This is a genomic window from Metabacillus sp. FJAT-52054 (assembly GCF_037201815.1).
Classification (GTDB): domain Bacteria; phylum Bacillota; class Bacilli; order Bacillales; family Bacillaceae; genus Metabacillus_B; species Metabacillus_B sediminis.
The window spans coordinates 1,487,855-1,603,197 of the sequence record NZ_CP147407.1 but is presented as its reverse complement, the minus strand read 5'-3'; the positions used below and the strand labels follow the sequence as shown (position 1 = coordinate 1,603,197).

Sequence of the window (115,343 nt, the reverse complement as noted above, 5' to 3'; positions counted from 1 at the left end):
CGCTCCTGGGCTTATCGTCCATTCCCAATAAGGCCGCCCATCCCCGGACAGTAAAGTTAACAGCTGTCTAATCGGGCCGCCATGACTGACGATCGCCGCTGTTTCAGCTTCCTCATCAAGCAAGGATTCACGGACTCTTTTCCACCCATTCATCACCCTTTTTTTAAATACCTGCAAGCTTTCACCTCCCGGAGGAGCGTGATCTTCCATGTTTTCAAGCCATAGCTGATACTCTCGATCATCCTTTAATTCCACGTATGTATGACCTTCCCAGCTGCCGAAGTGATATTCCTTTAAATCATCGATCACCCTTTGCTTTAGTCCCGGAAAGAGCAGGCTTGCCGTCTCATTTGTCCGGAGCATTCCGCTTGTAAACAATGCGGCAGGTTTAGGGAGGCTGACTGCAGCCAAGGCGGATTGCCCTTCCCAGGATAAGGAATCGTCTGTCCAGCCAATATAGGCATTGCGGCTGTTTTTTTCAGTCAAGCCATGGCGAAGTAATGTAACAGCCACAAACCCATCCATAACCATGTTTCCCCTCCTTCAGCTGAAGCTCCGAGCAAATCTCCGGTCACACCGCCGAATTCTTCTTTAAAAAAAGCTTTTGCTGCAATCGTAAAACCTAGAATCAGGGCAGCAAGCATAGCAAGATACAGAGATAATAAAGGCTCGGCCATATAAAAAACTGCGGCCGCCGCCAGTAAAGCCGTGAAGTACGTCCGCAATACCTTATTTCTTTTCAAATCCTTTTGAAAGAAATAGGCTAACCCCTCTGACTTTACGGATGGAACGGCCGCGAGGAGTGCCCCCATTCCCATTCGGGATAGCATTGGAATAGCTGACATCAGGAAATAGTCTCTCCACTGCAGTCCTTCAATCACTTCATAAATAAAAAGAAATCGTGCTGCCAGTAAAATGATAACAGATAGAACTCCGAAGGCTCCTGTCCGGGGGTCCTTCATAATTTCCAGCCGCTTTTCCCTGTCTCTATATGAAAAATAAGCATCACTCGAGTCCATCCAGCCGTCAAGATGCAATCCTCCGGTCAGTAAAATGGCTGCCATCCAAATGATGAATGCGGCAGCGGGCATTGAAAATGGTGTGAACGTCAGGACAAGCCATAGCAATCCAGACAGGACAGCACCGATTAACAGACCTACGAACGGAAGCCATTGAACGGCATAAAGGACTCTTTTTTCATCCAGCTCAAAGGATCTTTTTACTGGAACAGCCGTAAAAAATTGGATAGCGATCAGTATGCCTTCTGTTCTCTTCTTCACTGCTCACACCCGCCTTCAGCCATGCACATCAATTTCTCCATGTCCAAGTGCTTTTCAACTTGCTCTGCAAGCAGATTGTAGCGTAGATCCTTCACCGCTTCCAGATTCAGTTCCGTAGCTGGTTTCAGCCCTTTAGCCTTGCGAAGCCTGTTGAGCCATGCGGTGCGGAAGCTGTCGTTGTAAAACAGATGATGCATATAGGTTCCAATGATCGAACCGGACACCGTTCCTGCATCGCCATTGCCACCTGGAAACTCAAGAAATGGATAGATGCTTTCGCTCTTTGTTACCCCCATATGTATTTCGTACCCGTCCACCGGTATTCTCCCGAGGCCGCAGTTCTCAGCTGTAAATCCTTTTCTGCGGGTCGTCTCTTTAATCATCCCGAATTCAGTAGATACTGGCAAAAGCCTCAAGCCAACTGCGCTCTCTCCTTGTTTTCCAGTATCGGTTCCATAAGGATCTGCCAGCTTTTCACCAAGCATTTGATAGCCCCCGCAAATTCCAAGCACCGCTTTTCCTGCATCAGCATGGGCCTTAATCGACTCGCCAAGTCCGTTGTCCTGAATCGTTTTTAAATCTGCCAGTGTGCTTTTGGTGCCTGGCAGGATGACAGCATCGGGATTCCCAAAATCAGAAGCTTTCGCGACGAATCGGATTCGTACATCCTTTTCATATAAAAATGGTTCAAAATCCGTGTAATTAGAAATGCTGGGAAGATGGACCACAGCTATATCCACGCTATAGACGGTTTTTTCAGGGAAAATGGAGGCTATAGAAAGGGAATCTTCTCCTTCAATCATATGACCATGCAGAAAAGGAATAATTCCGAGTACCGGCAGACCCGTCTGTTCTTCAAGCCAGTCCGCACCATCCTGAAATAGTTCGAGATCTCCTCTGAACTTATTAATAATCAGCCCTTTTACCCGATTCCGGTCATCCGGACTAAGAAGCGCAAGCGTACCGACGATGCTTGCAAAAACACCGCCCCGCTCAATATCGGCTACCAAAATAACCGGCAATTCAGCAAGCTCGGCAACCTTCATATTAACAAGCTCCCGGTCATTTAAATTCACCTCTGCCGGAGAGCCTGCTCCTTCTGCAATAATATAGGAATGTCTTTTACTCAGTTCATCCAGTGACGTCCGAATCGCCTGCAAACCCTTTTGGTAGTAGTCGGTACGGTATGCCATACCTGATAAAACACAATCCCTCTTTCCAAACAGGACGACTTCTGCCTGCATGTCACTCGAAGGCTTGAGCAAAATTGGATTCATATATACAGTTGCTTCCTGGCCCGCAGCCTCAGCCTGGACTCCCTGGGCCCTGCCAATCTCCATCCCATCTGCTGTTACATATGAATTATTGGACATATTCTGGGATTTGAATGGAGCCGTGTTCAGCCCTTTGTTGAAAAAAATCCGGCAAAGGGCGGCAGTAAGCAGGCTTTTGCCTGCATCGGAGGAGGTTCCTTGAAGCATTATCCCTTTCACTCTTTATCCCCCTTTTTCAAAATGGGCACCCCGTTTTCCACCATGTATGCCTCATCCGCTTCCTTCACAGCAGCCTGATGAAGTCTTCCGAGAACTTTTATGTATTCCAAAACAGCCCCCTCATAAAGATGAGCATCATATGACAGCTCATTTGAAACAGCAATCAGCATACCGCACGATTGGCGGAGCCTGCGAATTCCCATCATCATATGATTTACTGGATCTTCTGGGGGATCGGGGGCAAACATTTCATTATTCAGCCAAGTTGTGAGGCAATCCAGGACAAGGATATCATCACGGCTGAAGTGAGGAGCAAGCTCATGAAGATTCCGCGGCTTCTCAAACGTCTCCCATGATTTCTGAGAGTCATTGCGCTTTAATTGATGCATGGCAATCCTAAGCTCCATTTCCTTGTCTGTAGCCCGTCCTGCGGCAATATAATTTAATTTCCCATTGCCTGCTGCAGCTTCCTCTGCAATCCGTTCAGCAAATGATGACTTGCCGCTCCTTACTCCTCCTGATATAAAAATCAGCATCCCTTCCACTCCTTAAGCGCCGCAATAAGCGCTTGATTCTCATTGGGCAGCTTCACGGCAATCCGGAGATAGTTTCCGTCCAATCCGGCAAAATTTTCTGTATGCCTTGTGACGATGCCTTTTTTCAGCAGATAGGGGTAAAGTTCTTTTTCCTTTGGCGCTGCAATCAAATAATAGTTGGTTGAGCTCGGGTAAACGGTCATTCCAATGGAAAGAAGCTCATATTTCACTTTTTCCCGTTCAGAAGCGATCCATCCTCTCGTCTTCTCAGCATGATCTGTATCCTTTGCACAGGAAATCCCCATTCTCTGCGCCAGTGCATTCACACTCCAGTGCGGCTGTCTTTTCTTTAGCTTTTTAATTATAGGAGCGGATGCCATCACATAGCCAAGCCTGATTCCAGCAAGAGCATACATTTTGGTTACGGATCGTAAAATAATCAAATTCGAAAAACGGCAGAGGTCCCCTGCAAGTGAATGACTTTCCGCAGTGAAATCGTAAAATGCCTCATCACAGATAATAAGGGTTTCTGTTTTTTCTGCCTGTTTGATTACCTCAAGGAGCAGAGCGCGGCTGTAGACTCTTCCAGTCGGGTTACTTGGATTGCAGATAAAGACAGCTTTTTTTCCTTGCATCTTCTTAAAAATACGTTCATCAAGGTCCCAGCCATTCTCCTCTCTCAAAACAAGTGAGTCGATGACTGCACCTTGCACCTCCAATGCCTGGCGGTATTCCGAAAAAGCTGGTTCTGTAATCAGCACCTGTTCATCCTTTAACAGCTGGGCCAAAATAAAAATAAGTTCTGCCGCACCGTTCCCGGGCAGGATGCACTCTGCCGGGAGCTGCTCTTTTTCAGAAAGTGCCTGCACCAAAGCCGCTGCTTCAGGATCAGGATAATCGTAAATATCCTGCAAATAATCCAGCCAGTTTTCTTTTATAAAAGGCGGCGGACCAAGGGGGTTGGTATTTACGCTAAAGTCTATGATTTTATCCGGAGGAATCATATGGAGACGATGATACACATGCTGCGGATTAGAACCATGATGGGGTAAATTCAACAAGCATTCCTCCTATCCATAAGAAAACAATAAAGGCAGCTACCGTCCTTTCCATAATCTCAACAGACTGAATGATATGGATCCTTTTCAATGGCCTTTCCGGCTTTCCCATTCTTGCTCTGTCTGATTGGACACCCTGATAAAAGTTGATGCCGCCAAGCTCAATATGAAGCATAAATGCAACAGCTGCTTCCCCCCATCCGCTATTTGGGCTTGGATGTTTTTTTGCATCCAGGGATACTTGATTCCAAAACCCAAGCTTACCGTGAACCAGCAGCATCATAAAGGCCGTTATTCTTGCAGGTATCCAATTCAATCCATCATCGAGCTTTGCGGAAGCCCAGCCAAATTCATGATACCGCTCATTTTTATAACCGACCATTGAATCAAGTGTGTTAGCAAGCCGATAAAAAATGGCCAAGGGAGCTCCGCCGGCTGCCGCCCAAAATAGCGGTGCTGTCACTCCATCACTTGTATTTTCTGCAACCGTTTCGACCGCTCCTCTCACGATTTCGCTTTCGTGAAGGTCTTCTGTATCTCTGCCTACAATATAGGACAGTTTCATCCGGGCTTCGTCAATCAAACCGGACCTTAATGGTTTTTCCACTTCCAATGCTGCTTCCTTTAAGCTTCGCTCGGCGATTGCAGTAAAGATAACCGCTGCTTCGAAAAGAACACCGGCCGCAGGATGAAGAGTGTAGCACAATTCTTGTAAAACAATCACCGCGGCGACGACCGCCGCTGAGAGAATCAGCACCATCATAATCCCTTTTATCTTCCTGTATTCCCCTTTATTCAGCCTCTTTTCCAATAAAGCAATCATTGTACCGAACCACCTGACAGGGTGGGGCATCTTTGGGGGATCTCCAAGGAGCCGATCAAGGAGAAATGCAATACTTAAGGCAAGCAGATGATTAAGCATGTCTTTTTTTCTCCAAATACCGGCCGACGGAATCGATTGTACAATCATACACGCTTTTTCCAATAGCCCTGCCAAGCTCTGTTGCAGGACCGCCGTAAGGCAATTCCTGTCCCTGCTGGGTAGCGGCAATCAGAACACTGTCCGTCGTTGTTCCAGTAGCCAGGGTTTTCGTTACAGGGTCTTGAATAAACCGGTCTGCCAAAGCCCTCGTTTTCGCTTCTGTCGCTGTAATTACAGCTTGGATGAATGCTTCCTCTGAGCAGATTCCATTTACAAATACCCATGTGTTGATCGTACCTTGGGAAGCACTCAGTCTGTCCATTCCACTCGAAGCATCTGCCGCATTGCCTGTTCCGGCAGTCACGACTGTCAATATGGAAAAGCCCGCGAGCTCGGTCATTTTTACACTGACATCCTCCAGCTGAACCGCCGTCATCATCCCAGCCGTTTCATTCGGATCAAAGCCTTTTGACTGAATGAAACGGATTAAATCCACCTGTGCATGATCGGTGCTGTAATTTAGATCTACATGTCTGTTTAAAAAGGTCGTATACCAGCCAATACCAGCATGAACAACAGCAGAAGACAGCGTTTTTAACGGAATTGGTGATTTTAAAGCGATGTATTCAGGGTGAATAGACAGCCATTCCTCTGTAATCCTGACTTGCCTTTCCGGGCTTCCCGGGGAATCCAGAATGACCTGCGGGCTTTGATGGGACGGATGATAATGGCGTTTAACCTCTGCGCTGTACACCTTTTTTAATGTTGGCTCCTGCAGCGCTTCATAAGGTGTCCCGATATCTGAAATGGCTCCTTCGCTCAAAAGCATCACTCTGTCGCAATACAGGCTGGCCATATTCAAATCGTGGAAAATAGAAACAATCGTTAAGTTCCGTTTTTTTGTCCAGCTCTTTAAACGTGAAAGAAGACTTTGCTGGAATGCAAGATCTAAATGATTCGTCGGCTCATCCAAAAGCAAAATATCCGGATCCTGGGCAAGTGCCTGAGCCAAAAAGACGCGCTGCTGTTCTCCACCGCTTAAGCTCTGGATTGAACGCCCGGCAAATCCGGCGACCCCTGTATCCTTCATCGCAAGCTCCACAAGCTCTTCATCCTCAACTGTCCACCTTGGAAGAATCCTTGCCTGATGGGGGTAGCGTCCAATACTGACCGCTTCCTTTACCGTCATGTCAAACGCTGTCTGGGTAAGCTGGGGCAGAACAGCCATCACCTTCGCCAGTTCTTTGCTGGAGTATGCCGTTACGTTCTTATTTTTTATCATGATTTGTCCTTTTGTCACCGGCAGAATGCCTGATAGCATCTTCATCAATGTCGTTTTCCCGCTGCCATTAGGTCCGAGAATACCGAAGAACTCCCCTTCCTGCACGGAGAAACAGATGTTATTCAATATGTTTTTTTGATGATATCCGCCAGCAATATTCTGAACTGAAATCATATATTAACCTCCTTTCCTACGAACTTCTTTTCTTAGCTGCCAGAATAGCGGCAAAAACCGGGGCTCCGGCAATTGCGGTGATAATCCCAATTGGAAGCTCTACCGGTGAAATGACCGTCCTTGCCAGCAAATCAGTCAAAATCAGAAATCCTGCTCCGAATATCATCGATAATGGAAGCAAATGGCGGTGATCACTTCCGCACAGGAGCCTCGTCATATGAGGAATAACAAGTCCGACAAAACCAATCGTCCCGGAAACAGCAACCGCAGAACCCGTCAGCATTGAAGCGGAAATAATGATAAGAAATTGCTTCCGTTTCACATTAACTCCAATATGGCGCGCCCGGTCCTCTCCGAAGGCAAATGCATTCAATTCTCTGCTGTGCATAAGAAGCAGAAATGCACCAGCAGCTGTAAACGGCAAAATCATATGTACATATGGCCAGCCTCTCATCGAAACACTGCCAAGAAGCCAGTTCATTACCTGCCTGAGCTCCTCTCCGCTCAAAGCGATGATCAGGGAAATGAAAGAACCTAAAAACGAGTTAAAGATAATCCCTGCTAAGATCATCGTCTCCATTGACGTTCTCCTCTGGGCGAGATAAGCAAATCCAAGGACACCAAACATGGTCAGAAATCCGGAAGCGATGCTGACGATTGGCAGGGAAAAACTGCCGAACGCCTGGAATCCAAAATAAATAACACTAACTGCTCCGAGAGATGCACCCGAGGAAACTCCGAGTGTATAAGGATCGGCTAGCGGATTTCTCAGCAGCCCCTGAAAAGCGGCACCTGATAAAGCAAGTGCCGCCCCTACAAGGCCTGCGAGGAGAACACGCGGAATACGAATCGACATTAATATATTTTCATTTGCCTCAGAAGCCGCATTTCCGCCTAATAGAACAGAAACAATTTCAGCTGGAGAAATAGCTGCAGTACCAATAGAAACGGCAGCTAAAAAGGCGACCGCTAAAAAAAGGATCGCCAAAGTATATTGAAAGATACGGTTATTTTGTAAAAACGTCCGGATAGATTGAGTGCGCAAGTTCTTCTACTCCTTCAATTAAACGCGGACCCGGTCTTGTAACTTTATCCGAATGCACGTCAAAAACTGCTTTATTTTTGATTGCGGCAACACTCTCCCAGCCTTTCCGGCTCATCACCTGTTTAATGGGATCCGGACTATAATAGCCATAGGTCGTCACAATGGTATCTGGATTCAATTTAACAATTGCTTCTTCGGTCATTTTCGGCCATCCGCTTTGTGCTGCCGCAGCATTTTCAGCTCCGACCGTCGTTAATATGTCATTAAGGAACGTGTCTTTGCCTGCTGTATAGATTTCGGGTGAAGGAGAAACCTCTACGAACACCCTTTTTCTTCGATCATCCGGGATGCTCGCTGCTTTTTCTTCGATATTGGCAAGATCCTTTTTCATTCCATCAATCATTTTCTCAGACTTCTCACCTTCTCCCGTTGCCTTCCCGATCATTTCCATAGACTCATAAACTTCTTCGAAACTTTGTGCCTCATTGACCACCACTACATCAATTCCTGCATCCTTCAGCTGTTTCAGTCCATCAGCGGAATTATGCGCCCCTGATTCATGTGCCAGCACCAAATCAGGCTGAAGGCCAATAATTTTCTCAACATTAAAATCCATTCCGCCGACTTTTTCTTTCCTAAGAGCTTCTTCCGGATAGTTATCGTTATCGGTTACGCCAACAACTTTATCTCCCAAACCCATAGAAAAGATAATTTCCGTATTGCTCGGAATTAGAGAAACAATTTTCTTCGGCTCATCTTCAATTGTCACTTCTGAATTGGATGCATCTTTTATTATAATTGGAAATTCTGTTTTGTTTTCCTGTGATGCCTGCTGTTCCTTTGTTTTCTCAGGTGCTGCAGAATCAGATGCGCAGCCTCCTAAGACGCCCGCTGTCAAAAGCAGCGCTGTTAAAGCAGATAAGTACTTATTCATTTTTTTATCCCCCGTAATCATTCTTCAATTGCGTTGCCGTCACCAGCTCAAGCTTGGCTGGATTTCCTGAAAAACAAAAAACACCTCCCTGGCAAAAGGAGATGACGGTTCATGTTATGTAGACTGCATAAGCCAATAAGAGACTTTCCTGTCAACGTTAACACCATCCTATCCTCGTAGGTATGCGGTGACGAGGTGTGAGGCAGGTCTCCTGGCTCATGATCATCGCTCCCCGCTCCTTCCCATGCATTGCCGCACAGTGGATTAAGCAGGTCACTCCCATTTACAGTGGCGGGACCGCGCCGGAGTTAAACCGGCTTCCCTTTTAAGCTGACAAAAAAATCAGCACCTACACCTTATCGATATGAATATTTCGTACACGAAGTATTATACACAACCTTAAGCCTCATGTCAGTCGCTTTCTATTAACTTATGAAAAGGAAAAAGCAGCAGACAGCTGCTTTTCACAGTCGTTAATCAAAGTACACCTGTTTTTCTGCATCCCATCCATACTCAAACAAAATTCTAATCTGGCTTTCTGTAATTCTGCCAACAGAAAGTTCAGGAAGTTCATCCAGTCCAAAAAAACCTGCATCCAATGTCTCAAAACCAGTTGTGAGCTTGCCCCCTATTTCTTCACACAAAAAGAAAAGCTTATAAATATGATAGGCTCCAGGCGGATGAGGATGGCACTTCTTGTCCATCACCGCAATCAGCCTTACTGGCTTAACTTCTAACCCAGACTCCTCAAATGCCTCCTTTGCTGCATTTTCCGAAGGACTTACCCCGATATCCGCCCATCCTCCAGGCAGGGACCAGCGACCATCCATCATCTCCCGAACGAGAAGGATCTTGTTGTCTCTAAAAACAACTGCTCTAACATCCACTTTAGGCGTCTGATAGCCTGTTTCGTTTGCGAACAATTCTGGAAGCTTTTCCATCGGCACTTCGGTATATTGGGCCATAATCTCCTGACTCAGCTCCCTCAGACGCTCAAACCGCTCTATATCAAATTGGTCCTTTGAATAAGCAAGACCCGCCTGTGAAAGAGACTGAATCTCCTTTGCCCATGTTACCCACTTTGGCTCCATGATTCTCCTCCTATCCCTATCCTCTATTTGCATTGTATCCTATGTAAGGATGACATGCATAGACACGGCTTTTGATGAAGGGCTTAGCGGAATATCTCATCACCAAACCATTTCTCTCGTTGAGTAATTTTTATAGATTGAGTAACCGCCTTCTTATGGGACCTAGTTTCAGTTCGGAACAGGTATATTTCCCCATTTTTCAAAAAGAAGAGGTTTATCCCTTTCCAAACAGCTTGTCCCCGCTTTATATTGGTGAAGGATTTTCTATTAATGAGCGGAGGGTTCAAAAGATGAGAGATATGGGCAGAAGAATAGTGATTAGTCTGGTGCTGGCAGGGATTATACTGGGGGGAATGAGTGTATCGTTTGCCAATTTGCCGGACGAAGATCAGCGGGAAGAAAATTTAATTGTCCGCCCTTAAGTCGGTTCTCAAACTAAAAAGAGCAGCCGGGATCCTGATCCCGAACTGCCTTCTTCCTTTAAGTTAACGTAACAAACAGGCTGCACTGACAGATACCCGCTTTTTCTTACTTTCCATTATATAATCCCTTTTGAATCCTTTGGCCCCTGTTCAAGAAGGGGATCATTCTGGATGATAAGATGGGCTGTTTTTTTGGGCTCATCAATGGTTTCGTGTATTTTCTGTGCTCCGGATTTCCACTCAATGTTAACCTGGCCGTCTGCGTATTCCCGTTCCTTCGCTGTGTTTTCAGTGCAGTCTACCCAGATGGACGTGTCGAATAAATGGTGAAGTGTATTTTTCAGCAAAAATGCACCGCTTATAATAACGATATCTAGCTCTTTATGAAGCTTTGCTTTATTAATAGCCGTCTTTCCTTTACAATAGGGCATGGATTGTTCGTACCAGCTTTTGGCCGGATTTTCAGGATCAATATCCACCGGCTCCTCCGTTAATTCCTCTAAATGAACGAGAATCCCCTGTTTTACAAGTTCCCCCTGAAGTACCCGGGCCTGTGTCTCAAATCCTGATCCGGCCGTTCCGCTAACCGCAATGATCACCGGTTTTTGATTTGGTAAAATTCCCATCACCCGTTCGACAATTGTTTCCATATTCATCCCCCGCTATTTTCGGACATGCTTATTGAATCGATTGTACCATTAGGATCGAACAATGTCTTACTTCACCTATTGTTTAGGTCTTTTTTTCTGCTCATAAGCAGATTAAAGCTATTATCGAGCTCTGCATACTCCGGATCTCCCGGCTGCAGCAGGCTTAGCTTCCCAAGTACGGCAGAAAGTTCGGTCTCAAGAATCAGAAGCTGTTCCTTATCATCCTGGGATTCGTTTAAAGAATCTTTTTTCTCCCATTCATTTAAAGTCATTTCATATCTGCGAATTACCTGATCCTCTTCGATGACCAGCAGACAATCAGAGAGCTTCTCCAAAAAGTAATAATCATGGGAGACAATGAGTAATGTCCCAGAAAACAGACGGAGTGTTTCCTCCAGCTGCTCTCTTGACGGAAGATCGAGGTGATTAGTCGGTTCATCTAAAATAAGCATATCAAGTTCCTGCAAAAGGAGCCCGATTAATTTCACCTTTGTTCTTTGTCCAAGACTGAGCTCTTCAATTTTTCGGTCCATCATCTCCGCTAATCCCAGATGGGCACTCATGTCCATTGCCCGGCTTATTAGATCCCGTTCCGTTAAACCGAGGGCTTGAATCGGAGTCAAATTTGCGTTTAAGTCTTCTACCTCCTGGCTCAAATAGCCGATTTTAAGAGAATGGCTGAACCATATTCGGCCTTCAGAGAGCTCCTCTTTTCCTAATAAAATGTTTAGAAAAGTCGTTTTTCCGCTTCCATTCGGTCCGATTAGTGCTGCTCTTTCTCCATGTTTCAAATAAAAGTGACTTTGATGAAACAGCGTTCTTGAACCAAATGCTTTTGCCGCTCCAGTCCCTTCAAGAACTCGTTTCCCGCGCTTTTGGGAAGCAGAAAAATCAAAATAAACGCTCGTATCTTCTTTAGGCTTTTCTACTTTATTCTTTTCCATTTCGGCATTCAGCCGTTTCATTTTGGATCGGATTTGGATGTCCATTTTCTTTGCTTTCACTCTTTGAGTTTCTTTATAGCCCATAGGAAGCTTCTCATTCGTCTTGCTCTTGGTGGAATCCCTGTGAGCCTTCTCGGACCAGCTCTTTAAGTTCTCCATCTGGCCTTCAATCCGTTTTTTATATCGCTGCTGCTTTTCATAATCCCTCTCTTGAATCTCAAACCTGCGCTGCTTCTCTTTCCTGTAAACTGAGTAGTTCCCCTCATAGGAAATGAGCTTTCCATCGTCGAGCTCTTCAATTCTCGTTACGGTTTGATCAAGAAAATAACGATCATGAGAAATAATCAGGACCGTCCCGCTGAATTGCTGCAGTTCTGACGTCAGCCATTTGATTCCCCGCAGATCCATATGATTCGTCGGTTCATCCAGGATAAGCAAATCCGGATTCCCTTGAAGCACATTGGTCAACGCGACCTTTAATTTTTCTCCGCCGCTTAAATGCCGCCTTTCACGATGCCCTTCCAGTGAACCAATTCCGAGCATTTTTGCGGATTTCAGCCATTCCTTAGAATGCTCCTGAACCTTTAAACTATCATCCGTATAATCAACAGACTGCTGCAGATAACCGATTTTTACTTTTTTGCTGAATCCATCTATATAGCCTTCATCCATTGGGAGGATACCGGCAAGAATTTTTGCAAACGTTGTTTTTCCCGTCCCGTTGTACCCGGCAAGACCAATCCTGTCCCCCAAAGCTATATCTAAATCTAAACCCATTAAAACATCCCGTTCTCCAAAGCTTTTATTTATATTTCTTATTTTCATCAATAGCATACGCAGCACATCCCACTCTTTTTTGAATACAAAAAAACCTCTTAGGAACCTGAAGAGGATGACGAATGCCGTATTCAAAAAAAGCCTATGCCAAAAACACTTTTGACGGCTTTTGAATGAAAAATGGGCGCACGAATCCTACTCTCTTTTGGTTCCTTTTTATTAAAGAAACGTCAGAAAATAAGATTACAGCTTCATTGGCCCAAATTCATTCCCTTCTGCAAATAGTACATTTAGTATATTCAGAAATTACTTTAACTGTCAACCATCATTTACAAAGAGATTGCAAATGATGGCGGACAACTCTGCTCATTTTTCTAGGACTGCACTCATCCGGTCTGATCACACCATGAATAGCTAATCCATCAATTAAAGCAAACAGACGCTCAATCTCTATTTCTGGATCCAGGTTTTCCTTTGCCAAACCTAATGTCATTAGCCCTGTAATGATCAGGGTAACTCCTCTTTTTATTTCATCATATAATTCAGCGCTATGCGGAGCCAGCTCACGGTCAGTAAAAGCTTTTGCGATAAACGCAAACCAAACCTCCGTTTCCGTTCTCCTTTCATCATTCAGCGGAAGGGCTTCTTCCAGCAGCATGGCCATATCTTCCATATGGTCACCTGAAAATACAGCTCCTTCTGCTCTTTTTCTTATTTTTTCTGATATAAACTTCATCGTAAACACAATCAATTCTGATTGAGTGGAAAAATAATGCCGCATCGATCCTGGTGAAAGACCGGCTTCTTTTGCCACATTCCGGACTGAAACCTGCTCCATTCCATCTCTCGCAACAATTCTCCATACTGCTTCGGCTATTTTTTCTTTTTGTTTTTCATGATCTACAAATTTAGGCATAGTTCAAGTTTATCACATATTGCCTTTTTAATACAGTTGTGTTAATATGTTTTTAACACACATGTACGAAAAAGGAGAATGATTCATGATTGGCTGGCTTATTATAGGATGCGAAATTGGATTCTGGATCTTTGTAATCGCAGGGTTGGGTGCACGGTATTTGCTTCGAATGAAAAAAACCGGAGCAGTATTGCTTCTATGTACACCTGTCATTGATCTGATTTTAATTGCTGCGGCGGTAATCGATTTAAGCTCTGGAAAAGAAGCTGAATTTGTACACGCAATTGCAGCCATTTATATTGGCTCAACGATTGCTTTCGGACATAAAATGATTCAATGGGCAGACGTTCGCTTCGCTCACCGATATGCCGGCGGTCCGGCACCGGTGAAACCTGCGAAGCTTGGCAAAGAGCATGCTAAAAATGAGCGATTAGGCTGGTACCGGCATCTATTAGCATGGACAATAGGCTGCGGTCTGCTAATTGGAATGATCGTAATGATTGGCGATGGTTCCAGAACGGCTGAACTTCTAAACGCCATTCGCTACTGGTCTTTAATTTTAGCTGCAGATTTTGTCTATAGCTTTAGCTATACGCTATGGCCTAGAAAAGGAAAGGAATCAGAGTTTTCCAGCTAACACACTCTATGAATTCGCAAAAAACCAGCAGATTTTACTCTGCTGGTTTTTTCGGTCTTTCTTCAAATAGGATTTTCACAACGTCCTGAACCGGCTTATAGCCGATTTCTCTGTAGATCTTGTTGGATGTCGGATTAGCCAAATCTGTAAATAGACTGGTTGTCTCATATCCACTATTAAGCATTTGTTCGGTAAGGACCGTCACACAGTCTGTTGCATACCCCTTTTTTCGATGGACGGGAGGTGTGTATACATAGTTAATGTTTACATTTGTTTTCGTCGGGCGCGACCAATTAGCCATCGATACGATGCTGCCTTCCGTAACCCAGCCGTATAAACTTTTCTTTCGTATTAATTCGTCTGCTTTTTCATCGGCTTCAAACATGGAAGCATGCTCCCCTACTTCTTCACAAAAGTCAAAAACCCACTGGCTGATTAACGGGCGGTGTTCGGCAGTCAAGAGCATCATGTTACCGGTGTTTGCTGCCGGTTTTTCAATATGTTCAAGCTTATGTAAACGCTGATTCATGAAAAGCCGGGCTGATTTTCCGGTTAGGCCGGCGATCCTTTTAGCCAGAATTTCGGTTATCCGCTTTTCTCCAAGAAGCCCTGGAACAGATCGGTAAACCTGGGCAATTCTCTTTCCGGCAAGCAAAAGGTCTTCTTCCTCTAAGCTGGATTTTGCCGCGACGAGCACCTGTTTAGGATGGGTTTGAAGAAGGACCACAATGGGCTCCCCGTCTTTCCGGATCATGCTCATATGTATAGGCTGCAGGCTGGAGGATTGTTTGTCCAGCAGGATGCCCAGAGCAACGTTGTTTTCGATTTCCTGTGTTTCCAGGAAGGATAATGCTGCTTTTTTAAAAAAATCAATATCATAGTATGCTTGAATATCAATCATTATGGTCACCTCGATTCCTTATTGATTCTATACGAATATTGGATTTCCTTCAAAAATAAAGGAAATCCGTTTAAAAAGACGAATAACTTCCTTATTGTGAAAGGAGGATTCTATATGATACGTTTAGAACCGTTTACTATGGGGGATGCCGCGGAACTGATTGAATGGATTCCGTCTGCAGAGTTTCTGATGCAGTGGGGAGGTCCGGAATTTTTATTTCCCTTGACATTTGAACAGATCGAGGGATATGTACATGGATCTGATCAAAGAGTGTTTAAAGCAGTCGAAGAAGAGTCAGGTGCTGCAGCCGGTCATATCTGCCTTTCAAAGATTGACCTGAAAAATGAATCCTGCCGCATCAGCCGTGTTCTCATTAATCCGGCCACGAGAGGACAGGGCTATGGTTTTACTCTTGTTCAGCAAGCGCTGAATTTTGCTTTTCTTGAGTTGAATGTTCATAGGGTTACTCTTGGTGTATTTGATTTTAACAAGGCAGCGATAGCTTGCTATAAAAAAGCAGGTTTTACCATTGAAGGTCACTTTAAAGACTCCCGAAAAATGAAAGATTCATTCTGGAGTATAAATGAAATGGCGATATTAAAGCACGAGTGGGAAGAAGTTCGTTCAATTACCGGTGAAAGCAGCTTAATAAAGTAATCCTGGATCTATATGAGAAAATTCAACCCGCTAAAAAGCCGGCCTGTATTTCACCTTCAGGCCGGCTTTTTTTATTTCGCGCTTTCCGGCAATTCCTTCTTACCATACTTCGTTTGGAAAGCAGCAATTTCTTCAAATTCTGTTTCGTACAACCGGGCTAAACGGATGTAGATCGGGATGATTTCCTTGTACACTTCTGATGTTTCCTGATTTGGAAGCAGTCGGATGTTGGAGCTGACGAACCGCTTCGCAGCCGTTAAGCTGTCAATTTCACCAAGGGCATACATGCCGAGAATGACTGCGCCAAGGCAGGAGCTTTCATAGCTCTCTGGAATGAGAACCTCCTGGTCCAGCACATCAGCGAGCATCTGGCGCCAAAATTCAGATTGAGCGAAGCCTCCTGTTGCGTGAATTTTTTCCGGAATTCCAATCAGTTCTTTCAGTGCAAGCAGGACCGTATAAAGGTTGTAATTGATCCCTTCAAGAACAGCCCTGATCATGTGTTCTTTTTTATGGTGAAGCCCAAGGCCGAAAAATGCTCCTCTTGCATGAGCATTCCAAATCGGCGCCCGTTCCCCTGCCAAATACGGATGGAAAATCAGTCCTTCTGCTCCCGGCCTGATTTCCGCTGCGATATCAGTCAAATATGTATAGGGATCCTGTCCCAGTCTTTCCGCCGTTTCCACTTCAGAATGGCAGAGTTCATCTTTCATCCATTGGAAAATCATTCCTCCATTATTCACAGGACCGCCAATGACCCAGTGCTCTTCTGTCAGCGCATAGCAAAAGATCCGCCCCTTCGGATCCGTAACCGGACGGTTTGCAACAGCCCGGATGGCCCCGCTTGTACCGATAGTGAGAGCAACGGCACCAGGATCAATGGCATTGACCCCTAAGTTGGACAGAACGCCGTCACTTGCGCCTACTATGAACGGGATGGCTGCAGGCAGCCCCGTTTCAGCAGCTGCTTCAGAATGGAATCCTTGTATCTGGAAAGTGGTCGGGACGAGTTTTGAAAGCTTGTCCTCAGTAATTCCGGCAATTTCCATCGCCCCCCTATCCCAGTCCTTCTTTTCAAGGTTAAACAAGCCTGTAGCAGAAGCAATTGAATGATCGATTATGTATTCACCGAAAAAGCGGAAAAAAACGTATTCTTTAATTGAAATGAATTTAGCTGTTTTACTGAAAATTTCAGGATGGTCTTCCCGCAGCCAAATAATTTTGGATAACGGGGACATCGGATGAATGGGAGTACCTGTACGGAGATAAATATCATGTCCGCTCCATTCTTTCTTTAGCTTTTTTGTCCAAGCCTCACTCCGCTGATCTGCCCAAGTAATACTGCGTGTCAGCGGTTTGCCGCTTGCATCCATGGCAATAAGACTGTGCATGGCGGAGCTGAAGCTGACAAAGCCGATTTCCTCTGATGGAACTTCTGCTTCCTTGATGGTTTCACGAATCGCACTCACGACAGCAGTGAAAATCTCTTCCGGGCTCTGCTCGGCCTCCCCCGGCGCTTCCGTGTATAGGGGGTATCCTGAATTATGCTTCGCAATGACCGCACCGCCGCGGTCAAAAAGAACGGCCTTGGTACTTGTGGTTCCAATATCTACACCCATCATATATTCTTTCATCTGCACAACCTCCAGAAACTCATTAAGCATCTATCCTTACGTTACACTAATTCCAGCTCATTCGAAACCTTATTCTTCTTCAGAAAAGGCTCTGTCTGCCATAATTTTAACCGTAATATCGTCTGAAGGCGGATTATGGAGCCCTGCCCTGACATCCCGGTAAAATCGTTCGAGCGGTTTGTTCCTGAAAAGACTTTGGCCACCTTCTATTCTCATGGCTAGGTCCACGACTTCGATGGCGATATTAGTCGCAGTATATTTGGCTGCGGCTAGCTCGGTTTGGAGCTCTGAACGCTCATCAGGTTTGGTATCCCACTTTTCAGCTGTCGCGTACATCAGCTGTCTTGCGGTCAGCAGTTTAATATCCATTTCCGCTACTTTTCTTCTAACCTCCGGCACTTCCATAATCGGATGGGGAAGGCTATTCGGATGATAATTCCGGGCAAAGCGGACGGCTTCATTACGGGCTGCAATGGCAATGCCAAGATAGCATGCAGGAATATGCAGCAGCCAGCCCTGCGCCATGGGCTTGGCAGGCTTGCTTCGATTTGCAATTAATGCAGAAGCATCCAGCACAACTTCATCAAGAATTAAATCATCGCTTCTTGTACCCCTCATTCCCATTGTGTCCCATGTTTCTTCAATACGAACGCCTGCCGCTTCCCTCGGGACTAGAAATTCACCGATATCACCTGTTTCTGCAATCGTAGCTGTCACGATGAAGTAGTCCAAAATAGGTGCCAGAGAGGCGAAAATTTTTCTGCCGCTGATTAGCCAGCGGTCTCCTTTTTTAACAGCTGTTGTCTCAGGCTTTCCGCCTCGAGCCGGACTTCCGGTCTTAGCCTCGCTTGCAGCACTGTTGACAAGCTTTCCGGAATCAATGACTTCACGGGTTATTTTTTTAAATAATGCAGGATCCCATTTCCCTGTTTCCCTAAGGCTGAGAAATAACCCCAGATGCCAGCCCGCTGACAAAGCCGTTGCGGCATCCCCTTCAGCAAGCTTTTCCTGCAGAAGCAGGAACGTATATAACGATATTCCCTGACCTCCATGCGACTCTGGTATAGTGAGAGACAAAAAGCCTTCATTTTTCAGATCAGCAAAGTTGTCGAACGGGAAGGTAGCTTCGCGGTCATGCTTTTCAGCACGTTCAAAGAATTTTTCTGACAGGTTTTTTGCTTTTATGAAAAGCTGCTTCTCAGCTTCATTACGGATAAATTGCGTTTCAAGAAATCTCACGTTCGTCACCTCTGCTACTAGTCTTTTTCTATTGTAACTCTTGAGAGCTCTATTCTTAAAGTAATCCGATTGGTATAACGCTCTATGACTATTTCGTTTGAAGATTCGCATAAGTCTGCTAAAATAATGGAGAATAAGAATATAAGGGGGCATTTCTATGTCTAACTTTCAGCAGAACTTAGAGAAGTATGCAGATTTAGCCGTTAAAGTCGGCGTCAATATTCAAAAAGGGCAAACACTTGCTGTATATGCAGCCATCGACACAGCCGAGTTTACTCGCTTAGTAGTAAAAAAAGCATACGAAGCCGGAGCAAAAAATGTCATCGTTGACTGGATGGATGATAAGGTTGCAAGACTCAAATATGATATGGCTCCAGACGAAGTATTTAATGAATATCCTATGCACAGGGCAAAGGAACGCGAAGAGCTCGCTGAAAACAATGCAGCATTTATGAGCATCGTATCAGCAAATCCAGATCTTCTTAAAGGGGTAGACACCAAAAGAATAGCCGCTGCAAATAAAGCAGCCGGCAAAGCGCTTAATCGCTATCGCCAATACGTTCAATCTGATAAAATGAGCTGGACTGTCATCGCAGCACCTTCTAAAGACTGGGCATTAAAGGTGTTTCCTGATTCTGAAGAAAATGAAGCGGTTGAAAAGCTCTGGGATGCTATCTTCAAATCAGTAAGAGTATATGAGGAGAACCCGGTTCAGGCCTGGAAAGAGCATAATGCTTCCTTACATAAGAAAGTTGATTATCTGAATAGCAAAAAGTATAAGGCCCTCCACTATACAGCAAAAGAGACTGATTTAACGATTGAACTGCACGAAAAACACCAGTGGGTCGGAGCAGGAAGTGAAAATGAGCAAGGCACTCCTTTTATGGCAAATATGCCGACTGAAGAAGTTTTCACAGTCCCCCTTAAAACCGGAGTAAATGGCGTAGTTTCAAGCACCAAGCCTTTAAGCTATGGCGGAAATCTGATTGATGAATTTCAGATTACCTTTGAAAACGGCAAGATCACGAAAGCTGAAGCAAAAGCCGGCCAAGAAATCCTGCAAACTCTGATAGAAACGGATGAAGGGTCCCAGTATCTTGGAGAAGTGGCTCTTGTGCCTTACGATTCACCGATCTCCAAGTCCGGCGTTTTATTTTACAATACATTGTTTGATGAAAATGCATCGAACCATTTGGCAATCGGCAGCGGCTATGCCTTTAATATTGAAGGCGGAAAGAAAATGGACCGCGAAGAGCTTGCTAAGCATGGAGTCAACAGCAGCATGACGCATGTTGATTTCATGATTGGCTCACAGGATATGGACATTGATGGAATATTAGAAGATGGTACACGGGAGCCGGTATTCAGAAACGGCGATTGGGCGTTTTAATCCATTAACTACCACCATAAAAGGACTGGCAGTTTTACCGCCAGTCCTTTTATTATCCCACTGCTTCATTTGAAACACGGTCCAGCTCATCCATTTGCTTTTGGGTTAACGTAAAATTCATTGCAGTGATATTTTCTTCTGCATGTCTTACTTTTGGTGCACCTGGAATGGCCACAACCGTATCCCCATGAAAGCGCACAAGCCAGTTCAATGCGATTTGACTTGGTTGTACCTCATATTCCATTGCATATTTTTCGAGCAGGTCAATCAGCGGCTTCGTTCGCATTAATCCGTTTTTCTTAAACCCTGACAAATGTTTTCTTGGTCCCTTAAGCTGTTTCAGGAGCTCTGGATTTTTATGAAACTTTCCGCTTAAAATCCCTTGTTCCAGCGGAGAGTAGGCAATAATGGTAATCCCCAGATTTTTTGCCGCATCCATGACCCCGTTCCGCTCTATCCTCCGGTCGAGGAGGCTGTATTTCACCTGATTGGAGACAATGAAATGGCCTTGGTCCTGCATCACACCTGCTGCTTTAGACATTTGTGCGGCATTGAAATTGCTGACACCTGCTGTTCTGATTTTTCCCTCATCAAGAAGCTTGGCCATTTCAATCATTTGTTCGGTAATGCCGGAAAAGGAAAGTGGCTGATGGATCTGGTAAAGATCGATTGCTCTGCCCTTCAAATGCTTCAAGCGCTGGTCGATTGTGCCGGTTAGTGAAGAGGCTGTCCGGAATAACGGCCACCATTTAGTCGCAATTAAGGCTTCTTCAGCTTGATCCCCAAGCTCAATCAAAGCTTCTGCCAATGCTTCTTCCGATTTTCCTTTTCCATATGCCTCAGCTGTGTCAAACCAGTTAATGCCCCCTGCCAGGCTCACCTGTATAATTTCATTAATATCCATCTGGTCTATTACTGACCAATATTTCCCTACCAGGCCGCTGCCTTTGCTGAACTGCCAGCATCCGAGTCCAAGTGGAGAAATGGATAGATTCGAATTGCCAAGTTTTCGATATGGGATGGCACTCATATGTATCAGCTCTTTTCGGATTTTTTTACAGGTCGAGATGAGAGTCTTATAGCAATGCAGACTCTCATCCTTTTCTGCCATCTTTATATTTCTTTTTTAAAACTTTTGCCGCCTGGATCTTCACTGGTAGAAACGGAGACTTTCTAACCTCAAACTCATCATTTGCTATTTTTTCTTTCAGCTGCTTAACCGTATGAAAAGGTTCATTAAAATGATTATAAACCGCGCCAATCTGGCTGTAGTGATGGGTATCGCTTCCCGCTGTCACTGTTTTGCCATGGACACTGGCCATTCTTTCAAGCTTTGGCCTTAAACCTATTCCCTGTTTTGCTGCATCCTTTGCATTCAATTCAAACGCGTCCAGTTTAGCAAGCTGACTTTCGGAGAGAGCGGTAAGCGGATTTTTTTCTCGAAAGGGATGAGCGCCAATTTTCAGCATGTTTTCCATTCCGTGAAACGACATGAGCTGGTCAAATGGCATATAGTTATCTTTGTTTTTATACCTCTCGAGCCGTTTAGTCATTCTGATGATGTCTGACCTGGAGCCAATTAAAAGAATATGCCCGCCTTCCGCAATGTCTACTTCCATTCCCGGGAATACTTTAATTCCGGCAACATCATAATAGGTACTCTGATAAGGATAGTGGCGGTCGAGTGTTTGATAGATTTGCACATAATCCATTGCGTTAAAATGCTCAGTCAATGCAATGGCATCCAGCCCGTTCCACTTTGCTTCTTCCATCATTTTTGTAAATTCCTTTAACGAGAAAGGAACTTTTTTTCCTAATTTCGCATGCACATGGAAGTCAATTTTCACGAAGATTCCTCTCTATCCATTCATTCTACTACTACTATAATCGAAAAAGATACTTTTCGGACCGGCTGTTTTAACGGTGCGGCCGCCCTTTTTTCATTGACGGTGCCCCTTCCCTTTCAGTAAGATGAGGAAAACAATTAGAATTGGAGAAAATCATGAACCAAACGGAAGTATATATTTTAGGCGGATTTTTAGGAGCCGGAAAAACAACCCTTCTTAAAAATCTATTGCAAGAGGAAAAGAAAGCCGGCAGGAAGGTGGCTGTCGTTATGAATGAGCTTGGAAAAGAATCAATCGACAGCAGTGCGGTTTCAGAAGACATCCCTCTAAAAGAGCTGTTAAACGGATGTGTTTGCTGCACAATGCAGGGGCAATTTGAAGCTCAACTGCATGCCCTGCTGGCAGAGAATGAACTTGATGTCATCTACATAGAAACAACAGGTGCCGCCCACCCTGTTGAAGTATTGGATTCCTGCCTTTCCCCTCTCTTTGCAGACAGGCTATTAGTAAGAGGGATTATATCACTTGCCGATGGCTCAAGGTGGCAGGATCAGGATCGTCTGACCATCCCAGTAAGAAGGCTGCTTCATGAACAGATCAAGCATGCCGATCTTGTCCTTTTAAATAAGACCGACTTGCTGACCGAAAAAGAGCAGGCTGAGGTTGTCAGGGACATTCAGGCGATTCAGGCCAATGGAAAGGTCCTGATGACAGCCCATGCCCGCGTCAAGCTGGAGGATATTCGAAAGCTTACTGCCTCTCCAAAAGGAGCTGTGCTAAAGTCCGGCATCAATGAACAGCTTCATATGAAAACATACGTGCATAAGTTTACAGGCTCTGTAGATCTTGAGGGGTTTGAGCAGTTTTTAAGAGACATGCCGGATACGATTTACCGGATAAAAGGATATGTTTCCTTTGCTGATTCCAACGGCTGTTTTTCTGTGCAGTATTCCTATGGAATGCCCATGTACATGAAGGAACCTGTTAAAATGAAGCCATTGCTCGTGTTTATTGGCGAGAATCTGGATCACAGCTGGATTCACAGCAAAATGGAAGAGATCACAAAATAGGAAAAGCCGGCTTGCCCTCGGGCAGCCGGCTTTCTTTCGCTTCTTTATCTTCTTTTTCCAGGCTTTAGATTTTGTGTAATCCGATCAAGAATAATGGCAAGAATTACGATGGCAAGGCCTGATTCAAATCCAAGCCCTACTTCGATACGCTGAACAGCTCTATATACTTCCACCCCAAGCCCTGGCGCTCCAACGAGGGAGGCGATAACAACCATAGACAGGGCAAGCATGATGCTTTGATTAATTCCCGCCATAATGGTCCCCATGGCCAGAGGAAGCTGAACTTTAAACAGCTTTTGGGACGTTGTAGATCCAAATGCGTTTGCCGCCTCTACTAGATCCTCCGGAACCTGTCTGATACCAAGGTTCGTTAAACGAATGGTTGGAGGCATGGCAAAAATAACAGAAGCGATAATTCCAGGTACAACTCCGATTCCGAAGAAAAGGATAGAAGGAATCAAATATACAAAGGCAGGCATAGTCTGCATAAAGTCCAGTACGGGTGAGATAATTCCGGAAGCCCTGTCGCTTTGTGAAGACCAGATGCCAAGCGGTATTCCAAGAATAATCGATATAATAACGGCCGTTAAAACGAGTGCAAGCGTGTCAATTGTCTGCTCCCAGAAGCCAAGGTTAATAATGAGCAGCAATCCTAGAAGGGTGAAGATAGTTAACCCCCATTTTCTGCTAACCCAATAGGCGAGGCCGGCAACAATTACCGCGAAGATGACCGCTGGAATAAGAAGCATTAAATTTACGAGAACATCATTAAACGTTTCGATGATATTGCCGATCCAGTTAAAAAACCCTAATAGTTTATCATTTAAAAATTCCACGAACATATCGACATACTTGCCAATAGGGAGCTTAGGTATGTTCAATGGTGTTCACCTCTCTCCCGGCCAACGCCTGAATCACACGTTCCCGCTTCACAACACCGCGGATCCGGTTGTCTTCGTCAAGAACTGGCAGCGGATACCGCGTATCTGCCATCTTTTCGTACATCTCTTCAATCGTTGTATCCAGTCTTACAACAGGGACATTTGTATGAAGATAAGCTGAAATTGGCTGATCAAGCCTAACAGCCTGAGAAACATCGTCTGCTGTTACTAGACCCATATAGGATTTTCTTTTATCCACTGCATATATACTTGACATCCCGGCATCGCGCATGATTTTAAGGGCAACACGCGGGCCTCTGTCCACCTGGATGGTTTCTGCGCGGGACATAACAGATTCGGCTGTCAGCACCTTTGCCAAATTTACGTCCTCAACAAACCTCTCAACGTAATCGTTAGCCGGATTCGTCATAATATCCTCAGGTGTGCCGATTTGCACGATCTCCCCATCCTTCATCAGTGCAATGCGGTCTCCAATCCTTAGTGCCTCATCAAGATCATGCGTAATAAATATAATCGTTTTTTTCATTTTTTCCTGAAGCTCAATCAGTTCATCCTGCATATCTTTTCTGATTAGAGGATCCAGTGCGCTGAACGCCTCATCCATAAGAAGAATGTCCGGGTCATTTGCAAGGGCTCTGGCAAGTCCAACACGCTGCTGCATCCCTCCGCTAAGTTCGCCGGGATAGCTGTTCTCATATCCTTTCAAGCCTACTAATTCAAGGGAATGCTGTGCTTTTGACTCCCGGTCCTGCTTGGAAACACCCTGTACTTCCAGCCCGTAAGCGGCATTTTCCAATACATTGCGATGAGGAAATAACGCAAACTTTTGAAACACCATGCTCATCTTTTTTCTTCTGACTTCCCGCAGTTCTTCATTCTTCATTTTCACTAAATCTTTTCCATCAATCATGAGTGATCCTGAGGTTGGATCAATCAGCCTGTTAAACATACGGACAAGCGTGGATTTGCCGCTTCCGGAAAGCCCCATAATCACAAATATTTCACCACTATGTACTTCAAAGCTCGCTTCCTTCACACCGACAGTCAGACCAGCTTCTTTTAGAATTTCTGATTTTGTCTTTCCTTTTTTAAGGAGTTCAATTCCTTTTAGAGGATTCTTACCGAAGATTTTGCTAACGTTCTCGGCTTTGATTTTCACATTTTCCATACGTCCACCTCTTTCTACTGCTATTGTTTGTGTGAATGACTGTTAAGATTCATGTTTTCAGGAAAAAATAGAAATGAGTTCATGAATGAGGGTATTTTTCATTTACCCTTTTCATCACTTTGTAAACATATTCACATATTATTTTATTGAAAAAACGTTTTATCCAGTGCTGTTTAGGGAATAAAACTATAGCCAACATTAGATGAAGGGAGACATACATATTGAAAAAGTGGAAAGCAGCCGCTATTATTGCCCTATTATTTACCCTCGTACTTGCCTCCTGCAGCAATCCGCTTGGGAACAGCAAAAAGAAAATTAAAATTGGAATGATCAATTGGATCGATAATATTTCTACTGCCTATCTTTGGAAAGTTCTCTTAGAGGAAAAAGGGTATGACGTTGAAATGATGGAGCTTGATAAAGCTGCCAACTGGACTGGAGTAGCCCGGGGGGATATTGATATTCAGGGAAATGTATGGCTGCCAATTACGGACAAGCCTTTTTACGACAAGTATAAGGAGGACGTAGACCTCCACGATGAGTGGTATAAAGGCACTAAGCTCGGTCTTGCGGTTCCCTCTTATATGAAAGATATTAATACAATTGATGATCTTAACAAAAATACAGACCAATTTGGCGGTAAAGTATTTGGGATTGATCCCGGATCCAGCTTAATGCAGCTTACAGATAAGATGAAAAAGGATTACAATCTTGATTATACAATCGTCGAATCATCCGAAGCCGCAATGCTTGTAGAACTTAAAAAGGCGTATGAAAAGAAGAAACCTATCGCTGTTACTCTCTGGAGTCCGCACTGGATTTTTTCGGATTTGGAACTAAAGTATTTAGAGGATACAAAAGCTTCCTATGGAAAACCGGATAACATTCAATATATGACAAGAAAAGGCTTTGCAAAAGAACATCCTGAAATCATTAAATGGATGGATAATTGGGAGCTTAACGACAATCAAATGTCCGAGCTCATTAAATATGTGAATGAAGCTGCTGAATCCGATGAAGGGTACTATCCTGAACGGGGAGCAAAAAAGTGGGTGGAGAAAAACCGAGAGCTCACTGACAGCTGGTTTGAAGAAAAATAACCCTCCTGGCGGAGGGTTATTTTTATGTGATCTGGTCAAACCCCGATACCACGATTTTGCCGATTGTTTTTCCGGACTCAAGCTTTTCATGTGCTTTTTTCAAACTCAAAGCATTAAAAGGCTCGATCGTTTCAGTTAAGGTGGACGTTAGTTTTTGTTCATCAAAAAGCTTCGCCATTTCCGTCAGGATCTCATGCTGGGTCTGCATGTCCTTTGTTCCAAAAAGAGCTTTTGTAAACATAAACTCCATTACGAACGTGACACTTTTCTGCTGAAGCAGACTAATATTAACAGGAGTGCCGGTTTCAACGATTGAACAGATCTTCCCTTGCGGCGCAATCACTTCCATCATTGCTTCCCAGTGCTGATCCGTACTGTTTAAACAAAAGATATAGTCTGGCTGATCCAATCCTTTTTCCTCCAGCTGTTTCTTAAATGACTCATAATGGCTGATTGTCTCATCTGCTCCATTATCTCTCGCCCATTTTTCAGTTTCAGGTCTTGAAGCCGTTCCAATGACACGCAGACCGGCCCATTTGGCGAGCTGGATAGCAATCGAGCCTACTCCTCCAGCCGCTCCAATGATCAGAATGGATTTCGATGCATTCGCTTCAGCATCTCTGCTGATTCCAAGCCTTTCAAACATCCCTTCCCAAGCTGTCAGGCCGGTTAAAGGCATAGCTGCTGCCTGTTCAAATGTTAAACGATCAGGTTTGAAGGCTGCTATCCTTTCATCGACGACGTGATATTCACTGTTCGTTCCCTGCCTCGCGATTGAACCGGCATAATACACTTCGTCACCCGGTTTAAACATCGTCACTCCGGATCCGGTTTCTTCAACAACACCCGCTGCGTCCCAGCCTAATATTTTCAGTTCCTCTTCTTCGCCTTCTTTTGGTCCGCGTACTTTAGTGTCAACCGGATTAACAGAAACAGCCCGGATTTTTACCAGTATGTCTCTTTCTCCTGGCGCAGGTTTATTCACTGTTTCATCTACCAGGCTCTCGTCTTTTTCAATTGGCAAATAGTGATGCAGCCCTACTGCTTTCATCTTTTCGTTCATTTTCATCATCCTTTCTCTTTTGTATGTTCCCCTTCTAAAAATGAAAAAAACTTTCAGATGCTCTCATTTTCTCTTATAATCAAGAGAGCTGGAAAGGAGCGGTTCAGTTGGAATTTGCACTCGTATTGTATATCCTGCCATTTGCGGTGATGATTTTATCGCTCGCCGGCTCATGGTTTATCAGAAAAATTTGGGTTATGCCTGTATTTTGCCTAGTTGTACTAATCGCATTAACCATTACTGTATTTAATAGTACTTTTACAATTTGGGTTTCTGTTTATACAGTTCTATCAATCCTTGTATCTTATTTCGGAAAGACAGGACGTGAATTATATGAGAAAAATAAAAAAGAGAAAAGGCGTTAGCCTTTTCTCCTTTTTATTCATTATTAAGATGCGTACATTTCCTGAAGCTGTTTTTGAATCTCTGCATTTTCAAGGAATTCATCATATGTCATTTGTTTGTCAATCATTCCGTTAGGTGTAAGCTCGATGATGCGATTCGCAATCGTTTGAACGAACTGGTGATCATGGGAAGCAAACAGCATGGATCCTTTAAAGTTGATCATGCCGTTATTTAAGGCCGTAATCGATTCAAGATCCAAGTGGTTCGTTGGTTCATCCATAATCAGAACGTTTGACCCGCTAAGCATCATTTTTGAAAGCATGCAGCGGACTTTCTCTCCTCCGGATAGAACGCTGGACTTCTTCAGCACTTCTTCTCCTGAGAACAGCATTCTGCCAAGGAAGCCGCGAAGGAAGCTTTCACTTTGATCATTTGGGGAGTACTGTCTTAGCCAATCAACAAGATTTTGATCGTTGTTATCAAAATACTCGTTATTGTCTTTTGGGAAATAAGATTGAGACGTTGTAACTCCCCATTTATATGTGCCGCTGTCCGCTTCCATTTCACCCATCAGAATTTTAAACAGCGTCGTTTTCGCTACTTCATCTGCACCGGTGAATGCAATTTTATCATCTTTATTCATAATAAAGCTTATGTTGTCCAGGACTTTTACGCCATCGATCGTTTTTGAAATGCCCTCAACGCGAAGCAGATCATTCCCAATTTCACGCTCTGGTGTAAAGTGAACGTAAGGATATTTCCTTGAGGAAGGACGAATATCATCAAGTGAAATTTTATCGAGCAATTTCTTACGTGAGGTTGCTTGCTTTGATTTCGACGCATTGGCGCTGAATCGCGCGACAAACGCTTGAAGTTCTTTAATTTTTTCTTCTTTTTTCTTATTGGCATCAGAAGCCATACGCTGTGCAAGCTGGCTTGATTCGTACCAGAAATCATAGTTTCCTACGTAAAGCTGGATTTTACCGAAATCCAAATCGGCAATGTGTGTACAAACCTTATTAAGGAAATGCCTGTCATGCGATACGACAATGACAGTGTTTTCAAAGTTAATAAGGAACTCTTCAAGCCAGTTGATCGCTTTTAGATCCAAGTGGTTGGTAGGCTCATCCAGAAGAAGAACGTCCGGCTTGCCGAACAGAGCCTGAGCCAGAAGCACTTTAACCTTGTCTCCGCCTGTCAGTTCAGCCATCGTTTTTGTATGCTGATCTTCTGTAATTCCAAGGCCTTTAAGCAAAATGGCTGCTTCACTCTCAGCTTCCCAACCGTTAAGCTCGGCAAATTCGCCTTCAAGCTCAGCAGCTTTCATACCGTCTTCATCAGAAAAATCAGCCTTCATGTAGATGGCATCCTTTTCTTCCATGACCGCATACAGACGTTCATGTCCCATAATGACAACCTTTAATACTTCGTGCTCTTCATATTCAAAGTGGTTTTGCTTTAATACGGCCAGACGTTCGCCCGGTCCCATATGAACATCTCCGCTTTGCGCTTCAATCTCACCGGAAAGAATTTTAAGAAACGTCGATTTTCCGGCCCCGTTCGCTCCAATAAGACCGTAGCAGTTGCCAGGGGTAAATTTTATGTTAACATCTTCAAACAGTTTGCGGTCACCATAGCGCAAACCGACATTATTTACGGTAATCATAGTCTAAATCCTCCAATTAATAAGCATCCTTAACATTATAGCATGAATCAGGAGGTTATAGACAATTGGAATAACTGCCTATGCCGTCGGTTTAGTCTGAGCGCCTCTTCCTCCAAAAGTAATAAACAGCGCCCCCCGCCGCGAGTAATAGAATCCACACCGGCAAATTGCCTGCAAAAAATATGATGAGCGCTGAGCCTGCATAAAGAAGTGCATTCACGCTGTTCATGAATTGCTTTTGTGTCTTCTCCCACGTATTTAAATCGTGATTGTTCACTCCTGGAACGACGACTTTGGTTTCACTCAGCTGAATGGTTATCGTTGATAGATCCGTTTGGTTCTGTAAATATTTCATTCTCCCTTTGAGCTGTTCGATTTCTTCCTGAACCGCAGAAAGGTCCTTTGAAATGGCGAGGAGATCCTCTGTCTTTCCTGCTCCCTTCATAAATTCCAGCAAACGTGCTTCAACCGCTTCTTTCGCTTTAAGCCGTGATTCCAAATCTACAAATTCCTCTGTTACATCCTGACCTGAAATATTCTTCTGGAGAATCTTATATGCTCCCTTTTCCATGGAACTTAAAAACCCGCTGAATTTTTCCTGTGGAATACGGAGGGTCATCGTCCCCTCATTCAGCCCGCTTTCTTCTCCGCTCACATTGGAATTTGTACTGACCACATATCCCCCAGCGGATTGAGCCTCATTCTGTATGTTCTGATAGGCTTTATCAAAATCTTTCACTTCGATAACCATATCGGCAGTGTATATGATTTTCCTGTTCGAAGGCGTCTGGAGAGCCTGTTCCTTATTATCACTTGCCGCCTGTTCCGTTTCTGCTTTCCCTCCGCTCTTGGAAGAGCTTTCAGATGCTGTATCACTGCTATCTTTTTTTGATTCACTCGCCCCTCCTAAACAGCCAGTCAGTATGAGCATTAAAAATATCAATGCTGTCGCCGCCTTCATAAAACCGCCTCATTTCCTATTTATGTAAACAGACGGATAGGCTGTAATAAATGTTACATAAAAAAAGCCGGATTAGGAAATACCTTGAAAGTCTTTTAAGCCGCCAAACAAAAAAACAGCCGGTCCATTAACGGCCGGCGTTTTTACTTTTATTAATTTGTTGCGCGAATTTTATTAAAAGGAAGCATGACAAACTCTGATTTCCCAATGACTCGATCCGCTTCAATTAAGCCAAGGCCTGTCCGGCTGTCCATGCTGACAAGTCGGTTGTCGCCCATGACAAAATATTTATTTTTTGGAACTTTTACTTCCTGGAAGTCGTTGGTGAGCTGAAGGCCTGATGCCTGGGCAGCTTTTCGATTGGAGTTTAAGTAAGGCTCTTTAACTTCTTTCCCGTTTACATACAGGACATCGTTTTTCACTTCAACAGTGTCCCCCGGAAGCCCGATAATCCGTTTAACATAATGCTCTTTATTTTCTTTTCCATTGATGATGACGATGTCTCCTCTGTCAAACTTGCCAATGTAGTGAATTGCTTTGTTCACGAAAAGTTTTTCAGTGTTTTTTAATGTTGGATCCATGGAATCTCCATCTACTACATACGGTTCGAAAATAAAGATTCGGATGCTTACCGCAAGCAGTACGGCTACTGCAATGGCAATGATCCATTCCAGTACAGGACTTTTTTTCTTTTTTGGGGCTGACTTATCCGACACAGGTGTTCCTCCTCTATGTACTGCTCCTAAAGTTGCTGTAAAATAGCATATGCTTCCCTATTTTATCACATAATCATCAAATTAACTCAAGTTTATTGGTCTGTTAAATCCGTGTCAATGAAATGTATCCTCTGCCCCCTGGCTGCATCCTTCCTTCTGCTACCCCCCAGTAGAATCGACTATTCCTCCGCTTCAATCATTAAGGTTTCCCTTCTCCGCCTTTGCCTTTAACAGAGCTTTAAAAAGTGAAATATAGAATGCCTCCCCATCCTGTGTGAATAGACTGTTTTTAGGACTAGCCGCATAGGAGTGAAATGATATGGAGGATGGATTATTAGCGATACTCACACCGCTCGTTTTAGGCATCAGCTTAGCTGCACCATTAGGACCGGTTAAGCTTGAGATGATAAAAAAAGGAATGACAGGAGGCTTCTGGCCCTCTTGGCTTACAGGAATCGGAGCACTCACAGCGGATTTATTTTATATGGGATCCATCGCTGCCGGCTTGCTCCCGTTATTCAAGCATCCTGCTGTATCCTTCTTTCTAATGGCAGCAGGGGCTGTACTTCTTTTCAGGCTTGGCGCAAAAAGCATTCTAGTCTTTTTTAGAAAGGATGCCCTCATCAAATTATCAGAAACAGGATCATACTCTCTCCCTCATTGCTTTTTAACCGGGTTCCTGATCGCTTTTGCCAACCCCTTTAATTTCCTTTTTTGGTTCGGAATTTATGGTTCTGCCATTTCCCGATTTTCACCTTCAGCGGAATGGACGCACATACTGGGATACAGCTTTTTCATTATTCTTGGGATCTTTCTTTGGAACTTGAATGTGGCGCTCACGGTTCATTTTGGAAGAAATCTTATTTCTGACAACATGATGAAAAAAATAAGCTTTGCTGCCGGACTGATGCTCATTGCATTTTCTTTTAAGCTTGTATGGGATTTTTTTCATGCATTTAGTTAGAGGGATTTACCTGTTTCCTGTAGGTTCATGCCAGTATGAATTAAAGAGCATTCCTCCTAATATCTATGTATGAATCCAGCGCCCAGCCCCAGCACTATGAAAGGGATTGAGTGTTCCATGTCCACACTTTTTCGGCATTTAAAACCAAATGTTCACTTTAATAACCGTAATGGCTGGAATCAAAAAGCCCGATTCACCTCAGAAAGGGATGCTAAAGGATGCAGATGCAGCAAGCACCATCTTTTTCATTCTCAAACTAGTTCCCTGCCTATTGAGCGGGGAACTAGGTGAAACCATAGCTTCAATTTTTACGTCTAATTGGTTATAGGTCTATAAACAGCTTTTTTTCTCACAAAAATGAAATGGATTGTGGTAGGATGATAGATAGTGTTTAAGCAGGCTGGAATCAATATTCTTGCGGAAACTTTTGTCAACCAGCGCTGTATCTTCCATTCCTTAACAGCTTCTATAGTGCACTAATTTTGAGGGATGGCTGTCCTTTGCGGGGTTACAGAATAAGGACAAATTTTCGATAAACGATACAAACACCTTGAAGAAGTCATGATACAGGTATTCCCATAAAGAGGATTAAGAAAGGTGATAGGATTGCAGCGTTTTAAGGAAAGCTTTTTTGACAGTAATTTGGTAATGGTATTAATTTTAATTATGTGTTCAAGCTGTATTGCCATATACAGTGCGCAAAGCCATGGTCAGTACAATGAGAATTTTCTAATCAAACAAATATTATGGTTTGCTATAGGTGCTATTATCATTGCAGGAGTTTTAACATTCGACTTTGAACAAATTGAGAGACTTACTCCATTTCTCTATGGCTTCGGATTGCTGATGCTCGTATTAATCCTGGTTGCTCCTGCCAGTCTGGTTCCCGAGATAAATGGAGCCAGAGCATGGTTTAAAATTCCAGGAATTGGTTCAGTCCAGCCTTCCGAATATATGAAGATATTCGTCATACTGATGCTCTCGTATATAACGAAAAAACACAGCGAATCACATGAGATGGGCGATATATACAGCGATTTAAAGTATCTTTTAAAAGTCGGAATAACCTCAGGCGTCCCCATCCTTTTAATTCTGAAGCAAAATGATTTCGGAACATCACTGGTTATTTTAGTTATTACAGGAACGGTTATTTTCGTTTCGGGTATCAGCTGGAAAATAATCAGCGTGATCGTGGGATTTGCCGTTACTGCTGTCTCCACCCTTGTCTTTTTATTTCTATATAAAATGGACTGGCTGCTGCTTTTTGTGGATCAGTATCAAGTAAATCGAATCTATGCATGGCTGGATCCGGCAAAATACGGCTCGGATATCAGCTATCAGCTGAAACAATCCATTACCGCAATTGGTTCCGGTATGATCTCTGGAAAAGGCATCGGCGGCGGCGAGGTCTATATTCCGGAAGCACATTCTGATTTCATCTTTACAATGATCGGAGAGGAATTTGGGTTTATAGGAGCTTGTATTGTCGTTTGTTTATATTTCATCCTCATTTATCGAATTGTCATCATCGGGTTTAATCAAATGAAAAACATGTTCGAATTATATATTTGCGTGGGTATGATTGGTTTGATTATGTTCCACGTATTTCAAAACATCGGCATGGTAATAGGACTTCTCCCTATTACAGGAATTCCCCTCCCTTTACTAAGCTATGGGGGAAGTTCGGTGCTGGCAACGATGTTCGGTCTTGGATTGATTCTGAATATCTCTTATCAGCAAAAACGTTCAATGTTTTCAGGAGATAATTAAATCGTAAAAAGGCAAGCAGCCCCCGTTCATTCAATGAACGGGGGCTTTTTGTATGCTGCTTCAGACATAGGTACCTAAAAGTAACGTATAGTCTTTTATTGCACTAGGCACTATACTTATCATATAAGCATTATAAAAAGGCGGTGTGACGAATGAAAAAATACAATATACCTGTTGAAGCAGCACTCGAGGTGATTGGCGGAAAGTGGAAGGTAGTTATACTTTGCCACCTTATTAAAGCGAAACGCAGGACCGGTGAACTAAAACGGCTGATGCCCGGAATTACGCAAAAGATGCTGACTCAGCAGCTTCGTGAGCTGGAAGATGACGGTGTCATTGAAAGAAAAGTTTATAATCAAGTGCCTCCAAAGGTTGAATACTTCCTTACTGACTACGGCTGGTCTCTTAAGGAAATTCTTGATTCGCTGTGTGCCTGGGGAGAACAGCATATTGAACGCGTCTACCCTGATAAGAGCGAAGTGCTTATGCCGGAAGCAGAAGAAGAACTCCATATCCATTGAAAAAGGATGGCCCGCATAAGGCCATCCTTTTCGTGCTTTAACAATACAGGGATCATCAAAGAATGCTTCCTTAATGAAATTAAAGTGAAAACCGCTTAAGCTATTTGCCCATGCGATGATAAGTCAGCCTCTGTTCTTTAAAGGCCGGGTGCCCTCCTGTTCCATTTCGTTATTAAGCAGCCTTGCATAAATTCCTTCTCTTTCAAGCAATTCTTTATGAGTACCTCTTTCAGCAATGATGCCTTTGCACAACACAAATATTTCGTCTGCCTGACAGACCGCTTCAACAGAATCATCCAAAATTATGATTGCTCTGCTGCCTTTCATTCCTTTAATGCCCCGATAGATTTTTTGTCTAGTCTGAATGTCCACTTCACTTGCAGCATCATCCAGTATAAGGATACCCGGATTTACACATAGTGACCTCGCAATTGCAAGACGCTGCATTTGACTATTCGAAAACCCCGAGCCCAGAAGAACCGTATTATATTGTTCAGGCAGTTCCATGATAAAGTCATGCGCATGAGCAAGCTTTGCAGCCTTTATAATCTCACTCATAGGTGCCTCAGGTTTTGAAAAGGCAATATTTGCTTTTACGGTATCTGCAGTTAATGATGAATATTCAAAAACCGCGGCAATCGATGCAGCCGGAGGCTTTTGATTCAGCTCTTCACCATCAAACGTTATCCGTCCCCGTTCAGGAGTATAAAACCCGGTCATCAAATGGGCCAGCGTTGTTTTTCCAGACCCGGATTTTCCAATTATTCCAATGGTTCTTCCCGGGGTCATCATAAATGATATCGCATTGACCGCGTGCATGCTGTTTTGGCTGTAAGAAAAAAACACTTCTTCAAGTAGCATATATCCCCTTCTCAATCTTGGAGTCAAAGCCTGGGAAGCCTGATTAGAGGACCTCAATACCTTGAGCAGCCTGCCGGAAGATGATTCTGCCAAATGCATTTGAGTAAGCTCGTTGCAAAAGACTGGTAAAAAATACAGGATCATGCCCCATAAAACCATTACTGCTATGAATTTTCCTATTTCCAAAATACCCGTCCAGGCAATAAGTCCCCCGCACACAAAGAAAAAGCCTGCCCATAGAATTTCTGCATACGTTAAGCCGCTGCGGCGAGGAAGAAATGCATTCAGGCCGGTCCCATCATCATTCGCCTTACTGATTAAGGAATCGAACTCGTTTCGTTGTTTATGAATCAAAGCCTTTTCCGACTGATACAATACAAATCCCCAAGCCGGGAGAACAATCAATGCCGAAAGGAAGAGAGGAACGGAAAACATAAACATAACAACCAGATACATGGCGGATAAAAGAAGGAAATGAATGAGCTTAAAGATCCCTTCCGAAAAAAATAACCGGATTCTGTATACATCCGATTCGAAATCTGCCATTAGCTGATCTACCCGTTTTTCATCAAAAGAATGGCAGGAAGACTCCCTTAGCTTCTTATACATTTCCGAATTAAGAGTTTCTGCTATTTTTACCCCTTGCCTGTTGCGCTTTTTTTTGTGAAGAGCCCAAAATAGGCAGCCAACGATCAGGATCCCTGCCATTGATCCAGCTGTCCCAGCAGATATCGAAGCATGATGATCTAATAGATTATCAGCAACCTGCTCCAGGAGGATAAGTGAGCTTGAGATGATGCACTGAAAAAGAAACAAAAATAAAATGGACTGATAAAAATTTCTTTTATAGATACCGCAATAATAAGCTAGTTGTTTAAAGTCATTCATTGATTCATCCCCGATCTTGCTGAAAGCAAACTGCCATATTTTTCAATGTACACAATAATATATCGGTATACAGTGAAATTAGCCAGACCATTCGATGAAATTCTTTAATTCACGACCTACGATGCAGGCTATCTTTCATATAAATGATCTGCCCCCGCAATATTTCCGCAAAAAAAACATGCAGCGCCACGCTGCATGTTTCGTTTTATTTCAACCTTTTATTCCATTCCGCTGCGGTATTTACCGCTGCAGCATCATTCAAAACCTCACCCGGTTTATTTCCCTCACCAATCAAATACCCGTTAAATTCCATTCCCATATACTCCATTATAAAGGAAAACTGCTGTACAAGAGGCAGGGCTTTTAATTTGGGCTTGTCACCGCCCGCGATGATAACTATGCCTCTCTTGCCTTTAACAAGCTCTTTAAAGGAATATCGTTCCTCCCTCAAGCTTTGAGACCATCTGTCAACGAATGTTTTCATTAATCCGGACATCCCATACCAATAAAGAGGGGTGACAAATACCACAAGATCCGCTTCCATAAACCTTTCGATGACTTCATCATAATCATCCTCCACCGGTTTAAAGCCTTCTGCTTCATGGCGTCCATCCTCAATTGGCATAATTTGATAGTCTTTTAGCCAGACAGAATCATGATTGACTCCATCCAATACTTTCTCTGCCAGCAGATGAGAGTTCCCTTCTTTTCTTGAACTTCCATAGATAGCTAATATCTTCATACTCAATCTCCTGCTTTCTTTTTTGCATCCTGTAATAGGCCGCGTATCACATCAGTTTTCGCCTCTGCATAGCGATTCCCATGTGACCATTCGTGCATGCTCAGATCTTTTTTCACTTTTGCATAAATGTCTCTTGCAGCATCGTTCCTCTTTAAATACTCTCTGAAAAGCAAGTGCTCATTCCACCACTCCGATTCAATGGGAACAATGTGAAGATGACTGGAACGATTCTTATGAACAACTTCTCCAGGTTCAACACCCTTTTTCGCGCCTATGAAGAATCGTCTAAAGGGAATTTGCTCATTGTATACCGGCATAGAAAAGAATTCCGTACCTTCCAGCAGTCCTGCTGAAACATCCAGTTCAGCTTCTTCTTTTAAACCGGCCATAATATCAATGATAGGTTTTGCACATAATCCGGGTACAGCCGTGCTTCCAATGTGCTCAATTTCAGGTTCAAGCGGGGCAAGCAAGTGCTTAAGCCGCTCCTTAAGCAGTGAAAATTCTTCCTGCCAGCTCTCCTGATAAGGAATGATCTCAATTTTCATCGTTGTATATATCCTTCATTAAGCTTCCATACATTTACTGAGTGAGCACAAACTTTCCCGCCAATTGAAAATAACTTAATCGCAGTGCTAGTTCTCTCTGGATAAATTCTAGAGGTCATAACCGCTTCTCCCCGATTTGCAAAAATCTCTGCCGATGATTGGTCGAGAAAAATATGAAGCTTGACCCTATCAGTTCTCGACAGGTCCGCTTCACGTATTCCACCGCCAGGACCCCTGCCGCTCTTCTCCCTGTTCAGAAAAAGCTTAGAAGATGTCAGGTCAACCGTAACAACCGTTTCCTCTTCAGCACCGCATCTCAGCTTTAAACCAAATGCCTGGAGAGCCGGATCTTCAACTGTAAATTCCACTATGATCTCAGCCATATCAGCGAACCCAATCGTACATTCTTCTTCAACTGTAATTTCCTGCATGGAAACCTTTTTTTCACCCCTGAGAGATTCAAGCTCCGCAACCGGGTTCATAAGCACGCGTCCTTCTTCGCTTAGTGAAAGAACACGGGGTATGGTTAATGCACCCGCCCATCCATCGTGTTTTGATGGCATATCCTGTTCCCACATATCCATCCAAGCAATCAGAATGCGCCTTCCGGTATCATCCAGAAACGTTTGGGCTGCATAAAAATCATGCCCCTTATCCAGCTCCTCAAAACGCCCATAGTCAAACTTCAGCGTTTCATAGGAAAAGTCCCCAACAAAATAGCCAGTCTGCTTTAAATTAGCGTAGAGAGGCCCTTCCTGTTCCATTCCTTCAGGAGAGATGAGAAGAACATGTTTCCCCCCCAGCTCAAATATGTCAGGGCATTCCCACATATACCCCAGGTTTTCGTTTCTATTTTCAGCCAGGACTCCGCAGTATTCCCAGTCTGTCAATTTTTCTGAACGGTAAAGAACAACCTTGCCTAACCCATCTTTTTGTGTGCCAAGCACCATATACCAAAATGAACCCTCTTTCCACACCTTAGGGTCTCTGAAGTGACTTGATCCATCTTCAGGCACCGATTCCAAAACGGGATTTTGAGTATCCTTAATAAAGGAAATTCCATCTTCGCTTCTCGCTATACACTGAACCTGCTTCAGTTCCTTTTGCTGATCATCCAGCCATACATTGCCGGTGTATATAAGAGTTAACAACCCATCTTCCACTACAGCACTTCCTGAAAAGCATCCATCACGGTCATACTCCTCAAAGGGCGCCAGAGCAATCGGAAGCTGTTCCCAGTGAACAAGATCCTTGCTTTTCACATGCCCCCAATACATCGGGCCCCAATCCTCTCCAAACGGATGATGCTGATAAAACACATGATATTCTCCCTTAAAATGAATTAATCCGTTAGGATCATTGATCCAATTAGAAGGGGCACTAATATGATAGCCAAGTCTATGTGAACTCTCTCTAATCGCTGCTCCTTTTTCAGAAACCGCTGCATCTGCTGATTGAATCTTCATTATGTAATCCTGATTCAATTTAAAATCCCCCTATTAAAGCGCTATCATTTCAATGCTGATTTCATCAATCATCGCATGTATGTGATGATCTTTCCAGACAGTTTCAGAAAAAAATATAAAAAAGCCTTGATTCATAAAAATGAATCAAGACTTTAGACGGTTAAGTCAGAAAATTAAAGTTTAGTAACGTTTTCTGCTTGAGGTCCGCGTTGGCCTTCAACAACGTTGAATTCAACTTTTTGGCCTTCTTCAAGAGTTTTGAAACCTTCACCTTGAATAGCGCTGAAGTGAACGAATACATCGTTTCCATCTTCAAGTTGGATGAATCCGAATCCTTTTTCTGAGTTAAACCATTTTACTGTACCTGTTTCCATGTTGGTACCTCCAAAAATTTATTTATGCGCATTTCCTTTACCTGTGTAAATAAAAAATTCACATACAATAAGCAGCATCCCTAAAGTGTCACGTGAGATACATCCCTATTGTATGTGAACTTCAAGAGGAAATGGAACACTTTAACTTTACAAGTATCATCATACTATATTTAAATAAAAAGTACAACCTTACTTGAAAATTATTTCGAATCGGAGTTGAATTTTATTATGAAATGGCTTTGGTTCATACTCGTTGCCTATGCCCTGTTTTTAGCTCCCGGGCAGGGTGGACTCCAGGATCCGGTCCTTAAAAGCTTATTAGCTGGAAATTACAAGGAACTTGATCCGCTAATTATGATGGTATTCTCTTTTCTTGGAATTTTTCCAATTGTCTGGTCAGGATTGTACCTTCGCCAGGATCATTATTCTGTACCGGCATGGCCATTTGCTTTATTATCATTTGGATTAGGTGCATTCTCCCTTTTGCCCTATTTATTTTTTAAAGGGAAAGACCGCAAGAAGCGCAGTAACGTTAGAAGAGCAGGCAGAATCCTATTAAGCAATCTAGTCATCCTGCCACTCCTGCTGGCGACGTTATCCTTATATGTATACGGACTGTTTCAAGGCAGATTCAGCGCTTATCAGGAAGCTTTTATGCAATCCAAGCTTGTCAGTGTAAAGACTGCCGACTTCATCGTGCTTGTTATTTACTCCTATTGGTGGATGAAAAGAGAGAAGCCCGGTTCTGAAAAATGGTGCTTATTTCCTTTGGCAGGATTACATATAGCCATCTTACAATCCAAACGGTCCCATCATTCCGGAATAGAGGATAAATCATGAACCCATACATGAGCATTCAGTCAAATTGAAGAGCGGTTCAACGTATTGAAAGTGAATATACATAACTTCGGGGACAGTGTACAGCCCATCCTCAGGCTGCTATTGATAAAACGCAAAGGGGAGATTAAAACAGCCCGGTGTTCATAATTGAACACCGGGCTGCCATTTATTCAGCGTTTTCTGTTTCGGAAAGGACGCGGTTAACACGCTTTTCAAGCATTTTCATTCCGCTTCCCCCGGCTTGGAAATGACGCAGATTGCCTTCTTTGTCAAAAACATAATAAGCTGGTACATATTGATTTTCGAAAGCATCCGTCAGTTTATGCTCACTATCAACGAAAATCGGCTGATGGATCCCATGCTCTTCGGCTGTCTTTTTAATCGCATCCAGACTTAGATCATCTTCTGAACGCGGCATATGAACAGCGACGACATTCAATTTGTCTTTATATTCATCACGGAACTGGTTAACCTGAGGCATAGCTTCCTTGCAAAGATGGCAGCTAACAGACCAGAAATGGATTAATGTAGGTTTTTCCCCTGTAAGCTCCTCTTTTGTTACCTGGCCATTCAGCCATTCCACTGCGCCGTTCAGTTCCGGCATTGGTTCACGTAGTTTCATAATAGCCCTCCTGCATTTTTTAGTAAGAAAAAGGCCTAACAGCAGTTAGACCTTCAGCTATTCAATTAAAGTGTAGCTTGTCCTGGCTTCCAGTTAGCAGGGCAAAGTCCGCCAGTTTGAAGCGCTTGAAGCACACGAAGTGTTTCATCCACGTCACGGCCGATGTTGTTGTGGAATACGGTTTGATATTGAAGCTCGCCTTCAGGGTTGATAATGAAAAGCCCGCGAAGTGCTACGCCTTCTTCTTCAATTAGTACTCCGTAATCACGTGATACAGCGTGATTCGTATCTGCAGCAAGCGGATAACGAAGATCTCCAAGACCATTCTCTTTACGATCTGTGTTGATCCAAGCTAAGTGAGTGTGGATTGTATCTGTAGAAAGACCGATTACTTCAGCATCAAGATCTTCGAACTCATCATAGCGGTCAGACATTGCTGTGATTTCAGTCGGGCAAACAAATGTGAAATCCATCGGATAGAAGAAAAGAACGGTCCACTTATCGTTTTTCATGTTCTCTTCAAGACTTACTTTGCCAAACTCTTTGTTAGCCAATACGGCTTCCATTTCAAAACGGGGTGCTTGTTTTCCTACCATACGTTCTGCCATTATGTATCCCTCCAGTATTTATTAAAGCAATTGAGAAAAAAAATGGTCTTTTCTCAACACCTATTCATTTTTCACATTGCCTATTATAGCAGATAGCTATTTTTAGTCAATGTTAAATGATAATTAATTTAATTAGCGGATATACTGATTAACACTCTATTTGTTATACCCTAAATCATGCAAAACATGAAGGTTTTTGTTTTTATTAAGAAAAAACCTATGTTAAACTGGTCAATGAATTTTCATTTCCCGGAGCAATTTAAGTTTAACATGCTTGGGGAAGGGTAACAAAATGATTAGCTTATCCCCTATTGTTTGGAAAGAAAGGAAGATGCAAATGGATATAATACAGAAAATCAACTGGGCTGGGCTGCTGACAAATGCAGGAATCATCACACTTAAACTCGTCATCATATTAATCGCCTTCCTTATTGTCAAAGCAATCGGAAGCCGTCTAATTGAAAGAACCTTCCAAAAGGTTCAAAACCGTCAGCAGGTATCCCCCGGCAGGGCAATGACCCTTCAAAGTCTGTCCTTAAACGTTTTTGGATACATATTGGTTTTTATTTTCGTTGTAATGGTTTTTCAGGTCTTTGAATACGATGCCACTGCCCTCTTGGCAGGAGCCGGTGTCGTAGGGCTTGCTATTGGCTTTGGTGCACAGGGACTTGTCAGTGACGTTGTAACTGGATTTTTCCTGCTTCTTGAACGCCAGCTGGACGTCGGAGACTATATTACGACAGCTGGTTTCTCTGGAATCGTTGAACAGGTTGGCCTTCGAACTACCCAAATCCGCGGGTTTGACGGCACGCTGCACTACGTCCCGAATCGGGAGATCACAAATCTTAGCAACCATACCAGGGGCAACATGCGCGCACTTGTGGACATTGGAATTTCTTATGACGATGACATTGACTACGCAATTAAAGTGATGCAGGATGTGTGTGATAAAGTGGCAGCCGAAACGCCATCAATTGTAGAAGGACCAAACGTCATCGGTGTACAAACTCTTGGAGCCTCAGACGTAGTGATCCGGGTTATAGCAAAAACAGAAAACGGAGAACAATGGGGAGCCGAACGCATACTAAGAAAAGCATTTAAAGAAGCTTTTGATGCTAATGGCATTGAAATCCCATTTCCTCATCAGGTTTATATGGAGAAAAAAGAGCCTTCAGGTAACGCATGATAAAAGAGCCATTGAGGCTCTTTTTTTCTAGTGTTTTTGCCTGGCATCGCACTCTTTCCCCTTCATGCCTGGCATCCCACTCTTTTCCCCTTCATGCCTGGCATTCTTGCCTGGCATCGCACTCTTTTCCCCTCCGTGCCTGGCATTCTTGCCTGGCATCGCACTCTTTTCTATCCATGCCTGGCATTCTTGCCTGGCATCGCACTCTTTCCCTCGTGATGCCTGGCACCAAACTCTCATATCCCCCTTGTTAACCTCTTGCCCAGCCATTCCAAACAAAAAAGCCAGCTGCGCTGGCTTTTTACTGATTAAGACGATGCTGTACCTGCTGGCAAATTTCTTCAGCTGATAATCCGCTCGCTTCAATAACAGAACCTTCTGTAACTGTGTTGCTGATTCCCATGATGTTATTATCCTGACCGGTTACAATGCAGCAGTCACAGGATTTGGCATCCTCTTCACTGCGGATCTGCACCACATCATAGCCCATCGATTTAAGCGCTTCTTCTACATTGGTTAATGATTGTTCTACACCTATTCTTGGCATAAAAACACCTCCTGTCTGATAAGGTGCCTCAAATCGGAGGTGTTTATTCCACAATTTAGGATTTGAATGAAAAATATTCGGTCATTGTGCGAAGGGCCGTTTCCATTGCTGTTTCATCAGGCTGGAGTCTGCTATGATGGAGACCGTATTCCGAGCCGGTGCCAAGCCAAAACATGAAGCCTGGTATTTCTGATAGAAAATATCCAAAGTCTTCTCCTGTCATCGCTTCCTTGCTTTCTTCAAATTGAACAAAAGAAAGCCCGTCCGCAAACTCCATAAATTCCTGAGTAAGCTCAGGTTCGTTAAATACTTGGTAATACATTGCCCCGTAATCTATCTTTGCTTCACATTCATAGCCCATTTCAAGTCCTTTTACAAGGGCTTCTATTCTTTCTTTTACTTTACCCATGGATTGTGCAGAAAGGGTTCTGATTGTCCCTTCCAGCCTTGCATTTTCAGCAATAATATTTTGTACCGTGCCGCCTGTTATTTTCCCTACCGTAATGACAGCACTGTCAAGCGGATCGACGTTTCTTGAAATGATGGTTTGAAATTGCCCGACCAGCTGGCTTGCGGCAACGATCATATCTTTAGCTGTATGAGGATAGGCGGCATGACCGCCTTTCCCTTTCAAATCAATAAAAAGCTCTGACGTATTGGCAAAAAGCAAGCCGGGTTTCGTTCCAATGGTTCCCGGTGTAAGGTCAGGGGCAATATGAAGAGCTGTAATGAAATCAGGCTTCCAGTCAAGGAATTCCTTGCTTTCCATCATCGGCTTTGCACCGCCCGGCCCTTCCTCTGCCGGCTGAAAAATAACAAGGAGGTCATCTGCAATTGGATGAAAGATAAAGTGCTCTGCAATAGCAAGCCCGATCGTCATGTGGAAATCGTGGCCGCATGCATGCATCATCCCTTCATGGGCTGATGAAAAGGAATAGCCTGTTTCCTCTGTAATTGGAAGTCCGTCAATATCCGCCCTGTAGCCCATAATTTTTGAAGGATTCGTTCCTTTTACTTTAACAAGCAATCCTGTTCGCCATTTCTTTAATTCATACCTGTCTGCAGGAAGCTGTTCAAAGAACTGAAGCAGATATTTTTGGGTTTTGAATTCCTGAAAACCAAGCTCAGGTATTTGATGAAGATCCCTGCGGATCGCAGTCATTTTTTCCAGCGAGAGCATTTGATCAGCCTCCAAAAGATATAGCAATGCGCGGATGAAAGACACCCGCGCACAGCATATGCAGCTTCTTACAGTTGACGAAGCTCCTGTTTGATTTCAATTTTAGATTTTGTTTTTTCATCAATATCTTTAATTTTCTTAGCAGGGGTTCCAGCAACTACTGTGTAAGGGGCTACGTCTTCAACTACAATTGCTCCAGCTGCAACAACTGCTCCTTTACCGACTGTTACGCCTTCAAGGATTACAGCGTTTGCTCCAACCAATACATCATCTTTAATCACAACAGGCTTTGCGGAAGGCGGCTCAATGACACCTGCAAGTACGGAACCCGCACCGATGTGGCAGTTCTTTCCAACGGTTGCTCTTCCGCCAAGAACCACATTCATATCAATCATTGTTCCTTCTCCGATAACAGAACCGATGTTAATGGAGGCACCCATCATGATTACGGCGTTGTCTCCGATTTCAACTTGATCACGGATAATGGCGCCAGGCTCAATGCGCGCTTTAATTCCTTTCATATCAAGTAATGGAATCGCTGAGTTGCGGCGGTCATTTTCTACAACATAGTCTTCAATCTTGCTTTCATTGGCTTCAATTGCTTCTTTAATGTCAGTCCATTCACCAAAAACGACTCCGCTGCCGCCATTTAAAAAGGTTTTAGAGGAAGCCCCGAAATCGATTCCTTCAACATCACCTTTAACGTAAACCTTTACAGGTGTGGATTTCGTGCTATTTTGAATAAATGAAATAATCTCATTTGCATCCATCATTTTCATATGTATCGTCCTCCATCTAGTTTATTATCTTTTTTACTCTATCAAACGGAGCGGTTAATTGACAAGCATATTCATCACAAAGCCCATTCTGTTTTGAGACTGCCTATAATCTTAGTGCTAAACGGTCACTTTTGCAAAAATGATAAAGAATATGGCCAGCTGAATAAAAATCACTATACTTGGAACGACGATGATCAGATCAAAAATCAGGAATACGCCCAAAGTAGCCAGAAGAAAGAAAAGATGATACATGGTTAGCCGCTGAGTGATAAAACGGAACCTATGAAACACAAGAGTTGTTGAAAAGAAATACAGAAAAGCGGCTGCAAAAGATATCAATAATAAAAACGGATAGTCAATCTTATGAAGAAAAGCTAATTGAATAGCAGCTGCCATTGCGCTTAGCGACATAAAGATAAATAAATGTCCGTATATAATGGTCTGCCCGGTTGTTTTCTTTTCTTTATCTACTCTTTTTTCAATGTTGTCAAAGTATTGCCACCACATCGCTATCACTACTGCTAATGATACAATAGCAAATACGATTGCATTGAAATCTCCTTTTTCAAGATGCAGAATCGCAATTAAACTAACAATGGATTCTCCAAATAAAATGATCGTAAACAATCCAAAACGCTCCAGCAAATGAGGAGCATTGGCAGGAGATTTGGCCAAAAATTTACGCCCCAGAACAGGTAAGGCAATATCGGCAAAAATACCAAGGTATAAAAGAAAATATCGAAGCCAGGAATCAAAGAAAATGGAAGACCCGGAGATAGTTATTCCAATTAAAAAGGCAAAGCCCAGATATTTTGCAGCTGGCTTGCTTGAATCATCTACCCGTCTGAGAACCCATAAGTACTGCATTGAGGTTAAGAAACGAATTCCTGAATACCCAATTAGAAAAGGCAAGTAATAGGGGTCAAAATCAAAAGAAAGACTTGCTGTCATTAATACTACAAAAATCATTTGAATGATCATAAATATTCGCTGGGTAAAACAATCCTCTCCAAACCGGTTAATAAACAGCGTCTGGCCAACCCATGCCCACCAAATAGGAACGAAAATTAAAACAAACTTGAACAAATATTCAGCCGGTACCATCCCTTGTTCCACATGCAGCAGCAAGTGGGTGGCTTTCGCAACAGCAGCCACAAAAATCAGGTCATAAAAAAGTTCTAGCCACATTACCTTTTTCACTTCCATGGATTCCCTTCCTCCTTTGGCATGTTAATCATTCTTATATTTTCTTGATAAATCAGTAGCAGGATAAGCAAGTGAAGGTCAAAAAGAATCCAAGGCTTTCAAATTCCGTTTTCCCGTTCTGCTTCCTTAGACCAATCTTCGACTACCTCTAAAAAAGCCTGGACCTGCTTCAGCTGGAAAGCTGCCTCATATCCGAGCATCCATGTGTCCCTCGCAATCGGCTTACCTTCAGGATCCGTGAGCGGGACTTTGTAAATCGGCTCATTCTCATCAAGTGCCACAGACGGGAGGATCGCATACCCTATGCCGTTATAGGCCATTTGTTTGCATGTTTCAATCTGGTCAACTACAATAGTCCGCTTAGGCGAGGTTTGAAATTTCCGGTGCCACCAGTCCTGTATTTCCTGATAGTAGGTGGAATCACTGCGGAATTGGATAAAAGGACGCTCTGTTGTCATCAGCTCTTCAGCATTGCGGAGTTCCGTGTCTACAAGATACAGTTCATCACTCAGCAAATGCTTTTTCACCCCGCGCCATTCGAGATTTCCTCTGACAATGCCTATATGAACATTGTCTTCATATAAACTTTTTATGATCTCGCTGCTCCATCCTGTTATGAGGGAGATTTTAGCCTGGGGATATCTTTGAACGTATGTTTTTAGCACCTTTGGGAGCCAATGCTGTCCAATAATAGAGGCGACGGCTAGTCTTAGCGTTCCGCTGACCTCCCCTTCCAGGGATGAAATCTCCTCTCTTACTTTTTCTTCACGCAGAACCATATCCTTGGCATACGTAACTATTTTTTCTCCTGCTGGTGTAAGCGTAAGCCCTTTTTGTGACCGGATAAAGATTTTGGCTCCCCAAGCTTTTTCAATGGATTGCAGTCGCTGCGACAGGGCTGGCTGGGAGACGAATAATCGTTCAGATGCTTTTCTCATATTCATTTCTTCTGACAGGACAAGCAGCATTCTTAATTCTGTAATTTGCAAGGCGTTCCCTCATTCAATAAGTTTTTCTTATATTATATGCTAGTTTTTTCGTAATTTCATTATGTTTCGGTTCAGAATATAATGGATGTACAGAGGGGGAATGCATATGGAGTGGCCGCTTCTCTTTATCGGAGCCATCACTTCTTTTCTTGGGACATTTGCCGGAGGAGGCGGGCTGATTGGAATGCCGGCAATGATTTTGTATGGACTTCCCATTCACCAAATTATCGCTGCTACAAAATTTTCAAACACAATCAGCTCATTTTCAAGCTTTTTCTTTTTCCTGAAAAGTGATGAATTAAAGATGAAAGAGGTCATCAAGATCATTCCTTTCGCCTTGGCAGGAGGAATCACAGGGGCGCTTCTTGCAGGTGCAATACCTGAAAAATTCATGAATGGCATCGCTCTTATTCTTTTGGCCTTTGCGCTTCTTCTAAGCTTGATAAAAAATCCGCAAAAAAACAGCCATCAGAGCAGTAAGCTCCCGGCCAAGTCATTTCCCATGATATTTGGAATCGGTGCTTATGACGGACTTTTCGGTCCAGGCCAGGCTACATTAAGCATGTACATGTATTTTCAGATCGGCCTATCCTATCTCCAATCTATAGCCTACACAAGGTTCCAAACCTTCATAAGCTGCATTGGAGCTTTTACCATGTATTTATCGGCTGGACTGGTCAGTTTTAAAGTAGCCATTCCGCTCGCCATTGGTTCATTGATCGGTGCACAGCTTTCAGTCAGGACCGCTAAACATATTTCTTTTGCCTCGGCAAAATGGATTATCAGAGGGGTTACCTTATTATTAATTGGACAAATCGTTTATCAGCTTATTCAATAGGGGGATAGCATCATGAACAAGTTTAAATTTATTAGAATCGATCACGTGCAAATTTGTGTTCCCTATGATTCTGAAGAGAAAGCAAGAGAATTCTATTTGGAAACACTTGGGTTTAACGAAATGAGTAAGCCGGAAAGTTTAAGCAAGAATGGGGGTTTTTGGTGCCGGGCTGGTGAAATAGAGGTGCATATCGGATTAGAAGATATGCAACTAATAAGAAGCAAAAGGCACCCTGCATTTGAAATAGCAAATATTGAAACAGCAAGAAATCTGCTTCATGAGGCAGGAGTAATCATGAACGAGGAGCCTCCAATCTCCGGTAGAGACCGCTTCAGTTTTGCGGATCCGTTCGGAAACCGGATTGAATTTTTGCAGTACAAATAAGTCCGGCATTCAGACTGACACCCTCCTCTTAGGTGGCAGGAGGGTGTCAGTCAGCCCTTATTTAATCTTTTCACATGGCGGTCCAGCTGTTTCAGGATTTCACGCCTTGTAAAGATTCCTTCGAAATACCCTTCTTCACTCACAACACAAACAAAAGGGTGGTCCACGACAATTTCAAGTCCTTTAGCTGCAGAATCGGTAATTTTAAGTCTGGGAATATCAAGGTTCATAACCTCGGACACCTTAATCTCTTCAAGCCTTTCAGCTTCAATCCGTTCAAGACCCATAATGGCATCAATAATCATATTTGTACCGACTAATCCGTGTAATTTGTAGGATGAATCAAGAACCGGAATGGCCGTATAGCCCGTTCTTGTCAGCACAAGAAGGGCGTGCTCCAAGTTATTCCCCAGCTGCACGTGGGCAACTTTGTCGCCCGGAATCATTAAATCCTGAATGTTAATTTCCATAATTTTTTCAGCGCGAAGAGTAATCATTGCTGTACTTCCTCTCTATTTTGCAGATAGCGTATTTCTAATACCCGTAGTTATCACAATTTAAACAATCGGTCAAAAAAAAACGGTACCCGACTGGAGTACCGTTCTCTATGTAATCACATCATTCAAAACGAATTCGGTCATAAAGAACTGTGAGCTGTTTGTAAGTTTCCATATCTACAGCTTTCTCACCGTTTTCAATATCGTTCAGTTCACTGCTCAATAGCTCAATGGCATACTCTTGCTTCATTAACAAACTGATTAGTAATTCCTGCTCTTCATTTGAGAGTCTTTTATCTGCCAAACCCATCTTTTTGCCCCCCTGCTGCCTGTTGTCACTACAAGCATAATCAAAGGGGTTTTCTTCGTCAAACGCAATTTTCGACATACTTTTTCCTTATTTTGTATATCGATTTGCATAGCTGAAGGCTGTGTAAGAATCTGGTTTAATTCTCGCTTCGACCCCCATTGCTGTAATTCTCCCTGTCATTTCCTGAATGAGGTCTTTCGTAACGCCTTTTCTTCCGATATCCAAATGGATTTCGAAGGAAAAATCAGCCCCTTCATCTGAAAACGGGATGAGAATATCAGTCAGTTCTCCCAAATAAAGGGTGATGAAAGAATAAGCCAATTCTTGACTGAGCGCGGTTTCCGTCGAAATTTTTTCATGTACACTAGTAATCGGCCTGGGCAGGATATAATTTTTCAGACATCCCCAGGCCCCTTTTCCCACTCGATGAAGATGAATGGCTGTAATAAATTTCGTTTCCTTGTAATGAACATGGGAGTCTGTACCGATCGACAACACATAAACAGAGCGCGGATCCTTACGAATAAAGGATTTCAAGCGTGATATTACATCCTGAAGTGTCATGTTCTCTTCCGTTACATTATAAAAGGCAAACGTATCGCTCATCATGCATCTCCTTAAAAGGTTCTTGTTAACCTTATACGCAATCTAAAACCGATATGTTATCCTTTTCTCCCAATCATGTTAAAAATATGTAAATGCCTAATTAGGCTTGTAAAAGGTCGAAAATTTCAATAGCAATGATATCAATATTATCAAATTGATATGTCTGCGGTTTTCCGCCTTTTTCAAATACTTCAAGTTCAAACATTTCGTTTTTCTCGAAATATTTCACGCTGCAGCGCTTCTCACCTTCAACTTCAAAAAAACGCTGGGAAGGTTCATTCCCCACTGCTGTTTCCTGTAGACTTTGTAGACGGCTGATAATACCTGTTAATTGAGACATTTTTTTCTCCTTCCAAAGAACAACCTGTTCTTATCAGTTATTTTCCTCATATTTGCTATTCTTAACCATATTGCTTCATCCTATTTCTATTAGAAAGTTTACCACATTTGCCTTCAGGATAATATGTCCGCAGTCATCTAATTTTCTTTCAGCTTTTGCCGGACAATAATAAAAGAGGAATGGCAAAAGGGGGAAGGAAAATGGGATTTGTAAAACAGTGATCAGACCCAACGCATGATTGGTACTCATTACTTAGGGAATAAGAGCGGGACATCTCCATATTTGCTTCTTGAAGGTTTATTAAGAACATTATGATGTTCTTTTTGATCCGGTTCTGCCTGTCCAAGAAGAACGGCTTCTAATTCTTAAGGATAAAAAAAACAACTGGCGATTAGCGAAAATTGTGCACTGGAGTTTATTGATTCACCCGGACATGCCAATCATCATTTCAGCATATTTGATCCAATAAGTAAAGGGATTTTTACCGGAGAGGTTCTAGGGATTTTTAATGAGGATGATTTATTCCGGTGGTTTTGCTCCCTTCCACCTCTCCTAACCAGTTTAAGTATTGCATGTTAAACAGAGAAAGAATGAAAGAAACGGGTGTTCAAAGCTCTTAAAGACAAAATCATTCCCTATAATCATCCTGTATATGATATTCTAAGTCTTGATTTGTCTGTAAGCGCAATGGGACTTGTCCGTTAATATCATAGTTTGAGCATAAAGAAAGCAGGGATAAATATGACTAAAAAGGTTTTGGTGTACACTCAGCCTGACTGTCCCCCATGTAAAATCGTCAAGCAATTTTTGGATCACCACCATGTGATGTTTGAAGAGATAGATATCACGAAGGACGAAAAAGCGAGAGACCACTTAATTAACGTCTTGCAATCCTATTCTACACCTACGGTTACTGTGGATGAGGTCGCTGTTAAAGGTTTTGATCTTCCTGCACTTGAAAAATTAGTCCTGTAAAAAGAAGAAGCCGACCGGCTTCTTCTAAATGCCCGCTGATCTTTGTAGACGGCGGGCAATTTCCTGAAAATCCTCCTCCGAAATTCCCGGAGCGAACTCTTCAGGAATCTCTTCAAGGTCTGGGACAGGTACACCTTGAGGATGGCCAATTATCACTTCGAGAGGCTCTCCCTTTGGCCCCCTTCCCTTCCAGATTTTATCGATATCCCTATAATATTGATCACTGAACGTATAAAGCCTTCTATTCACTCCTAAATCTTCAAACTTTTTAGCAGAAGCAAATTTCGAATTATCCAGATTTGGAATAGGGAGCATTTTCATTACATCAACGCCTGTAGCTATTTCCAAAGCTTTTGCATAAGCAACAACATGCACGCCCCCCCTTACAAGCAGGTAGCCGATCATTTCCCTCGCAACAGGGTTATCTGTCATTTCATATACCCTCATCTTGTGAGTGCGCGCTCCGCATTCCAAGAAAAAGTTGTGAAGGAGATCAAGCACAAGATTACCGCTGTTGAATACGTTATCTCCAGTCCACGCCCGCCCCATTGAGTCAAAAGGAAAAGCGGTTTGAGCAGTAGAGATAAAATGCAGCGTGTTTCTTTTATTGACTGCTTCTCTCATAGGGGTAGAGTCTGGCGGACCAGGGTGAGTGGTCCCAATAATCATCAGATTAATTGTATTTGCCACAAGCTCTACATGACCCATTTCTTCTGCGGTTATACTTGCTACAAGATCATAGAATGGCTTTAGCTTTTTTTTGCTGCGAAAATTAAAAGACTGGTACAGATAATTATTTAAGGTAGACATCTCACCGAATTTTCCACCAAGCAGCTCCTGCACTGCCGCTGCTGCATTTGCATCTGGATTTTTGGGCTTTGGAAGATCAATGAGCAGGCGGTCGATACGAGTAAACACGCAAATTCCTCCCTTTTATAAGGCACTGTTATTTACCTATGTGGGAGGTGCATGGCCATATTCTTTATTTAAGACAATTCTTCAGGCTATAATTGATACCCTTAAATTAATATCTTTCTCTAATATTTAAAAATATGGCTCTGTTAAAGCCTGATGTTGATTTTTAACACCTGTTGATTGGAGTGGAAGGCGCGAGACTCCTGCGGGAGCAGCGGGACAGGTGAGACCCCGCAGGCGCAAAGCGGCGAGGAGGCTCACCGCCCGCCCCGCGGAAAGCGAGCGCCTGCAACGGAAATCAACAGCCAAGTTTAACAGAGCTAAAAATATAAGAAAAAACCCGGTCAAAAAGGACCGGGTAGATTATTCCTCACTTTTTGGGGGCGCGGGAACGTAAGGCAGTTCATTTATAAGTAAATGATAATGATTATCATTATCTATGTCAACATCCATTTTACTTTGGTTCCTCTATGCTTTCCGTGATGGAGGACACCTTCCATTTCCCACCCGTTTTAGTCAATGTTACTGCTTCATAATGATTATCGTAAGAAACGGGTCCCTCATCTGTTTTTTCAAAAAATTGATAGATAATTCTTTTATCACCCTTATCCTTGAGTTTTGTCTCTGGACCATAGCTGAAAAACGGAATGGAAAATATAGGGAAATCAGTGCCGTATACGATAAATTGTTTTTGCCCTTTCACAGCATTATGCTTTAAATAGATATCTGCCATATCATCCGTAAAATATGGAGCCAGAATACGTTTCATTTCTGATTTGGTGCGTTCTTTGCTGCTTAGTGAAATTTGAGTCTGATATGCAGCCTGAAGCATGTTAAAAGAACGCTGCTTTACAGTAGTTTGATCCTGAACAGATTGATGCGGACGATCGGTTTTAACCGATACGGTTTCACCTGTGGCCGGGGATCCCATTGAAAAAAATAAAACAGATGCTGCAACAATAGTTGATAACGCTTTCATCATTTATTCCTCCCTATCATCCTTTAGCACATCGATGTAATTTACCGGCTCCAATCATTTATATCTTTGTTATTCCACTATTTTTTAAAACGAAACGTAAAAAAACAGAGCGTGTGAAAATACTCTGTTTCCTAATAACCACCATATTTAAAAACAAAATAAAGAATCAGTACGATTACAAGAAGCCCCGCTCCTAAATAAACGAGAAAAATCGGGTTAAATAGATAGGGGTGTGCTTGAACAGGCTTTGGAGCTGAAACATCAAATTCCTTGTTCCTGGCCTGTGTCCAAATCCCAGTACGGAATGTGATAACAAGTCCTGCCAGCAATATAAGCAGAGCAATGACACCTAAAGCTATCATAAATGCCTCCATTATTTTTCCCTTATTGTCTGCCTATTGCGGAATTTCATTCACAGCATCCCGTTTTGATCGTAGAGGTACTGATAGGGCAGATCAATAAAAAGGTAATGGCCATCATCGAGAGGGTAAGAGTAAGTTCGGATGGTTTCACCGGTTTCGATGTCGCTGTATAAATCACTAAAGAAGCCTTTTCTGCCAATTCTCATCTTCATGAGATTTTCTAAGAAATACGGGCGCCAGCTCCAATTTTTATTCTTATATTGCTCCTGAAAGACCCAGCCATCGCTCCCCTTGAAAATATTGCCGGTTGTCTGGAAACCATCTGAGTCACAAATATAAATACGGAAGCTGCAATCGGAAAGCTCTTTAGACAGGATGGTAATTAATTTGTCCTGGCTGTCGCACAGCTTTTCATTGATTAGGGCAAGATGATGAACTCTTTGATAAAATTGTTCGGATAACTCATAAAAGGTTTCTAATTTCTTCTTCTCATGAACGATAAAGTGATGAAATTCACTGGAAAGCTTCTTTTTCAATAAATCCTTTTTAAGAAACTGTGCTTCCGGTTTGGTTAAGTAAAAGCCCTGGAAATAGCGCCCCCCGTTTCTCCAGGCATACTGAAGCTGAAAATTAGCCTCAATATCTTCAAAAAGAATGGACGCACCTATTTTTCTTGCAAGCAATGATATGGAATACAGCACATCATTGTAAGATGCGGATGCAGAAGTCATTCTTAGCGGCTGAAGATCAATTTTCAAAATGTCTGGTGAAAGCTTGCCAATTCGATCCAGGTTACTGCTTTCCCTGCCAATATTAGCAGCAGCAAGTTTAATTCCGTATGTCCTGTAATAAAGAATCAGATGCTGAAGACGCTCAATATCCCCTTTAAACTGATGCTCTGTTACCTCGATAGCAATTTGCTCAAGCTTCAAGCCTTTTGCCTGAAAACGCAGCAATAGTTCAAGAAAGCTTTCTCCGTGATCCATCATAAGTAAATTAGCATCCCGGTTAATAAAAATTAGGGCATCCAGCTTCTCTGCAAGGGCATACTCAAGTGCCTGTTCAACTATGTAATCATCAATCTCAATTTTGTATTCATCGGGAACATTTTCATCCTCAAAAAAATCCTCAAGACTTAAAATCTCCCCACGGGACTGGATTCTCCCAAGCACTTCATAACCTGCAATGGTTTGTTCATCGGCACTGAATATAGCTTGATAGTACGGCACAACATCTTGTTTATTCGAAAGAATATCCAGAGCATCCATGCTTCTTTCCCCCTCATTCTGTCTCTATTATGCAAATTATATCATAATTCTGACGGGGAGCTCTTTGTCCAATCCTACCCTTTTTTTGCCGGCAAGTGGTTTCTATTAAGAATGAATTTTCAAGAACGTGCAGCGTTATGGGTGTTGTTAAATCCCTGTATCTGGCCGGTGGTACTTTAATTACGACCGTTCCGCTTTTCAATTTAGCCAATGATCCCCCCTTTTGCAGCCGGTCATTACAGGCTTTGTCCGTAAAGGGGACAGTCAAGTTCGCCGGCTGCGATCATCATTGATTCAGAATGCTGATCCTTACGCTCAAAAGGGCGGAACCTAAGAAATCCATCTCTTTGTCGAACTAAGCCAAATAGTCGATATCCGCTCAAAATAGCCGATATCTTTCCCGCTGCCCCACGAGGAACCTGCTCTAATTAAAAAACCTGCAGAAATTCTGCAGGCTGATCTTCTGTCAAAATGGATGCTGATTAAGCCATTGACCCCCATCCATCGTGATGCATTCTCCATTAATATATGCAGCTTCATCTGACATTAAAAAGGCAGCAATACCTGCGATTTCTTCAGGGGTTCCAAGCCTTTTTAACGGAACGCTTGCTAGTGTGCGTTTAGCTGCTTCTTCTGATTCCCACAATTTATCGGCTCCGCCTGTCCGCTCAATTGGTCCAGGCGCTATTGCATTCACCCTTATGCCATAGCGGCTGCCCCATTCAACAGCCAATGTGCGTGTCATGGAATGTACACCTGCTTTTGCAGCTGCTGAATGAATTACTCCGGCTCCCGCTCCCCATGCATATGTAGCAAGCATGTTGATGATTGCCCCTTTTTGTTTTTGCTCAATCCAATAGTTTCCAACACTGGAGCTTAAATAAAATGTTCCATTTAGGACGATATTGATTACGGAATTCCAGCCGTTAACCGATAGTTTTTCTGCTGGGCATATAAAATTTCCTGCAGCATTGTTGATGAGCCCGTCTATTCTCCCGAATTGGGCATGAACAGCCTGGACGAGCTCTAATGCTTTTTCAGACTGTCTGACATCCATTGCAAAAGTCATAACCTGCCCCTCCGACTGCTGAATCTCTTTTTTCGTTTGTTCAAGCGTTTCCTCAGTTCTACCGGTTATAACCACATTTAGTCCATCCTGTGCAAATCGTTTTGCCATGGCTTTTCCCATTCCGCTGGATCCGCCCGTAATGATTATAACTTTTTCTCCCATGAATAATCCCCCTCATTTAGTGAATGAATACTCATTCATATCTTAGCATACACAGCCATCCATTTTGAACTATTTTCTTCTTGTCCGCCATTCGATCATTTTCTTAAAAAAACCATGGTATAATTAGTCATTACTTATTAGGATGGTAGGGAAATATGAATAAAAAGATGTCCCGGCGGTTATTCCTAAAGAGTTTTCTGTCTTTTACTGCTGCTGGTTTTTTTTGCTCCATTGGCGGATATAGCTACGCAAGGTACTTGGAGCCGAAGCTGCTGGATATTCAGGAACTGGAGCTGATCAGTCCTAAAATTCCAACCGGATTCAATGGAATGAAAATCGTGCAATTCAGTGATACGCATTTAAGCGAGTATTACTCAATCAGCCAGCTTGCGGAAATTAAAGATACGATCAATGGATTTACCCCTGATTTAGTCGTCTTCACTGGTGATTTAATGGACGATCCTCTTCATTACAGCCGAACGGAAGAGATCATTCCTCATCTGGAGGATATTAAAGCTCCACTTGGAAAATATGCTGTATACGGGAATCATGATCACGGGGGCTATGGCAGCGATATTTATGCGGAAATTCTGAAGCGCTCAGGCTTTAAAGTCTTGAAAAACGAATCTGAAAAAGTCAGTCTGCTGGATGGCTCGTATATAAACATCGCAGGTTTGGACGATTTGATTCTTGGGAGACCAGACTATCAAAAAACAGTTCGCTCATTTACCCCTAACACATACAACATTCTTATAGCTCATGAACCGGATGCCTGGATTCAGGCAAAAAAGCTTCATATCGATTTGCAGCTCTCCGGCCACAGCCATGGAGGCCAAATACAGCTTCCTTTATACGGCCCGCTTATCACCCCTCCATATGCTGATAAATATACAGAAGGTCTGTATGAATTCGGTTCTAAAAAGCTTTATGTAAACCGGGGGCTAGGAACAACCAGGCTGCCTTTTCGCTTTTTATCTGTACCTGAATTAACTGTATTCACATTAAAAGGTGTCAGCACATAAAAAAAAGTCCGGGAAATTTCGGACTTTTTTTGTTATTCTTCATCTTCAAGCACTTGATAGGCCATCCCAAACATTATAAGCTGACTGTCGATCTCAGGGGCATCCTTATCTTTTTTCACATAGCTGTATATCCCGTCTGAGTCCTGCTCCCTTGATTTCATATTATCTTCGAGCTGAATAGCAAGGATCCGATTCATGCGTTTTTTAATGTGGCCATCAAAGATTGGAAAGGCGATTTCCACCCTTTTTTCCATATTTCTCGTCATCATATCGGCTGAGGACAGGTACATTCTTTCTTCTCCATTGTGATGGAAATAGTAAATGCGGCTGTGCTCAAGAAAACGGCCTACAATGCTGCGTACCCTAATGTTTTCGCTCACACCTTTAACTCCAGGACGCAGACAGCAGATTCCTCTCACGATCAGGTCAATCTTTACGCCTGCATTCGATGCTTCATACAGTTTCATAATGATGGATTTATCGGTCAGTGAATTCATTTTGGATATAATACGGCCATTTCCATATTTTTTTTGAAAGGCAATTTCCTCATCAATCAGCTGAATAAAATCTTTTCTGATGTCGAAAGGCGCAACGGATAGATGGTGGAACTCAGGTTTTTCGGTATAGCCGCTTAAATAGTTAAAGAAGTTGGTGGCATCTATGCCAAATTTTCTTTTTGAAGTAATCAGCCCCATATCAGTATAGATATTGGCTGTCTTTTCATTGTAATTTCCTGTCCCAAGATGGACAAACCGCTCGATCCGGTTGTTCTTTTTGCGGACAACAAGGGTTATTTTGCTATGGGTTTTTAAATATGTCATTCCATAAATAACATGGCAGCCTGCTTTTTCAAGCTCTTTCGCCCATTGAACATTATTTTCTTCATCGAACCTTGCTTTTAGTTCAACCAGAACCGTTACCTGTTTCCCGTTTTCTGCAGCTCTCTTCAGCCCTTCAATAATGGGAGAACCGCCGCTCACACGGTAGAGAGTCTGCTTGATTGCCAGTACATCGGGATCATCTGCTGCATCCGCTACAAAGTCAACAACAGGCTGAAACGATTCATAGGGATGATGAAGAAAAATATCACGTTCTGAAGCTTGTTCAAAAACGTGCTGATCAGAATGGAGGTCTTTAGGCGGCTGTGGAATCAGCGTCTGGAATTCAAGATGGTCATGCTTTGCAGAAAGCTCTTTAGAAAAACCGAATAAAAAGGTTAAATCCAGCGGCCCTTCTACTTCGTAAACATCTTTTTCATGGATTTCGAGCTCATGCAGCAGATATTGAAGGACATTTCTGTCATATCCATCTTTTTTCAGTTCCAGACGGACCGCTGCTCCCCATTTCCTTTTTTTCAGTTCTTTTTCAATCTCTTTCAGCAGATCACGCGCACCCTCTTCGTGGATGGTCATATCGGCATTTCTTGTAATCCTGAACTGGGTAACAGATTGCACTTGGAATCCTTTAAAGAGCTTAAAAATAAAATGAGCAATAATATCTTCAAGCAGAACATAATGATCTTTTTCAGGATGCTCCAATTTAACAAACCGCTCAAGGACTGATGGAACCTGAACAATCGCTGTTTTCTGGCGAAGCTCATCCGGAGCATCCGGATCACTTAATACAATCGCAAGGTTTAAACTTTTATTCAAAAGCATCGGAAACGGCCTGTATGCATCTACAGCCATAGGGGTTAAAACCGGAAAAATCTGCTCGTCAAAATAATCTTCCAGCTGATTCAGCTGCTGTGAAGACAGCTGATCAAACGTTAAAAACTCAATTTTCTCTTCTTTCAGTGCCGGAAGAAGTGTTTTTGTAAAGGTACTGCTTTGCACGGCAACCAGCCGGTGATTAAGCTCTGCTATTTTAGCGAGCTGTCTTTTCGGTGTCAGCCCTGCCTTATTTTCCGGCTTATTAAAACCGGCTTTCACTTGATCTTTCAAGCCTGCAACTCTTACCATAAAAAACTCATCAAGATTGGAGCTGAAAATTGCAAGAAATTTAAGTCTCTCAAGCAAAGGGTTTCTTATATCAATCGCTTCTTCTAATACTCGTTCATTAAACGCAAGCCAGCTAAGTTCCCTGTTGTTATAATAAGCAGGACTGCTTAACTCAATCGCATTCTTCGTCGTTGTCATTAAATTATCCGCCACCCTTCTCTATTAGTTATCCTAGCAAAGTATATTCAAAGCTATGTAAATTTTTTGTTATAATTGTGTGAATGAAGAAAAACCGATTTGTTCAATTCCTACTTACCCTCAACAAGAAAGATTAAACTCTTTCAGAATAACTAAATATAATCTCTACAGGCATTCTGAATAATTTTTCCACATGCTTTTTATGTTTTTCTGCCTGATACGCCTCCGGTCCCCAGTCAGCGGAACAATAGGCATGAACCGTTAAAACACCGTTTATAATCGCCAGGTCCAAAGAGTCAACAATGTTTCGCTTCGTTGAATTAAAGCTGTATATGAATTTTAAAACAGCTCCGGATGTCCGGATGTTTTTTTGTTCTTCCTTTGTAAACCAATCCTGAAATGGCTCCAAATATTGCTTTAAGGATGCTTTGCTCACGAATGATGCAATTAAGGCTGTTTTAAGCCTTTCCTTATGTGTCAATCCATCTATGGTCCGGTTGGCAAGCAAATAGAAAGTATGCTTGCTGCTTGATTCTGAATCAATATATTGTCCTAAATTAAAAACAAAGGCACCCCTCTTTAAGTCGGTCAGTTCTTCATCTGAGTAGGAAACAAGAGAATGGTGCTCCAGTAGCCGGACGAAATCAAAAACCATGTTTGTAACCGGTATGACGTGATTTAAATCAATACGAAAGTCAGCAGCCATTTCATAAAAGCTCTCCTCTACCACGTTCGGATAAGCGCTGATTCCATACTCCCTGGAAAGGTCTTCAAAGAACACGCCGTCTCTGAGTCCTTTGCGGCTCATGACGAATCGATCCGCTTGTACCTGGCTGCAAAGAATTTGAAACACCATCCCTGCAGGAATAATCAGATCGGCACGGTCTTTGGACAGACCATCTACACGCTGTAAGTCTTCGAACGATTGTGACTTCAAATATGTGAGGACGTTTTTTATATCCTCCGGTGTCATTTCATATTGGTGAACGCCCGCAAACGGATATTCCTTTAATGCCTGATCGACTTGTACAAGATTCCGCGCGCTTCCTCCAATTCCAATCACCGGCAGACATTTATTATTAAGCCACGGAAGAGTTTGAAGCTGCTCTTTAATATAAGCATTCAAAAGGGCCGATTCTTTTTCATCTGGAAGTTCTCCGTTAACAAACCTTTTTCTTAAGGAAAGGGCTCCAAAAGGAAAGCTGTGATATTCCTTTAGCTTCCGGTTTTCAAAGAGGGTTATTTCTGTACTTCCTCCCCCAATATCAATTGTAATTCCATTTTTAATCGATGTGGAATTAACGACTGCCAAGTATCCGTAATAAGCTTCTTCATATTCTGAAAGCAGCCGGATAGAAAAGTCTGTTTCTGTTTCTGCGCGCTGTAAAATTTCCTCTTTATTAACTGCTTGTCTAATTGTTGCTGTCGCTACTGTATGGACATTCTTCATCTGATGATGGCGGGATACCTCCTGGAAGCTTTTAAGGGTATCCAGCATTTTTTTTATGCCTTCTTCTTCCAGTACATTTTCTTCATTAAGATAATTCCGCAGACGCGCTACAGCTTTTACGTTTTCAATTTCTTTAAGCCTGCCGCTGTTATCGCGTTCATAAATGACGAGCCTCATTGTATTAGAACCGATATCCACTATCGCAAATTTTTCTTTTTCCATTTTAAACACCCTTAATTCAATATGAATTTTGCACCTCATTATACCATAATCTGCACTATTGACTTCATTCCCAGAAGGAAACAAACGGATGCATTTGCATATTTTGTTTCCATGGGCACTCATTATGACGCAGCAAGGGGGAGATTATGATTGATTTATACGGTCAAGGCTTTAGAAACAGTAAGTTCCATCGCAAAAGATTTCAGAATCAGTCCTGAGGCACTGGCAAGAGCCAATGGTCTCACAGTTCAGTCTGCCCTCTCACCAGGCAGATCGCTTTTCATTCCCGGTCTTCGTGATCCGAAAACGATTCCCTATCATATTGCTGTATCGATCAGCAAAAAAAAGCTGGGGCTTTACAAAAACGGAATTTTAGTAAAGCAATATCCGATTGCTACCGGACGCATGCTGTATAGTACACCTACTGGAGAATTTGTTATTGTGAACAGAGAGCCGAGTCCCGGCGGTCCCTACGGAGTGATGTGGCTTTCCTTATCAAAAGCAGGTTACGGAATACACGGTACAAATAACCCTTCTTCCATAGGTCAATCCGTTTCAAAAGGGTGTATAAGAATGTATAATAAAGATGTTCTTGAGTTAGCTGCTGCGGTTCCGAATGGTACACGAGTCTCCATCATCGGCTAGATGGGCCGATGTAAAGAATTTTGTAGTTAAAAATTTACAAACATTCCATGTTAAAAAAAGATTGAATCACTTATAATAACAATTGATTGGACTTAAAGGTGAATAGGAGCGTTTGAATGGAGATTTTTAAGAATCCTAATTTCGTAAAGCTCTTTTTTGCAGCCCTTTCCTCGCAAATGGGTACAACCATAGGCAACATGGCCTTTGCTTTTTACATGCTGGAGCATTTCAGCAGCCAGCCCTATTATGCGACGCTTGCAGAGCTTATGTACTCTCTCCCGACTATCTTTGTATTCTTTGTAGTAGGAGTTGTAGCAGACCGGTTTGACAGAAAAAAAGTAGCTGAAAATTGTGACTGGATCCGTGCCGCGCTGAGTGTTGTCCTATTCGGAGCTCTGTTTCTGAATTCAATTCCTCTCATCTTTTTTATTCTATTTTTAAGAAGTGCTGTTACGAAATTTTTCTTCCCGGCTGAAAACAGCCTCGTTCAGGGAATATTAAAGAAGGAACAATACGCACAGGCAGCCGGTTTGAACCAAATCCTTTTCAGTTTATTTATGGTGTTTGGCGTCGGCCTTGGCGCAATTGCATACAAAACGATTGGGATTCATGGTGCAGTTGTTATTGATTTTATTAGCTTTGTAATCTCTGCATTATTAATCAGAGCATGCAAAATTCCAAAAGGTGCAAGACTTCCAAATGGAAGCCCTAACTGGAAGGACATTAATTTCAAAACATCTTTCAAGGATTTTAAAGATGGAATTGTTTATATCATTCAAAACAAGCTTCTAGCTGTCATCATTTTTGGGTTCTTTGTATTTGGATTTGTTAACGGGGGTTTTGCTATACTCCCGATGTTTACAATGAAATACAAGTTATCACCTGAAAATTACGAATGGTATGCTTCATTTTTTGCCATATCGCTCGGAGTCGGCCTACTTGCCGGCAGTGGGATTGCAACATTCATTGAAAAAAGAATTAAACCTCACCTCATGATGATCGTTCCCATCCTGGCGGCTTCAGCACTCATTGTTCTTCTGGGCTTTACCGACCATTTATGGGTATACTTAACAGCTGTTTTCTTTATTGGCATATGCTTGGGTCCGATAAATATTGCAATTGGCGGCTGGATGCCTAAAATTGTGAATCCTAAGCTAATGGGAAGAGTAAGCGGATGGATTGATCCGCTCATGATGACAGCACAATCATTGACTTTAGGATTCATCGCTCTTGTTTTCCCTAAATTCATTGAAACGATTGATTATATTTATTATGGAATGGCTTCCGTAATTTTTCTTGTTTTTATCTTCTATGCGCTAACGCTCCCTAAACTCAGCGAGCAGGCAGACCTGGAAGAAAAACGGAAAAATCTCCGCGAAAAAAAAGCTAAAAAAACAATGAACACTGTATAATAGACGGCTGATTCGATATCAGCCGTTTTTTTATTATTTTTAGTAATGAATATCCTTGTCGAATTTAGTATAATTAGGGATATCATGCTATTGCTTCCAAAGGTTGTGAAATATTGAAGACTTATGCAAATTTTATTAAAAAGGTAATTTCGAACTATATTGCCGGCTCACTGATTGCAGTTTTTGGTGTAGGCTCTGTTTTTATTTTTTCTACCATCTCAATCACTCCAAAAGAAATACTTCTTTTGTTTGGTATTATGATGATTTCTTTTCTGTGTATGATCGCTTCCGATATTGTGTTTCTTAAGTTCCAGCTAATACCGATCAAAACAGGTCTCCAGCATGATGCTTCTCTAGAGGAAATCAAAAAAGCATTTGATCAAGTACACAGATTTCCTTTGCGTACAATCTTCAGGATCAATATCCCCCATTTGCTTGGCTTTTCATTGCCTGGTTTCTCCCTAGCTGTCTATTTGTATCAATTAGGTTTATTCAGCTTTCCATCGTACTATATGATACTTGCAATGGTTGGGGCCATTCTTATAGCCGGTATGCATAGTGTCATCGAATATTTTCTGACGACCAGTTCCATCAAGCCTTTGCTTTATGACCTTAGAAAAAGGGCACTCATGCTGTATGATCAGGATTTGGCACAGCCTTCCAAGATATATACATCCATTCGAAGCAAGGTTTTATTCACGGCCATATATATCGGCATTTTCCCCCTCCTCCTCTTCAGTTTGGCAACCCAAGTACACCTTTCCGAGGCTGCTGCTGAAATGACCCAGGAGTACTGGAGCTGGGCAGCAATTGTTATGTTTATGTCCATTGCATTTTCATCCTTTGTATGTTTTCTCTTGCTGAAGGATATAGGCGAACCGATTGCAAGCCTTGAGAAAGGAATGCGTCTCGTTAAAAAAGGAAAATATGAATACCGGAATGAAGTTTATTCAGATGAATTCTCCCGGCTTATCGCTGGCTATAATCAGATGCTGGAAGGACTGAAAGCAAAGGACCGTATAAACAGTCTTCTGACGGAAAGTCTATTCAGGACTCTTGCTATGACTTTAGATGCAAAGGATCTATATACAGCGGGCCATTCCATCCGGGTTGCCGAATACGCGTTTATTATTGGTGAACATTCGGGTATGAGTAAAGAAGAATTAGATTTGCTGAAGAAAACCGCCCTGCTGCATGATATCGGCAAAATCGGAATAAAGGACAGTATTTTATTAAAAGACGGAAGGCTTACAGAAGAGGAATTTGAAGAAATTAAGCTTCATCCGGTCATTGGAGCAAATATTCTCGCCAATGTAGAGCCGGCTTCTGCAATGGCTCCCTTAATTCCAGGTGTCAAATACCATCATGAAAGATATGATGGCAAAGGGTATCCAGAGGGGCTTAAGGGCGAGAACATCCCTAAATTCGGCAGAATTCTTGCGGTTGCTGACGCCTATGATGCCATGACCTCTGACCGTCCCTACCGTAAAGGTATGCCGGTCTCTAAAGCCCTTTCTATTCTCCGTGAAGGAAAAGGTACACAGTGGGATCCGAAATATACTGACCTGTTTTTAGAGCACATGGAAAATCAAGGTTATTTGGGAGAAGAAGTTAGTTCGTGATTCTCCTCCCTGGTTGCATTTATTTCAAGGTTCCGTATAATTGTACTAAACCAGTTATTATAAATGGAATATTAAGGAGATTTCGTATGATGGATAGACAGAAGGAACAATCCCTGCCCATGACAGCTGACAATATTGCAAAAGCCATATATACCGTTAACCGTCATGCAAAAACAGCTACAAACCCTAAATTCCTTTATTTTTTAAAGAAAAAAGCCCTAATAAAATTAATTTCTGAAGGCAAGGCCGAAAAGAGAGGGCTCCACTTTTCTCAAAACCCCAAATTCAGCAAACAGCAGTCTGATGTTTTAGTATGTGCAGGCTCCTATTACTTTCACATGCCCCCTACAAAAGAAGATTTTCATCAACTACCGCACTTAGGTGCACTCAACCAATCCTATCGCAACCCTAAAACCCATTTGTCATTGCAAAAAGCAAAAGATTTGCTTCAGATGTATACTGGAATAAGGGAAGAAAAGACAGGTAAGCCCGTGCAGCAAGCCCGTACATACGTGAAGCCTGTATTTAAAAAACTTGGCGAACATTATTAAAAAGCCGCGCAATCATTTGCGCGGCTTTACTTTATTGTCTCAGAGAACAGCCTCTTCTGAAGCCTTTGAAGCGAATAAAAATACGTAGGAACCTCTTGTGGCTTTAAATTTGCGTACAGCTGCTGCACAACCTGGCTGTAATACCAAGCCTGCTGTTCCTTCCCTCTGCTAAAGTGCTGCCACACCTGATCCCCGTATTTTATTATCTCATGATCTATGCTTTTAAGATTATCTAATTTATCTGCAGCTAACAGCATTTTTTCTTCCAGGCTTGCTGATGCTGCGTGATCAATTGTAGCTTGTTTGCGTTCTTCCCAGGATTTTGTTTTATCTTCCGTATTAAAGGCCACCAGTTCTGCCACAGCAGATCCGAATTTTTCTTTGATATCATCGAGTTTAGCATCTGTATCTTCCACAATATCATGAAGATATCCTGCTGCGACTAATTCCTCAGAAGCTCCTGCTTTGAGCAGGATGGTCGCGGTGTTTTCAACGTGAACAAAGTATGGGACTCCGGACAATTTGCGCACCTGGCCCCTATGCGCAAATTCTGCAAACCTCTTCGCTTCGCTTATCATCCACATCCCATCCTCTCTTTTTTAATCATGTGCTGCTTTGAAGAAAAATCCAGTTAAAAGCGGAATCTAGTGCAGGCCAGATTTTTTAATTTTCTTCTCTCTGATTCGAAGAAGATTAAGCATAGTGAATACCTATGTAAAAAATCGCCTTAAAATCAGCAACATGCTCTAGCATAGCCTAACTATAAGATAAATTGATCAATTAATGCAACCAGCTTATCAATCTCTGGTTTGCTTACCTGAGCAGCAGCTCCAACCTTTACACCTTTATGCATTAAATCGTTTGTAATTAAGGAAGAAAAAATAATGACCGGAAGCTCTTGCAGCCTGGTGTTCTCTTTAATCCTCTTTGTCAAATGATGCCCGTCCATCTGCGGCATCTCAATATCCGTGATAACAAGCTGAATGCGATCACGCATCGGGCCGTCAGCAGACGCCATATTCTCAAGAAATTCAAGCGCATCTCTTCCGTTTTCGAAAAACTCCACTTCTGAAAATCCAGCCTCTTCCAGCGTTTCTTTCAAAAGCTTCCTCAGCATCGGAGAATCTTCTGCAACCACTATTTTCTTGCCGGATCGCTCTCTTTTTCCAAGCTTCTTTATCCTGTCTATTGTCAAGCCTGAAGACGGATCAATATCTACCACTATTTTTTCGAAATCCAGCATTAATACCATTTTCTCATTTAGCTGAACCACTCCTGTAACATGAGCTTCAAGTCCCTGGTACATGGACGAAGGCTTCTCAATGTGATCCCATGTAACCCGATGAATTTGTGTAACTCCATGAACGTGAAAAATGAGTTTTTGATTATTAAACTCGGTAACAATAAATTTGTCGGCTCTCGTTGGTTCTTGATCAGGTAAATTTAGAGCTTTTGCTGTATGAATTACAGGGAGCACCTCACCCCGGAGTTCCATAATTCCTGCAATATTTGGATGAGAATGAGGCACCACTGTTACTTCAGCAGGCTGAATGATTTCTTTAACTTTTATTACATTAATACCAAAGCGGTTTTCTCCAATTAGAAACTCAACCAATTCCAATTCATTTGTCCCGCTGTCAAGTAATATTCCTTTGTTCATATCCATGCTGTTCTTCCTTCCATTGACTGTTATAGCGATTATATCGGCTGTTTTTGCTTAGAGATGAAGTATCTGAACTTAACAGCATTAATATAAATATTTTAAAAGGCGGTCATCTGCTAGATTTGTATCAATCGGGCAGTTTTTAGCGTCTCTTCCATATTGCCAAATCCAGACATTCCCTTTGCACGGAGGCTTTGCAGGATTAAACGGAGGTGCCTCATATTCCTTGCTTGTTCCCGTTTCAGGCCTTGTACTCCAAAGGATACTCTGATTGGCAATTTTACTGTTTTTACTAACAGCAGCGCAATACGCTTCAGAAAAATCTCCTTTAACCGGATCATGATAAAATCCTGGACGATAGCCGGTTTCTGACATTTTTTCAGACCACGCTGCAATCCATTCCGGCTGTACCGAGAAAAAATGCTCGATATTAGCAAAAATGACTGTACCCTCTGCAATATCCAGACGCCGGGCATGAAATACAGCATTTCGGACAGCGATCGCTCCTTTATCATATTGTATTGCTTGATCAAAGACGTTATAAATCGGCAAAACCTTTATACCCTTGCTGTGAATAAAACTTATCTCAAGCTTGGATAATCCTCTGGATACTCCCGGAACATCAGCCAAGTACCTTCCCCAGTATGCAGGGGTACCGTAATATTTTTTCACACAATTATATAAGTCCTGATCTGCCTTTTTGGCAGAATCAATTCCCCAAGCCTTGCGCGCCATGCCTTTCACGTCCTCCCGGGTGCTTATCACTTCATGTATATGCAGGAGGAGGCATGTTCTAATCCAATAGCGATGGCCGTGTGTATGGTATACGGTTATGAATGACTAATCCCGCAGCAGCCATGACCATTAATGAAGCCAGTGCTGCCCTGCTTGCCAAATCGCCATAATCAGCGAGGAGCAGTGTAATCGTGCCATAAATGAATGGTCCCACTACCGATGATACTTTCCCGGAGAAAGCAAATAAACCGAAAAATTGTCCGCGTTTTTCCTCAGGGGTAAGTTCCACAATAAGCGTTCTCGATGTTACCCAAACCGCTCCAAGTGATATGCCGAATAAGCTTCCTGCCATCCAGAACATCCACTGCTCAGTTGCTGCCACAGCAATTAGAAGCGCAGCAATCAGGATAAAGCCTACTGCCATAACCGCTCTTTTTGCGCCTTGCGCTTTTGTGATAAATCCAAATAGAAAGGAGCCGCCAATACTTGCTATCGTAGAAACGAGGTAAAGCAAAATGAACTGGCTGTTTGAGAAGCCGACGATGGTTTTCGCATAAATTGCCATCATCGCAATTGCCGTCGCAAGAGCATCATTAATGAAAAAATAAGCAATCATAAACAAAAAAGCAGGCCGGTATCGTTTCAAATCATTGAATGTTTCAAAAATTTCTTTATACCCGCTCATGAAATGCTTTTTCTGCTCCTGGTTATGTATGGGCTGATCCTTAGTAAAAAAAAGAAGCGGCAGGGTGAATACAGCAAAGAGAATGGCCGTTGGAATAAAGGCGAGATGAAAATTTTCACCGCCTATGAATGGATAAACAGTCAGACCTGCAAGGGTTCCCACATAACCAACCGCTACCCCAAACCCTGAAATTATCGGCAGGCTCTTCGCATTACTCACATCCGTAATCATAGCATCGTAAAAAATGAGACTGGATGAATAAAAGAATTTTGCAAGAATAAAAAGGATGACAACAATACCAAGTGAAGCTGGTAAACCGAGCAGGCTTCCGGGCAGCTTGACCGAACCAAAGATTCCCATAAGCACCGTACATAGGACCGTTACAGCAGTAAATCGGATGATATATGTTTTCTTTTTGCCGGTCCGGTCAATTTCAACACCAAACAGCGGTGAAAACAATACAAGAAACATCCCAGCTGCGGCATTTGCATAAGAAAGAAACGTACTCGCAATCTGATCCATTCTTTCACTGCTTCCAATCGCTTCTTCCAAATAGAAGGGGAAAAATATCGTGATCATATTGGAGGAGAAAATGGTATTGGCAAAATCATAAAGGGCCCAGGATAAGACGGGCAAGGAAAAGAAGATGGGCCAGGATGACTTAAGCATAGATCCCTTATTCGAAGCGGTCTTAATTTCAGACATGGATACGGCACCTCCAACAGAATAGGCTAACTTTGAATGATTCGATACAACCGGTCCTGCTTCCTGTCTCTTTACGGAGTTTTAACATTCTTTTTCAATAACTGGTGAAAACGAAGGTGCAAAAACAGCGGCCTCCTGATATAATGCTTAATGTGAATTGGCATATCGCCGATTGTACGGGTTGGGTCGAGGGATGACAAACAAGGAAGGATTACTGTTGAAATCAATTTTTCTGCTTAAAGAAAATGAAACAACGTTTAAACGGGAAGTACTCGCAGGTCTTGTATCGTACTTGACAGCGGTTTACATTATTGCCGTGAATGCATCCATTCTCTCAGATGCAGGCATTCCGCTTGAAGCAGGAATGATTGCCACTGTACTCGCATCTTTTATAGGGTGCCTGCTAATGGGACTGATAGGAAACACCCCCATCATTTTAGTACCTGGCATGGGCGTAAATGCATTATTTACGTATACCATTTGCCAATCAATGGGGATTCCCTGGCAGCAGGGATTGGCAGTAGTGGTGATATCAGGGGCGCTGTTTGCAGCCGTTTCATTCACAAAACTGACAGAGCTTCTAACCGCCTCCATTCCCTCCTCTCTGAAAGAAGCCATCACCGTAGGAATTGGAATTTTCCTTACTTTTATCGGTCTTCAAAAAGCAGGTCTTGTGCAAGCGAGCGAAACAACGTTCGTCCGGCTTGGGGACTTAACGGATCCTGCTGTTATAGCATCGATATTGACCCTGATTGTGACAGTTGTCCTTTTTGCCAGAGGTGTGCCGGGACATTTCCTGATCAGCATACTTGCAGGGACATTGATTGCCTTTTCTTTCGGATTGTTTAACACGGGAATGGCTTCTGAACGTTCCGAAGGATTCAGCAGCTACATTGAAGTGCTTGGGTCTATCTCATTCATTGGAATAGCGGACCTTGCTTTCTGGATCGGTGTTTTTTCTTTGACTATGGTTATCGTTTTTGAAAACGTAGGACTCGTTCATGGTCATACTGCTATGATTAAACGAGGTGACCGTTTCAAACGTTCGCTTCAGGCGAATTCCATTTCAGCCATTACATCAGGTTTTTTAGGAACAAGTCCAACGGTAAGCACCGTTGAATCTGCTGCTGGAATATCTGCCGGCGGAAGAACCGGGCTGACCGCTATAACGACAGGTTTATTATTTTTGGCATCCTTGCTTTTCCTGCCTTATATTAAACTGATACCTGATACCGCGATTGCCCCAATTCTGATTTTAATCGGGGGACTAATGATTCAGAACATCCAGAACATCGACTTGCAGGATTTCTCTGAAAGCTTTCCTGCATTCCTGATTATTGCTCTGATCCCCCTCACATACAGTATTGTAGATGGAATGGCTTTCGGTTTTATTGCTTATCCTATTTTGAAAATGGCGATGAAACGTTCAAAGGAAATCGCTTTTCCATTATATATAATTGCCTTGCTCTTTTTAGCAAGCATGATCTTTCATTCTGTATAGTAAAAGCCGCCATTTTTTGGCGGCTTTTACATTTCTTCTATACCCACAGCTTTATCAATCTGCTTTCTATGATGGCGGTCGTGCTCTAAAAAATCCTCTACATAAGATTCGATAGTGAACCTATGACTTCCAATCCAAAAAGACTGCTTCCGCTTTTCCTGCGGCTTACTCTCAACATATTGTATAATGCGCAGTCTTGTTTCCATGAATTCTCTGATTAACTGTGATTTGTCAGCTCCATTCCTCGCCTGGGCTGCTGCCTTGGCATTAAATGAATCAAAGTCAGGAAACGGATCAAATTGTACCATTCCCTCTCCTATGCTCTCAAAATGCTGTTCAAGAGTATATTGATCCCAAGCCGTCAAATGAGCAAGAATTTCAGCAGGAGACCATTTTCCTTCTTGAATCGGCATGAAAAAAAGTTCTTCCTTCACTTCATTTAATTGCTCCGCCCAATCAACCATCATCCTAGATTCTTTCAATTGATTCATCCTGATTCCTCCACACGAATGTGCTTGTTAATAAAAAGAAATATTATTAAGTCAAGCTGGTATAAGCTTTTAAGGTAATTGTGACTACTGTTCCTTCATTTATTTTGCTGGTGTATTCAATTTCTCCATCCATATCGTGAATGAGGCGGCTCGTAATCATCGTTCCAAGACCCGTACCTTTTGTTTTCGTTGTATAGAATGGCAAACCGATATTCTGAAGCTGTTCCTCCGTCATTCCCTTGCCGGTATCAGCAATTGTGACAATCACTTTGCCATTAAAGTAATCCGGTTTTTTAGCTACAGTGATCCGGCCCCCTCCCTCGATGGATTCGATTGAGTTCTTCAGCACATTCATGATTGCCTGCATTAAATGCTCAGCATCTCCTACAACATCGTTACTTGGAACCAGTTCCAATTTTATTTCAGCATTTTCAAAGGTAGCAAGCGGTTTAAGCAGCTCAACTGAATCACGCATCAACTCATCAATTTTCACTCTTGCAAGTGAAAATTCATATGGTTTCGCTAGCTTTAAATAATCTGTAATAATTTTATTGGTACGGTCGAGTTCACTCAGAATTAGCGGAGAGAACTCCATCAGCTTCTGGTCGGTTGTATCTTCCTGCAAAAACTGAATAAAACCTCTTACAGCGGTAATCGGATTGCGGATTTCATGCGCAATGGATGCAGCCATCTGCCCGATTGTTGTTAATTTATCAAGGTATATCATATTGTCCAGGTTCCGGTTTATACGGATAAGGGCTTCAATAATAGCGATGACCGCCATCGTAACCGCAAAGAAAAACACGAAATAAATCATATAAAAGTCAATGCGCAAAAACGTGATAAAACGGGAAACAATCCATATATAGAAGAAGAAATAAAGTAACGTAATAAAAGCTCCCGCAATAAGACGAACCTTGGATTTCAGAAAGATTCTTCTAAAAAGCAATCCCGCTGCATAGGCAGCCGCATTTATGAAAATTCCAACAAAAACGAATTCTCCTCCAAAGCCGTAGCGGACGGCACATACAAAAAGCAAGGCAATTCCGCCCGCCAGCCATCCAGAATATAGCGTAACAATCAGTATGGCAATCATTCTAAAATCGAAAAATGTTTCCCCCAGGTCTTCAATTGGATATAGCATGCAGAGCATTGCGCCAAATCCGCTGATAAGTCCATATATAATCTGCTGCTTCACCTTGATTTTTTTCCTTGAGTGAAAGGGAAACATTAAATTGGCGTTAAAAGTAAATGAAAACAGAATGGCCATGTTAACGATAAGTGGTTTTAAATAAATGAGCACTCGCTACCTCCGTCCATCATAATACTTTCAAAATATATCATGAATTTCCTTTAAGCCGTACAAAAAATTCGATAAGAAAAAATAATTGCGGGTTTGCCCATTCCATTCTGTACAAATTTGGATAATCAATTCATAATTCAAATGGAAAGACACTTTATTTTAAGGGAGCAATCAATATGAAAGAAAGCAAAAAAGGCCTTGTTGTCACGGGTCTCCTGCTTGGGATTTTAATGGCCGCGATGGATAACACAATCGTGGCTACTGCGATGGGAACCATAGTAGGGGATCTGGGAGGATTGGATCAATTCATCTGGGTAACATCAGCATACATGATTGCAAGTGTTGCGGGGATGCCTATTTTCGGCAAGCTCTCTGACATGTACGGCCGAAAAAGATTTTTCATTGCAGGATTAACCATCTTTATTATCGGATCTATTCTTTGCGGCACCGCTCAGGATATGGCGCAGCTTAGTATTTACCGTGCTATTCAGGGGATTGGCGGAGGTGCGCTAATGCCGATTGCATTTACGATTATGTTCGATATTTTCCCTCCTGAAAAACGGGGCAAAATGTCAGGTTTGTTTGGAGCTGTTTTTGGAATATCCAGTGTATTCGGTCCGCTTCTCGGAGCCTATTTAACGGATTTTCTAAATTGGCGCTGGGTATTTTATGTAAACATTCCTCTTGGCCTGATTGCTTTTTTCCTAGTCGTAAAATTTTATTTCGAATCACTAGAACGCAGGAAGCAGAAAATTGTCTGGGCTGGGGCCTCCCTGCTCGTAGCTTCTGTATTATGCCTTATGTTTTCACTCGAGCTTGGCGGAGATGAAATTCCTTGGAATTCCCCGTTAATGGCGGGTCTGATTGCCGGTTTTGCCATTTTGCTTATATCCTTTATATTTGTTGAAAGAAAAGCCTCAGACCCTGTCATTCCATTCGATTTATTTAAGAACAGGCTGTTCGCAGCCAGTCAGGCAGCAGGATTCTTTTACGGATCCGCTTTTATTCTAGGCACAATATTCATTCCGATTTTTGTACAGGGCGTTTATGGAGGATCTGCAACTAATGCAGGATTTATCCTAATGCCTATGATGCTTGGAAGTGTTGCAGGCAGCCAGGCTGGAGGAGGTTTTGCTTCGAAGACCTCCTATCGCAGCCTGATGCTGATCTCGGCTGTTCTGTTCATTGCCGGCCTGTTTCTCCTTGGCACGCTTTCAGCAGATACTCCAAGAGTATATTTAACCATTTATATGGTGATTTTAGGGCTTGGCGTTGGATTTTCATTCCCGCTGCTCAGTATGGCTTCTGTGCATGGCATCAGCATGAGACAGCGCGGAACAGCAAACTCCACGAACGCCTTTTTCCGTACGATTGGTATGACACTTGGTGTAACCGTATTTGGAACCCTGCAAAATAATCTTTTAATGGATGAATTGAAAAAAACAATGCCTAATTTCGAAAAATTCAGCCCTACAGGGGATTCTAGAGCTATGCTTTCCCCTGAAGCAAGGGAGCAAATGCCGCCTAATGTACTCTCTGCCATTCAGGATGCTATGGCTGGATCCATTTCGGAAATGTTTATGTGGTCCCTGGCTGCAGGCGTTCTTGCTCTCGTTTTTGTTGCACTTATGCCTAACGCCAGACTCGAAGTACCAGGCAGCCTGCAGCAGAACACTAAAACTCCTGTTAAACAGGCTAAATAGTCATTCAATCGACCAGCTCTCTAATAAAGAGCTGGTTTTTTATAATAGCAAGGAACTTTTCCTTTCTTTACATAAAATTAATATAATTTTGTCGAGCCTTATAGTAAAATAGTAGTAATTAATGCACAACGCGAACTAGTCAAGGAGTCATGCTCATGATAAAGATTGGAGAAATAACCGAAAAAGCGCCGGTTATTACAGGGGATGTCAAAACCCAAACCGCCGGTTCCATATTTGAAGAACAGCCTTCCGCCCAAGGGATTGTTGTCTTAAAAAATGACCGCCCAATTGGACTCGTGATGAAATCCCGCTATAACCACAAGCTTTCAGCCAAATATGGGTATGATCTTTTTATGGGGCGCCCTATTGAATTAATTATGGACTCCAAGCCTCTGATTGTAGACCAGGAAGACAGCATAACCGAGGTAAGCTCTCTTGCCATGAACCGCGAAGAGCAGCATCTTTATGATTACATTATTGTGACTTCAGAAGGTAAATACTCCGGAATTATCAGCATCAGGAACCTCCTCATCAAATTTGCAGAAGTCCAAGCCGATCTTGCCACGTGGACGAACCCGCTCACCGGTTTGCCCGGAAATGTGCTCATTGAGCAGAAGCTTAACGAAATCATTAGTACGGAGCATCCTTTTTCCCTTCTTTATGCAGACCTGGATCATTTTAAAGAATATAATGATTTGTTTGGTTTTAAGAGGGGTGACCTTCTTATAAAAGAGACAGCCAATATTCTAATTAAATATCTTTTTTTCAAAAAAAACGAAAACGCTTTTTTAGGCCATATTGGCGGTGACGACTTTCTTGCCGTCGTACCGCATTTCGGGTACGAGCAGCTTTGCAAAAATATTATCAATGAGTTTACTGTTGTGGCAAAAAAGTATTACGAAGAGGAGGACTGGGACCGCGGATATACCGTTGGGCTATCCAGAAAAAATGTGTATGAGGAAATTCCCCTCGTAAGCCTTTCCATCGCAGTTGTAACAAATCAAACGATGCACTTTTCATCAAGCGAAGAATTGAGCAACGCGGCTGCACAGACCAAAAAGAAGTGCAAATCGATTCATCACAGCTGCTACTTTCAATATTCTCCAAAGCAAAAAGTTCATCTGTAAATTCAGGCGGGCAAACACCCATTATTGAATTTATGCATAGGGTACATTGACTACACTTTCCCTCAAGAAGGAGGAAATTTATGTATCCCTATTTAGCAAATCCCTATGAATTTTATCCATACGCTCCTAACGCATACGATCCATATTCCTATGCTTTCAATCCATTTGACCGTCAAATGATGCCACCACCTCCGCCGCCAGGAGGCGGTGGATTTCCTGGTCAAGGACAAGGGCAGGGACAGCCTCCAGGTCCACCCCCTGGCTTCACCCCACAGCAGCAGGCAACTGCTTTTGCTGTTGACCCTGGTGGAATCCGCAGGTGTTTATACAGAAACACTTATGTATGGCTGAATAACGGACAGCAATTCTGGTTCTATCCAACATTTGTCGGCAGAAATTCTACAGCAGGATTCAGATGGTTCCCAGGCTTTAGACAATGGGGCTACTTTGGCATTGATCTCCGCCAGATCAGTTCATTTACTTGCTTCTAATACAAAAAACAGACTGATTGGGTTTACCCATCAGCCTGTTTTTTTTTGCCCATTTCAAGCTCCTTAATCTCCGGTAAGTCCCGTATTTTTCACAGTATCCCGTTTCAGATCAAGGAGTTCGAATGCTCTTTTAACAGCTGCTTTTCCGGAATGGGCATAATGCATTTCCACGGTTCTCCGTTCATCAAGATAGCTGCCTTCAAATGCAGCATCTTTTATCTTAGCTGCCCAGCCTCCCGAGGTTTCGACGATAACGACCGGCTTACTATTCATATAAGCTGCTGACAACTCACCGAGAGTCCCGTTCCCTCCCCTGATCATAATGATCGCATCACAGGAATGAACGAGTATGAGACTGCGATAATCAAAACCCAGGCCTGTCGTAATAGGGACATCCAAATAATCATTTGCCACATCAGTCTTATCGCCGGCTAAGATACCGATAACAAGTCCCCCTGCTTCTTTAGCCCCCTTTGAAGCATGCTCCATGACCCCGCTCCCACCGCCTGTAAGGAGAACAGCCCCTCTTTTCGCAACCTCAGCTCCTGCTTCCTCAGCAATTGTGCATATTTCCTCAGGTATAACTCCAGATTGACCGATAATCGCTATTCTAATCATACATGCCCCCCGCTTTGATCTATTATCTTTATTATACTTGAAATAAGCAGCTTTTAACGGCGGCACATGAAATTCACCTTTCTTTTACCAGTAAAATGATTTGAGGATCTGGCCATCATAGTTAATGAAAGGAGGGATCATCATGACAAAGAGAAACCGCAAATCGAAATCCGGCCTGCAGCACACAAAAGCAATTACAGATACAGAATTTTCAGCTGAAGCAAAAACAGCTAATTCGGCCGCCAGAAAATCACACCCTTCTGCTAAATAAAAAAATTCGGTCTCTCTAACCGTGAGACCGAATTTCTTCTTCCATCTTTTTCATTTTTTCTTTAAAAGCTTCTCTGCGCTCAGCTTGTTCATAGATTTTTTCCATTTCTGCTTTATAAAATTTCATATGCTCTAAGGTCATTGCATTAAACATTTCACTTCTGAGCTTTACAACAAGTATTTTCTCTTCCGGTGTAAGATAGGCATCATCTGGAAGCACAATTTTCACCTTCTTAAGAGGGATATTTAATTTCTCACCTATGAGAAACAGTTAAAACTTAGATTTTTTATAGCGTAGCCAGCCGACCTTCCAAAAGAATCCAATCATGAGCAGAGCGATTACAATCATAATACCTATAACGATGAAATAACTGTTTCTTCCCTGCAGCTCAGGCATGTATTGAAAATTCATCCCGTAAAGCCCTGCAATGAATGTGAGAGGAAGAAATATGGATGACATCACTGTCAGCGTCATCATAATCCGGTTCATTTTATCTGAACTGATTGAAAGGTAGCTGTCCCGAATATCGGCAGTCAGTTCCCTATTTGCATCAATCATTTCAACGAGCTTCAGCAAGTGGTCATAAACGTCCTGCAAATAAATTTCTTTCTCCTTCAATCCGTTCAGCTTCGTTGAAGAAATCATTCTATACAGTAAATCCCTCATAGGGATAATACTCCTGCGAACACTTGATAAATCCGTTCTGATGCTGAAGACCTCTTCCATAATCGAGCTGATTGTTCTTTCCTCAGTTTTATCCTCAAGTGAATTTAATACATCCTCCAGACGGTAAACAGGAGGGAAGTAATCGTCGACAAGTTTGTCTAGAATTTGATACATAATTTGGAGAGGTCCGGCCTGCATCGCAGCGTCCTTTTTGACGCGGAGAAACATATTGCTGATTTCCCTTATAGGTTTTTTATGGAAGGAAACAAGATATTGATCACTTACGAACAAGTCAACTTCCTCTGCATCAAGGGTTTTTTGATGGATTGCATGAAGAACAAGAAAAAAATATCCATCGTAAAAGTCCATCTTAGGTCTCTGGGTAAATTCAACGCAGTCTTCAATCGCTAATGGATGAAAACGGAAAAATTTCGAAAGCAGCTGGATTTCTTTTTCAGTTGGTTCTTGAAAATCAACCCAGTACCACTTATAATCTTCTTTCTTTAAAGAACTTAGCGGCAAATCGTATACTACATCCCCTGTGTTGGTTACGGCTACGGTTCTAATCAATTGCTCCAACTCCGATTCACAGTTTTATTCCATATGAATTTACCCTTTCATGCTGGAATTAAACCATCTTTCTTAAGTATACATATGATTGGACTCCATTGTAAGGAGGACTTTAGCAGCGAAAAAGTTTATCTTTACAAATCCCCGATAAGATTTGTTAAAATGAGACATAAGCACGAGGAAGAAAAGGTGATTGTATGGAACATTTAATCCAGCCGAGAGTGAAAGAACTTGAAATGTCAGGAATCCGAAAATTTTTCAATTTAGTGGCAGACTATGATGATGTCGTGTCGCTAACGATTGGCCAGCCTGATTTTTTCACTCCTCATCATGTAAAAGCGGCAGCTAAAAAAGCAATTGATGATAATTTTACTTCTTACACCCATAATGCAGGGTTTTTAGAGCTTAGAAAAGCAGCCAGTGATTATTTATTTAAAAAATATAAGCTTTCCTACCGGCCAGAGGACGAAATGATTGTAACAGCCGGCGCCAGCCAGGCGATTGATCTTACTCTGAGGACCATCCTAGCTGAAGGCAGCGAGGTTATCCTGCCCGGTCCGGTATATCCAGGCTACGAGCCGATTATAAAGCTATGCGGTGCCATTCCGGTCCATGCTGATACGACGAGAACTCAATTTAAGCTGACAGCTGAGCAAATTGAAGCGCGGCTGACAGATCGAACGAGATGCGTCATCCTGCCGTACCCCTCTAACCCAACCGGTATGACACTTGAAAAAGAGGAGCTTGAAAAAATCGCCCAGCTGTTAAGAGGCAGAGATATTTTTGTTCTTTCTGATGAAATATACAGTGAGCTAGTCTTTACCGATGCCCATTCCTCCATAGCATCCATGCTTCCTGAGCAGACCATCGTCATTAATGGGCTTTCTAAATCCCATAGCATGACGGGGTGGAGGATTGGATTCGTTTTTGCACGTAAAGAAATAGCAAAGCACATGCTGAAGGTTCATCAGTACAACGTATCATGCGCTTCATCAATTTCACAAAAAGCTGCATTTGAAGCGCTGACAAATGGAATAGATGATGCCCTAATCATGCGTGACCAGTACCGAAAAAGAATGGAGTATGTATACGGAAGGCTTATAAAAATGGGTATCGAGACAGCGAGGCCTACTGGAGCTTTTTATATTTTCCCTTCGATTAAAAAGTTCGGACTCTCCTCATTTGATTTTGCGCTATCCCTTGTAAGCGACGGCGGGGTGGCTGTCGTTCCGGGAAGTGCTTTTTCAAAGTACGGAGAAGGATTTGTCCGCATTTCCTATGCTTATTCAATGGAAGAACTGGAGAAGGGGATGGACCGCTTGGATCACTATATCCGCCATGTGGTTCAGCCGGTTTAATACAGTTAAATTTGTCTGTTGATTTCCGCTGCAGGCGTTAAAAATAGCATCAGGCTTTAACAGATCAATAAAAAAGGACGCTCATTTTATACCGGGCGTCCTTCTTTTATTGGGAACCAGATTGTAAAGATTGTTCCTTTTCCTTTCTCACTGGCAAGGCTAACCTTTCCAAAATGATTTTCAATAATATTATACGTAATCATTAATCCAAGTCCCGTTCCTTTTTCCTTCGTTGTAAAAAACGGATCTCCCATTTTTTTAAGGACGGCTTCGGGAATGCCCTCCCCTTCATCCTGAACGGTAACTTTAATTTGATTTTGATTCAAACTTGTGCAAATTTTTACTCTTCCGCCCTTTGGCATCGCATCAATGGAATTTTTGATTAAATTTATAAAGACCTGTTTAAGCTGGTTTGGATCACCAAAAAGGATGGATTCATCCTCCGAATGGACGTTTTCAATAAAAACACCGTTCAAATTTGCCTGAGTCTCAAGCAACGTTGTTACTTCTAATATAAGCGTCTTCAAATCCGTTTCAATAAACATGCTGTTCTGAGGCTTTGCAAGGACCAGAAGCTCGCTCAAAATGAGCTCAATGCGGTTTAATTCCCCAAAGACGATATCAAAGTACTGGTCGCTGCTTCTTTCTTTAGTCCTCATTAACTGTAAAAACCCTTTAATCGCTGTGAGAGGGTTTCGAATTTCATGGGCAATGCCAGCAGCAAGCTGTCCGGCTACAGATAATTTTTCAGATCTCAGCATTAGTTCTTCGGTCTTCTTCTTTTCGGATAAATCCCTCAATATCACTTGTACGGCAGGCTCTCCGAAATAAGAAGTTGGGATGCAGACCATTTCTGTATAGATCAGCCTGTTTTCATATGTTCTCCAGATCACTTCTCCTATTTCGGAATCTGATTGGCCAATCAGAATTTCTTTAATTAGCGTTTGCGCAATCTTCTCCTGTTCTTCCTCCATGAAATGGCAGTAATTCTTCCCGAGCATATCCTGATACCCTGAAGCCTGGAACAGCTTGACACCGGATTCATTGATAAATACCCATTTATTCCGATGGATGACCGCGATGGTGTCCAATGAATTTTGTATAAGCCTCTGATAGCGTTCACGGCTTTTCTGCAGGATCTTCTGAAATCGTTTGCGGGCAGAAATATCAAGCAGGACAACAAGCTCAGCTCGTTTATGTTCATATTGTATGGAGGAGGTCTTCACCTCAATTTCAATCGGGACCCCATCAAGTCGTCTCCATGTTTGCTCCACAGTGCCGATCTTGCCGCCTTTTTGGAGCCGCTCTATACGGTTTCGGAATATCTCCCTGTATTCATCCTGAATCAGCTCAAGAGAATTGAGTCCAATGAGTTTGGAATCATCAGTCCCTGCATTTAAGAGTGCTATGGCTTCCTTATTCGCATATTGAATAATTCCATTTACAGTAATTAAAAGCGGGCTTGGCAAATTATTTAAATATCTTTTTTCATCCATTCCATCCGCATTTATTATCCACTGCTCGTTTGGTATTCTCTGCTTTCCATTACAATGAATAATTCTTAGGACGATTTCTTCCCGGTTTCCATCCCCAATCATACTCCTGATGTAATCCAGCGTAGCTTCTGCCCAGACAAAATCATCTCTACATCGCATCCTGAAAGTACAAGGATCCATATGATGCTGATTCTGCATGTAACTTTCCAGTGTCTGAACATCTTCACTATGTACAAAGTCAGAAAAATAATTTCCAATTAGCTCATCATTCTTAACACCCATTAAATCAATGGTATTTGCTGAAGCATAAAGTATCTTTCCATGTGAATTGAGTACTGTGTACATGGAGTCTGTTTTTTCTTTTTGCTGATCCATGGCTTCCCCCCCTTTTCGGAAAAGCAATCAGATGAATCTATTTATCTTTGTTCTTTCTAATAATCTCTGTTCCCTTTTCAGGATCGAGTAATTCAACATGGAGCTTTAAAACGGCTGTTTTGAAAACGTTGTTCTCTTAGTCGCTATCCAACATTGCTTGATAGCAGCTCTCAGGCTGCAAGGGCGGAGAATATCCTCAACGCGGTGTGAAAGTTCCCGCCAATCACACAGCATTTTACAAGCCCCTTTATGCATCATGTCTATCAGCTTAAAGACCATGAATATTAGCAGCTGAGCTAATGAGCTTAATGTTTATAAAACATTCGAGAAATGATTGCTGAATCCTTCAAATACTTTCAAAAGTTTCCATAATTATATGAACAAACTCATAAGTTCCTTTAGGGTTATATCCTATTGAATTGAACCCCGACATGGTTTCCCTGTGCTGAAAATAGCTATGTATGGGACCATTTTTGTAATTGGGATGTGGACAGAGAGACGTGTTCATAACTTTTTGCGGGTATTCAAAAGGCTGATTTCCGCTGCAGAATGCCCGCTTTAATCAGCCTTTTCATTTTTCTCAATAAAATAAATAAACCACCGCTATTAGAAAGCAATTTTGCTTATACAGCGGAAATTCCCTCTCGGTTTTTAATATCCGCCTTGATTTTTAGATGCCTTTTCCTTTTTTGCCTTCTCATGATGAAGTTTATTTACATGATGGCTTCCGGATTCATGAGCAAATTCAGTATCCGACTTTGCAGAGTCAAACCCTTTCTTATTCTTTTGATCTGCATCATGTTTCTTTGTGCGCTTGGCCATTAAGACTCACCTCTAATTCGTGATAATTGTGTTCAATTTATTTTGCAGCTAAAATCCAGAGAATATAGATGGCAAAAAAAAGAACCGCAGGCTTCTGCGGTTCTCCATTTATTTCAGTTCTGATTCTTTACTTTCTTCCATTTTAACCTGTGATATATTTTCCTGGCCCTTGTATTTCTTTTCAAGCTCAGTGTAAGCCTTCATTAATCGGTCAGCGATGACTCTGCTGGCAGTTGTAGCAGATGATTTCTCTCTGACTCCAGGAACGGTGACACTAAATGCAACCTTAGGATGGTCTGTCGGGTAATATCCGACAAAGGTAACGTTGCTTACAGGCTTTGCTTTGATCCCCAATTGAATATTTGTATAGAAGGATTGGGTTGTGCCTGTTTTTCCTGCTACATCCAGTCCTTTAAAGTAAGCTCTCGCTGTTCCTCTGGATCCTTTTGTAACAAGCTTCATGCCGGCCTTAATCCGTTCGATTTCATTCGGGGTGTTGTTAATGGCATTTAAAATTTCAGGTTCTTTTTCAACAACGAGCGGACCAAGTTTGTTCTCATTGACCGGCTCATGAATGGACTTTACCACTCTCGGCTCAATACGGTAGCCGCCATTAGCTATAACAGAAATATATTGTGCCATTTGTAAAGGTGTATACGTGTCGTACTGGCCAATCGCAACGTCCAGCAGCAATCCCCCAACTGTATCGGGATGGGAACGCTGTCCATGTGCCTCTCCCGGTAAATCAATGCCTGTTGGCACTCCCAGTCCGAACTGGTCATTCAAATTCCTGAACTTCTGCAAAGCAGCAGGTCCAGCCGGAAATTTGCCGTTCGGTACATACGGAATATCGGCAATTTCCATTGCTGTCCGGAACATATAAACGTTGGAACTTACTTCAAGAGCTTCACGGTCATCTACCCAGCCGCTAGGATGAAGCGATTTTTTCGGCTTGGCACCTTTAAGCAAAATCGGCACACTGTCATTGAATGAAGTTCCAGGCTGCAATCCTTCTTGATAGCCTGCCAAAATTGTCGCACCTTTGACTGCCGATCCCATTTCATATTGGGTTGTATAAGCTCCGTAGGAAAAATCATAATATTTTTTCGAGTTATAGCGGTCATACCCTTTTCCTGCCATCGCGATAATATCGCCTTGGTAAGGATCCATCATGACCGCAAATGCCCGATCAGCATATGGGCTGACAGCCACGACTTTTTTCAGCTCTTCCTCAATGATTTTTTCTGCTTCCTTCTGCAGTTCGGCATCAAAGGTAAGCTGAAGATCCAGCCCTCTTCTTCCGGGATCGACTACTTTTTCGGAAATCGTGTTCCCGTTTTTATCTGTTACGTATTCAACCTTTGCTTTGCGGGGATTTAAGTATTCTTCATATTGATATTCCAGTCTTGATTTACCGACACGGTCGTTGCGTGCATAACCCCGTGCCTGGTAATACGCCTTCCGTTCCTGGAGAATTCCTTGTGAGGAAGACGTGACTCCGCCCAGAATGCTGCCGAGTGTATCACCGTAAACATAATTCCGGTTCCAGTCCGTTATGATATTGATTCCAGGCATGGATTCAATGTTTTCAGAAACTCTGGCCATTTCGTCGTTCGTCAGCATATTTTTAGCACTTGGCGCCTCATCTTTAGGGGGAGCCTGTGATTTAATCACTTGCGGTTCATATTGGTATCCTGCTGAAAACCGTTTGAAAAGCACCGCCATTTCGAGTTCTTCCGGATTCCTGCGGATCTCGTCCACTTCATTGGAGGGCACCCGTTCTACCTGCAGCTTATATTGCTCATTGCCGCTTTTCTCCAAATCCTTCTTTGTTAAAAGAGTTTTAGCTTCTTCCTCATTTGCGGCAAGCCAATAATCACGGATATCACGTTCGCTTTTTTGTTCAGCCGTATATTGAAGATCTTTTTCTTCTACCTCAATAAATTCTGCCAGTTTTTTAGCTGTCTTCAGTTTATCTGCAGTCTTCGTGCTTTTCTCTACTGTATAGGTAATCGCAGGTACACTAACGTTATCCACGACAACACGGCCATACCGGTCGTACATTTTACCGCGCGGGGCGGGATAAGAAGAAATATTGGCTTCTGTTCTAGAGACTTCTTTTGTATACTCTTCCCCTTTTACGATTTGAATAACTCCAAGCCGAATAATGAGGAGAGTAAATATCAGGAATACACCAAAGAAGAAAATGTTGATTCGAAAGTGGCGGGATCTTTTCAGCTTTCGATTCTCAGAGGAATTAGCAGCTTGCTCAGTCAATGTATTGACTCCTTTCATCGTTCATCTCTATATAAAGGGCAGTTTTGTAAAATAACATTCCTATTGTAACACTTACGTAACAGTTGTCATATGTCGAACGGCCTATTTTTAGTGTCAACATTAAATTCAATGAAATAACTTCAAACGATTGAATTTTATGGAAGAAAAACACTATCAAAAAATCCTTAACTTACATAAAGAAAGCTCTCTGATCCCTTATAAAATAAGAGTTTGCGAGAAAAGGAAAATACTGTTTCAAAGCGTGCCATGTCAATGGAAAACGGTGGTTCTTATATTACGAATCTAGCGTGTTATGATGAGTTTGTGCAAGAGAGCAGCACAGAAAAACAAAAACACATATTTTTTAGGAGGGCTTTATCTTATGAAAAACACTACTAAGAAATCTTTCATTATATCAGTCGCAGCAGCGGCAGGATTTGCAACTTTCGCTGGAGGTAACCCAGCAAGCGCACAGGAGCTTTCTCAACAGAACGTACAGGCAAAAGTGACGCAGCTAAGCGAGAAATTCAATATCAGCCCAGAGCAAGTTCAGCAAGCAGCTGAAGGCAACGGCAGCCAAAAACAAATTCAAGAACAAGTTCAGCAGCTTCTTGGAAAACAAGCGCAAGCAGCTCAAGGACAGCAAGCTCAGCAAGGCCAAGGACAAGAGCAAGCACAGAACAGCCAAGGTCAGCCATGCCCTGCTGGACAGCAGCCTGAACAGAAGCAAGCACCTGAGCAAGCTCAGCCGAAACAAGAAGCAGCACCAGTTCAAGGTGAGCAAGCTCAGCCTAAGCAAGAAGCCCAGGCTCCGGCTCAAGGACAGCAGCAAGCACCTGCAAAAGAACAAGCTTCTGAGCAGCCTAAGCAAGAAACAGCTAAATCCGGCGCCCTAAGCGAATTCGAACAGCAAGTTGTTGAACTAACGAACAAAGAGCGTGAAAAGCAAGGTCTTAAACCGCTTGCAGTTGATGAAAACTTAAGCAAAGTAGCAAAAGAAAAATCTGCAGATATGCAAAAGAACAACTATTTTGATCACAACAGCCCAACTTACGGATCTCCGTTTGATATGATGAAAAAATTCGGCGTTGAGTACCAAACTGCTGGTGAAAACATCGCTATGGGCCAAAAATCTCCAGAAGAAGTTGTACAAGCTTGGATGGACAGTGAAGGACACCGCAAAAACATCATGAATCCTGAATTCACTCACATTGGTGTCGGACATGTTGAAGAAGGCAACTACTGGACTCAGCAGTTCATCGGTAAATAATAGAGTTTGAGATGAATAGACAGCCGCTTTTAAGCGGCTGTCTTTTTTATGTTAAATGTTCCTGTTTCCAAAGCTTATAAAGGGCATGTGTCCCGCTATTTTCTTCTCCCAGTGCTTCAAGCTTCTCATATAGAGAAAGAGCCAGATCAAGTCCTGGTGACTTCATTCCAAATAGCTCGGATTCTTCTTTGGCGATTCTCATATCCTTTATAAAATGCTTAACGTAAAATCCAGGTTCAAAATTGCCATGAAGCATGCGAGGAGCCAAATTGGTGAGAGACCAGCTTCCAGCTGCCCCTGTAGAAATGCTTTTCAATACATTCTCGGGATCAAGTCCTGATTTTTCCGCATATGAAACAGCTTCGCAAACCGCAATCATTCCGGCAGCAATCGCAATCTGGTTGCTCATCTTTGTATGCTGCCCTGATCCTGCATCCCCCTGATACACAATATTGTTCCCCATTGCTTCAAAAAGAGGCAGACATTTTTCAAAAGCTTGTTTATCTCCGCCAGCCATAATCGCAAGTCTTGCTTCTTTCGCTCCCACATCTCCTCCGGATACGGGGGCATCCATAGCATACAGCCCTTTTTCGTAGGCTGCAGCAGCAATTGTTTTTGCTAAAGAAGGCTTGGAAGTGGTCATATCAATCAGATGCGCTCCTTTTTTGGCTGATTGAACAATTCCGTTTTCCCCAAGGTAGATATTCTCCACATCATGTGGGTAGCCAACCATCGTTATAACAAAATCAGCATCTCTCACGGCCTCTTCTATTGTCTCTGCCCAAATTGCCCCTTCATTAAGAAGCTCTTCCGCCTTCTCTTTTGTTCTTGTATAAACGGTCAGCTTATAGCCTTTATCCATTAAATGACCCGCCATATTTTTCCCCATTACACCTGTACCAATAAATGCAACCGTTTCAGTCATCGTCTCTTCCTCTCTTTTAGAACATGTTATTAAACGGATTTTACCATACCGCCATCAACCAGCAGGGTTTGTCCCGTTACATATGTATTGGCGGCAGACAGCAGGAACACCGCATAGTTTGCAAATTCCTCCGGTTCTCCGTATCTTCCTAAAGGAATCATCGCTTTATTTTTTTCCGTCATTTCCTCAGCCGTAATTCCCTGCCTTTCAGCTGAGGCTTCATCAAGATAGGCTACCCGGTCTGTCGCTATCCTGCCGGGAGCTAGCGTGTTGATCAGAATATTGTGGGAAGCATATTCCTGTGCAAGGGTCTTTGTTAATCCGACAATGCCCAGTCTGAATGTATTGGAGAGCAATAATCCTGTGATCGGTTCTTTTACAGAGGAGGAAGCAATATTGACAATTCTTCCGCCATTTTCTTTCATAAAAGGAAGTACTTCGCGAATGACCCGAACATAGCTGAGAAGATTCAGTTCAAATGCTTCATACCAGTTTTCATCTGTCATTTGTTCAAAGGATCCAGCTGGGGGTCCGCCTGCATTATTAACAAGCACATCAATCTCCCCAAACTCATCTACCGTATGTTTTACCAGTTCTTTAATTTGTTCAGGATTGGTAATATCACATTGTTTACTGATAATCCGGCCATCTCCAATGTAGGCAAGCTCCTGTTGAACTTTCTCAATCTTCTCAGCGTTTCGGCCGGTTATGACAACGTTCGCGCCTTCTTGAGCAAGTTTTTTCGCAACAGCTTTTCCAAGACCCTGGCTCGAGGCAATGACAAGAGCAGTTTTGTGCTGCAAATTTAAATCCATTTTTACCACTCCTTGATTTTAATTAGGTATCATTTACAAGTTTGCTGATGGTGAATAGTGGTGAAACCCGTTCCAGACAGCTCATCCAGCCAGGTTATGTTCATATCCAGCAAACTTTTGCAAAAAACCTTCTAATAACCCAATTTTATCACACCTAAGCAGCTCCTGATAATTTCCGGGCATCCAGAAAAAAAGGACAGCCATTTAAGCTGTCTATTCACGTAAAATATTCAATTTTTGCTTGAGGAAAATATTGTTCAATATAATCTTCGAGCGTATCCCTTAGTTCTTGCTCCTCGTCCTTTTGATAAATATATTTCCCTATACCATACCGGCCCCACTTATAACGCCGTTCCTCTTCGCTCATCTCGAGCTTTGTTTTCGGATAGTTTTTTTCAATTACCCGTTTTGCAGGCTTTGTAAAACGGTGCTGGATCATTTCAAAGGTGATATCGTGTACGGCATCCTTAGGAAGGGATTCATGGAGCTTTACAAAAAGCTGCTTATACCCCTCCTGCCATCCTTCATGTATATATATAGGTGCTACAATAAATCCAAGCGGATAGCCCGCTCTTGCCACCTTTACAGCTGCCTCTATTCTTTGGTCAAGTGGAGAAGTGCCGGGTTCAAAATTCTTAATTACATAATCCGCGTTTATGCTGAAACGAAAACGGGTTCTCCCATTATGATTTGCATCAAGGAGATGATCAACGTGATGAAATTTAGTAACAAACCTCAATTGCCCCAGTTCACTCTGGCCAAAGTATTCAATTGCCCTTTTTAAAGAGTGGGTCAGATGGTCTACGCCAACAATGTCAGAGGTACAGGATGCTTCAAATCGGGTAATATCAGGTGCTCTTTCTATCATGTATTCATTTGCCTGATCCAAGATCTCTTCTACATTTACGTACGTTCTTATATAAGGCTTGCTCCCCATTGTTGTTTGCAAATAACAATAATGGCAATGTCCCATACACCCTGTTGCAAGCGGGATGGCATATTCTGCAGAGGGCTTGGAAGTATCAAATTTCAGGGTCTTCCTCACTCCGACAACGAGGGTTGATTTTGCATTGCGGTATTGCTGAAGATGATTCTTCCCGGGAATGTTTCTAACCTGGTTATGAGAGGTTGTTTCCCGGATTTCCAGTCCCATTTTTTCAAATTTCTCTTTCAATTCTACTCCGAGCGGATATTCAAGAGCCCTGGGCTCTATGTATACAAGCTGCGGAACAAACGGTTTAACCATGATGGTTTCCTCCTTTATTGACGTTCACTCAGCCTTCGTATTGGTTATGATTAAACAGCTCATTATATAGCTGCTCCGCTTCTTCATAGGAAGAGAAAACCGCATCATCCGGAAGCAGCTCGTGATACGTCTCATATAAAAACAATGCAACATCATTTTCATCTTCCGGATGCTGCACCACTTCAGCCTCTTTTATGACGGCTACATTCGCGGTATGGGGATTCCGATAAATAACATAGACAGTATCTCCCGCTTTTGGCTGCTGTCTGTCCATCGCTTCTGTCAGCTCCTTTGCTCTTCGTCTTCTGTTTTAATCTTTGCGGATTGATCCAATATTATGATGGATCCGTAAAAAAAAGGAACTGACCAATTAGAGTCAATTCCTTTTAAGGCAGCGGCAGATGAAGTTTTACTTTTGTCCCTTTTCCTTCCTCACTCTCAATTTCCATTGAGCCGCCATGCTGATTCATTATTTTTTCAGTAATAACAAGACCGAGTCCTGTTCCTTTTTCTTTTGTCGTAAAGAAAGGTTCTTTAATTTTCTTTAAAACGTTTGACGGGATCCCTTTTCCGCTGTCATGAATGATTAAAGTTACCTTTCGATCCTCTGTTTTTATCAAAGAAACATTAATGGTTCCTCCGTTTGGCATTGCATCACTCGCATTTTTCAAAAGATTAATCAGAACCTGCTTAATTTGATTTCCATCTCCATTTATCGAAAACGACTGAATTTCGCTAATCTCAATTACAATGTTATTAAGAGCCATTTCAGAACCAAAAAAAGTAATCGTTTCATTAAGGACATCCCTCAAATTAAATAATTTACGGGTTACGGATTGAGGTTTTGAAAGGATAAGAAACTCACTGACAATTTCATTCAAACGTTTGAGTTCCGCAAGCATGATTTCCGTATACGGGTAATCGGCAGGTGCATTTTCCTGAAGCATTTGCAGAAAACCCTGCAGAACCGTCAACGGGTTTCTAATTTCATGTGCAACACCTGCCGCCATTTCACCCGCTACTTTAAGCTTTTCAGCCTGTATGAGCATGAGCTCCTCTGTTCTTCTCTCCGTCACATCGCGGATAATTTCTGAATGGGCTATTAATGCTCCCTTGTCTCCGTAAATAGGTGAAACAGCCACTTCCACTTCTACGAGTCTGCCATCCCCGGTACGGTCCGTGCGGCTGATCCGGCTTTCCAATCTTTCGTATGTAAAATCATGAAGGAATGCATATTCACCGTGCGGATAGATCTTGCCTTTCAGATCATCTTCCGCCATTTGATATAACTTTTCAAATGCCGGATTCACAGCCGTTACCTTATATTCAGTATCAAGCAAAGCAATTGCATCTTTACTTTGGGAAAAAAGCAGTTCCAGCTGTGCCTTCGTTGATTCAAGAGTTACAGCCATTGCATCCTTTTGCTCATTCACCTGTTTCCAAAGCTTTCCTAAGAATTGAAGATAGTACAGCTGGAAAAAAAGAACCAGAATCGTGAAAAGCAGATAATACGCAATTTCTTTATTTGTTACACTCAGCATAAGAGCATTATAATCTGCATAGAAGAAATACAATTGAGCAGCTGCTGTGAAAAGACCGGATGAAATCAGGATTCTGCCATCCTGGTAAATTGTGCTAACCAATATAGGCAAAACTAGAAACATGATGTTAACAAAGGATGGAACCGTCACATTCAGCATAAATAAATAACTGTATAAAAGAGCAATCAGCGCGTACATCTGCCACACAGGATTCATCTTTTTTTCGGTAATAAATAGGAGAATAAACGGAACTCCAAAAAAAAGGCATAAGTGCCAGTAATCCCGAACCCCATCAATTACGTAAATAAATCCAAGGTCCAAAATGTAAAAAAGACACAGCAACCTAATTAAAAAGTGGTTCCTTTTTATTATTAACTGCTTGTTATCCATTATAAAACCTCTTCTTCATGAGATTAATCGCAGCCAGACCTGTCATCCCTTTTTCACCCTTCAAATATATGAGGATGGAATGAGAAGCGTATCTATAATCCCGTTCATATGTATTTGATTACAGCCATTATATCAGTAAATTCTATCCAATAGCCCATTTTTCTACAAAAATATGCAAAAAAAGACAGGCTTTCGCCTGTCCTTTAAGCAATCTTATTTTACGTCAAATGTTTTCTTTACGAAATCAATAACCTCTTGCGTCGTTTGCATTCCAAGGATCTGCTCTTTATGGGAAGCAGCTTCTTCTTTGGAAAGATTAAGGATCTGTGTTCTTGCCGGAAGAATGGAAGTAGCACTCATGGAGAACTCGTCCAGTCCCAGTCCGAGAAGAATCGGAATCGCAATTGGATCTCCAGCCATTTCTCCGCACATTCCAACCCATTTGCCCTCTTTATGCGCCGCTTCAATTACAAGTGTGATCAAGCGCAGGATAGCAGGATTGTATGGCTGATAAAGGTAGGATACCCGTTCGTTCATCCGGTCCGCAGCCATTGTATATTGCACAAGGTCATTCGTTCCGATGCTGAAGAAGTCTACTTCCTTAGCAAACACATCTGCCATCACAGCTGTGGATGGAATTTCAACCATTATTCCGATTTCAATATTCTCAGAAACTACTGTACCTTTAGATTGCAGCGCTGCTTTTTCTTCAAGAAGAACAGCTTTTGCCTGCCTAAACTCATCAAGAGTGGCAATCATAGGGAACATGATGCGCAGGTTTCCGTAAACACTTGCACGAAGCAATGCGCGAAGCTGTGTTCTGAAAATGTCCTGCTCTTCCAGGCAAAGACGGATTGCACGGAAGCCAAGGAATGGATTCATCTCCTTCGGAAGGTGAAGGTAAGGAAGCTCCTTGTCTCCTCCGATATCAAGTGTACGAACGACAACAGGCTTGCCTTCCATATTGGTTAGAACAGCCTTGTAAGCTTCGAACTGCTCGTCCTCTGTAGGAAGCTGATCGCGGCCCATGTAAAGGAATTCAGTACGGTAAAGTCCAACTGCTTCTCCGCCGTTTTCAATTACGCCTTTAACATCTTTAGGAGTACCAATGTTTGCTGCAAGCTCAACGTGCTGTCCGTCTTTAGAGACGGTCGGCTCGTTAACAAGCTTCGCCCACTCGGCTTTTTGAGCTTCGTGCTGCTGCTTCTTTTCTTCATAAGCAGCAATCGTTTCTGCAGATGGATCAATGATCACATCACCGCTAAGCCCATCTACAATAACCATTGTTCCATTCTGAATTTTCGCTGTCGCTTCTTTCGTTCCAACAACAGCCGGAATTTCCATGGAACGGGCCATAATGGCTGAGTGAGAGGTACGGCCACCGATATCAGTAGTGAAACCTAGTACATATTGGCGGTTTAACTGAGCTGTATCAGAAGGAGTTAAATCTTCAGCTATAATGACAACCTCTTCTGAAATTAGAGATGGATTAGGAAGCTCTACGCCAATCAGATGAGCAATGACACGCTTCGTCACGTCACGGATATCTGCCGCACGTTCCTTCATGTATTCATTGTCCATTGATTCAAACATGCTGACAAACATGTCAGCCGTTTCTTTCATTGCAAATTCAGCATTGGAAGCATCACTGCTGATTTTATCTTTGACTGGATTTAAGAGCTCAGGATCGCTTAGTACAAGCAAGTGAGCAGCAAAAATTTCTGCTTTGTCTTTTCCAAGTTCTTTAAAAGCATGGTCTTTAATTTTTTCAAGCTCTGATTTTGATTTTTGAATAGCTTCTTCAAACCGGCGAATCTCTGCATCCTGATCCGCAACTGTTGTTTTGGAAACAGTAAGCTCTGGTTCTTCAAGGCGATACGCTTTCGCAATCGCAATACCGGCAGAAGCTCCGATACCTTTAAGCTCGAGCATTATTCTCCTAGCCCTTCGTTTTTCATTGTTTCTTCAAGAGCAGAAATCGCTTCGCTTTCATCAGAACCGCTTGCAGTGATTTTGATTTCAGAATCCTTTGCAATACCAAGTGACATAACACCCATAATGGATTTAAGGTTTACTGTTTTACCGTTGTATTCAAGGTTAATATCTGCATCAAAACGGCTAGCCGTTTGTACCAATACTGTTGCAGGACGTGCATGAATTCCGGATTCCGCAGTTACTTTAAATGTTTTTTCAGCCATGTTAATCTTCTCCTTTATCATTATGCGTATTTTTAATTGTTCACAATATGTTATCTTACCAGTCCCGCTCATCATCTGACAAGTGAGACGGTACGATGCAAATTATTTTGTAATTTTCACAATGTTTTTCTGTTCAATTTTCACTTCGCCTGTTTCCAGAAGCTCAAGTGTTTCTCCGTCCTTAAGATTCGTGAAGACAATCGGAGTAATCGTAGATGGTGCATTAGCTTTTATGAATTCTAGATTGACTTCAAGAAGTTTTTGTCCTTTTTTCACTCGGTCTCCTTCAGAGATGAACGACTCGAAACCTTCACCTTTCAGGCTAACCGTGTCAATTCCTACGTGAATTAATATTTCATGGCCGCTGTCGGAAAGAATTCCAATCGCATGCTTCGTAGGGAAGATGTTCAGGATTTTTCCATCTACCGGAGATACGACTGTACCTTCAATTGGCTCGATGGCAAATCCGTCACCCATCATTTTTCCAGAGAACACTTGATCAGGCACCTCTGTAATCGGGTGAATACGGCCGTGAATCGGAGAAACAAAATGCTCAGAATCAAAGTGATTTTGAAGAGCTTCTGGATTCACTTCTTCGATTTGCTGTTCTATTTCCTCTTTCACATTAACAGGCTGCTGCGGACGAGGACGTTTCCCCGCAATGACATCTTGAATCTGTCCTTTAAGGTTATCGGATTTAGGTCCAAAAATAGCCTGAATGTTGTTACCGACTTCAAGGACACCTGATGCTCCAAGGTTTTTCAGACGGTCTTTTTTAACAGCTTTCACATCTTGAACTTGCACACGAAGTCTGGTGATACATGCATCAAGATCCTTAATGTTTTCCTGTCCTCCAAGAGCTTGAAGAATTTCGTAAGGAAGATCTCCTTCTCCAGCTTGTGCGCTGTCGCCGCCTTCTTCAGCTTTGACTTCTTCACGGCCAGGAGTTCCCAGATTGAACTTGCGAATCGCAAAGCGGAAGCCGAAGTAATAAACAACAGCCAGGACAAGTCCTACCGGAATAACAAGCCACCAGTCTGTCCGGTTTGGAAGAATACCGAATAGGACATAGTCGATAACCCCACCGGAGAATGTCATACCAATTTTAACATTAAGCAATTGCATAACCATAAAGGAAAGGCCTGCAAACACTGCATGGATACCAAAAAGTATTGGTGCAACAAACAGGAAGCTAAACTCAAGGGGTTCTGTAATCCCTGTTAAGAAGGAAGTTAATGCTGCAGAACCCATGATACCTGCAACAAGCTTTTTGTTTTCAGGACGTGCTTCGTGATAAATGGCAAGAGCCGCTGCAGGAAGTCCGAACATCATGAACGGGAACTTACCAGTCATAAATGTACCAGCTGTCAATTCAGCGCCGTCTTTAATTTGTGCCATGAAAATACGCTGATCACCGCGTACAAGCTCTCCTGCCTGATTCGTATAGTTACCAAATTCAAACCAGAACGGTGCGTAGAAAATGTGATGAAGACCGAACGGAATTAAAGAACGTTCAATCAAACCAAATACGAATGCCGCAAGAGTTGGATTTGCATCAAGCAATCCTGTTGAGAATGCGTTTAGGCCAGTTTGAACCGGAGGCCATACAAATAGCATGATCAATCCGATAATTAAAGCAGAAACAGCGGTTACAATTGGAACAAAGCGCTTTCCTGCGAAGAACCCAAGATACTGAGGAAGCTCAATATTATAAAAACGGTTGTACATGGAAGCCGCAAGAACACCTATTATAATCCCGCCGAATACCCCGGTCTGAAGTGTTGCCATCCCAAGGACTTTGGCATATTCAGGATGACCAGCCTTGAAGAAGTTCGCCAACTCAACAGCATCTGTTGGAAGCTGTCCAGTTTGAGTAAGAACGGCGCTCATTGTCGCGTTCATGACCAGGTAACCGATGATTGCCGCGATTCCCGCAACACCATCACCTTTAGCGAGTCCTATCGCTACCCCTACTGCAAAAAGAAGCGGGAGATTTGAAAAGACGATGTCCCCTGAGGATTCCATCACCTTTGCGATTAATGTAAAGGTTTCATTTGTTAATGCAGGTATTTTTGCTGTTAGCTGAGGGTTTTGCATCGCGTTACCAAAGGCAAGCAATATTCCTGCCGCTGGCAAAATCGCTACCGGAAGCATAAGTGCTTTACCGATTTTCTGCAAAACGCCAAATAAATTTTTGAACATTCGATTCAATCCTCCTTGACCCTATTTTGTGCGTGCAGACGCAAAAAAATCCTATAAATGCATGTTGCAACCGTTTTCTTATTAGCCGTTAGCAAAAATCGCTAAAAAACAAATAAAAAAGGCATGGTGAAACAAGGTGTGAAGATTCCCCGAATAAACCATTCCCAAAACAGGAAGCCGGAAAACCTAAGCCTTGATCACTCATGCCTGATCGAATCAGTTACACGCTGATACCGGTTACGTTATTTTATTGGATAGACGGTATAAATGCATGGTCAGGTATACTGCTTCTGCATTATATACAGGCTTTTTAAGCGTTTGCTGCATCACTTTTACTAATTTCCAAGCAGTATTATAGCATAGAGGATATTCGTTTTTCAACAGGTCTGCCATTTTTTCTGGTTCTTCGAGTTTTTCTCCTGCCTGTACCCGGTCAATTGTAAAACGAATATGCCGGACAAGCCTTAAATAATTGATGCTTTCGCGATCAATTTGGATTTTTAAAGAGTCCTCGATAATTCCTGTTAAAAGGGCGATCAGCTGTGAAGATTGGTTCACTTCACGTAAAGGCTTATCTGTAATGGCACCATGAATATGAAGAACAATAAATCCTACTTCTCCTTCAGGGAGACTGACATTCAAGCGCTTCTCAATCATATCAACCGCTTCTTTGGCAAGCTCATACTCCAGAGGATACAATGTTTTTGTTTCAATCATGAAAGGATTTTTCAGATCCATCCCCTGCTTTTTTCTTTTCAGTGCGAAAGAGATGTGGTCTGTCAGGCCAATATGAATGTGTTCATTCAGCGGCTGATCCAGCCTGGCCTCAATATGCTGAATCACTTCATGAATGACGGCAATAACCTCTTCATCAATATAAGGAAGAAGCATTTTATATTGTTCCTGTTCCTTTTCATTTTTGAGCACAAACATTTTTTCATAGGAATGTTCTTCAATTTGATCGCCTTTAGATCTGCCAAAACCAATTCCCCTGCCTATAAGGACAACCTCATGAAACTCCAGGTGATCAGCAATCAGCACATTATTATTAAGGACTTTCTTAACGATAAAGGGCGTACTCACGACCTACCCAGCTCCTTTTCATGCTATAACCCTTCATATCGTACAGGTGTTTAAGCCTGACGTCAACGAATATTGTCGGATATTGTTGAAATTAAGAGTAAGAATCAAAAAGGAGCCATTAAGGGTGTTCAGGTTTGTATTGATTTTTCTGAAACTCTTCTTTCGTTCCAATAAAAAAATATTGTTCGGTTCTTTCATTTGACTCTCTTCCGCTGGAGTTCCCATGAATCATTTGATCCGGATTCAATTTCTTTTTTTCCCCTTTTTCATTCACATAGAAATAGTCGCTTTCAGCCCATCCTTCATGAATGTTGCTGCCGCGCGTTTTAATTAGTCCTTTGGAATCTGCCTTCAGGACTTCCCCTTCATTTTGGGAAGTAGAAGCTTTTACTGTGCTGTCGTATTCGATTTTCACCCAGCCGGTATACCCTTCAGGAATTAAAAAAGTTCTTGGAGATGCCTGATCATCCTCCTTGCATCCTGATGAAATCAGCAGGGCGAATGCCGCGGCTATATAACGTTTTTTCATTATACTCACTCCTCTTTTTACTAGAGTGGCATAACCATCATATATCTATTCAGCAGCCTGCTGTTCAGAAAAAGAAACGGTCCTTTTTTCTGCCGCGCTGATTTTAGCGCATTCGATGATTTTGATCACATCTGCAGCATCCTCAGCCTGAACAGGTGCTGCCTCCCCTTCCCGGATTGATCGGTAAAGGCCGTCATAAAATGACATGTATTGTCCTGGAAGCGTTTCAATCTTCCCTTTATAATGGAGCCCGTTTATATCAGTGTTTAATATTCCCCACATTTCTTCTTCCTCTATGCCGATTCCATCATCATCGGGCATCATTCCTGCACCCAGTCTTTCTTCCTGGGGGTCAATTCCGTATTTTACATACGAACCATTGCTCCCATGAACTTGAAAGCGAGGCCCCGGCTCCCTGACAAGCATCCCTGATTTAAGGACGGCAGTCAGTTCCGGATAGTAAAGCCTGATGGCAAAAGCATCATCTGCGGCACCGCCTTCTCTCTGAATGTCAATGTCTGCACTTATTTCTATTGGAACTCCGAAAAGTGAGAGAGCTTGATCAATTAAATGAGAGCCCAAATCATATACAATGCCTGATCCAGGATGATTCTTTTCCCGCCAGGCACCGGAGCTTACATTCTTTTCGAACCGATCGAAATGAGCTTCATAAGCGGCAGGTTTTCCAAGCATCCCCTGCTGAAGCAGCGCTCTAACTGTAAGAAAGTCTCCATCCCACCTGCGGTTGTGATACACAGCCAGAACCTTCTTTTGTTCCTTTGCAAGCCTGGATAGTTTATAGCCTTCTGAGGAAGAAATGGTGAAGGGTTTTTCTACGAGAACATGTTTCCCTTTTAATAGCGCCAGCTCAACCATTTCATAATGATGTTTATTAGGCGTTGTAATAATCACCAGTTCGATCGAGTCATCCTCAATTATTTCCTCATATGAAGTCACTCTTTCCGTATAAGGATAGTTTTTTTTAGCAAGATTTTTAGACCGCTCCATCACCATTGATAAATCAAACCGAGGGTTTACATGCAAAAATGGCGCATGAAAAACCTGGCCTGATAATCCATATCCAACTAATCCTGATCGGATCTTTTCCATTTATAAGCCCCTCCTTTAAGTAAATGCGGATTTTCAACTTAAATCCATGTATAGAATGATAAGAAAAGGAAAAAATAGGATGCGTACGTGATGATTTAATACCCCTTACGTAACTTTTTAAGCAAAGGAGGATAAAAAATGACTAACAACAACCAGAATGAAAGTAAAGAACAGAAAAACCAGCAAAACCAAAAAGCTGATACTGAATTCAGCAAAGAAATGAATGCAAAAAAAGAAAATAAACAGCAAAAATAAAGCTACATAAAAAGGCAGAGGATGGATTCACCTTCCTCTGCCTCTTCTTTTTACTCTGTTTTTTCAAACCTTTCTTCTATGGGACCGGCTTTATGCCGGCCCCGGAAAATATATCTAAATGGTCTGCCCGCTGATAATATTCATTAATACCCAGATTTCATTTCTAAATTATTCCTTTATGTAAATGAAAAAGAAGGATAGTCAGGTTAGAAAGTGTGATATACTTTAAATGGATTGAAAACCGGTATAAGGCTGATTAGATGCGCCAACATCTAATACAGCCACAGCAGAATTACTCAGTGTGTTAGCCTTCTCTTTTTGAGAAGGTTATTTTTTTCTCGGAAAAGAAAGAATCGCGATAACCACAGAACCAAACGTGAGCATCAAAATCAGACTCTCATAAATGGTCATGCCACCTCACCCCCCTTCCGCAAGGGGATTCTCCCGTTATCCGGGCAACCTGCTGCAAGTCCATTATAGCACATAACCAGCCCAAAACAGAACACACGTTTGGCAAAATAAGTCCTATAGCCCACATTTTACAAGGGGAGCCCAATGACAATCGTGACCAGCCAATAGATACGGAAGGAAGTCCGCCTTCATTTTGCGGGCACTGGCACAAGCCTAAATAAATCCGTTTCTAAAATTAGAAACGGATTCACTCGATGTCTATTGATTGTTTTGTATTGCATTATAGGATATTCGCACCTTAGCCAGTGTCCCTTTCAATAGATCCTCGTGGCAAACATCTCTTTTATCATGCATGACCGACAAGTCCCCAACTGATCTCGACAAAAGCTCAACTGCTTTCCTTAATCCCCTGTTATCTCCCTCATACCCATCCTTTAAAAGTGTTCTTAAGATATCCTGCGACAGCTTATGAACTTCCTGGATTTGTTCCTTTTCCGACATTGCCAACACCCCTTTGTAAAGTGTATGCCCTGCAGTAAAAAGTCATTTCTCTATTGATTAAGTAATTCGATACCGCCCCTCCCCCCTCCTTCATTTTTTTGTTTTTGGCGGGTAATAATCATAGTGGCCTTCATTAATTTTCCTCTTAAACCCTTCCAGGTCCATTGCTAATTCATAATACAGCCCTCCCTCTTCCCATTCTGCAACAGAAACCTCTATAATACGTCCTTCCTGGAAATCCATAATCTTCATAAACCTCTCGCCTTGTATAACATATGTGTACATAATGTAATGTCTCATATCCATTTCCCTCCAGAAATACCGTATACTTTTAAGAACATGCGTTCTATTATAATAGCATTAAGTACACATGTTCGCATATAATGTATTTAATGAACTCAATGGAGGGTAAAAAATGGGCTATTTATTCAGGGAAAGCATGGATCATCAAAAACCTATACAAGTGATTTATCTTTCAAAGAAAGGTGAAATCAGCCAGAGAAACATCATTATTATGAAGAAAACTGCCACATCAATCATTGCAAGATGTCTGCTTAGAGGAAAAATGCGGACATTTCGTGTGGATCAGATATTAGCCGCAAGTTTCACCTCCTCGGATTACTCCAGCTGATTCAGGAGGGCTTTGAATTGAATGGGGCCATGATTACAATTTCGTCACAAATAATTTACGTTTTATAGATGCAATTTCACGAAAAAGGGAGTATAGTAAATCTTGTATAACTTTTGTATAACTAAAACAAAGAGGTGTAGCCATGAATTTTTTAACAAAATTTAGCCTTAAAAATGCGGTAGCTGTTTTTATTATTTCCTTTCTCCTGATTCTTGGAGGGCTATACAGCTTTACACAGCTTAAGGTAGATCTCCTGCCGAACATTGAATTTCCTCAAGTATCGGTCGAAGCTGTGTATCCCGGTGCATCTCCTGACGATGTCAGCGAACAGGTAACATCCAAGCTTGAAGATGAATTTAAAGGCATTGATGGTGTTAAAAGCATCACAAGTTCTTCTTATGAAAGTGTCGGAATTATAAATCTGGAATTCCCGTTTAATACGGACATTGACAAGGTAGAAGATCAAATCAACACCTTAATTGGTGAAGCAAATCTGCCTGATACAGCCGAGACGAAAGTCAACCGTTTTTCATTTGGAACCTTCCCTATCTTCAACATATCCCTTTTCACAAAAGAGGATGCCGATATTGAAAAACTCCTTCAGGACGATGTGATTCCAGAGCTTAATAAAATTTCCGGAATCAATAGTGTATCGGTCGGAGGATTGAAGGAAGAAGTTGTCCGAATAACAGTTGATAAGGAAAAGGCTGAAAAAAGCGGACTTTCTCTTTCACAAATAAAAGACAAAATTAACGAAAAATACTTATCTTTCCCTGCTGGAAACGTGGTTGAAAAAGATACCGAAATTCCAATCAGGGTTCAAGAAGGCTTAAATGAAGTAAATACATTAAAAGAGCTGCAGCTCACCACAGCAGCTTCTGCCCCATCAGCTCCTCAAGAGGGAGCATCACAAGGCCAGCAAGCTCCAAGCACCCAATCACCAGCGGGTCCTCCTCAAGGAGATGCGCCTTCTGCAGCTGCTGGTTCAGCACAGCAAGCTCAGCAGGAACCGGTTAAATTAAAAGACATTGCAAAGATTGAAACTGTAACCGACCGTCCGGAGCTGACAAGATATAATCTAAAAGATTCTTTATCAATGGCGATAACAAAGAAACAGGATGCCAACACGGTTGAGGTTGCAGACGAAGTAATCAAAACCCTTGAGAAATACAATGATGAGCTTGATTATTCCATCGGATTTGATCAGGCTGAAGGAATTGAGAAATCCGTAGAGACGCTGATTCGCGAAGGTCTGCTTGGAGCTTTGTTTGCATCGCTTGCTGTATTGGTTTTCCTGCGGAATTTCCGGGCAACGATTATTGCGATAGTATCCATCCCTCTTTCACTGCTAGTAACATCCATTTTCTTAAATCAGCTTGATATCTCATTGAATATCATGACGCTTGGCGGAATGGCAGTTGCAGTAGGCCGGGTTGTCGATGACAGCATCGTTGTAATCGAGAATGTATTCAGACGAGTAAGGAAAACAAATACAGGTGTAACTAATGAACTAATTGAGGACTCCACAAAAGAAATATTGAAGGCTATCACATCTTCAACCATTACCACGGTTGTCGTATTCCTGCCGCTCGGGTTTGTCGGAGGCATTACTGGAGAATTCTTCCTTCCTTTTGCACTAACGATTATCTTTTCACTGATCACATCCCTTCTTGTATCGGTTACCATCGTACCGATCCTAGCAAGGTTTTCATTTAAAAAAGTACCTAAGGAAGAAAAAGAAGGACCGCTTCAAAAGTTTTATGCCGGCGTGATTGAATGGTCTCTTAATCACAAAATCACTGTAATCGGTCTTTCCCTTCTCCTGCTATTTGGATCTGTGTTCCTAGTAAGCGGGCTTGGCTTTACCTTCATTCCAAACGAAGAACAAAAAACATTGGTAGCTAGTATTGAACTGCCGTCTTCCACTACTCTGGATAAGACAAACGAAGTCTCGCTTGAGCTTGAAAAAATGTTCGATAAAGAAGAAGCGATTGAAGAAATCACCGCAGGAGTCGGAAGCCGTGATTTCACTACCGGCTTAAAGAGGGAGAATAAAGCCAGTTACTTTATTACCTTGAAAGACGGAACAGAGGTTTCAGAGTATATTAAAGATTTACAGAAAAAGATGGAAAATATCGCAGAGGTGCAGGCACCCGAAGCTAAGCTTGGCATTCAGGAGCAAAGCAGCGGCGGCCCGCCTTCCAATAACAATGTAAATATTGATCTTTATTCCAATGATTTAAATGCTTTATCAGATGCTGCGAAAAAAGTAGAGGACTACTTAAATAAAAACAAAGATCTGAAATATGTTTCCAACAACTTTGCTGATAAACAAAAGCAGGCTGTTGTAACAATCAAACCTGAAAAGGCTGATGAATATGGCGTTTCAGGCTTCCAAGTGCTTGGCACCGTTTCTGATCAGACCAAACCGGTCGATGTCGGGGATTTGAAGTTGGACGGAAAGGAACGGAGCGTTGAATTAAGTTATGGTGAAGATGTTACATCGGTTGATAAGCTGAAAGATACTGTGATTTTCAGTCAAAAGGGTCCTATTAAGCTTTCTGATGTGGCTGACGTGAAAGAAACGGACGCTTATACTTCCATTCAGCGATTAGATGGTAAAGTGTACGCTCAGGTTAGTGCGCAAATTACATCAGATAATATAGCAGAAGTCTCTTCCTCTGTCATTGAAGGGGTAAAAAGCGATGTTGATCTTCCTAAGGGAGTATCTTTTGAAGGAGGCGGAGGAAGCGATGAAACGGTTCAGACATTCCAGCAGCTTGGGCTGGCAATGGCCGTTGCAATCGGGCTTGTATATATTACAATGCTGATTACATTCGGTCAGGCGCGTATCCCATTCGTCATTCTTTCTTCCTTGATTTTTGTACCGGTCGGGTCTCTCTTAGGCTTATATTTAGCGAAAGAACCGCTTAGTGTCAGTGTTATGATCGGCCTGCTTATGCTAATTGGAATCGTGACGACGAATGCCATTGTTATGGTAGACCGAATTGGACAAAACCGTGAACAAAAAGGGCTTGTTATTCGCGAAGCGCTTATTGAAGCCGGTAAAACACGTTTGCGTCCAATACTGATGACGGCCTTTGCAACGATTGCGGCACTTTTGCCTTTAGCATTCACGACTTCTTCCGGAACCTTGATTTCTAAGGGTCTTGCCATCACAGTAATTGGCGGATTAACTTCATCAACATTGCTTACTCTTATTATCGTACCAGTTGTTTACGAGTTATTTTTCATTAAACAAGCCAAAAAGGAACGTAAAAGAAACAGCATGTCCGCTGAAGTATAATAACTGATTTAAAGCCCGGTCTCAATATGAGACCGGGCTTTTTTCATTGCACTTTTTCACTTAAATGGATTCTGCCCAGCCGATCTCCAGATTCCCTGTTTTCCTCCTGCATACGCACCGGAAGCATTTGAATGGTTTGGATTAACACATCAAGCTTGCCTTCAATCCTATGCATCAAATACATGGTTACGACAATTGGAAATCCCGTATCCCCAATAAACTGAAGCCATTGTTCCATCAGGCTTCCTCCTTTCGAAACAGGGGACTGACAATGTCAGCCCCCTGTTTCAGTTATTTTATTTCCATTTCGGTAACCGTTCGGTCAACCGTTCTTGCCCCTTTTTTCGATGTCAGATTTCCGCCTCCGGAAATGAAGACATTTGCTGCCATCAACCCGTCCATCGCTTCAGCAATTTCATCCTTTGTTAATGAATCTTTTGGCGCGTCTACACTGATGGTAACGGTTTTGCCCTGCTCGTTCACAAATTGCAGTTCAAGCGTCTTTGCCATTTACAACACTCCAATTCTTAGTTTTGAATTTCATTTGTATCCATCCGTTCTGCTGCGAAAAGCGGGTATTTCTGCAGTCCGGAAAGAATAACTGCTGTTGCCAACAGCTGTTCTGGATCAGCTGCAGGTTTTACATTACTGTACGTCTTTGACTTAAAAACCTGCTTGCCTTCCATATTAAGACCGAGGTCATATACAAGACGCAGCTGTCTGTCGATAAGTACTGCTTGTGCCATGTTTCTCACCCCCTTTCGTTATAGCAATACAGCGGAGGAATGAAAAAGTAGCGAAAAAAAACAAGCTTTTATAAAAAAGCCTGTTCCGGTTAATTTTTAGGTTTGGTTTGTGCGTATTCTTTTAACTCTTTAACAATCCTGTTTTTTAGAATCTGATCATTGAGACTTCTGATTCCATACTGAAATCCTGAACCGGTTGGCTTTTTCCACATCGGCTCTCCCTTCAGTTCAATTTCCTCATCTCTAATCTTAAAGGAGATATGTAAAATTATCGGTTCCTCCATCGGCAGCTCCAGATGTGAGATAAGCTTCAGTCCCGATGGGCTGATGTCCATAATAACAGCTTCACCTGGTTTCGTGTTGATTTCCTCACCCGCTTTTTCAGTAATAGAAAATGAGGCATCAATAGGATCTGAGAATACAAAACGGAATGATTCAGAACGATTGTAGCGCATGAGAAAAGTCCCCTTTCTTGCAATTCATCTATTGTAAAGGTAGCTGATAAAGGAAAATATTTCAATCTTTTTTTGCATTCCTCAATTGTTTAGCCGGGATGTATGTTCAGGCAGGATGCGGGAAACCTATTAAAAACGAGTGAACGGAGCTTTTTGATGAAAAAAACAGGCAAACTGGAAGCCATTTTGTGGAGCATTGCCCTGCCTGGGTTCGGGCAGTTTTTAAACGGACATTTCGGAAAAGGCGTAGTCTTTATTGCTCTCGAATTTTTAATAAATCTGAATGCATTCTTCAATCTTACAATAAAATACAGTTTTAACGGGGACATCACTAAAGCATTTAATACTTCAGATCCTCAATGGCTTATGTTTTACCCATGCGTATATATGTTTGCTATGTATGATGCTTACAAATTCGCAGATGGACCATCCCCCCCGCTATCCTTCCTTCCATTTGCCTTTTCCGCCTACTTTGTTACGATTGGAATCATGTTTTCCGACCGCGTTTCTTTTTTTGGAATCATGCCTGGACCAGTCTGGCTTCCTATGCTTTTTCTTATACCCGGACTTGCAGCCGGCTTCGGTATTAGATTTCTGCTCATCAGATTTTATAAGGTATAGCAAAAGCCCGCTGGCAGCAGCGGGCTTTTTGCTATAGTCAGATCGAAAGCTCCTGTGATAAAGTGTACAGTTTATCTGGAAGGGGATCTTTTTGTCCGGCAATTTCCATTAAATCACGGTCTGTTATTACTTCATTTACAATTCCAATGGCACGGCCTGCTTTACCTTCCATGAGCAGTTCAACCGCTCTTGACCCTAAGCGTGAAGCAAGGACACGATCCCTTCCAGTCGGCTTGCCTCCGCGCTGTATGTGGCCGAGGACACTAATTCTCGTTTCAAGATCAAACTTGGTTTTCAGGTCCTTGGCAAGATCATCTGCACTGCCAACCCCTTCTGCGAGAACAATAATCGAGTGCTTTTTACCTCTGCTGATTCCTTTTCGCAGCCTGTCCATCATATCATCCAGTTCGTGAGGATGCTCCGGAATCAAAATTGTCTCCGCCCCTCCTGCAAGGCCCGACCAAAGAGCAATATCTCCTGCACGGCGTCCCATTACTTCAATAATAAATGTACGGTCATGGGAAGTAGCTGTATCCCTTATTTTATCAATTGCATCTACAACTGTATTAAGGGCTGTATCAAATCCGATCGTATAGTCGGTTCCTGCAATATCGTTATCAATTGTACCCGGCAGGCCGATGCACGGAAAACCTTTTTGAGTGAGCTTGGCTGCACCCTGATAGGAACCGTCCCCGCCAATCACAACCAGCCCTTCAATACCATGGGCTCTCAATTGTTCGATTGCTTTATGCTGGCCTTCATCTGTCTTAAATTCTTCTGAGCGGGCTGTATATAACATGGTTCCTCCGCGGTGTATAATATCACCGACAGATCCCACTTCAAGCTTTTTAATCTGTCCCTGCATTAAACCTTGATAGCCTTGATATACTCCGTAAACCTCCAGACCGCTGTATATCCCTTTCCTTACAACTGCCCGGATGGCTGCATTCATGCCTGGAGAGTCTCCTCCGCTTGTCAGTACTGCAATTTTCTTCATTTTTTTCACCTCATATGTATCGTGCTTACTAAGTCCTCTTCTACTATAATCCCCATCAGAGAATTTCTCAAAACAAAAACCTTACCTTACTAAATATAATTTCATTCTGATTTATCGCTGTAAAATTCCCACCGTTTTTGATACAATAGACTCATTACATTTGGTCTAAGAAACCAAAAAGGAGCGACATAATGAACTACTGCACTTCCTGTACACCTGCGCCTCCATTTCCTGATAACGGCTTTTTGATTCTGCATAATCTAGAAGAAAATGTTACTGCCAGAAAATTTTTGGAGAATGCGGATGGAAGCTTATCAATCCCCTATTCAAATGGTAAAGAACTCGCAAGCCTGCTGCAAGACCTTCATGAACAGACAAATACCAGTCTAATAAAAGGGGCTCTGTCAAGAAATCCTGAACAGCCTCTCGCCTATTCTCCCTTTAGCTATATTTATGAACGTGTTATATATAAAGACCTTGTCAGCCTGATTAACAAAGGGGAATTTCTAAGTTTCTTTCAGCCAATCGTGAATTTGGAAAGCGGTCAGATTTTCGGCTATGAATCGCTGCTGAGAAGCTTTAATCCACCTGTGTCGCCTTTTAAACTCTTTGACACTGCGATTAAAACAGGGATGCAGTCTATTCTTGATCGAAGGGCACGGGAGCTTGCCATTATTGCCCGCTCAAATCAAGTTAAGCATGGCATCAAATCTTTCATTAACTTTATCCCGTCTTCTATTTATAACCCCGAGCACTGCCTGCAGCACACCTTTAAAATGGTAAAGCAATACGGAGTCAGTCCGGATGACTTAATATTTGAAGTAGTAGAAACCGAAAAAATCAATGATATGGAACACTTAAAGAGTATACTGGACACATATCGGGCAAACGGCATGAAAGTAGCGCTTGATGATATGGGCAGCGGATATTCTACTTACGAGGTTCTGGAAAACCTGAAACCTGACTTCGTGAAAATCGATCGCCATTATATTACCGATTGCCATCAAGATTCTGAAAAACAAACTTTCCTTAAAAATGTACAAGCTCTGGCTGACGATTTATCCATCACTGTTCTGGCGGAAGGAATCGAAACAGAAGATGAATATACCTTTTTGCAATCAATCGGAATTACACTGGGTCAGGGGTATTTAATTGGAAAACCTGAAGCATCCCCTGCAGGACAAGAAAAATTGTTTGCCGATATGATTCTGTAATGGAACTGCCGGCCATTTCATTTTCTTTTTATAAACATATAAAAACCACGCACATCCGCCTGGACATGCGTGGTTTGGTTTATTCAAAGCTCTGTTAAACTTGGCTGTTGATTGCAGGTAGCAGGCGCGCGCTTTCCACTCCAATCACAACAGGTGTTAAAATCAATATCAGGCTTAACAGAGCCTTATTCGATAATCTGAAGCTCCTTTGGATAAGCCGTCAGAGCGCGGGCTCCGTCCGGTGTTATAAGAACATCATCTTCAATTCTGACTCCGCCCACTTCCGGAACATAAACGCCGGGTTCGATTGTGAACGTCATCCCTTCCTTCAGCAAGCCATCGTTCGTATAGGCCATTGATGGGTATTCGTGGACATTGATGCCGAGACCATGACCAAGCCGGTGAGGGAAAAACTCACCATATCCCGCTTCTTCAATAATACCTCTGGCTATTTTATCTAAATCACCGATTCTAACAGCTGGCTTTGCCGCTTCAAGGGCTGCCAGTTCCGCCGTTAATACCGTTTGATAAATGTGCTGCTGCTTTTCATCTGGCTGGCCGAACATAACTGTTCTTGTAATATCTGAGCAGTACCCGCCTACTACAACTCCTAAATCAAAAAGGACAAAATCTCCTTTTTTCAGCTTGGCTGTGCCAGGGTTCCCATGGGGCTGTCCTGACTTTTTGCCGAAGAGAACCATTGTTGAAAAGGACATTGCCTGAGCGCCTTTTTTCTTTAGTTCGTATTCAATTTTTGCAAGAACGTCCATTTCCGTTATGCCCTCTTTAAGTGCGGCTACGCCTGCTTCCACACCATAATCGGCTAAAGCTGCAGCCTTTTCCATTATGGCAATTTCGCCGGCATCCTTGATTACGCGGAGCTCATTCATTTTCTCTTCAGCTGAAACAAGCTGAGGCGAGCCCGTGATCCTTAAAAATTCCTGCACTCTTGAATAGGAAAGAAGTTCACTCTCGATTGCTGCTTTTGAAATCCTTTGCATGCCTCTGGATGAAAATGCTTCACGAATCTTCTCAAATGGCTGCTCATGGTCTCCATATCCAATAATCTCATTTTGAAATCCAGCCTCTTTTGCCTGCCCTGTTTCCATCCCGGGGCAAATGAAAAAGGGTTCTTTTTCCTGGAAGACGAATAGTCCCATTAACCTTTCATGCGGATCAGTGAGAAAATTAGTTAAATAATAAACGTTTTCCGGTGAGTGGATAAATGCAGCTTCCACTGCTTCTTCCTTCATCCATTCCTGTAATTGCTTTATTCTTTTATTCATTCAGGCCACGCCTTTCCGCGGATATATGTATGGGTCAGTTGCTATCTTATCAAAACGGGAAATTTCATGTAAACCGATTCGGCTTTTTTAAGAGAATTTTTTTTTGTACTCTTTTTTTAGTTTCTGAAACTCTGATTAACCTAATTCGGTTATACCTTTGAATAGCAATAAAAGGAAGATTAAAGGCGAGTGCATAGCTCACGATGATCCAGCCGCCAAGCGGACTGTTCCAAAGAAAAAAGAGAAAGGATGGGAGAATCTGAAGCCAATGGGCAAGCTCCCCCCGCCTTGTCTCAATGATAAACCTGTCGATGTTTTCTTCATTGGTGCCTTGCAAGGATTTCTTCGAATACCCCTTTTCAAACCATCCTCCTGCTTCTGGAAGCCGATCTTTCCACCTTCTGATGGACAATCGTTCATAAAACCTTCCCTCACGCTCCCATTTTCTTTTTTTGTAAAGAAATGAGGAGCGGCGAAAGTTTTTTGAAGGAATGCAGGACAAAATCCAGGCAGTCCCGAATTGTATGAACAGCAAAAGGATTGCATTAACGGCAATTAGCCAAAAGGGATTCACTTACGATGGGCCTCCTTCGCGCTTTTCACAATACTTCTGCCCTTCCAGCTGGCATTTTTACGGATAAATGTCTGATAGATCGAAAATCCAAAAACAGACAAAAAGTACAAAATATGGAGCGGAAACAGCAGAACACTCCATTTGGAGAAACGGCCGAATTTTGATAACGCGCTTCCGAGCTGAACAGCTGCAGCTGCGTAAAGGAGAATAAGGGGCAGCCAGCTGTCCGTAAAGAGGAGCGGAATTTTCACAAAGAAAGAGATGAGACCTGCAATCCAAATCGACGATAAGACCAAGTAGACAAACTTAGCCGTTTTTGCTCCTGATGCAAAACTTTTTGCCCAGCCGTAAGTCATGCTTTTCAAGCCGTCGGGATACATACGCATCGAAACCGCCTTCTTGCCGCTGGCGTAAAAGATGGATTTACCGGACTCAAATATCCGTTCTCCCATGGCCATATTTTCAACGATTTCGCTTTTTATTGATTCATGTCCGCCCCAGCCGAAGTAACTCTCTCTCGTACACATAAGCGCTTGTCCGAATGCTCCGTTTGCTTTTTTTCTAGCCCATTCAGGAGCAAAGGCACCAATCGCACCTACTGTCATGAGATGGAAAAGAGAGGAGCCGCTTTCGTAAAACTTTTTTGTTTCATGGAAAGGATGAACTGTAAGAACACCTTTAGCTTCAATATGCCGAAAAAAATCCGCCAATCGTGTTAAACCGTTTTTTTCAAAATAAGTATCAGCATCGAGAAATAGCAGCCATTCGCCTGAGCTTGCTTTTGCACCGTTCCAGCAAGCCCAGGATTTCCCAGACCATCCATCCGGAAGCTCTGGAACATCAACCACTCTTGCACCGTATGATTCAGCCGTTTCTTTCGTTCTGTCGCCGGATTGATCATTTGCCACAATGATTTCAAATGGAGCATCACTCTGAGAGGCTAAAGAAGCAAATAGCACTTGAAGATTTTTTTCCTCATTTCTTGCAGGAATAATGATAGAGAGTTTTTCCCGTACGTAATTCCTGCTCTTCTCAGACGGAATCGATTCTAGCGTCGGGATCCTCCAGAATAAAAAGATGCCGATTAAAAGAGCGAATATAATAATTGCCACAAAGAGCCACCTCACTAGAATGGTTCCTTCATTATACCCCTTTTCTTCAATAATGCGTACTAAGGGGATTAATTCAGGTTTCCGCATTGCATTATTGTGGAAAATACTTCTTATAGCAATGAATGAAAAATTCACACGTTTGGATAAAATGATAGACGGATCTAATTACCATTGTAATCCATTTTTATTGAATTAATAAGGAGGCTGAAAAATTTGAGGAAAAAGGTAATTGTTATCGGTGGCGGGCTTGGCGGAATGTCATCTGCAATCCGTCTTGCTGCAGATCAATATGATGTCACGGTTATTGAGAAAGGCGAAAGACTTGGCGGGAAATTAAATGTAAGAGAAGGAAACGGGTTTAAATTTGATACAGGCCCCTCTATCCTAACCATGCCATGGGTTTTGGAACAGCTTTTCCGCAGTGCAAACCGGGATATTCATGATTACATAAAAATTAAACGGATTGAACCGCAATGGAGAACTTTTTTTGAAGATGGAACAACCATCGACCTGACCAGTGACCTGCAGCAGCTGATGGAACAGCTGAAGGAGCATAACCCTGAAGATCAGCACGAATTTTTTCAATATATGTCCTACTGCACAAAAATGTATGAATACAGCTTAAAGAGCTTTTATAAACGGAGCCTGACCGGAATTAACGATTTAAGGAACATGCATTCAATGAAAGAGCTTTTGGCCATGGATCCGATCAAGTCGATGGACCAGGTAACGAAAAAGCATTTCAAGAGCAAGCATCTTCAGCAGCTGTTTAATTTTATGATTATGTACATCGGTTCTTCACCCTATCAGGCTCCTGCCATTTTATCTCAGCTTGTCTACGTACAGCTTGGCATCGGCATTCACTATGTCGAAGGCGGAATGTACAAAATCGCCGAAGCTATGAATAAAGTGCTTCGCGAGCTTAACGTAGACGTCCGGCTCAACAGCAAGGTGAAAAGAGTCATTACAGAGGGCGATACCGCCACGGGTGTAGAGCTTGAGGATGGAGACATTCTTCATGCAGACTTAATCGTTTCCAATCTGGAGGCGATCCCCGCATATAAGACAATTATGGAAACCCACAGCGGAAGCCAGAAGGCTGCGGAGGAACTTGAAAAATATGTTCCGACTGTATCAGGCTTAGTCCTTCTCCTTGGGGTAAATAAAGAGTATAAACATTTGGCCCATCACAATTTCTTCTTTTCTGAGGATCCAAAGAAAGAATTTGACCAAATTTTCAATGAAGGCATTCCTGCCGATGATCCAACGGTTTACATCGGCATCTCTTCCAAATCAGATTCTACTCAAGCTCCTGAAGGAAAAGAAAACTTGTTTGTTCTTACCCACGTTCCTCCATTGAAAGAGGGAGAAACATGGGAGGGAATGAAGGAGCAATACCGTGAAAAGGTTCTCGATAAACTGGAACGAATGGGTGTTGCAGACTTAAGGAATCACATTGAATGGGAATACCAGTTTACTCCGGATGATATTCAGGAATTATACGGCTCAAACGGAGGTTCCATTTACGGGGTCGCGACAGACCGGAAGAAAAACGGAGGATTTAAAGTTCCAAGCCGAAGCAAACTGCTCCATAACCTTTATTTTACAGGCGGCTCAACCCACCCAGGCGGGGGCGTTCCCATGGTTACTCTTTCCGGACAGCTTACAGCAGATCTCATCTTAGAGGATGATCTTGCAAAAGCAACACAAAAAGAGATTGGCTGAACCGGGCCCTAACCTTTTCTTAAAGGCATAGAAAGATTTATACTAATAAAGAAGGACTGGTCCTTAGCGGGCCTGTCCTTTTTAGTTGAAGAATATCGTAATTCAATAGGCCGCATTTTCAGAGTCTTATTAAGGAGGCATAGCCCAAATTGTTAATCGTCATCTACACCATTCTTCTCTTTATTTTTCTGCTTTTAACTGTAGCCAACTCCTTTTTTATGCCTAAGCTTAAAGATTCAGAGATTACCCATTACCCAGCAGTAAGCATTCTTGTTCCTCTCCGAAATGAAGAACGAAATGTACCAGATCTCATTTCCATGCTAAAAAAACTGAAATATCCTAACCTTTGTTTTTTGCTTTTGGATGATCAATCTGAAGACCGTACATATGAGCTTTTAAACAGACATACTGGCGATGATGGGAGGTTTAAAATCCTGTCTGGCAGAAGTCTTCCTAAAGGCTGGGCTGGGAAAGTCCATGCGTGCCACACATTGAGCCGTCATGCTGATACAGAACTTATCCTTTTTTTAGACGCAGATGTCCGTCTGGCACCAATGACAATTGAACGTGCTGTGCACACGCTGGAATCTGCTAAGGTTTCCCTTTTAACCGGCTTTCCTAAATTTCCTGTACAGTATTTGATTGAGAAATGGCTTGTTCCAATGCAGCATTTTCTCGTATACTTCCATCTTCCTCTCCTATTGGCAAACCGGACTGCATTTCCCGCTGCCACAGCCGCTCATGGAGCTTTCATGCTGTTTAAACGGACAGATTATGAAAAAATCGGCGGTCACGAGAGTATTAAAGACTCGATCGTAGATGATGTGCATCTCACTCGAAAAATGAAAGAGAATAGAAAACGAGTATTGCTGGCAAATGTCACGGATATGGTCACCTGCTATATGTACAGTTCAAGCAGGGAAGCATGGGAAGGCTTTAAGAAGAATATCTTTCCCGGTTTTGGCCGTTCACTGCCCATTACCATCAGCCTTTGTTTATTTTATGCACTTTTCTATGTGTTCCCGTTGTTTTTGCTTGTTTACGGAGTCGCTCAGCTCATTATCTTGCAATCTTTTTTGATTTTCTGGTACTTACCCTATATCCTAATCGTTCTACAAAAAATGTTTATCGACTGGCGCTCCAATCAAAAGCTTTCCCTGGCCTTCTCTATGCCGCTGTCAGCTGCTGCCTTCATCTCCCTTATGGTTGTATCAATGTATACCTCCATTCGCAAAAAGGGATATGAATGGAAGGGACGGTCTTATTCTTAACAAATGTTAAAAAACGCTTGAAGGAATCTTCAAGCGTTTAACTTGTCATGCTTGAGTAATATTCACAATCAGCTCATCAAAATATTTTCCGTCAATATAGACCTTTAACTTCCACCGTCCTGATTCTGGAAATATCACGGCTGAACGAGCGTGTCCATTTATTTCATTACCGCGGGGAATTAATCGCTCATCTTTAAATGTTATTGGGTTAATCGCTTCTTTGCCTTGCATAAAAGCTTTTACTTCCCATTCTTTATCTGCTATTTGTTCAGTTCCCCAAAAATGCCACATCCACTTTTGTCCATTTTCTGTAATTGATTTAGAACCTATAATTCCAATGCTGCCTTTTTTCCCAAACATTTCACCGTATTCAGAAGTAAAGGTTGGACTATTCTCTTCCCATTTTTCCTCTTTCACCGCTTCTTCTTTATTACAAGCTGTCATAAAAAATACTATTCCAAGCATAATCAAAAATAGCCGTTTCATTTTCAAAAGATCCCCCCCTAATTTTCAATCATGCTGTTCAATCGAAACTAATCTATTATTCCATCACAAATTTCCATTTTCCTTCAATATACTTGAAATTTTTTCGAACTCACTGGTTAAACTTGGCTGTTGATTTCCGCTGCAGCAGCCAAGTTTAACAGAGCTTAAATTTAGATGAAAACACCTTTTTTTTACTTTTCAAGTTTATTTCTTAAATAATGGAAAAGTTATTCTTAAACGATTTTTCTTTCCCCTGGTTTTTCTGTATAATAACGGTGTTCGCATGCCTAAGGAGATGTGTATATGGCTGGATTTATTAAAAGAAAAAGTGTTGTTATATTAACCTTGCTTGGGCTGGCCTGTCCGTTTATCGGTATGGCGCTCATTGATTTTTATTATTTCAGTTCCCTTATAGGATGGATTGCAGGATTCATTTGCTTTGTCTTCGCTTATATTATTGTTGTTAGAAGACCAGAGACTGAAACAGAGGTATAAGAGCGTACTAAAAAGCCCCCTGACTTCAATCTCAGGGGACAATGCATTATTTTAAAAGTCTTAATCCATTTAATATAACGAGAATGGTACTTCCTTCGTGACCGATCACACCGTATGGCAAACTCAGAATTTGAAGGAAATTTGAGCAGATCAGCAGAGCAATGACTGCCATTGAAAAAACGATGTTCTGCTTAACAATTCGATTCATTTTTTTTGAAAGAGCAATTGCATCAGAAAGCTTTTGAAGATCATTTTTCATCAGGACGATATCGGCTGTTTCAAGTGCCGCTTCCGACCCTTCCCCCATAGCAACCCCGACATCCGCAAGGGCAAGTGCAGGCGCGTCATTAATCCCATCTCCTACCATAATGGTTACACCAGCTTTGGATTTAAGCTGCTTGATCTCATTTAGCTTATCCTCGGGCATGCATTGTGCACGATAGGAATCCAAATGTGCTTCTTGTGCAATTGATTTCGCTGTTTGTTCGCTGTCGCCGGTCAGCATCACAGTTTGAATCCCATTTAATTTAAAGGATTCAATGGCCTTTTTCGTTTCAGGACGGATCGTGTCTTTTAATGCAAATAAAGCGGCAATTCCTTTCTCATCCCTTACAAACACGACGGTCTTCCCAGTTTTCGCAAACTGCCGTGCTGCTCCATCAGCGAATGTTAGCGCTTCTTCTTTCCCAACAAATTCAGCTTTTCCTATAAAATATTTGTTTCCACCCCAAGCCGCTGTAATGCCCATGCCGAATTCTTCTGTTACCTCCGTCCGCTTCAGCTGAACCCCCTCCACTTGACGGGTGAATTCGACTATGGCTTTTGCAAGAGGATGGTTCGATTGATTTTCAATGGACCCTGCGGCACTGAATAGTTCTGCGGTATCAATCCCTTCCCGCAGGTTCACATCCGTGACGGAAGGTTCGCCTTTTGTTAAAGTACCTGTTTTATCAAAGGCAATGATCTTAGCTCTGGATAGTCTCTCAAGATGGACGCCTCCTTTAAACAAAAGGCCATTTTTTGCTCCGTTGGAGATAGCGGATAGACTGGCCGGCATTATCGATGCGACAAGCGCACATGGGGATGCAACGACCATTAATACCATTGCCCGGTAAAATGTTTCACCCCAGCTCCAGCCCAATGCAAAATGAGGGACAACCATCATTAATCCAACGGCTGCCAGTACAGCTTTCACATACGTGCTTTCAAAGCGTTCAATAAATAGCTGGGAAGGTGACTTTTCAGATTGTGCAGACTGAACCATTTGGATGATTTTCGAAAAAAGCGTATCCTCACTTTTCCTGCTTACCCGAATCGTGATGGACCCGGTAAGATTTACTGTACCCGCATAAAATTCATCGTTTTCTTTCTTGTCAACAGGTATCGATTCACCAGTTATCGCTGATTGATCAACCGTTGTTATTCCGCTCTCGAGAATTCCATCAGCCGGAACCCGCTCACCAGGTTTAATGAGAATCAGGTCCCCCTTTATAAGCTCACTGACATGGACTTTCTGCTGAGCATCACCATTAATCCTTACAGCTTCCTCAGGCTGAATTTCCATCAATGAAGAAATTTCCTTTTGACTTTTATTCATCGTATACGTTTCTAAAGCTCCGCTTAGTGAAAATATAAAAATTAAGATGGCACCTTCCATCCAATGGCCAATGATGGCAGAGCCAATGGCGGCAAAGATCATCAGCAGTTCAACATTCAATGTCCGTTCAGAAACGGTTTCTTCAATCCCCTCCTTAGCTTTGGCAAAACCTCCGATAAGGAAGGCTAAAATAAATAACATCACTGAAATAGGCTCATAGCTTTGCTGAAATGCCCATCCCGCTGCAATTAACAAACCTGAGAGAATGGCAGCTGTTAACTCAGCATACTGATGCCATCCTGAATTTAACTTAGTCAGACCTTTCTCCATAACAAATCACCTCTAATTGAGAATACTAATCATCTTCGCAGAACATAAATTTTAAGAAAACCATAATAATATAAGGGATATTCCTTATTATAGCAGATTGACCTTAAAAACTAAATAATAATTATTATAATTTAGTTTTGATAATTATTATAATTTGTAAACAATAAAAAAACCAGCATTTAAGCTGGTTTCTACTTAGGTATAAAAGTTAGCTCATATTTCAACTTTTGTTCATCTGTGCTTTCGTGCTTCCCCAATGAAATGGCATTCATACAAAGCATGTAGTCACCAGACGAGAGCTCGCATGTCATTTTCTCAGACATAACACTGCTCACTTCGACTCCTGTACCCTTCACATGAAATGGTATTACAATGGTGCATTCCGGTTCCTTGCCTGAAGGACTGACTCGCACTTCTATAAGTGCTTTACTGCTCGTTTCAGCTGCAAAAGCAGCTGCACTCAGGTCTGCGGCAAACCCTTTTTC

Annotated in this window: 118 protein-coding genes and 1 riboswitch (2 of these 119 running past the window's edge); of the genes, 34 read left to right on the top strand and 84 right to left on the bottom strand. The window is 42.4% G+C overall.

Annotated features, from left to right (window positions below; all coding sequences use genetic code 11):
• The 10 genes from WCV65_RS08485 to WCV65_RS08440 form a co-directional block, all read right to left on the bottom strand.
• Positions 1-531 carry the 5' portion of a histidine phosphatase family protein gene (locus tag WCV65_RS08485; protein WP_338781571.1) on the bottom strand. The gene continues 96 nt to the left of window position 1, outside the view, so the window shows 531 of its 627 coding nt (coding positions 1-531); it begins with the start codon at positions 529-531; the stop codon falls past the left edge of the window.
• Positions 483-1,280, bottom strand: a complete 798-nt coding sequence (cobS, locus tag WCV65_RS08480) for an adenosylcobinamide-GDP ribazoletransferase (protein ID WP_338781569.1) — start codon at positions 1,278-1,280, stop codon at positions 483-485. Before cobS ends, WCV65_RS08485 begins: the two co-directional genes overlap by 49 nt.
• On the bottom strand, positions 1,277-2,773 hold the full coding sequence (locus WCV65_RS08475) for a cobyric acid synthase (RefSeq protein WP_338781567.1): 1,497 nt from the start codon (positions 2,771-2,773) through the stop codon (positions 1,277-1,279). Before WCV65_RS08475 ends, cobS begins: the two co-directional genes overlap by 4 nt.
• On the bottom strand, positions 2,770-3,309 hold the full coding sequence (locus WCV65_RS08470) for a bifunctional adenosylcobinamide kinase/adenosylcobinamide-phosphate guanylyltransferase (protein WP_338781565.1): 540 nt from the start codon (positions 3,307-3,309) through the stop codon (positions 2,770-2,772). Before WCV65_RS08470 ends, WCV65_RS08475 begins: the two co-directional genes overlap by 4 nt.
• Entirely contained in the window at positions 3,303-4,367 is a 1,065-nt protein-coding gene (gene cobD / locus WCV65_RS08465) for a threonine-phosphate decarboxylase CobD (RefSeq protein ID WP_338781563.1), read from the bottom strand. Before cobD ends, WCV65_RS08470 begins: the two co-directional genes overlap by 7 nt.
• Entirely contained in the window at positions 4,342-5,289 is a 948-nt protein-coding gene (gene cbiB, locus WCV65_RS08460) for an adenosylcobinamide-phosphate synthase CbiB (RefSeq protein WP_338781561.1), read from the bottom strand. The genes cobD and cbiB overlap by 26 nt, the downstream gene beginning before the upstream one ends.
• Positions 5,282-6,745 (bottom strand): adenosylcobinamide amidohydrolase, encoded by a 1,464-nt coding sequence (locus WCV65_RS08455; RefSeq protein ID WP_338781559.1) that lies wholly within the window; start codon positions 6,743-6,745, stop codon positions 5,282-5,284. The genes cbiB and WCV65_RS08455 overlap by 8 nt, the downstream gene beginning before the upstream one ends.
• Before the next feature lie 16 nt (positions 6,746-6,761).
• On the bottom strand, positions 6,762-7,790 hold the full coding sequence (locus WCV65_RS08450; protein WP_338781557.1) for an iron ABC transporter permease: 1,029 nt from the start codon (positions 7,788-7,790) through the stop codon (positions 6,762-6,764).
• Complete coding sequence (locus tag WCV65_RS08445; RefSeq protein WP_338781555.1) at positions 7,753-8,724, bottom strand: ABC transporter substrate-binding protein; 972 nt, start codon at positions 8,722-8,724, stop codon at positions 7,753-7,755. The genes WCV65_RS08450 and WCV65_RS08445 overlap by 38 nt, the downstream gene beginning before the upstream one ends.
• Before the next feature lie 183 nt (positions 8,725-8,907).
• A riboswitch (cobalamin riboswitch) is annotated at positions 8,908-9,092 on the bottom strand.
• A gap of 105 nt (positions 9,093-9,197) precedes the next feature.
• Positions 9,198-9,815: an NUDIX hydrolase gene (locus tag WCV65_RS08440; protein WP_035413330.1), complete on the bottom strand. Its 618-nt coding sequence runs from the start codon at positions 9,813-9,815 to the stop codon at positions 9,198-9,200.
• A 290-nt stretch (positions 9,816-10,105) separates the two neighbouring features.
• Between WCV65_RS08440 and WCV65_RS08435 the strand changes: the two genes are divergently transcribed.
• The gene (locus WCV65_RS08435) at positions 10,106-10,237 is read left to right on the top strand and encodes a protein YkpC (RefSeq protein ID WP_231889994.1); all 132 of its coding nucleotides are present in this window, start codon (positions 10,106-10,108) and stop codon (positions 10,235-10,237) included.
• A gap of 116 nt (positions 10,238-10,353) precedes the next feature.
• Here the strand turns inward: WCV65_RS08435 and WCV65_RS08430 are convergent, their stop codons facing one another.
• From WCV65_RS08430 to WCV65_RS08420, 3 genes are all read right to left on the bottom strand, one after another.
• Positions 10,354-10,887: a hypothetical protein gene (locus tag WCV65_RS08430; protein ID WP_338781551.1), complete on the bottom strand. Its 534-nt coding sequence runs from the start codon at positions 10,885-10,887 to the stop codon at positions 10,354-10,356.
• A 71-nt stretch (positions 10,888-10,958) separates the two neighbouring features.
• Positions 10,959-12,665: an ABC-F family ATP-binding cassette domain-containing protein gene (locus WCV65_RS08425; RefSeq protein ID WP_338781549.1), complete on the bottom strand. Its 1,707-nt coding sequence runs from the start codon at positions 12,663-12,665 to the stop codon at positions 10,959-10,961.
• A 268-nt stretch (positions 12,666-12,933) separates the two neighbouring features.
• Positions 12,934-13,524: a TetR family transcriptional regulator C-terminal domain-containing protein gene (locus WCV65_RS08420; RefSeq protein ID WP_035413338.1), complete on the bottom strand. Its 591-nt coding sequence runs from the start codon at positions 13,522-13,524 to the stop codon at positions 12,934-12,936.
• Positions 13,525-13,609: 85 nt separating this feature from the next.
• On the opposite strand from WCV65_RS08420, the gene WCV65_RS08415 reads away from it, so the two are divergent.
• The gene (locus WCV65_RS08415) at positions 13,610-14,161 is read left to right on the top strand and encodes a hypothetical protein (RefSeq protein ID WP_338781546.1); all 552 of its coding nucleotides are present in this window, start codon (positions 13,610-13,612) and stop codon (positions 14,159-14,161) included.
• Between the two features lie 34 nt (positions 14,162-14,195).
• On the opposite strand, the gene WCV65_RS08410 is transcribed toward WCV65_RS08415, so the two are convergent.
• Positions 14,196-15,062: a GNAT family N-acetyltransferase gene (locus WCV65_RS08410; protein ID WP_035413342.1), complete on the bottom strand. Its 867-nt coding sequence runs from the start codon at positions 15,060-15,062 to the stop codon at positions 14,196-14,198.
• 114 nt (positions 15,063-15,176) lie between these two features.
• On the opposite strand from WCV65_RS08410, the gene WCV65_RS08405 reads away from it, so the two are divergent.
• Positions 15,177-15,719 carry a GNAT family protein gene (locus WCV65_RS08405; RefSeq protein ID WP_338781544.1) on the top strand — a complete coding sequence of 181 codons (543 nt, stop codon included), beginning with the start codon at positions 15,177-15,179 and terminating at the stop codon, positions 15,717-15,719.
• A gap of 71 nt (positions 15,720-15,790) precedes the next feature.
• Here WCV65_RS08405 and gntK read toward each other — a convergent pair whose 3' ends face one another.
• Both gntK and WCV65_RS08395 read right to left on the bottom strand, forming a co-directional pair.
• A complete protein-coding gene (gene gntK / locus WCV65_RS08400) occupies positions 15,791-17,359 on the bottom strand; it encodes a gluconokinase (protein ID WP_338782212.1) in 1,569 nt (522 codons plus the stop codon).
• Between the two features lie 63 nt (positions 17,360-17,422).
• Positions 17,423-18,592 (bottom strand): acyl-CoA dehydrogenase family protein, encoded by a 1,170-nt coding sequence (locus tag WCV65_RS08395; protein WP_035413348.1) that lies wholly within the window; start codon positions 18,590-18,592, stop codon positions 17,423-17,425.
• Positions 18,593-18,749: 157 nt separating this feature from the next.
• Between WCV65_RS08395 and WCV65_RS08390 the strand changes: the two genes are divergently transcribed.
• A complete protein-coding gene (locus tag WCV65_RS08390; protein WP_338781541.1) occupies positions 18,750-19,982 on the top strand; it encodes an aminopeptidase in 1,233 nt (410 codons plus the stop codon).
• Positions 19,983-20,034: 52 nt separating this feature from the next.
• Here the strand turns inward: WCV65_RS08390 and WCV65_RS08385 are convergent, their stop codons facing one another.
• Both WCV65_RS08385 and WCV65_RS08380 read right to left on the bottom strand, forming a co-directional pair.
• Positions 20,035-21,012 (bottom strand): aldo/keto reductase, encoded by a 978-nt coding sequence (locus tag WCV65_RS08385; RefSeq protein WP_338781539.1) that lies wholly within the window; start codon positions 21,010-21,012, stop codon positions 20,035-20,037.
• 64 nt (positions 21,013-21,076) lie between these two features.
• Positions 21,077-21,829, bottom strand: a complete 753-nt coding sequence (locus WCV65_RS08380; protein WP_338781537.1) for a PHP-associated domain-containing protein — start codon at positions 21,827-21,829, stop codon at positions 21,077-21,079.
• Positions 21,830-21,984: 155 nt separating this feature from the next.
• On the opposite strand from WCV65_RS08380, the gene WCV65_RS08375 reads away from it, so the two are divergent.
• Positions 21,985-22,899, top strand: coding sequence for a CobW family GTP-binding protein (locus tag WCV65_RS08375; protein WP_338781535.1), 915 nt, complete (start codon positions 21,985-21,987; stop codon positions 22,897-22,899).
• A 44-nt stretch (positions 22,900-22,943) separates the two neighbouring features.
• Here the strand turns inward: WCV65_RS08375 and WCV65_RS08370 are convergent, their stop codons facing one another.
• Both WCV65_RS08370 and WCV65_RS08365 read right to left on the bottom strand, forming a co-directional pair.
• Positions 22,944-23,780: a proline/glycine betaine ABC transporter permease gene (locus tag WCV65_RS08370; RefSeq protein WP_035413355.1), complete on the bottom strand. Its 837-nt coding sequence runs from the start codon at positions 23,778-23,780 to the stop codon at positions 22,944-22,946.
• Positions 23,767-24,969 carry a glycine betaine/L-proline ABC transporter ATP-binding protein gene (locus WCV65_RS08365; RefSeq protein WP_035413357.1) on the bottom strand — a complete coding sequence of 401 codons (1,203 nt, stop codon included), beginning with the start codon at positions 24,967-24,969 and terminating at the stop codon, positions 23,767-23,769. Before WCV65_RS08365 ends, WCV65_RS08370 begins: the two co-directional genes overlap by 14 nt.
• Before the next feature lie 221 nt (positions 24,970-25,190).
• Here WCV65_RS08365 and WCV65_RS08360 point away from each other — a divergent pair, with 221 nt between their 5' ends.
• Complete coding sequence (locus WCV65_RS08360) at positions 25,191-26,069, top strand: glycine betaine ABC transporter substrate-binding protein (protein WP_035413359.1); 879 nt, start codon at positions 25,191-25,193, stop codon at positions 26,067-26,069.
• Positions 26,070-26,091: 22 nt separating this feature from the next.
• Here the strand turns inward: WCV65_RS08360 and WCV65_RS08355 are convergent, their stop codons facing one another.
• Positions 26,092-27,120: a zinc-binding alcohol dehydrogenase family protein gene (locus tag WCV65_RS08355; RefSeq protein WP_338782211.1), complete on the bottom strand. Its 1,029-nt coding sequence runs from the start codon at positions 27,118-27,120 to the stop codon at positions 26,092-26,094.
• Between the two features lie 119 nt (positions 27,121-27,239).
• Here WCV65_RS08355 and WCV65_RS08350 point away from each other — a divergent pair, with 119 nt between their 5' ends.
• A complete protein-coding gene (locus tag WCV65_RS08350) occupies positions 27,240-27,497 on the top strand; it encodes a DUF2651 family protein (RefSeq protein ID WP_035413361.1) in 258 nt (85 codons plus the stop codon).
• A gap of 23 nt (positions 27,498-27,520) precedes the next feature.
• Here the strand turns inward: WCV65_RS08350 and WCV65_RS08345 are convergent, their stop codons facing one another.
• The 3 genes from WCV65_RS08345 to lepB form a co-directional block, all read right to left on the bottom strand.
• Entirely contained in the window at positions 27,521-29,143 is a 1,623-nt protein-coding gene (locus WCV65_RS08345; RefSeq protein WP_035413362.1) for an ATP-binding cassette domain-containing protein, read from the bottom strand.
• A gap of 91 nt (positions 29,144-29,234) precedes the next feature.
• The gene (locus WCV65_RS08340; RefSeq protein WP_338781527.1) at positions 29,235-30,104 is read right to left on the bottom strand and encodes a DUF4349 domain-containing protein; all 870 of its coding nucleotides are present in this window, start codon (positions 30,102-30,104) and stop codon (positions 29,235-29,237) included.
• A 152-nt stretch (positions 30,105-30,256) separates the two neighbouring features.
• Entirely contained in the window at positions 30,257-30,820 is a 564-nt protein-coding gene (lepB, locus tag WCV65_RS08335; protein ID WP_035413366.1) for a signal peptidase I, read from the bottom strand.
• A 319-nt stretch (positions 30,821-31,139) separates the two neighbouring features.
• Here lepB and WCV65_RS08330 point away from each other — a divergent pair, with 319 nt between their 5' ends.
• From WCV65_RS08330 to WCV65_RS08320, 3 genes are all read left to right on the top strand, one after another.
• The gene (locus WCV65_RS08330; RefSeq protein WP_338781524.1) at positions 31,140-31,784 is read left to right on the top strand and encodes a LysE family transporter; all 645 of its coding nucleotides are present in this window, start codon (positions 31,140-31,142) and stop codon (positions 31,782-31,784) included.
• A gap of 597 nt (positions 31,785-32,381) precedes the next feature.
• Positions 32,382-33,554 (top strand): FtsW/RodA/SpoVE family cell cycle protein, encoded by a 1,173-nt coding sequence (locus WCV65_RS08325; protein ID WP_331712018.1) that lies wholly within the window; start codon positions 32,382-32,384, stop codon positions 33,552-33,554.
• A 152-nt stretch (positions 33,555-33,706) separates the two neighbouring features.
• Positions 33,707-34,075, top strand: a complete 369-nt coding sequence (locus WCV65_RS08320; protein ID WP_035403879.1) for a helix-turn-helix domain-containing protein — start codon at positions 33,707-33,709, stop codon at positions 34,073-34,075.
• A 123-nt stretch (positions 34,076-34,198) separates the two neighbouring features.
• On the opposite strand, the gene WCV65_RS08315 is transcribed toward WCV65_RS08320, so the two are convergent.
• The 5 genes from WCV65_RS08315 to WCV65_RS08295 all read right to left on the bottom strand — a co-directional run bounded on the left by WCV65_RS08315 (position 34,199) and on the right by WCV65_RS08295 (position 38,954).
• A complete protein-coding gene (locus WCV65_RS08315; protein ID WP_338781520.1) occupies positions 34,199-35,824 on the bottom strand; it encodes an ABC transporter ATP-binding protein in 1,626 nt (541 codons plus the stop codon).
• A 205-nt stretch (positions 35,825-36,029) separates the two neighbouring features.
• On the bottom strand, positions 36,030-36,566 hold the full coding sequence (locus WCV65_RS08310) for a flavodoxin family protein (RefSeq protein WP_338781518.1): 537 nt from the start codon (positions 36,564-36,566) through the stop codon (positions 36,030-36,032).
• 2 nt (positions 36,567-36,568) lie between these two features.
• Entirely contained in the window at positions 36,569-37,114 is a 546-nt protein-coding gene (locus WCV65_RS08305; RefSeq protein ID WP_338781516.1) for a GrpB family protein, read from the bottom strand.
• Positions 37,111-38,598, bottom strand: coding sequence for a glycoside hydrolase family 32 protein (locus WCV65_RS08300; RefSeq protein WP_338781514.1), 1,488 nt, complete (start codon positions 38,596-38,598; stop codon positions 37,111-37,113). Before WCV65_RS08300 ends, WCV65_RS08305 begins: the two co-directional genes overlap by 4 nt.
• A gap of 155 nt (positions 38,599-38,753) precedes the next feature.
• Positions 38,754-38,954: a cold-shock protein gene (locus tag WCV65_RS08295; RefSeq protein ID WP_035403871.1), complete on the bottom strand. Its 201-nt coding sequence runs from the start codon at positions 38,952-38,954 to the stop codon at positions 38,754-38,756.
• 228 nt (positions 38,955-39,182) lie between these two features.
• Here WCV65_RS08295 and WCV65_RS08290 point away from each other — a divergent pair, with 228 nt between their 5' ends.
• Entirely contained in the window at positions 39,183-39,794 is a 612-nt protein-coding gene (locus WCV65_RS08290) for a hypothetical protein (RefSeq protein WP_338781512.1), read from the top strand.
• A 166-nt stretch (positions 39,795-39,960) separates the two neighbouring features.
• Here WCV65_RS08290 and WCV65_RS08285 read toward each other — a convergent pair whose 3' ends face one another.
• Positions 39,961-40,416 carry a TlpA disulfide reductase family protein gene (locus tag WCV65_RS08285; protein ID WP_035403867.1) on the bottom strand — a complete coding sequence of 152 codons (456 nt, stop codon included), beginning with the start codon at positions 40,414-40,416 and terminating at the stop codon, positions 39,961-39,963.
• 65 nt (positions 40,417-40,481) lie between these two features.
• Positions 40,482-41,024, bottom strand: coding sequence for a biofilm-specific peroxidase AhpA (gene ahpA, locus WCV65_RS08280; RefSeq protein ID WP_035403865.1), 543 nt, complete (start codon positions 41,022-41,024; stop codon positions 40,482-40,484).
• 337 nt (positions 41,025-41,361) lie between these two features.
• Between ahpA and WCV65_RS08275 the strand changes: the two genes are divergently transcribed.
• Positions 41,362-42,210 carry a mechanosensitive ion channel family protein gene (locus tag WCV65_RS08275; RefSeq protein WP_338781508.1) on the top strand — a complete coding sequence of 283 codons (849 nt, stop codon included), beginning with the start codon at positions 41,362-41,364 and terminating at the stop codon, positions 42,208-42,210.
• Positions 42,211-42,237: 27 nt separating this feature from the next.
• Here the strand turns inward: WCV65_RS08275 and WCV65_RS08270 are convergent, their stop codons facing one another.
• From WCV65_RS08270 to WCV65_RS08245, 6 genes are all read right to left on the bottom strand, one after another.
• Positions 42,238-42,576 carry a hypothetical protein gene (locus tag WCV65_RS08270; protein ID WP_338781506.1) on the bottom strand — a complete coding sequence of 113 codons (339 nt, stop codon included), beginning with the start codon at positions 42,574-42,576 and terminating at the stop codon, positions 42,238-42,240.
• Positions 42,512-42,757, bottom strand: coding sequence for a YkuS family protein (locus WCV65_RS08265; RefSeq protein ID WP_338781504.1), 246 nt, complete (start codon positions 42,755-42,757; stop codon positions 42,512-42,514). The genes WCV65_RS08270 and WCV65_RS08265 overlap by 65 nt, the downstream gene beginning before the upstream one ends.
• Positions 42,758-42,812: 55 nt before the next feature.
• Entirely contained in the window at positions 42,813-43,937 is a 1,125-nt protein-coding gene (locus WCV65_RS08260; protein WP_338781503.1) for an N-acetyldiaminopimelate deacetylase, read from the bottom strand.
• Between the two features lie 68 nt (positions 43,938-44,005).
• Positions 44,006-44,716: a 2,3,4,5-tetrahydropyridine-2,6-dicarboxylate N-acetyltransferase gene (dapD, locus tag WCV65_RS08255; protein ID WP_338781501.1), complete on the bottom strand. Its 711-nt coding sequence runs from the start codon at positions 44,714-44,716 to the stop codon at positions 44,006-44,008.
• Positions 44,717-44,833: 117 nt separating this feature from the next.
• Complete coding sequence (locus WCV65_RS08250) at positions 44,834-45,922, bottom strand: low temperature requirement protein A (RefSeq protein WP_338781499.1); 1,089 nt, start codon at positions 45,920-45,922, stop codon at positions 44,834-44,836.
• Between the two features lie 98 nt (positions 45,923-46,020).
• Positions 46,021-46,911: a LysR family transcriptional regulator gene (locus WCV65_RS08245; protein ID WP_338781497.1), complete on the bottom strand. Its 891-nt coding sequence runs from the start codon at positions 46,909-46,911 to the stop codon at positions 46,021-46,023.
• A gap of 106 nt (positions 46,912-47,017) precedes the next feature.
• Here WCV65_RS08245 and WCV65_RS08240 point away from each other — a divergent pair, with 106 nt between their 5' ends.
• Together WCV65_RS08240 and WCV65_RS08235 are read left to right on the top strand one after the other, a co-directional pair.
• Positions 47,018-47,749 (top strand): sulfite exporter TauE/SafE family protein, encoded by a 732-nt coding sequence (locus tag WCV65_RS08240; RefSeq protein ID WP_338781495.1) that lies wholly within the window; start codon positions 47,018-47,020, stop codon positions 47,747-47,749.
• A gap of 12 nt (positions 47,750-47,761) precedes the next feature.
• Complete coding sequence (locus WCV65_RS08235; RefSeq protein WP_035407112.1) at positions 47,762-48,133, top strand: VOC family protein; 372 nt, start codon at positions 47,762-47,764, stop codon at positions 48,131-48,133.
• 50 nt (positions 48,134-48,183) lie between these two features.
• Here the strand turns inward: WCV65_RS08235 and cbpB are convergent, their stop codons facing one another.
• From cbpB to WCV65_RS08215, 4 genes are all read right to left on the bottom strand, one after another.
• Positions 48,184-48,630 (bottom strand): cyclic-di-AMP-binding protein CbpB, encoded by a 447-nt coding sequence (gene cbpB, locus WCV65_RS08230; protein WP_035407109.1) that lies wholly within the window; start codon positions 48,628-48,630, stop codon positions 48,184-48,186.
• A gap of 121 nt (positions 48,631-48,751) precedes the next feature.
• The gene (gene abbA / locus WCV65_RS08225) at positions 48,752-48,940 is read right to left on the bottom strand and encodes an antirepressor AbbA (RefSeq protein ID WP_035407108.1); all 189 of its coding nucleotides are present in this window, start codon (positions 48,938-48,940) and stop codon (positions 48,752-48,754) included.
• Positions 48,941-49,027: 87 nt separating this feature from the next.
• A complete protein-coding gene (locus WCV65_RS08220) occupies positions 49,028-49,546 on the bottom strand; it encodes a ribonuclease H-like YkuK family protein (RefSeq protein WP_338781491.1) in 519 nt (172 codons plus the stop codon).
• 100 nt (positions 49,547-49,646) lie between these two features.
• A complete protein-coding gene (locus WCV65_RS08215) occupies positions 49,647-49,886 on the bottom strand; it encodes a YkuJ family protein (protein WP_035407102.1) in 240 nt (79 codons plus the stop codon).
• A gap of 741 nt (positions 49,887-50,627) precedes the next feature.
• Between WCV65_RS08215 and WCV65_RS08210 the strand changes: the two genes are divergently transcribed.
• Positions 50,628-50,861, top strand: a complete 234-nt coding sequence (locus WCV65_RS08210; RefSeq protein WP_035407098.1) for a glutaredoxin domain-containing protein — start codon at positions 50,628-50,630, stop codon at positions 50,859-50,861.
• 24 nt (positions 50,862-50,885) lie between these two features.
• On the opposite strand, the gene WCV65_RS08205 is transcribed toward WCV65_RS08210, so the two are convergent.
• From WCV65_RS08205 to fadH, 5 genes are all read right to left on the bottom strand, one after another.
• Positions 50,886-51,779 carry a manganese catalase family protein gene (locus WCV65_RS08205; protein WP_338781488.1) on the bottom strand — a complete coding sequence of 298 codons (894 nt, stop codon included), beginning with the start codon at positions 51,777-51,779 and terminating at the stop codon, positions 50,886-50,888.
• 451 nt (positions 51,780-52,230) lie between these two features.
• Positions 52,231-52,758 carry a DUF3993 domain-containing protein gene (locus WCV65_RS08200; protein WP_338781486.1) on the bottom strand — a complete coding sequence of 176 codons (528 nt, stop codon included), beginning with the start codon at positions 52,756-52,758 and terminating at the stop codon, positions 52,231-52,233.
• 128 nt (positions 52,759-52,886) lie between these two features.
• Positions 52,887-53,117, bottom strand: coding sequence for a hypothetical protein (locus tag WCV65_RS08195; protein WP_338781484.1), 231 nt, complete (start codon positions 53,115-53,117; stop codon positions 52,887-52,889).
• Between the two features lie 50 nt (positions 53,118-53,167).
• Positions 53,168-54,385, bottom strand: a complete 1,218-nt coding sequence (locus tag WCV65_RS08190) for an EAL-associated domain-containing protein (RefSeq protein ID WP_035407087.1) — start codon at positions 54,383-54,385, stop codon at positions 53,168-53,170.
• Positions 54,386-54,851: 466 nt separating this feature from the next.
• Positions 54,852-55,616, bottom strand: coding sequence for a 2,4-dienoyl-CoA reductase (gene fadH, locus WCV65_RS08185; RefSeq protein ID WP_338781482.1), 765 nt, complete (start codon positions 55,614-55,616; stop codon positions 54,852-54,854).
• A gap of 155 nt (positions 55,617-55,771) precedes the next feature.
• Between fadH and WCV65_RS08180 the strand changes: the two genes are divergently transcribed.
• The gene (locus WCV65_RS08180; protein WP_338781480.1) at positions 55,772-56,638 is read left to right on the top strand and encodes a metallophosphoesterase; all 867 of its coding nucleotides are present in this window, start codon (positions 55,772-55,774) and stop codon (positions 56,636-56,638) included.
• Positions 56,639-56,670: 32 nt separating this feature from the next.
• On the opposite strand, the gene WCV65_RS08175 is transcribed toward WCV65_RS08180, so the two are convergent.
• Positions 56,671-58,776 (bottom strand): RNA degradosome polyphosphate kinase, encoded by a 2,106-nt coding sequence (locus WCV65_RS08175; protein ID WP_338781478.1) that lies wholly within the window; start codon positions 58,774-58,776, stop codon positions 56,671-56,673.
• Between the two features lie 133 nt (positions 58,777-58,909).
• Complete coding sequence (ppx, locus tag WCV65_RS08170) at positions 58,910-60,448, bottom strand: exopolyphosphatase (protein ID WP_338781476.1); 1,539 nt, start codon at positions 60,446-60,448, stop codon at positions 58,910-58,912.
• A gap of 150 nt (positions 60,449-60,598) precedes the next feature.
• Here ppx and WCV65_RS08165 point away from each other — a divergent pair, with 150 nt between their 5' ends.
• From WCV65_RS08165 to WCV65_RS08150, 4 genes are all read left to right on the top strand, one after another.
• Entirely contained in the window at positions 60,599-61,093 is a 495-nt protein-coding gene (locus WCV65_RS08165; RefSeq protein WP_338781474.1) for a L,D-transpeptidase family protein, read from the top strand.
• 116 nt (positions 61,094-61,209) lie between these two features.
• A complete protein-coding gene (locus WCV65_RS08160) occupies positions 61,210-62,505 on the top strand; it encodes an MFS transporter (RefSeq protein WP_338781472.1) in 1,296 nt (431 codons plus the stop codon).
• 113 nt (positions 62,506-62,618) lie between these two features.
• Complete coding sequence (locus WCV65_RS08155; RefSeq protein ID WP_035407065.1) at positions 62,619-64,127, top strand: HD-GYP domain-containing protein; 1,509 nt, start codon at positions 62,619-62,621, stop codon at positions 64,125-64,127.
• A gap of 86 nt (positions 64,128-64,213) precedes the next feature.
• Entirely contained in the window at positions 64,214-64,678 is a 465-nt protein-coding gene (locus WCV65_RS08150; RefSeq protein WP_338781469.1) for a YkyB family protein, read from the top strand.
• 26 nt (positions 64,679-64,704) lie between these two features.
• Here the strand turns inward: WCV65_RS08150 and WCV65_RS08145 are convergent, their stop codons facing one another.
• The 4 genes from WCV65_RS08145 to WCV65_RS08130 all read right to left on the bottom strand — a co-directional run bounded on the left by WCV65_RS08145 (position 64,705) and on the right by WCV65_RS08130 (position 68,466).
• Positions 64,705-65,256 carry an HD domain-containing protein gene (locus WCV65_RS08145; protein WP_338781467.1) on the bottom strand — a complete coding sequence of 184 codons (552 nt, stop codon included), beginning with the start codon at positions 65,254-65,256 and terminating at the stop codon, positions 64,705-64,707.
• Positions 65,257-65,438: 182 nt separating this feature from the next.
• Positions 65,439-66,344 carry a chemotaxis protein gene (locus WCV65_RS08140; protein ID WP_035407055.1) on the bottom strand — a complete coding sequence of 302 codons (906 nt, stop codon included), beginning with the start codon at positions 66,342-66,344 and terminating at the stop codon, positions 65,439-65,441.
• A gap of 81 nt (positions 66,345-66,425) precedes the next feature.
• On the bottom strand, positions 66,426-67,076 hold the full coding sequence (locus WCV65_RS08135) for a glycoside hydrolase domain-containing protein (protein ID WP_338781464.1): 651 nt from the start codon (positions 67,074-67,076) through the stop codon (positions 66,426-66,428).
• A 58-nt stretch (positions 67,077-67,134) separates the two neighbouring features.
• Positions 67,135-68,466 carry an MFS transporter gene (locus tag WCV65_RS08130; protein ID WP_338781462.1) on the bottom strand — a complete coding sequence of 444 codons (1,332 nt, stop codon included), beginning with the start codon at positions 68,464-68,466 and terminating at the stop codon, positions 67,135-67,137.
• 193 nt (positions 68,467-68,659) lie between these two features.
• On the opposite strand from WCV65_RS08130, the gene WCV65_RS08125 reads away from it, so the two are divergent.
• A complete protein-coding gene (locus tag WCV65_RS08125) occupies positions 68,660-69,967 on the top strand; it encodes an NCS2 family permease (RefSeq protein WP_338781460.1) in 1,308 nt (435 codons plus the stop codon).
• Between the two features lie 26 nt (positions 69,968-69,993).
• Here WCV65_RS08125 and WCV65_RS08120 read toward each other — a convergent pair whose 3' ends face one another.
• Together WCV65_RS08120 and WCV65_RS08115 are read right to left on the bottom strand one after the other, a co-directional pair.
• Complete coding sequence (locus tag WCV65_RS08120; RefSeq protein ID WP_338781458.1) at positions 69,994-70,458, bottom strand: DinB family protein; 465 nt, start codon at positions 70,456-70,458, stop codon at positions 69,994-69,996.
• Between the two features lie 46 nt (positions 70,459-70,504).
• Positions 70,505-71,761 carry an ATP-binding protein gene (locus WCV65_RS08115; protein WP_338781456.1) on the bottom strand — a complete coding sequence of 419 codons (1,257 nt, stop codon included), beginning with the start codon at positions 71,759-71,761 and terminating at the stop codon, positions 70,505-70,507.
• 176 nt (positions 71,762-71,937) lie between these two features.
• Between WCV65_RS08115 and WCV65_RS08110 the strand changes: the two genes are divergently transcribed.
• From WCV65_RS08110 to WCV65_RS08100, 3 genes are all read left to right on the top strand, one after another.
• Complete coding sequence (locus WCV65_RS08110; protein WP_338781454.1) at positions 71,938-73,464, top strand: MDR family MFS transporter; 1,527 nt, start codon at positions 71,938-71,940, stop codon at positions 73,462-73,464.
• A gap of 155 nt (positions 73,465-73,619) precedes the next feature.
• Positions 73,620-74,591, top strand: a complete 972-nt coding sequence (locus WCV65_RS08105) for a GGDEF domain-containing protein (RefSeq protein ID WP_338781452.1) — start codon at positions 73,620-73,622, stop codon at positions 74,589-74,591.
• A 176-nt stretch (positions 74,592-74,767) separates the two neighbouring features.
• The gene (locus WCV65_RS08100) at positions 74,768-75,082 is read left to right on the top strand and encodes a transporter (protein WP_338782210.1); all 315 of its coding nucleotides are present in this window, start codon (positions 74,768-74,770) and stop codon (positions 75,080-75,082) included.
• 63 nt (positions 75,083-75,145) lie between these two features.
• Here the strand turns inward: WCV65_RS08100 and WCV65_RS08095 are convergent, their stop codons facing one another.
• Positions 75,146-75,700 (bottom strand): TIGR00725 family protein, encoded by a 555-nt coding sequence (locus WCV65_RS08095; protein ID WP_338781450.1) that lies wholly within the window; start codon positions 75,698-75,700, stop codon positions 75,146-75,148.
• 142 nt (positions 75,701-75,842) lie between these two features.
• On the opposite strand from WCV65_RS08095, the gene WCV65_RS08090 reads away from it, so the two are divergent.
• Positions 75,843-75,971: a hypothetical protein gene (locus WCV65_RS08090; RefSeq protein WP_269449390.1), complete on the top strand. Its 129-nt coding sequence runs from the start codon at positions 75,843-75,845 to the stop codon at positions 75,969-75,971.
• Between the two features lie 15 nt (positions 75,972-75,986).
• Here WCV65_RS08090 and WCV65_RS08085 read toward each other — a convergent pair whose 3' ends face one another.
• Positions 75,987-76,190: a hypothetical protein gene (locus WCV65_RS08085; protein ID WP_338781448.1), complete on the bottom strand. Its 204-nt coding sequence runs from the start codon at positions 76,188-76,190 to the stop codon at positions 75,987-75,989.
• A 51-nt stretch (positions 76,191-76,241) separates the two neighbouring features.
• Positions 76,242-77,216 carry a magnesium/cobalt transporter CorA gene (gene corA, locus WCV65_RS08080; protein WP_156505881.1) on the bottom strand — a complete coding sequence of 325 codons (975 nt, stop codon included), beginning with the start codon at positions 77,214-77,216 and terminating at the stop codon, positions 76,242-76,244.
• Between the two features lie 188 nt (positions 77,217-77,404).
• Between corA and WCV65_RS08075 the strand changes: the two genes are divergently transcribed.
• Positions 77,405-78,565: an aminotransferase A gene (locus tag WCV65_RS08075; protein ID WP_035407028.1), complete on the top strand. Its 1,161-nt coding sequence runs from the start codon at positions 77,405-77,407 to the stop codon at positions 78,563-78,565.
• Between the two features lie 86 nt (positions 78,566-78,651).
• Here the strand turns inward: WCV65_RS08075 and WCV65_RS08070 are convergent, their stop codons facing one another.
• From WCV65_RS08070 to WCV65_RS08060, 3 genes are all read right to left on the bottom strand, one after another.
• Positions 78,652-80,436, bottom strand: a complete 1,785-nt coding sequence (locus WCV65_RS08070) for a PAS domain-containing protein (protein WP_338781444.1) — start codon at positions 80,434-80,436, stop codon at positions 78,652-78,654.
• A gap of 651 nt (positions 80,437-81,087) precedes the next feature.
• A complete protein-coding gene (locus tag WCV65_RS08065) occupies positions 81,088-81,258 on the bottom strand; it encodes a hypothetical protein (protein ID WP_197491585.1) in 171 nt (56 codons plus the stop codon).
• A 108-nt stretch (positions 81,259-81,366) separates the two neighbouring features.
• Positions 81,367-83,535, bottom strand: a complete 2,169-nt coding sequence (locus tag WCV65_RS08060) for a penicillin-binding protein 2 (protein ID WP_338781441.1) — start codon at positions 83,533-83,535, stop codon at positions 81,367-81,369.
• A gap of 382 nt (positions 83,536-83,917) precedes the next feature.
• Between WCV65_RS08060 and WCV65_RS08055 the strand changes: the two genes are divergently transcribed.
• The gene (locus WCV65_RS08055) at positions 83,918-84,805 is read left to right on the top strand and encodes a CAP domain-containing protein (protein ID WP_338781439.1); all 888 of its coding nucleotides are present in this window, start codon (positions 83,918-83,920) and stop codon (positions 84,803-84,805) included.
• Between the two features lie 46 nt (positions 84,806-84,851).
• Here the strand turns inward: WCV65_RS08055 and WCV65_RS08050 are convergent, their stop codons facing one another.
• The 13 genes from WCV65_RS08050 to WCV65_RS07990 form a co-directional block, all read right to left on the bottom strand.
• Positions 84,852-85,730 carry an NAD(P)-dependent oxidoreductase gene (locus WCV65_RS08050; protein WP_338781437.1) on the bottom strand — a complete coding sequence of 293 codons (879 nt, stop codon included), beginning with the start codon at positions 85,728-85,730 and terminating at the stop codon, positions 84,852-84,854.
• Between the two features lie 29 nt (positions 85,731-85,759).
• Positions 85,760-86,545 (bottom strand): SDR family oxidoreductase, encoded by a 786-nt coding sequence (locus tag WCV65_RS08045; RefSeq protein ID WP_338781435.1) that lies wholly within the window; start codon positions 86,543-86,545, stop codon positions 85,760-85,762.
• Between the two features lie 217 nt (positions 86,546-86,762).
• Positions 86,763-87,791: a spore photoproduct lyase gene (splB, locus tag WCV65_RS08040; protein WP_338781433.1), complete on the bottom strand. Its 1,029-nt coding sequence runs from the start codon at positions 87,789-87,791 to the stop codon at positions 86,763-86,765.
• Positions 87,792-87,819: 28 nt separating this feature from the next.
• Positions 87,820-88,065, bottom strand: coding sequence for a transcriptional regulator SplA domain-containing protein (locus WCV65_RS08035; protein ID WP_035407008.1), 246 nt, complete (start codon positions 88,063-88,065; stop codon positions 87,820-87,822).
• A 112-nt stretch (positions 88,066-88,177) separates the two neighbouring features.
• Positions 88,178-89,722 (bottom strand): ATP-binding protein, encoded by a 1,545-nt coding sequence (locus tag WCV65_RS08030; protein ID WP_035407005.1) that lies wholly within the window; start codon positions 89,720-89,722, stop codon positions 88,178-88,180.
• Between the two features lie 213 nt (positions 89,723-89,935).
• A complete protein-coding gene (gene ptsP / locus WCV65_RS08025; RefSeq protein ID WP_035407003.1) occupies positions 89,936-91,654 on the bottom strand; it encodes a phosphoenolpyruvate--protein phosphotransferase in 1,719 nt (572 codons plus the stop codon).
• Positions 91,654-91,920, bottom strand: a complete 267-nt coding sequence (locus WCV65_RS08020; RefSeq protein ID WP_035407000.1) for a phosphocarrier protein HPr — start codon at positions 91,918-91,920, stop codon at positions 91,654-91,656. The genes ptsP and WCV65_RS08020 overlap by 1 nt, the downstream gene beginning before the upstream one ends.
• 102 nt (positions 91,921-92,022) lie before the next feature.
• A complete protein-coding gene (ptsG, locus tag WCV65_RS08015; RefSeq protein ID WP_035406997.1) occupies positions 92,023-94,122 on the bottom strand; it encodes a glucose-specific PTS transporter subunit IIBC in 2,100 nt (699 codons plus the stop codon).
• A gap of 237 nt (positions 94,123-94,359) precedes the next feature.
• Positions 94,360-95,205 (bottom strand): transcription antiterminator, encoded by an 846-nt coding sequence (locus WCV65_RS08010; RefSeq protein ID WP_035406994.1) that lies wholly within the window; start codon positions 95,203-95,205, stop codon positions 94,360-94,362.
• Positions 95,206-95,323: 118 nt separating this feature from the next.
• The gene (locus WCV65_RS08005; protein WP_035406991.1) at positions 95,324-95,734 is read right to left on the bottom strand and encodes a hypothetical protein; all 411 of its coding nucleotides are present in this window, start codon (positions 95,732-95,734) and stop codon (positions 95,324-95,326) included.
• Between the two features lie 45 nt (positions 95,735-95,779).
• Positions 95,780-96,844 (bottom strand): Gfo/Idh/MocA family oxidoreductase, encoded by a 1,065-nt coding sequence (locus WCV65_RS08000; RefSeq protein ID WP_338781425.1) that lies wholly within the window; start codon positions 96,842-96,844, stop codon positions 95,780-95,782.
• 924 nt (positions 96,845-97,768) lie between these two features.
• A complete protein-coding gene (locus WCV65_RS07995; protein WP_035407134.1) occupies positions 97,769-98,011 on the bottom strand; it encodes a hypothetical protein in 243 nt (80 codons plus the stop codon).
• Between the two features lie 90 nt (positions 98,012-98,101).
• Positions 98,102-98,311 (bottom strand): hypothetical protein, encoded by a 210-nt coding sequence (locus WCV65_RS07990; RefSeq protein WP_035406986.1) that lies wholly within the window; start codon positions 98,309-98,311, stop codon positions 98,102-98,104.
• Positions 98,312-98,426: 115 nt separating this feature from the next.
• Between WCV65_RS07990 and WCV65_RS07985 the strand changes: the two genes are divergently transcribed.
• Both WCV65_RS07985 and WCV65_RS07980 read left to right on the top strand, forming a co-directional pair.
• Positions 98,427-98,642, top strand: a complete 216-nt coding sequence (locus tag WCV65_RS07985) for a hypothetical protein (protein WP_035406982.1) — start codon at positions 98,427-98,429, stop codon at positions 98,640-98,642.
• Positions 98,643-98,784: 142 nt separating this feature from the next.
• Positions 98,785-101,949, top strand: coding sequence for an efflux RND transporter permease subunit (locus WCV65_RS07980; protein ID WP_338781421.1), 3,165 nt, complete (start codon positions 98,785-98,787; stop codon positions 101,947-101,949).
• A 43-nt stretch (positions 101,950-101,992) separates the two neighbouring features.
• Here the strand turns inward: WCV65_RS07980 and WCV65_RS07975 are convergent, their stop codons facing one another.
• From WCV65_RS07975 to WCV65_RS07960, 4 genes are all read right to left on the bottom strand, one after another.
• On the bottom strand, positions 101,993-102,187 hold the full coding sequence (locus WCV65_RS07975; protein WP_338781419.1) for a YvrJ family protein: 195 nt from the start codon (positions 102,185-102,187) through the stop codon (positions 101,993-101,995).
• Positions 102,188-102,240: 53 nt separating this feature from the next.
• On the bottom strand, positions 102,241-102,459 hold the full coding sequence (locus tag WCV65_RS07970; protein WP_035406972.1) for a DUF2922 domain-containing protein: 219 nt from the start codon (positions 102,457-102,459) through the stop codon (positions 102,241-102,243).
• 17 nt (positions 102,460-102,476) lie between these two features.
• Positions 102,477-102,695: a DUF1659 domain-containing protein gene (locus WCV65_RS07965; protein WP_035406968.1), complete on the bottom strand. Its 219-nt coding sequence runs from the start codon at positions 102,693-102,695 to the stop codon at positions 102,477-102,479.
• A gap of 89 nt (positions 102,696-102,784) precedes the next feature.
• Entirely contained in the window at positions 102,785-103,150 is a 366-nt protein-coding gene (locus WCV65_RS07960; protein ID WP_035406965.1) for a PilZ domain-containing protein, read from the bottom strand.
• Between the two features lie 156 nt (positions 103,151-103,306).
• On the opposite strand from WCV65_RS07960, the gene WCV65_RS07955 reads away from it, so the two are divergent.
• Positions 103,307-103,771: a hypothetical protein gene (locus tag WCV65_RS07955; RefSeq protein WP_338781414.1), complete on the top strand. Its 465-nt coding sequence runs from the start codon at positions 103,307-103,309 to the stop codon at positions 103,769-103,771.
• Positions 103,772-103,808: 37 nt separating this feature from the next.
• Here the strand turns inward: WCV65_RS07955 and pfkA are convergent, their stop codons facing one another.
• Positions 103,809-104,768, bottom strand: coding sequence for a 6-phosphofructokinase (pfkA, locus tag WCV65_RS07950; protein WP_035406962.1), 960 nt, complete (start codon positions 104,766-104,768; stop codon positions 103,809-103,811).
• 191 nt (positions 104,769-104,959) lie between these two features.
• Between pfkA and WCV65_RS07945 the strand changes: the two genes are divergently transcribed.
• Positions 104,960-105,982: an EAL domain-containing protein gene (locus WCV65_RS07945; RefSeq protein ID WP_338781411.1), complete on the top strand. Its 1,023-nt coding sequence runs from the start codon at positions 104,960-104,962 to the stop codon at positions 105,980-105,982.
• A gap of 185 nt (positions 105,983-106,167) precedes the next feature.
• On the opposite strand, the gene WCV65_RS07940 is transcribed toward WCV65_RS07945, so the two are convergent.
• The 3 genes from WCV65_RS07940 to WCV65_RS07930 form a co-directional block, all read right to left on the bottom strand.
• Positions 106,168-107,268 (bottom strand): Xaa-Pro peptidase family protein, encoded by a 1,101-nt coding sequence (locus WCV65_RS07940; protein ID WP_338781409.1) that lies wholly within the window; start codon positions 107,266-107,268, stop codon positions 106,168-106,170.
• Positions 107,269-107,332: 64 nt separating this feature from the next.
• The gene (locus tag WCV65_RS07935) at positions 107,333-107,842 is read right to left on the bottom strand and encodes a hypothetical protein (protein WP_035413791.1); all 510 of its coding nucleotides are present in this window, start codon (positions 107,840-107,842) and stop codon (positions 107,333-107,335) included.
• Complete coding sequence (locus WCV65_RS07930; protein ID WP_338781407.1) at positions 107,839-108,954, bottom strand: glycosyltransferase family 2 protein; 1,116 nt, start codon at positions 108,952-108,954, stop codon at positions 107,839-107,841. Before WCV65_RS07930 ends, WCV65_RS07935 begins: the two co-directional genes overlap by 4 nt.
• Before the next feature lie 213 nt (positions 108,955-109,167).
• Between WCV65_RS07930 and crtI the strand changes: the two genes are divergently transcribed.
• Both crtI and WCV65_RS07920 read left to right on the top strand, forming a co-directional pair.
• Entirely contained in the window at positions 109,168-110,679 is a 1,512-nt protein-coding gene (crtI, locus tag WCV65_RS07925; protein ID WP_338781405.1) for a phytoene desaturase family protein, read from the top strand.
• A gap of 149 nt (positions 110,680-110,828) precedes the next feature.
• The gene (locus tag WCV65_RS07920; RefSeq protein ID WP_338781403.1) at positions 110,829-111,950 is read left to right on the top strand and encodes a glycosyltransferase family 2 protein; all 1,122 of its coding nucleotides are present in this window, start codon (positions 110,829-110,831) and stop codon (positions 111,948-111,950) included.
• A 45-nt stretch (positions 111,951-111,995) separates the two neighbouring features.
• On the opposite strand, the gene WCV65_RS07915 is transcribed toward WCV65_RS07920, so the two are convergent.
• A complete protein-coding gene (locus WCV65_RS07915) occupies positions 111,996-112,436 on the bottom strand; it encodes a DUF4871 domain-containing protein (RefSeq protein ID WP_035413803.1) in 441 nt (146 codons plus the stop codon).
• 303 nt (positions 112,437-112,739) lie between these two features.
• Here WCV65_RS07915 and WCV65_RS07910 point away from each other — a divergent pair, with 303 nt between their 5' ends.
• On the top strand, positions 112,740-112,931 hold the full coding sequence (locus tag WCV65_RS07910) for a hypothetical protein (protein ID WP_035413797.1): 192 nt from the start codon (positions 112,740-112,742) through the stop codon (positions 112,929-112,931).
• A gap of 46 nt (positions 112,932-112,977) precedes the next feature.
• Here WCV65_RS07910 and WCV65_RS07905 read toward each other — a convergent pair whose 3' ends face one another.
• Together WCV65_RS07905 and comJ are read right to left on the bottom strand one after the other, a co-directional pair.
• Entirely contained in the window at positions 112,978-114,858 is a 1,881-nt protein-coding gene (locus WCV65_RS07905) for a heavy metal translocating P-type ATPase (RefSeq protein WP_338781400.1), read from the bottom strand.
• A 191-nt stretch (positions 114,859-115,049) separates the two neighbouring features.
• Positions 115,050-115,343: the 3' portion of a competence protein ComJ gene (gene comJ, locus WCV65_RS07900; protein WP_338781397.1), read on the bottom strand. 105 nt of this gene lie beyond the right edge of the window; the window shows 294 of its 399 coding nt (coding positions 106-399); its start codon lies beyond the right edge, outside the window; the stop codon is at positions 115,050-115,052.

Coding starts and splice junctions, on each gene's coding strand:
- WCV65_RS08470 (WP_338781565.1), bottom strand. CDS start 3,309: ATGCTGATTTTTATATCAGGAGGAGTAAGGAGCGGCAAGTCATCATTT.
- cbiB (WP_338781561.1), bottom strand. CDS start 5,289: ATGCTTAATCATCTGCTTGCCTTAAGTATTGCATTTCTCCTTGATCGG.
- WCV65_RS08455 (WP_338781559.1), bottom strand. CDS start 6,745: ATGATTTCAGTTCAGAATATTGCTGGCGGATATCATCAAAAAAACATA.
- WCV65_RS08445 (WP_338781555.1), bottom strand. CDS start 8,724: ATGAATAAGTACTTATCTGCTTTAACAGCGCTGCTTTTGACAGCGGGC.
- WCV65_RS08440 (WP_035413330.1), bottom strand. CDS start 9,815: ATGGAGCCAAAGTGGGTAACATGGGCAAAGGAGATTCAGTCTCTTTCA.
- WCV65_RS08435 (WP_231889994.1), top strand. CDS start 10,106: ATGAGAGATATGGGCAGAAGAATAGTGATTAGTCTGGTGCTGGCAGGG.
- WCV65_RS08430 (WP_338781551.1), bottom strand. CDS start 10,887: ATGGAAACAATTGTCGAACGGGTGATGGGAATTTTACCAAATCAAAAA.
- WCV65_RS08425 (WP_338781549.1), bottom strand. CDS start 12,665: ATGCTATTGATGAAAATAAGAAATATAAATAAAAGCTTTGGAGAACGG.
- WCV65_RS08420 (WP_035413338.1), bottom strand. CDS start 13,524: ATGCCTAAATTTGTAGATCATGAAAAACAAAAAGAAAAAATAGCCGAA.
- WCV65_RS08415 (WP_338781546.1), top strand. CDS start 13,610: ATGATTGGCTGGCTTATTATAGGATGCGAAATTGGATTCTGGATCTTT.
- WCV65_RS08410 (WP_035413342.1), bottom strand. CDS start 15,062: ATGATTGATATTCAAGCATACTATGATATTGATTTTTTTAAAAAAGCA.
- WCV65_RS08405 (WP_338781544.1), top strand. CDS start 15,177: ATGATACGTTTAGAACCGTTTACTATGGGGGATGCCGCGGAACTGATT.
- WCV65_RS08390 (WP_338781541.1), top strand. CDS start 18,750: ATGTCTAACTTTCAGCAGAACTTAGAGAAGTATGCAGATTTAGCCGTT.
- WCV65_RS08385 (WP_338781539.1), bottom strand. CDS start 21,012: ATGAGTGCCATCCCATATCGAAAACTTGGCAATTCGAATCTATCCATT.
- WCV65_RS08375 (WP_338781535.1), top strand. CDS start 21,985: ATGAACCAAACGGAAGTATATATTTTAGGCGGATTTTTAGGAGCCGGA.
- WCV65_RS08365 (WP_035413357.1), bottom strand. CDS start 24,969: ATGGAAAATGTGAAAATCAAAGCCGAGAACGTTAGCAAAATCTTCGGT.
- WCV65_RS08355 (WP_338782211.1), bottom strand. CDS start 27,120: ATGAAAGCAGTAGGGCTGCATCACTATTTGCCAATTGAAAAAGACGAG.
- WCV65_RS08345 (WP_035413362.1), bottom strand. CDS start 29,143: ATGATTACCGTAAATAATGTCGGTTTGCGCTATGGTGACCGCAAACTG.
- WCV65_RS08340 (WP_338781527.1), bottom strand. CDS start 30,104: ATGAAGGCGGCGACAGCATTGATATTTTTAATGCTCATACTGACTGGC.
- WCV65_RS08330 (WP_338781524.1), top strand. CDS start 31,140: ATGGAGGATGGATTATTAGCGATACTCACACCGCTCGTTTTAGGCATC.
- WCV65_RS08320 (WP_035403879.1), top strand. CDS start 33,707: ATGAAAAAATACAATATACCTGTTGAAGCAGCACTCGAGGTGATTGGC.
- WCV65_RS08315 (WP_338781520.1), bottom strand. CDS start 35,824: ATGAATGACTTTAAACAACTAGCTTATTATTGCGGTATCTATAAAAGA.
- WCV65_RS08310 (WP_338781518.1), bottom strand. CDS start 36,566: ATGAAGATATTAGCTATCTATGGAAGTTCAAGAAAAGAAGGGAACTCT.
- WCV65_RS08305 (WP_338781516.1), bottom strand. CDS start 37,114: ATGAAAATTGAGATCATTCCTTATCAGGAGAGCTGGCAGGAAGAATTT.
- WCV65_RS08295 (WP_035403871.1), bottom strand. CDS start 38,954: ATGGAAACAGGTACAGTAAAATGGTTTAACTCAGAAAAAGGATTCGGA.
- WCV65_RS08290 (WP_338781512.1), top strand. CDS start 39,183: ATGAAATGGCTTTGGTTCATACTCGTTGCCTATGCCCTGTTTTTAGCT.
- WCV65_RS08285 (WP_035403867.1), bottom strand. CDS start 40,416: ATGAAACTACGTGAACCAATGCCGGAACTGAACGGCGCAGTGGAATGG.
- ahpA (WP_035403865.1), bottom strand. CDS start 41,024: ATGGCAGAACGTATGGTAGGAAAACAAGCACCCCGTTTTGAAATGGAA.
- WCV65_RS08275 (WP_338781508.1), top strand. CDS start 41,362: ATGGATATAATACAGAAAATCAACTGGGCTGGGCTGCTGACAAATGCA.
- WCV65_RS08265 (WP_338781504.1), bottom strand. CDS start 42,757: ATGCCAAGAATAGGTGTAGAACAATCATTAACCAATGTAGAAGAAGCG.
- WCV65_RS08260 (WP_338781503.1), bottom strand. CDS start 43,937: ATGCTCTCGCTGGAAAAAATGACTGCGATCCGCAGGGATCTTCATCAA.
- dapD (WP_338781501.1), bottom strand. CDS start 44,716: ATGAAAATGATGGATGCAAATGAGATTATTTCATTTATTCAAAATAGC.
- WCV65_RS08250 (WP_338781499.1), bottom strand. CDS start 45,922: ATGGAAGTGAAAAAGGTAATGTGGCTAGAACTTTTTTATGACCTGATT.
- WCV65_RS08240 (WP_338781495.1), top strand. CDS start 47,018: ATGGAGTGGCCGCTTCTCTTTATCGGAGCCATCACTTCTTTTCTTGGG.
- WCV65_RS08235 (WP_035407112.1), top strand. CDS start 47,762: ATGAACAAGTTTAAATTTATTAGAATCGATCACGTGCAAATTTGTGTT.
- cbpB (WP_035407109.1), bottom strand. CDS start 48,630: ATGATTACTCTTCGCGCTGAAAAAATTATGGAAATTAACATTCAGGAT.
- abbA (WP_035407108.1), bottom strand. CDS start 48,940: ATGGGTTTGGCAGATAAAAGACTCTCAAATGAAGAGCAGGAATTACTA.
- WCV65_RS08220 (WP_338781491.1), bottom strand. CDS start 49,546: ATGAGCGATACGTTTGCCTTTTATAATGTAACGGAAGAGAACATGACA.
- WCV65_RS08215 (WP_035407102.1), bottom strand. CDS start 49,886: ATGTCTCAATTAACAGGTATTATCAGCCGTCTACAAAGTCTACAGGAA.
- WCV65_RS08210 (WP_035407098.1), top strand. CDS start 50,628: ATGACTAAAAAGGTTTTGGTGTACACTCAGCCTGACTGTCCCCCATGT.
- WCV65_RS08200 (WP_338781486.1), bottom strand. CDS start 52,758: ATGATGAAAGCGTTATCAACTATTGTTGCAGCATCTGTTTTATTTTTT.
- WCV65_RS08195 (WP_338781484.1), bottom strand. CDS start 53,117: ATGATAGCTTTAGGTGTCATTGCTCTGCTTATATTGCTGGCAGGACTT.
- WCV65_RS08190 (WP_035407087.1), bottom strand. CDS start 54,385: ATGGATGCTCTGGATATTCTTTCGAATAAACAAGATGTTGTGCCGTAC.
- fadH (WP_338781482.1), bottom strand. CDS start 55,616: ATGGGAGAAAAAGTTATAATCATTACGGGCGGATCCAGCGGAATGGGA.
- WCV65_RS08180 (WP_338781480.1), top strand. CDS start 55,772: ATGAATAAAAAGATGTCCCGGCGGTTATTCCTAAAGAGTTTTCTGTCT.
- WCV65_RS08175 (WP_338781478.1), bottom strand. CDS start 58,776: ATGACAACGACGAAGAATGCGATTGAGTTAAGCAGTCCTGCTTATTAT.
- ppx (WP_338781476.1), bottom strand. CDS start 60,448: ATGGAAAAAGAAAAATTTGCGATAGTGGATATCGGTTCTAATACAATG.
- WCV65_RS08160 (WP_338781472.1), top strand. CDS start 61,210: ATGGAGATTTTTAAGAATCCTAATTTCGTAAAGCTCTTTTTTGCAGCC.
- WCV65_RS08150 (WP_338781469.1), top strand. CDS start 64,214: ATGATGGATAGACAGAAGGAACAATCCCTGCCCATGACAGCTGACAAT.
- WCV65_RS08145 (WP_338781467.1), bottom strand. CDS start 65,256: ATGATAAGCGAAGCGAAGAGGTTTGCAGAATTTGCGCATAGGGGCCAG.
- WCV65_RS08140 (WP_035407055.1), bottom strand. CDS start 66,344: ATGGATATGAACAAAGGAATATTACTTGACAGCGGGACAAATGAATTG.
- WCV65_RS08135 (WP_338781464.1), bottom strand. CDS start 67,076: ATGGCGCGCAAGGCTTGGGGAATTGATTCTGCCAAAAAGGCAGATCAG.
- WCV65_RS08130 (WP_338781462.1), bottom strand. CDS start 68,466: ATGTCTGAAATTAAGACCGCTTCGAATAAGGGATCTATGCTTAAGTCA.
- WCV65_RS08125 (WP_338781460.1), top strand. CDS start 68,660: ATGACAAACAAGGAAGGATTACTGTTGAAATCAATTTTTCTGCTTAAA.
- WCV65_RS08120 (WP_338781458.1), bottom strand. CDS start 70,458: ATGAATCAATTGAAAGAATCTAGGATGATGGTTGATTGGGCGGAGCAA.
- WCV65_RS08110 (WP_338781454.1), top strand. CDS start 71,938: ATGAAAGAAAGCAAAAAAGGCCTTGTTGTCACGGGTCTCCTGCTTGGG.
- WCV65_RS08105 (WP_338781452.1), top strand. CDS start 73,620: ATGATAAAGATTGGAGAAATAACCGAAAAAGCGCCGGTTATTACAGGG.
- WCV65_RS08100 (WP_338782210.1), top strand. CDS start 74,768: ATGATGCCACCACCTCCGCCGCCAGGAGGCGGTGGATTTCCTGGTCAA.
- WCV65_RS08095 (WP_338781450.1), bottom strand. CDS start 75,700: ATGATTAGAATAGCGATTATCGGTCAATCTGGAGTTATACCTGAGGAA.
- WCV65_RS08090 (WP_269449390.1), top strand. CDS start 75,843: ATGACAAAGAGAAACCGCAAATCGAAATCCGGCCTGCAGCACACAAAA.
- WCV65_RS08075 (WP_035407028.1), top strand. CDS start 77,405: ATGGAACATTTAATCCAGCCGAGAGTGAAAGAACTTGAAATGTCAGGA.
- WCV65_RS08070 (WP_338781444.1), bottom strand. CDS start 80,436: ATGGATCAGCAAAAAGAAAAAACAGACTCCATGTACACAGTACTCAAT.
- WCV65_RS08065 (WP_197491585.1), bottom strand. CDS start 81,258: ATGGCCAAGCGCACAAAGAAACATGATGCAGATCAAAAGAATAAGAAA.
- WCV65_RS08055 (WP_338781439.1), top strand. CDS start 83,918: ATGAAAAACACTACTAAGAAATCTTTCATTATATCAGTCGCAGCAGCG.
- WCV65_RS08050 (WP_338781437.1), bottom strand. CDS start 85,730: ATGACTGAAACGGTTGCATTTATTGGTACAGGTGTAATGGGGAAAAAT.
- WCV65_RS08045 (WP_338781435.1), bottom strand. CDS start 86,545: ATGGATTTAAATTTGCAGCACAAAACTGCTCTTGTCATTGCCTCGAGC.
- splB (WP_338781433.1), bottom strand. CDS start 87,791: ATGGTTAAACCGTTTGTTCCGCAGCTTGTATACATAGAGCCCAGGGCT.
- WCV65_RS08035 (WP_035407008.1), bottom strand. CDS start 88,065: ATGGACAGACAGCAGCCAAAAGCGGGAGATACTGTCTATGTTATTTAT.
- WCV65_RS08030 (WP_035407005.1), bottom strand. CDS start 89,722: ATGGATAACAAGCAGTTAATAATAAAAAGGAACCACTTTTTAATTAGG.
- ptsP (WP_035407003.1), bottom strand. CDS start 91,654: ATGCTCGAGCTTAAAGGTATCGGAGCTTCTGCCGGTATTGCGATTGCG.
- WCV65_RS08020 (WP_035407000.1), bottom strand. CDS start 91,920: ATGGCTGAAAAAACATTTAAAGTAACTGCGGAATCCGGAATTCATGCA.
- ptsG (WP_035406997.1), bottom strand. CDS start 94,122: ATGTTCAAAAATTTATTTGGCGTTTTGCAGAAAATCGGTAAAGCACTT.
- WCV65_RS08005 (WP_035406991.1), bottom strand. CDS start 95,734: ATGAAAAAACGTTATATAGCCGCGGCATTCGCCCTGCTGATTTCATCA.
- WCV65_RS08000 (WP_338781425.1), bottom strand. CDS start 96,844: ATGGAAAAGATCCGATCAGGATTAGTTGGATATGGATTATCAGGCCAG.
- WCV65_RS07995 (WP_035407134.1), bottom strand. CDS start 98,011: ATGTCGGAAAAGGAACAAATCCAGGAAGTTCATAAGCTGTCGCAGGAT.
- WCV65_RS07990 (WP_035406986.1), bottom strand. CDS start 98,311: ATGAGACATTACATTATGTACACATATGTTATACAAGGCGAGAGGTTT.
- WCV65_RS07985 (WP_035406982.1), top strand. CDS start 98,427: ATGGGCTATTTATTCAGGGAAAGCATGGATCATCAAAAACCTATACAA.
- WCV65_RS07980 (WP_338781421.1), top strand. CDS start 98,785: ATGAATTTTTTAACAAAATTTAGCCTTAAAAATGCGGTAGCTGTTTTT.
- WCV65_RS07975 (WP_338781419.1), bottom strand. CDS start 102,187: ATGGAACAATGGCTTCAGTTTATTGGGGATACGGGATTTCCAATTGTC.
- WCV65_RS07970 (WP_035406972.1), bottom strand. CDS start 102,459: ATGGCAAAGACGCTTGAACTGCAATTTGTGAACGAGCAGGGCAAAACC.
- WCV65_RS07965 (WP_035406968.1), bottom strand. CDS start 102,695: ATGGCACAAGCAGTACTTATCGACAGACAGCTGCGTCTTGTATATGAC.
- WCV65_RS07960 (WP_035406965.1), bottom strand. CDS start 103,150: ATGCGCTACAATCGTTCTGAATCATTCCGTTTTGTATTCTCAGATCCT.
- WCV65_RS07955 (WP_338781414.1), top strand. CDS start 103,307: ATGAAAAAAACAGGCAAACTGGAAGCCATTTTGTGGAGCATTGCCCTG.
- pfkA (WP_035406962.1), bottom strand. CDS start 104,768: ATGAAGAAAATTGCAGTACTGACAAGCGGAGGAGACTCTCCAGGCATG.
- WCV65_RS07945 (WP_338781411.1), top strand. CDS start 104,960: ATGAACTACTGCACTTCCTGTACACCTGCGCCTCCATTTCCTGATAAC.
- WCV65_RS07940 (WP_338781409.1), bottom strand. CDS start 107,268: ATGAATAAAAGAATAAAGCAATTACAGGAATGGATGAAGGAAGAAGCA.
- WCV65_RS07915 (WP_035413803.1), bottom strand. CDS start 112,436: ATGAAACGGCTATTTTTGATTATGCTTGGAATAGTATTTTTTATGACA.
- WCV65_RS07910 (WP_035413797.1), top strand. CDS start 112,740: ATGGCTGGATTTATTAAAAGAAAAAGTGTTGTTATATTAACCTTGCTT.
- WCV65_RS07905 (WP_338781400.1), bottom strand. CDS start 114,858: ATGGAGAAAGGTCTGACTAAGTTAAATTCAGGATGGCATCAGTATGCT.